Annotated in this window: 128 protein-coding genes and 2 pseudogenes (2 of these 130 cut by a window edge); 97 read left to right on the forward strand and 33 right to left on the reverse strand. The window is 33.3% G+C overall.

Annotated features, from left to right (window positions below; translation table 11 throughout):
* From CHLWT_RS00315 to CHLWT_RS00450, 28 genes are all read left to right on the forward strand, one after another.
* Positions 1 to 651 carry the 3' portion of a nucleotide sugar dehydrogenase gene (locus tag CHLWT_RS00315; RefSeq protein ID WP_112000270.1) on the forward strand. The gene continues 594 nt to the left of window position 1, outside the view, so 651 of the gene's 1,245 nt are visible here — the last part of the coding sequence; the start codon falls outside the window, past its left edge; its stop codon occupies positions 649 to 651.
* Positions 651 to 1,610: a Gfo/Idh/MocA family oxidoreductase gene (locus tag CHLWT_RS00320; protein WP_063997454.1), complete on the forward strand. Its 960-nt coding sequence runs from the start codon at positions 651 to 653 to the stop codon at positions 1,608 to 1,610. Before CHLWT_RS00315 ends, CHLWT_RS00320 begins: the two co-directional genes overlap by 1 nt.
* Positions 1,610 to 2,188, forward strand: coding sequence for an acyltransferase (locus CHLWT_RS00325; protein WP_063997455.1), 579 nt, complete (start codon positions 1,610 to 1,612; stop codon positions 2,186 to 2,188). Before CHLWT_RS00320 ends, CHLWT_RS00325 begins: the two co-directional genes overlap by 1 nt.
* A 3-nt stretch (positions 2,189 to 2,191) precedes the next feature.
* On the forward strand, positions 2,192 to 3,277 hold the full coding sequence (locus CHLWT_RS00330; protein ID WP_112000271.1) for a DegT/DnrJ/EryC1/StrS family aminotransferase: 1,086 nt from the start codon (positions 2,192 to 2,194) through the stop codon (positions 3,275 to 3,277).
* A gap of 34 nt (positions 3,278 to 3,311) precedes the next feature.
* Positions 3,312 to 4,295, forward strand: coding sequence for an NAD-dependent epimerase/dehydratase family protein (locus tag CHLWT_RS00335; RefSeq protein ID WP_063997457.1), 984 nt, complete (start codon positions 3,312 to 3,314; stop codon positions 4,293 to 4,295).
* The gene (locus CHLWT_RS00340) at positions 4,295 to 5,311 is read left to right on the forward strand and encodes a hypothetical protein (protein WP_176320844.1); all 1,017 of its coding nucleotides are present in this window, start codon (positions 4,295 to 4,297) and stop codon (positions 5,309 to 5,311) included. Before CHLWT_RS00335 ends, CHLWT_RS00340 begins: the two co-directional genes overlap by 1 nt.
* Complete coding sequence (locus CHLWT_RS00345) at positions 5,311 to 6,495, forward strand: DegT/DnrJ/EryC1/StrS family aminotransferase (RefSeq protein WP_111985628.1); 1,185 nt, start codon at positions 5,311 to 5,313, stop codon at positions 6,493 to 6,495. The genes CHLWT_RS00340 and CHLWT_RS00345 overlap by 1 nt, the downstream gene beginning before the upstream one ends.
* A 1-nt stretch (position 6,496) precedes the next feature.
* Entirely contained in the window at positions 6,497 to 8,482 is a 1,986-nt protein-coding gene (gene asnB, locus CHLWT_RS00350; protein WP_112000274.1) for an asparagine synthase (glutamine-hydrolyzing), read from the forward strand.
* Positions 8,475 to 9,563, forward strand: a complete 1,089-nt coding sequence (locus CHLWT_RS00355) for a methionyl-tRNA formyltransferase (protein WP_176320845.1) — start codon at positions 8,475 to 8,477, stop codon at positions 9,561 to 9,563. The genes asnB (CHLWT_RS00350) and CHLWT_RS00355 overlap by 8 nt, the downstream gene beginning before the upstream one ends.
* On the forward strand, positions 9,560 to 10,423 hold the full coding sequence (locus CHLWT_RS00360) for an NAD-dependent epimerase/dehydratase family protein (RefSeq protein ID WP_111969004.1): 864 nt from the start codon (positions 9,560 to 9,562) through the stop codon (positions 10,421 to 10,423). The genes CHLWT_RS00355 and CHLWT_RS00360 overlap by 4 nt, the downstream gene beginning before the upstream one ends.
* Positions 10,401 to 11,084, forward strand: coding sequence for a metallophosphoesterase family protein (locus CHLWT_RS00365; protein ID WP_112000276.1), 684 nt, complete (start codon positions 10,401 to 10,403; stop codon positions 11,082 to 11,084). Before CHLWT_RS00360 ends, CHLWT_RS00365 begins: the two co-directional genes overlap by 23 nt.
* A complete protein-coding gene (locus CHLWT_RS00370) occupies positions 11,071 to 12,096 on the forward strand; it encodes an ATP-grasp domain-containing protein (RefSeq protein WP_111949097.1) in 1,026 nt (341 codons plus the stop codon). Before CHLWT_RS00365 ends, CHLWT_RS00370 begins: the two co-directional genes overlap by 14 nt.
* A 25-nt stretch (positions 12,097 to 12,121) precedes the next feature.
* On the forward strand, positions 12,122 to 13,570 hold the full coding sequence (locus CHLWT_RS00375; protein WP_112000277.1) for an MBOAT family O-acyltransferase: 1,449 nt from the start codon (positions 12,122 to 12,124) through the stop codon (positions 13,568 to 13,570).
* An 8-nt stretch (positions 13,571 to 13,578) separates the two neighbouring features.
* Positions 13,579 to 14,706, forward strand: a complete 1,128-nt coding sequence (locus CHLWT_RS00380; RefSeq protein WP_112000278.1) for a hypothetical protein — start codon at positions 13,579 to 13,581, stop codon at positions 14,704 to 14,706.
* 92 nt (positions 14,707 to 14,798) lie between these two features.
* Complete coding sequence (locus CHLWT_RS00385) at positions 14,799 to 15,539, forward strand: polysaccharide deacetylase WbmS family protein (RefSeq protein ID WP_112000279.1); 741 nt, start codon at positions 14,799 to 14,801, stop codon at positions 15,537 to 15,539.
* On the forward strand, positions 15,536 to 16,459 hold the full coding sequence (locus CHLWT_RS00390; protein WP_111949105.1) for a methionyl-tRNA formyltransferase: 924 nt from the start codon (positions 15,536 to 15,538) through the stop codon (positions 16,457 to 16,459). The genes CHLWT_RS00385 and CHLWT_RS00390 overlap by 4 nt, the downstream gene beginning before the upstream one ends.
* Positions 16,459 to 17,184 carry a polysaccharide deacetylase family protein gene (locus tag CHLWT_RS00395; RefSeq protein WP_111949107.1) on the forward strand — a complete coding sequence of 242 codons (726 nt, stop codon included), beginning with the start codon at positions 16,459 to 16,461 and terminating at the stop codon, positions 17,182 to 17,184. The genes CHLWT_RS00390 and CHLWT_RS00395 overlap by 1 nt, the downstream gene beginning before the upstream one ends.
* Before the next feature lie 43 nt (positions 17,185 to 17,227).
* Positions 17,228 to 17,710 (forward strand): GNAT family N-acetyltransferase, encoded by a 483-nt coding sequence (locus CHLWT_RS00400; protein WP_176320846.1) that lies wholly within the window; start codon positions 17,228 to 17,230, stop codon positions 17,708 to 17,710.
* Entirely contained in the window at positions 17,711 to 18,388 is a 678-nt protein-coding gene (locus CHLWT_RS00405; RefSeq protein ID WP_111985602.1) for a WbqC family protein, read from the forward strand.
* Entirely contained in the window at positions 18,378 to 19,541 is a 1,164-nt protein-coding gene (locus tag CHLWT_RS00410) for a glycosyltransferase (protein ID WP_143211749.1), read from the forward strand. Before CHLWT_RS00405 ends, CHLWT_RS00410 begins: the two co-directional genes overlap by 11 nt.
* Positions 19,538 to 20,965, forward strand: a complete 1,428-nt coding sequence (locus CHLWT_RS00415) for a lipopolysaccharide biosynthesis protein (RefSeq protein WP_112000281.1) — start codon at positions 19,538 to 19,540, stop codon at positions 20,963 to 20,965. The genes CHLWT_RS00410 and CHLWT_RS00415 overlap by 4 nt, the downstream gene beginning before the upstream one ends.
* A gap of 59 nt (positions 20,966 to 21,024) precedes the next feature.
* On the forward strand, positions 21,025 to 22,044 hold the full coding sequence (locus tag CHLWT_RS00420) for a D-glucuronyl C5-epimerase family protein (RefSeq protein WP_170253183.1): 1,020 nt from the start codon (positions 21,025 to 21,027) through the stop codon (positions 22,042 to 22,044).
* A gap of 2 nt (positions 22,045 to 22,046) precedes the next feature.
* Complete coding sequence (gene asnB / locus CHLWT_RS00425) at positions 22,047 to 23,822, forward strand: asparagine synthase (glutamine-hydrolyzing) (protein WP_112000283.1); 1,776 nt, start codon at positions 22,047 to 22,049, stop codon at positions 23,820 to 23,822.
* Positions 23,823 to 23,867: 45 nt separating this feature from the next.
* Positions 23,868 to 25,013, forward strand: a complete 1,146-nt coding sequence (locus tag CHLWT_RS00430) for a glycosyltransferase (protein WP_112000284.1) — start codon at positions 23,868 to 23,870, stop codon at positions 25,011 to 25,013.
* On the forward strand, positions 25,001 to 26,827 hold the full coding sequence (asnB, locus tag CHLWT_RS00435) for an asparagine synthase (glutamine-hydrolyzing) (protein ID WP_151062153.1): 1,827 nt from the start codon (positions 25,001 to 25,003) through the stop codon (positions 26,825 to 26,827). The genes CHLWT_RS00430 and asnB (CHLWT_RS00435) overlap by 13 nt, the downstream gene beginning before the upstream one ends.
* Positions 26,811 to 27,941 carry a glycosyltransferase family 4 protein gene (locus CHLWT_RS00440; RefSeq protein WP_112000830.1) on the forward strand — a complete coding sequence of 377 codons (1,131 nt, stop codon included), beginning with the start codon at positions 26,811 to 26,813 and terminating at the stop codon, positions 27,939 to 27,941. The genes asnB (CHLWT_RS00435) and CHLWT_RS00440 overlap by 17 nt, the downstream gene beginning before the upstream one ends.
* On the forward strand, positions 27,938 to 28,999 hold the full coding sequence (gene wecB / locus CHLWT_RS00445) for a non-hydrolyzing UDP-N-acetylglucosamine 2-epimerase (RefSeq protein WP_151062152.1): 1,062 nt from the start codon (positions 27,938 to 27,940) through the stop codon (positions 28,997 to 28,999). The genes CHLWT_RS00440 and wecB overlap by 4 nt, the downstream gene beginning before the upstream one ends.
* Positions 28,992 to 30,227: a glycosyltransferase family 4 protein gene (locus CHLWT_RS00450; RefSeq protein ID WP_112000609.1), complete on the forward strand. Its 1,236-nt coding sequence runs from the start codon at positions 28,992 to 28,994 to the stop codon at positions 30,225 to 30,227. The genes wecB and CHLWT_RS00450 overlap by 8 nt, the downstream gene beginning before the upstream one ends.
* Here CHLWT_RS00450 and CHLWT_RS00455 read toward each other — a convergent pair.
* Positions 30,207 to 31,142, reverse strand: a complete 936-nt coding sequence (locus CHLWT_RS00455) for a sugar transferase (RefSeq protein WP_112000608.1) — start codon at positions 31,140 to 31,142, stop codon at positions 30,207 to 30,209. The two genes, CHLWT_RS00450 and CHLWT_RS00455, sit on opposite strands and share 21 nt — an antisense overlap.
* Positions 31,143 to 31,479: 337 nt before the next feature.
* Between CHLWT_RS00455 and CHLWT_RS00460 the strand changes: the two genes are divergently transcribed.
* The 5 genes from CHLWT_RS00460 to CHLWT_RS00480 are packed head-to-tail and all read left to right on the forward strand — an operon-like array spanning position 31,480 to position 35,958.
* On the forward strand, positions 31,480 to 33,549 hold the full coding sequence (locus tag CHLWT_RS00460; RefSeq protein ID WP_063997485.1) for a ribonucleoside triphosphate reductase: 2,070 nt from the start codon (positions 31,480 to 31,482) through the stop codon (positions 33,547 to 33,549).
* 4 nt (positions 33,550 to 33,553) lie between these two features.
* Positions 33,554 to 33,760 carry a hypothetical protein gene (locus tag CHLWT_RS00465; RefSeq protein WP_112000607.1) on the forward strand — a complete coding sequence of 69 codons (207 nt, stop codon included), beginning with the start codon at positions 33,554 to 33,556 and terminating at the stop codon, positions 33,758 to 33,760.
* Positions 33,757 to 35,121 carry a nicotinate phosphoribosyltransferase gene (locus CHLWT_RS00470; RefSeq protein ID WP_112000606.1) on the forward strand — a complete coding sequence of 455 codons (1,365 nt, stop codon included), beginning with the start codon at positions 33,757 to 33,759 and terminating at the stop codon, positions 35,119 to 35,121. The genes CHLWT_RS00465 and CHLWT_RS00470 overlap by 4 nt, the downstream gene beginning before the upstream one ends.
* A 10-nt stretch (positions 35,122 to 35,131) precedes the next feature.
* On the forward strand, positions 35,132 to 35,293 hold the full coding sequence (gene nrdD, locus CHLWT_RS00475; RefSeq protein WP_034963039.1) for an anaerobic ribonucleoside-triphosphate reductase: 162 nt from the start codon (positions 35,132 to 35,134) through the stop codon (positions 35,291 to 35,293).
* Positions 35,287 to 35,958, forward strand: coding sequence for an anaerobic ribonucleoside-triphosphate reductase activating protein (locus CHLWT_RS00480; protein ID WP_112000605.1), 672 nt, complete (start codon positions 35,287 to 35,289; stop codon positions 35,956 to 35,958). The genes nrdD and CHLWT_RS00480 overlap by 7 nt, the downstream gene beginning before the upstream one ends.
* A 173-nt stretch (positions 35,959 to 36,131) precedes the next feature.
* On the opposite strand, the gene CHLWT_RS00485 is transcribed toward CHLWT_RS00480, so the two are convergent.
* Positions 36,132 to 36,611, reverse strand: coding sequence for a type II secretion system protein (locus tag CHLWT_RS00485; RefSeq protein WP_112000604.1), 480 nt, complete (start codon positions 36,609 to 36,611; stop codon positions 36,132 to 36,134).
* Between the two features lie 161 nt (positions 36,612 to 36,772).
* Between CHLWT_RS00485 and CHLWT_RS00490 the strand changes: the two genes are divergently transcribed.
* From CHLWT_RS00490 to tkt, 49 genes and pseudogenes are all read left to right on the forward strand, one after another.
* Entirely contained in the window at positions 36,773 to 37,795 is a 1,023-nt protein-coding gene (locus CHLWT_RS00490) for a ribonucleotide-diphosphate reductase subunit beta (RefSeq protein WP_111948749.1), read from the forward strand.
* Positions 37,785 to 38,453 (forward strand): carbon-nitrogen hydrolase family protein, encoded by a 669-nt coding sequence (locus tag CHLWT_RS00495; protein ID WP_112000603.1) that lies wholly within the window; start codon positions 37,785 to 37,787, stop codon positions 38,451 to 38,453. The genes CHLWT_RS00490 and CHLWT_RS00495 overlap by 11 nt, the downstream gene beginning before the upstream one ends.
* Before the next feature lie 9 nt (positions 38,454 to 38,462).
* Positions 38,463 to 39,092 carry a protein-L-isoaspartate(D-aspartate) O-methyltransferase gene (locus CHLWT_RS00500; RefSeq protein WP_111948745.1) on the forward strand — a complete coding sequence of 210 codons (630 nt, stop codon included), beginning with the start codon at positions 38,463 to 38,465 and terminating at the stop codon, positions 39,090 to 39,092.
* A gap of 111 nt (positions 39,093 to 39,203) precedes the next feature.
* The gene (locus CHLWT_RS00505) at positions 39,204 to 39,419 is read left to right on the forward strand and encodes a hypothetical protein (RefSeq protein WP_170253182.1); all 216 of its coding nucleotides are present in this window, start codon (positions 39,204 to 39,206) and stop codon (positions 39,417 to 39,419) included.
* Positions 39,379 to 39,819, forward strand: a complete 441-nt coding sequence (locus CHLWT_RS00510; RefSeq protein WP_170253181.1) for an AlwI family type II restriction endonuclease — start codon at positions 39,379 to 39,381, stop codon at positions 39,817 to 39,819. Before CHLWT_RS00505 ends, CHLWT_RS00510 begins: the two co-directional genes overlap by 41 nt.
* Positions 39,820 to 39,851: 32 nt before the next feature.
* A complete protein-coding gene (locus CHLWT_RS00515; RefSeq protein ID WP_112000601.1) occupies positions 39,852 to 40,211 on the forward strand; it encodes an AlwI family type II restriction endonuclease in 360 nt (119 codons plus the stop codon).
* Positions 40,205 to 40,384 (forward strand): hypothetical protein, encoded by a 180-nt coding sequence (locus CHLWT_RS00520; RefSeq protein WP_112000600.1) that lies wholly within the window; start codon positions 40,205 to 40,207, stop codon positions 40,382 to 40,384. Before CHLWT_RS00515 ends, CHLWT_RS00520 begins: the two co-directional genes overlap by 7 nt.
* Positions 40,385 to 40,484: 100 nt before the next feature.
* Positions 40,485 to 41,144 carry a superoxide dismutase [Fe] gene (sodB, locus tag CHLWT_RS00525; protein WP_112000599.1) on the forward strand — a complete coding sequence of 220 codons (660 nt, stop codon included), beginning with the start codon at positions 40,485 to 40,487 and terminating at the stop codon, positions 41,142 to 41,144.
* A 351-nt stretch (positions 41,145 to 41,495) separates the two neighbouring features.
* A complete protein-coding gene (locus tag CHLWT_RS00530) occupies positions 41,496 to 41,747 on the forward strand; it encodes a hypothetical protein (RefSeq protein WP_112000598.1) in 252 nt (83 codons plus the stop codon).
* Positions 41,734 to 42,045 (forward strand): 30S ribosomal protein S10, encoded by a 312-nt coding sequence (gene rpsJ, locus CHLWT_RS00535; protein ID WP_002947121.1) that lies wholly within the window; start codon positions 41,734 to 41,736, stop codon positions 42,043 to 42,045. Before CHLWT_RS00530 ends, rpsJ begins: the two co-directional genes overlap by 14 nt.
* A gap of 18 nt (positions 42,046 to 42,063) precedes the next feature.
* A complete protein-coding gene (gene rplC / locus CHLWT_RS00540; protein ID WP_086237502.1) occupies positions 42,064 to 42,642 on the forward strand; it encodes a 50S ribosomal protein L3 in 579 nt (192 codons plus the stop codon).
* Positions 42,639 to 43,253, forward strand: coding sequence for a 50S ribosomal protein L4 (rplD, locus tag CHLWT_RS00545; protein WP_112000597.1), 615 nt, complete (start codon positions 42,639 to 42,641; stop codon positions 43,251 to 43,253). The genes rplC and rplD overlap by 4 nt, the downstream gene beginning before the upstream one ends.
* A 2-nt stretch (positions 43,254 to 43,255) precedes the next feature.
* A complete protein-coding gene (locus tag CHLWT_RS00550) occupies positions 43,256 to 43,537 on the forward strand; it encodes a 50S ribosomal protein L23 (RefSeq protein ID WP_063997498.1) in 282 nt (93 codons plus the stop codon).
* A 1-nt stretch (position 43,538) separates the two neighbouring features.
* The gene (gene rplB, locus CHLWT_RS00555; RefSeq protein WP_111971079.1) at positions 43,539 to 44,369 is read left to right on the forward strand and encodes a 50S ribosomal protein L2; all 831 of its coding nucleotides are present in this window, start codon (positions 43,539 to 43,541) and stop codon (positions 44,367 to 44,369) included.
* A 2-nt stretch (positions 44,370 to 44,371) separates the two neighbouring features.
* A complete protein-coding gene (gene rpsS, locus CHLWT_RS00560; protein WP_063997500.1) occupies positions 44,372 to 44,653 on the forward strand; it encodes a 30S ribosomal protein S19 in 282 nt (93 codons plus the stop codon).
* 9 nt (positions 44,654 to 44,662) lie between these two features.
* Positions 44,663 to 44,986: pseudogene (gene rplV / locus CHLWT_RS00565) on the forward strand (50S ribosomal protein L22); the annotation flags it as partial.
* Positions 44,987 to 44,996: 10 nt separating this feature from the next.
* Complete coding sequence (gene rpsC / locus CHLWT_RS00570; RefSeq protein ID WP_063997502.1) at positions 44,997 to 45,695, forward strand: 30S ribosomal protein S3; 699 nt, start codon at positions 44,997 to 44,999, stop codon at positions 45,693 to 45,695.
* 2 nt (positions 45,696 to 45,697) lie between these two features.
* Positions 45,698 to 46,123 (forward strand): 50S ribosomal protein L16, encoded by a 426-nt coding sequence (rplP, locus tag CHLWT_RS00575; RefSeq protein ID WP_063997503.1) that lies wholly within the window; start codon positions 45,698 to 45,700, stop codon positions 46,121 to 46,123.
* Positions 46,110 to 46,295 carry a 50S ribosomal protein L29 gene (gene rpmC, locus CHLWT_RS00580; RefSeq protein ID WP_034963081.1) on the forward strand — a complete coding sequence of 62 codons (186 nt, stop codon included), beginning with the start codon at positions 46,110 to 46,112 and terminating at the stop codon, positions 46,293 to 46,295. Before rplP ends, rpmC begins: the two co-directional genes overlap by 14 nt.
* Positions 46,296 to 46,317: 22 nt before the next feature.
* Positions 46,318 to 46,563 (forward strand): 30S ribosomal protein S17, encoded by a 246-nt coding sequence (rpsQ, locus tag CHLWT_RS00585; RefSeq protein WP_373886094.1) that lies wholly within the window; start codon positions 46,318 to 46,320, stop codon positions 46,561 to 46,563.
* Positions 46,563 to 46,931: a 50S ribosomal protein L14 gene (gene rplN, locus CHLWT_RS00590; protein ID WP_059426544.1), complete on the forward strand. Its 369-nt coding sequence runs from the start codon at positions 46,563 to 46,565 to the stop codon at positions 46,929 to 46,931. Before rpsQ ends, rplN begins: the two co-directional genes overlap by 1 nt.
* On the forward strand, positions 46,931 to 47,164 hold the full coding sequence (rplX, locus tag CHLWT_RS00595; RefSeq protein WP_063997505.1) for a 50S ribosomal protein L24: 234 nt from the start codon (positions 46,931 to 46,933) through the stop codon (positions 47,162 to 47,164). Before rplN ends, rplX begins: the two co-directional genes overlap by 1 nt.
* Before the next feature lie 2 nt (positions 47,165 to 47,166).
* Positions 47,167 to 47,709 (forward strand): 50S ribosomal protein L5, encoded by a 543-nt coding sequence (rplE, locus tag CHLWT_RS00600; RefSeq protein WP_063997506.1) that lies wholly within the window; start codon positions 47,167 to 47,169, stop codon positions 47,707 to 47,709.
* Between the two features lies 1 nt (position 47,710).
* A complete protein-coding gene (locus CHLWT_RS00605) occupies positions 47,711 to 47,896 on the forward strand; it encodes a type Z 30S ribosomal protein S14 (protein ID WP_038452543.1) in 186 nt (61 codons plus the stop codon).
* Between the two features lie 10 nt (positions 47,897 to 47,906).
* Positions 47,907 to 48,302 carry a 30S ribosomal protein S8 gene (rpsH, locus tag CHLWT_RS00610; protein ID WP_059427429.1) on the forward strand — a complete coding sequence of 132 codons (396 nt, stop codon included), beginning with the start codon at positions 47,907 to 47,909 and terminating at the stop codon, positions 48,300 to 48,302.
* Between the two features lie 126 nt (positions 48,303 to 48,428).
* A complete protein-coding gene (gene rplF / locus CHLWT_RS00615) occupies positions 48,429 to 48,965 on the forward strand; it encodes a 50S ribosomal protein L6 (RefSeq protein WP_059432837.1) in 537 nt (178 codons plus the stop codon).
* 9 nt (positions 48,966 to 48,974) lie between these two features.
* Entirely contained in the window at positions 48,975 to 49,331 is a 357-nt protein-coding gene (rplR, locus tag CHLWT_RS00620) for a 50S ribosomal protein L18 (RefSeq protein WP_059432836.1), read from the forward strand.
* Positions 49,332 to 49,345: 14 nt separating this feature from the next.
* On the forward strand, positions 49,346 to 49,789 hold the full coding sequence (gene rpsE / locus CHLWT_RS00625) for a 30S ribosomal protein S5 (protein ID WP_059432835.1): 444 nt from the start codon (positions 49,346 to 49,348) through the stop codon (positions 49,787 to 49,789).
* A gap of 9 nt (positions 49,790 to 49,798) precedes the next feature.
* Entirely contained in the window at positions 49,799 to 50,200 is a 402-nt protein-coding gene (rplO, locus tag CHLWT_RS00630; protein ID WP_059432834.1) for a 50S ribosomal protein L15, read from the forward strand.
* Positions 50,200 to 51,462, forward strand: a complete 1,263-nt coding sequence (secY, locus tag CHLWT_RS00635) for a preprotein translocase subunit SecY (protein ID WP_059432833.1) — start codon at positions 50,200 to 50,202, stop codon at positions 51,460 to 51,462. The genes rplO and secY overlap by 1 nt, the downstream gene beginning before the upstream one ends.
* 2 nt (positions 51,463 to 51,464) lie before the next feature.
* Positions 51,465 to 52,223, forward strand: a complete 759-nt coding sequence (map, locus tag CHLWT_RS00640) for a type I methionyl aminopeptidase (RefSeq protein ID WP_111975367.1) — start codon at positions 51,465 to 51,467, stop codon at positions 52,221 to 52,223.
* A gap of 334 nt (positions 52,224 to 52,557) precedes the next feature.
* Positions 52,558 to 52,776, forward strand: coding sequence for a translation initiation factor IF-1 (infA, locus tag CHLWT_RS00645; protein WP_009649712.1), 219 nt, complete (start codon positions 52,558 to 52,560; stop codon positions 52,774 to 52,776).
* Positions 52,777 to 52,935: 159 nt separating this feature from the next.
* A complete protein-coding gene (rpmJ, locus tag CHLWT_RS00650; protein WP_002848032.1) occupies positions 52,936 to 53,049 on the forward strand; it encodes a 50S ribosomal protein L36 in 114 nt (37 codons plus the stop codon).
* A 3-nt stretch (positions 53,050 to 53,052) separates the two neighbouring features.
* Positions 53,053 to 53,421 carry a 30S ribosomal protein S13 gene (gene rpsM, locus CHLWT_RS00655; protein ID WP_034963104.1) on the forward strand — a complete coding sequence of 123 codons (369 nt, stop codon included), beginning with the start codon at positions 53,053 to 53,055 and terminating at the stop codon, positions 53,419 to 53,421.
* A 9-nt stretch (positions 53,422 to 53,430) separates the two neighbouring features.
* On the forward strand, positions 53,431 to 53,823 hold the full coding sequence (rpsK, locus tag CHLWT_RS00660) for a 30S ribosomal protein S11 (RefSeq protein WP_034963106.1): 393 nt from the start codon (positions 53,431 to 53,433) through the stop codon (positions 53,821 to 53,823).
* 27 nt (positions 53,824 to 53,850) lie between these two features.
* Positions 53,851 to 54,477, forward strand: a complete 627-nt coding sequence (rpsD, locus tag CHLWT_RS00665) for a 30S ribosomal protein S4 (RefSeq protein WP_111969425.1) — start codon at positions 53,851 to 53,853, stop codon at positions 54,475 to 54,477.
* A gap of 12 nt (positions 54,478 to 54,489) precedes the next feature.
* Positions 54,490 to 55,488 (forward strand): DNA-directed RNA polymerase subunit alpha, encoded by a 999-nt coding sequence (locus CHLWT_RS00670; protein WP_112000744.1) that lies wholly within the window; start codon positions 54,490 to 54,492, stop codon positions 55,486 to 55,488.
* 20 nt (positions 55,489 to 55,508) lie between these two features.
* Positions 55,509 to 55,865 carry a 50S ribosomal protein L17 gene (gene rplQ, locus CHLWT_RS00675; RefSeq protein WP_034963111.1) on the forward strand — a complete coding sequence of 119 codons (357 nt, stop codon included), beginning with the start codon at positions 55,509 to 55,511 and terminating at the stop codon, positions 55,863 to 55,865.
* A 194-nt stretch (positions 55,866 to 56,059) separates the two neighbouring features.
* Positions 56,060 to 56,326: a NifU family protein gene (locus tag CHLWT_RS00680; RefSeq protein WP_063997514.1), complete on the forward strand. Its 267-nt coding sequence runs from the start codon at positions 56,060 to 56,062 to the stop codon at positions 56,324 to 56,326.
* Positions 56,316 to 56,867 carry a hypothetical protein gene (locus CHLWT_RS00685; protein ID WP_063997515.1) on the forward strand — a complete coding sequence of 184 codons (552 nt, stop codon included), beginning with the start codon at positions 56,316 to 56,318 and terminating at the stop codon, positions 56,865 to 56,867. Before CHLWT_RS00680 ends, CHLWT_RS00685 begins: the two co-directional genes overlap by 11 nt.
* Positions 56,851 to 58,155, forward strand: a complete 1,305-nt coding sequence (locus CHLWT_RS00690) for a UDP-N-acetylmuramoyl-L-alanyl-D-glutamate--2,6-diaminopimelate ligase (RefSeq protein ID WP_112000745.1) — start codon at positions 56,851 to 56,853, stop codon at positions 58,153 to 58,155. The genes CHLWT_RS00685 and CHLWT_RS00690 overlap by 17 nt, the downstream gene beginning before the upstream one ends.
* A complete protein-coding gene (panD, locus tag CHLWT_RS00695; RefSeq protein WP_112000746.1) occupies positions 58,152 to 58,496 on the forward strand; it encodes an aspartate 1-decarboxylase in 345 nt (114 codons plus the stop codon). The genes CHLWT_RS00690 and panD overlap by 4 nt, the downstream gene beginning before the upstream one ends.
* Positions 58,496 to 59,113 (forward strand): formyltransferase family protein, encoded by a 618-nt coding sequence (locus CHLWT_RS00700; protein WP_176320847.1) that lies wholly within the window; start codon positions 58,496 to 58,498, stop codon positions 59,111 to 59,113. The genes panD and CHLWT_RS00700 overlap by 1 nt, the downstream gene beginning before the upstream one ends.
* Positions 59,114 to 59,212: 99 nt before the next feature.
* A pseudogene (locus CHLWT_RS09635) lies at positions 59,213 to 59,749 on the forward strand (MCP four helix bundle domain-containing protein); the annotation flags it as partial.
* 522 nt (positions 59,750 to 60,271) lie between these two features.
* Positions 60,272 to 60,859: a methyl-accepting chemotaxis protein gene (locus tag CHLWT_RS09640; protein ID WP_418219521.1), complete on the forward strand. Its 588-nt coding sequence runs from the start codon at positions 60,272 to 60,274 to the stop codon at positions 60,857 to 60,859.
* A 56-nt stretch (positions 60,860 to 60,915) separates the two neighbouring features.
* Positions 60,916 to 61,227: a YbaB/EbfC family nucleoid-associated protein gene (locus tag CHLWT_RS00710; protein ID WP_111985521.1), complete on the forward strand. Its 312-nt coding sequence runs from the start codon at positions 60,916 to 60,918 to the stop codon at positions 61,225 to 61,227.
* Positions 61,228 to 62,322: a DUF7488 domain-containing protein gene (locus CHLWT_RS00715; protein WP_112000748.1), complete on the forward strand. Its 1,095-nt coding sequence runs from the start codon at positions 61,228 to 61,230 to the stop codon at positions 62,320 to 62,322.
* Positions 62,319 to 63,152, forward strand: a complete 834-nt coding sequence (locus CHLWT_RS00720) for a polyprenyl synthetase family protein (protein ID WP_112000749.1) — start codon at positions 62,319 to 62,321, stop codon at positions 63,150 to 63,152. Before CHLWT_RS00715 ends, CHLWT_RS00720 begins: the two co-directional genes overlap by 4 nt.
* 1 nt (position 63,153) lies before the next feature.
* Complete coding sequence (gene tkt, locus CHLWT_RS00725) at positions 63,154 to 65,055, forward strand: transketolase (RefSeq protein ID WP_151062151.1); 1,902 nt, start codon at positions 63,154 to 63,156, stop codon at positions 65,053 to 65,055.
* A gap of 110 nt (positions 65,056 to 65,165) precedes the next feature.
* On the opposite strand, the gene ung is transcribed toward tkt, so the two are convergent.
* The 3 genes from ung to rpmI all read right to left on the reverse strand — a co-directional run bounded on the left by ung (position 65,166) and on the right by rpmI (position 66,530).
* Entirely contained in the window at positions 65,166 to 65,861 is a 696-nt protein-coding gene (gene ung / locus CHLWT_RS00730; RefSeq protein WP_111948682.1) for a uracil-DNA glycosylase, read from the reverse strand.
* A gap of 39 nt (positions 65,862 to 65,900) precedes the next feature.
* On the reverse strand, positions 65,901 to 66,254 hold the full coding sequence (gene rplT / locus CHLWT_RS00735; RefSeq protein WP_111948679.1) for a 50S ribosomal protein L20: 354 nt from the start codon (positions 66,252 to 66,254) through the stop codon (positions 65,901 to 65,903).
* Positions 66,255 to 66,338: 84 nt separating this feature from the next.
* Complete coding sequence (rpmI, locus tag CHLWT_RS00740; protein ID WP_023384088.1) at positions 66,339 to 66,530, reverse strand: 50S ribosomal protein L35; 192 nt, start codon at positions 66,528 to 66,530, stop codon at positions 66,339 to 66,341.
* A 158-nt stretch (positions 66,531 to 66,688) separates the two neighbouring features.
* Between rpmI and CHLWT_RS00745 the strand changes: the two genes are divergently transcribed.
* The gene (locus tag CHLWT_RS00745; protein WP_112000534.1) at positions 66,689 to 67,696 is read left to right on the forward strand and encodes a Fe(3+) ABC transporter substrate-binding protein; all 1,008 of its coding nucleotides are present in this window, start codon (positions 66,689 to 66,691) and stop codon (positions 67,694 to 67,696) included.
* On the forward strand, positions 67,697 to 69,244 hold the full coding sequence (locus tag CHLWT_RS00750) for an ABC transporter permease (protein ID WP_112000533.1): 1,548 nt from the start codon (positions 67,697 to 67,699) through the stop codon (positions 69,242 to 69,244).
* Positions 69,245 to 69,281: 37 nt separating this feature from the next.
* Here the strand turns inward: CHLWT_RS00750 and CHLWT_RS00755 are convergent, their stop codons facing one another.
* From CHLWT_RS00755 to ccoG, 6 genes are all read right to left on the reverse strand, one after another.
* The gene (locus CHLWT_RS00755) at positions 69,282 to 70,694 is read right to left on the reverse strand and encodes an efflux transporter outer membrane subunit (protein ID WP_112000532.1); all 1,413 of its coding nucleotides are present in this window, start codon (positions 70,692 to 70,694) and stop codon (positions 69,282 to 69,284) included.
* Complete coding sequence (locus tag CHLWT_RS00760; protein ID WP_112000531.1) at positions 70,687 to 73,836, reverse strand: efflux RND transporter permease subunit; 3,150 nt, start codon at positions 73,834 to 73,836, stop codon at positions 70,687 to 70,689. Before CHLWT_RS00760 ends, CHLWT_RS00755 begins: the two co-directional genes overlap by 8 nt.
* Positions 73,836 to 74,957 carry an efflux RND transporter periplasmic adaptor subunit gene (locus CHLWT_RS00765; protein WP_112000530.1) on the reverse strand — a complete coding sequence of 374 codons (1,122 nt, stop codon included), beginning with the start codon at positions 74,955 to 74,957 and terminating at the stop codon, positions 73,836 to 73,838. The genes CHLWT_RS00760 and CHLWT_RS00765 overlap by 1 nt, the downstream gene beginning before the upstream one ends.
* Positions 74,958 to 75,609: 652 nt before the next feature.
* A complete protein-coding gene (locus CHLWT_RS00770; RefSeq protein ID WP_063997530.1) occupies positions 75,610 to 77,094 on the reverse strand; it encodes a DASS family sodium-coupled anion symporter in 1,485 nt (494 codons plus the stop codon).
* Between the two features lie 95 nt (positions 77,095 to 77,189).
* The gene (locus CHLWT_RS00775; RefSeq protein ID WP_063997531.1) at positions 77,190 to 77,831 is read right to left on the reverse strand and encodes a TetR/AcrR family transcriptional regulator; all 642 of its coding nucleotides are present in this window, start codon (positions 77,829 to 77,831) and stop codon (positions 77,190 to 77,192) included.
* Entirely contained in the window at positions 77,831 to 79,222 is a 1,392-nt protein-coding gene (gene ccoG, locus CHLWT_RS00780) for a cytochrome c oxidase accessory protein CcoG (RefSeq protein ID WP_244948779.1), read from the reverse strand. Before ccoG ends, CHLWT_RS00775 begins: the two co-directional genes overlap by 1 nt.
* A 153-nt stretch (positions 79,223 to 79,375) precedes the next feature.
* Between ccoG and rpsU the strand changes: the two genes are divergently transcribed.
* Positions 79,376 to 79,588 carry a 30S ribosomal protein S21 gene (rpsU, locus tag CHLWT_RS00785; RefSeq protein ID WP_002848116.1) on the forward strand — a complete coding sequence of 71 codons (213 nt, stop codon included), beginning with the start codon at positions 79,376 to 79,378 and terminating at the stop codon, positions 79,586 to 79,588.
* A gap of 103 nt (positions 79,589 to 79,691) precedes the next feature.
* On the opposite strand, the gene CHLWT_RS00790 is transcribed toward rpsU, so the two are convergent.
* From CHLWT_RS00790 to CHLWT_RS00835, 10 genes are read right to left on the reverse strand one after another with little or no spacing between them, the layout of a single operon-like run.
* Entirely contained in the window at positions 79,692 to 80,156 is a 465-nt protein-coding gene (locus CHLWT_RS00790) for a hydrogenase 3 maturation endopeptidase HyCI (RefSeq protein ID WP_112000529.1), read from the reverse strand.
* Entirely contained in the window at positions 80,149 to 80,499 is a 351-nt protein-coding gene (locus tag CHLWT_RS00795) for a formate hydrogenlyase maturation HycH family protein (protein WP_112000528.1), read from the reverse strand. Before CHLWT_RS00795 ends, CHLWT_RS00790 begins: the two co-directional genes overlap by 8 nt.
* Positions 80,496 to 81,305: an NADH-quinone oxidoreductase subunit B family protein gene (locus CHLWT_RS00800; protein WP_112000527.1), complete on the reverse strand. Its 810-nt coding sequence runs from the start codon at positions 81,303 to 81,305 to the stop codon at positions 80,496 to 80,498. The genes CHLWT_RS00795 and CHLWT_RS00800 overlap by 4 nt, the downstream gene beginning before the upstream one ends.
* On the reverse strand, positions 81,305 to 81,835 hold the full coding sequence (locus CHLWT_RS00805; RefSeq protein ID WP_112000526.1) for a formate hydrogenlyase complex iron-sulfur subunit: 531 nt from the start codon (positions 81,833 to 81,835) through the stop codon (positions 81,305 to 81,307). The genes CHLWT_RS00800 and CHLWT_RS00805 overlap by 1 nt, the downstream gene beginning before the upstream one ends.
* The gene (locus tag CHLWT_RS00810) at positions 81,832 to 83,580 is read right to left on the reverse strand and encodes an NADH-quinone oxidoreductase subunit D-related protein (protein WP_112000525.1); all 1,749 of its coding nucleotides are present in this window, start codon (positions 83,578 to 83,580) and stop codon (positions 81,832 to 81,834) included. The genes CHLWT_RS00805 and CHLWT_RS00810 overlap by 4 nt, the downstream gene beginning before the upstream one ends.
* On the reverse strand, positions 83,580 to 85,055 hold the full coding sequence (locus CHLWT_RS00815) for a proton-conducting transporter transmembrane domain-containing protein (protein WP_112000524.1): 1,476 nt from the start codon (positions 85,053 to 85,055) through the stop codon (positions 83,580 to 83,582). Before CHLWT_RS00815 ends, CHLWT_RS00810 begins: the two co-directional genes overlap by 1 nt.
* 3 nt (positions 85,056 to 85,058) lie before the next feature.
* Positions 85,059 to 85,694 (reverse strand): hydrogenase 4 membrane subunit, encoded by a 636-nt coding sequence (gene hyfE, locus CHLWT_RS00820; protein ID WP_112000523.1) that lies wholly within the window; start codon positions 85,692 to 85,694, stop codon positions 85,059 to 85,061.
* A gap of 1 nt (position 85,695) precedes the next feature.
* Positions 85,696 to 86,616 carry a respiratory chain complex I subunit 1 family protein gene (locus CHLWT_RS00825; protein ID WP_111975592.1) on the reverse strand — a complete coding sequence of 307 codons (921 nt, stop codon included), beginning with the start codon at positions 86,614 to 86,616 and terminating at the stop codon, positions 85,696 to 85,698.
* The gene (locus CHLWT_RS00830) at positions 86,617 to 88,563 is read right to left on the reverse strand and encodes a proton-conducting transporter transmembrane domain-containing protein (protein WP_112000522.1); all 1,947 of its coding nucleotides are present in this window, start codon (positions 88,561 to 88,563) and stop codon (positions 86,617 to 86,619) included.
* The gene (locus CHLWT_RS00835; protein ID WP_244948780.1) at positions 88,556 to 89,203 is read right to left on the reverse strand and encodes a 4Fe-4S dicluster domain-containing protein; all 648 of its coding nucleotides are present in this window, start codon (positions 89,201 to 89,203) and stop codon (positions 88,556 to 88,558) included. Before CHLWT_RS00835 ends, CHLWT_RS00830 begins: the two co-directional genes overlap by 8 nt.
* A 221-nt stretch (positions 89,204 to 89,424) precedes the next feature.
* Between CHLWT_RS00835 and CHLWT_RS00840 the strand changes: the two genes are divergently transcribed.
* Positions 89,425 to 89,682, forward strand: coding sequence for a hypothetical protein (locus tag CHLWT_RS00840; RefSeq protein ID WP_112000521.1), 258 nt, complete (start codon positions 89,425 to 89,427; stop codon positions 89,680 to 89,682).
* A gap of 559 nt (positions 89,683 to 90,241) precedes the next feature.
* Here CHLWT_RS00840 and infC read toward each other — a convergent pair.
* Positions 90,242 to 90,760, reverse strand: a complete 519-nt coding sequence (gene infC, locus CHLWT_RS00845; RefSeq protein ID WP_111969477.1) for a translation initiation factor IF-3 — start codon at positions 90,758 to 90,760, stop codon at positions 90,242 to 90,244.
* Positions 90,757 to 92,577, reverse strand: coding sequence for a threonine--tRNA ligase (gene thrS / locus CHLWT_RS00850; protein WP_112000520.1), 1,821 nt, complete (start codon positions 92,575 to 92,577; stop codon positions 90,757 to 90,759). The genes infC and thrS overlap by 4 nt, the downstream gene beginning before the upstream one ends.
* Positions 92,578 to 93,086: 509 nt before the next feature.
* On the opposite strand from thrS, the gene CHLWT_RS00855 reads away from it, so the two are divergent.
* Positions 93,087 to 94,679 carry a flagellin B gene (locus CHLWT_RS00855; protein ID WP_176320848.1) on the forward strand — a complete coding sequence of 531 codons (1,593 nt, stop codon included), beginning with the start codon at positions 93,087 to 93,089 and terminating at the stop codon, positions 94,677 to 94,679.
* A gap of 929 nt (positions 94,680 to 95,608) precedes the next feature.
* Here CHLWT_RS00855 and fliY read toward each other — a convergent pair.
* The 9 genes from fliY to aroQ are packed head-to-tail and all read right to left on the reverse strand — an operon-like array spanning position 95,609 to position 102,693.
* The gene (gene fliY, locus CHLWT_RS00860) at positions 95,609 to 96,442 is read right to left on the reverse strand and encodes a flagellar motor switch protein FliY (protein WP_059433061.1); all 834 of its coding nucleotides are present in this window, start codon (positions 96,440 to 96,442) and stop codon (positions 95,609 to 95,611) included.
* Positions 96,432 to 97,529, reverse strand: coding sequence for a flagellar motor switch protein FliM (fliM, locus tag CHLWT_RS00865; protein WP_112000496.1), 1,098 nt, complete (start codon positions 97,527 to 97,529; stop codon positions 96,432 to 96,434). The genes fliY and fliM overlap by 11 nt, the downstream gene beginning before the upstream one ends.
* A complete protein-coding gene (locus tag CHLWT_RS00870) occupies positions 97,529 to 98,233 on the reverse strand; it encodes an RNA polymerase sigma factor FliA (RefSeq protein WP_063997580.1) in 705 nt (234 codons plus the stop codon). Before CHLWT_RS00870 ends, fliM begins: the two co-directional genes overlap by 1 nt.
* Positions 98,205 to 98,558, reverse strand: a complete 354-nt coding sequence (locus tag CHLWT_RS00875; protein WP_063997579.1) for a hypothetical protein — start codon at positions 98,556 to 98,558, stop codon at positions 98,205 to 98,207. Before CHLWT_RS00875 ends, CHLWT_RS00870 begins: the two co-directional genes overlap by 29 nt.
* 14 nt (positions 98,559 to 98,572) lie before the next feature.
* Positions 98,573 to 99,439, reverse strand: coding sequence for a MinD/ParA family protein (locus CHLWT_RS00880; protein ID WP_309300094.1), 867 nt, complete (start codon positions 99,437 to 99,439; stop codon positions 98,573 to 98,575).
* Positions 99,423 to 100,718: a flagellar biosynthesis GTPase FlhF gene (gene flhF, locus CHLWT_RS00885; protein WP_063997577.1), complete on the reverse strand. Its 1,296-nt coding sequence runs from the start codon at positions 100,716 to 100,718 to the stop codon at positions 99,423 to 99,425. The genes CHLWT_RS00880 and flhF overlap by 17 nt, the downstream gene beginning before the upstream one ends.
* Positions 100,718 to 101,224 (reverse strand): 2-amino-4-hydroxy-6-hydroxymethyldihydropteridine diphosphokinase, encoded by a 507-nt coding sequence (folK, locus tag CHLWT_RS00890; protein WP_063997576.1) that lies wholly within the window; start codon positions 101,222 to 101,224, stop codon positions 100,718 to 100,720. The genes flhF and folK overlap by 1 nt, the downstream gene beginning before the upstream one ends.
* Positions 101,205 to 102,230 carry a M24 family metallopeptidase gene (locus tag CHLWT_RS00895; protein ID WP_112000495.1) on the reverse strand — a complete coding sequence of 342 codons (1,026 nt, stop codon included), beginning with the start codon at positions 102,228 to 102,230 and terminating at the stop codon, positions 101,205 to 101,207. The genes folK and CHLWT_RS00895 overlap by 20 nt, the downstream gene beginning before the upstream one ends.
* The gene (gene aroQ / locus CHLWT_RS00900; protein ID WP_170253231.1) at positions 102,223 to 102,693 is read right to left on the reverse strand and encodes a type II 3-dehydroquinate dehydratase; all 471 of its coding nucleotides are present in this window, start codon (positions 102,691 to 102,693) and stop codon (positions 102,223 to 102,225) included. The genes CHLWT_RS00895 and aroQ overlap by 8 nt, the downstream gene beginning before the upstream one ends.
* Positions 102,694 to 102,796: 103 nt before the next feature.
* On the opposite strand from aroQ, the gene mqnF reads away from it, so the two are divergent.
* From mqnF to CHLWT_RS00915, 3 genes are read left to right on the forward strand one after another with little or no spacing between them, the layout of a single operon-like run.
* Positions 102,797 to 104,020: an aminofutalosine deaminase family hydrolase gene (mqnF, locus tag CHLWT_RS00905; protein ID WP_112000493.1), complete on the forward strand. Its 1,224-nt coding sequence runs from the start codon at positions 102,797 to 102,799 to the stop codon at positions 104,018 to 104,020.
* Positions 104,008 to 104,871 carry a signal peptide peptidase SppA gene (gene sppA, locus CHLWT_RS00910; RefSeq protein WP_112000492.1) on the forward strand — a complete coding sequence of 288 codons (864 nt, stop codon included), beginning with the start codon at positions 104,008 to 104,010 and terminating at the stop codon, positions 104,869 to 104,871. Before mqnF ends, sppA begins: the two co-directional genes overlap by 13 nt.
* Complete coding sequence (locus CHLWT_RS00915; RefSeq protein WP_112000491.1) at positions 104,868 to 105,542, forward strand: MOSC domain-containing protein; 675 nt, start codon at positions 104,868 to 104,870, stop codon at positions 105,540 to 105,542. The genes sppA and CHLWT_RS00915 overlap by 4 nt, the downstream gene beginning before the upstream one ends.
* A gap of 43 nt (positions 105,543 to 105,585) precedes the next feature.
* Here the strand turns inward: CHLWT_RS00915 and bamA are convergent, their stop codons facing one another.
* Positions 105,586 to 107,838 (reverse strand): outer membrane protein assembly factor BamA, encoded by a 2,253-nt coding sequence (gene bamA, locus CHLWT_RS00920; protein ID WP_112000490.1) that lies wholly within the window; start codon positions 107,836 to 107,838, stop codon positions 105,586 to 105,588.
* Between the two features lie 151 nt (positions 107,839 to 107,989).
* Here bamA and CHLWT_RS00925 point away from each other — a divergent pair, with 151 nt between their 5' ends.
* The 7 genes from CHLWT_RS00925 to infB all read left to right on the forward strand — a co-directional run.
* The gene (locus CHLWT_RS00925) at positions 107,990 to 108,820 is read left to right on the forward strand and encodes a prephenate dehydrogenase (protein WP_111974895.1); all 831 of its coding nucleotides are present in this window, start codon (positions 107,990 to 107,992) and stop codon (positions 108,818 to 108,820) included.
* 57 nt (positions 108,821 to 108,877) lie between these two features.
* A complete protein-coding gene (gene pgp6 / locus CHLWT_RS00930; RefSeq protein ID WP_112000489.1) occupies positions 108,878 to 110,245 on the forward strand; it encodes a peptidoglycan metallopeptidase Pgp6 in 1,368 nt (455 codons plus the stop codon).
* Positions 110,246 to 110,471: 226 nt separating this feature from the next.
* Entirely contained in the window at positions 110,472 to 111,359 is an 888-nt protein-coding gene (lpxC, locus tag CHLWT_RS00935; protein ID WP_063997567.1) for a UDP-3-O-acyl-N-acetylglucosamine deacetylase, read from the forward strand.
* Between the two features lie 110 nt (positions 111,360 to 111,469).
* Positions 111,470 to 111,802: a glycoprotease gene (locus CHLWT_RS00940; RefSeq protein ID WP_309300093.1), complete on the forward strand. Its 333-nt coding sequence runs from the start codon at positions 111,470 to 111,472 to the stop codon at positions 111,800 to 111,802.
* An 8-nt stretch (positions 111,803 to 111,810) separates the two neighbouring features.
* Positions 111,811 to 112,695, forward strand: a complete 885-nt coding sequence (gene thrB / locus CHLWT_RS00945; RefSeq protein ID WP_112000487.1) for a homoserine kinase — start codon at positions 111,811 to 111,813, stop codon at positions 112,693 to 112,695.
* An 18-nt stretch (positions 112,696 to 112,713) separates the two neighbouring features.
* Positions 112,714 to 112,950 carry a DUF448 domain-containing protein gene (locus CHLWT_RS00950; RefSeq protein ID WP_063997564.1) on the forward strand — a complete coding sequence of 79 codons (237 nt, stop codon included), beginning with the start codon at positions 112,714 to 112,716 and terminating at the stop codon, positions 112,948 to 112,950.
* Positions 112,943 to 115,343, forward strand: partial view of a translation initiation factor IF-2 gene (gene infB / locus CHLWT_RS00955; RefSeq protein WP_112000486.1) — the 5' portion only. It continues 182 nt past the right edge of the window; 2,401 of the gene's 2,583 nt are visible here — the first part of the coding sequence; the start codon lies at positions 112,943 to 112,945; its stop codon lies off the right edge, out of view. Before CHLWT_RS00950 ends, infB begins: the two co-directional genes overlap by 8 nt.

Consider the following 115,343-nt stretch of genomic DNA (forward strand, 5'->3'; position numbering starts at 1 on the left):
AAAGTAGCAGAAGCCGCAAAAGTTATAGAAAACTCTCAAAGAGATATTAATATAGCTTTTATTAATGAATTAGCTATGATATTTAATCGTCTTGGTATAGATACAGATGCGGTACTAAAAGCAGCATCTACAAAATGGAATTTTTTACAGTTTCAGCCAGGACTAGTAGGTGGTCATTGTATCGGTGTAGATCCATACTATCTTACTCATAAAGCTCAAGAAGTAGGCTATAATCCAGAAGTTATACTAGCAGGACGTCGTATAAATGATAATATGGGGATATTTGTAGCTGAACAAGTAGTTAAGCTAATGATAAAAAAAGGCTTTACTATAGTTGGCTCTAATGTTTTAATTCTTGGCATAACATTCAAAGAAAATTGCCCAGATATACGAAATAGTAGAGTTATTGATATAATAAATGAATTAAAAGACTTTGGTTGTAATATTGATGTTTATGATCCTTGGGCTGACAAAGTTGATGTAAAACGCGAATATAATATAAATTTATTAGATAAATTCGATGTATCAAAATATAAATCCATAGTTTTAGCAGTAGCTCACAATGAATTTAAAGCCCTAAATTTAAAAACAAATCAAAATATAGTTTATGATATAAAATCAATACTTAATAATGCAGATGGGAGACTTTAATGAGTAAAAATTTTGTGCTTATAGGGGTTGGTGGTTATATAGCTCCACGTCATATGAAAGCTATAAAAGATACAGGAAATAATCTAGTTGCAGCACTTGATAAAAACGATAGTGTTGGTATCATGGATAGCTTTTTTCCACAAGCGAGTTTTTTTACAGAATTTGAAAGGTTTGACAGATTTGTAGATAAGTATCATAGATCTCATGATGATAAGATAGATTATGTAAGCATTGCTACTCCAAACTATCTCCATGATAGCCATATAAGATTTGCTCTTAGAAATAACGCTTATGCTATATGCGAAAAGCCATTAGTTTTAAATCCACACAATATAGATCAACTCAAAATCATTGAAGAAGAGAGTGGCAAAAAAGTTTATAATATACTTCAATTAAGACTCCATGAGTCTATCATAGCTCTAAAAGAAAAAATATCAAAAGAATTGCAAGAAGATCCAAATAAAATTTATGATATAGATCTTACCTATCTTACAAGTAGAGGCAAATGGTATTTTGTATCTTGGAAAGGCGATGAGAGTAAGAGTGGTGGTGTAGCTACGAATATTGGAGTTCATTTTTTTGATATGCTTTCTTGGATCTTTGGTTCTGTTGAGGAAAATATCGTTCATATAAAAAATGAAGATGTAAATGCCGGATTTATGAAGCTTAAAAATGCAAATGTCAGGTGGTTTTTATCTGTAAATTATAATTATATCCCAGAAGATGTTAAACTTAGTGGCAAAACAACATTTAGAAGCATAACTGTCAATGGTGAAGAATTTGAATTCTCCGGTGGTTTTACAGAGCTTCATACTAGAAGCTATGAGCATATATTAAGTGGCGATGGTTTTGGGCTAGACGAAGCTAGAAACTCTATAAACATAGTCTCTCAAATAAGAAAAATGGATCCACTTGGTCTAAAAGGTGAGTATCATCCGTTTTGTAAAAAGGTGCTTTGATGCATGATTATTTCGCCCATGAATCATCATATATAGATGAAAATGTAGAAATAGGAGAAGATACCAAAATTTGGCATTTTTCACATATTCTTATCGGCTCAAAGATAGGCAAAAATTGCTCTTTTGGACAAAATTGTGTAGTGGGTCCAAAAGTGAGTATTGGCAATGGAGTAAAAGTTCAAAATAACGTATCTATATATGAGGGCGTAGAAGTAGAAGATGATGTATTTTTAGGACCTTCTATGGTTTTTACAAATGTAATTAATCCAAGAGCATTTATAGTGCGAAAAGATGAGTTTAGAAAAACATTGCTAAAAAAAGGTTGCTCGGTTGGGGCAAATGCTACAATAGTGTGTGGTATAACTATTGGTGAGTATGCGCTTATTGGTAGCGGAGCAGTAGTTAATAAAAATGTAAAGCCATTTGCTCTTATGGTTGGGGTTCCAGCTCGCCAAATAGGCTGGGTAAGTATCGCAGGTAATACGCTTAAATTTGATGACAATGGTGTAGCTGTAGATAAATGTGATAATACAAAGTACAAGCTAGAAAATGATAATCTAGTTTTAATAAAAGAGTAATAAATGAAAATAGATTTCGCAAATTTAGGATACCAACATAATCTTTATAAAGATGAGATAGAAAATGCACTACTAAAAGTAGCTAGAAATTGTAATTTTATAATGGGTGAAGAGGTTAAAGAGCTTGAAGCAAATTTAGAGAAATTTACTGGAGCAAAATACGCTATCACTTGCGGATCTGGTACAGATGCTTTGCTACTTGCAATGATGGCATTAGATATCAAGCCAGGCGATGAAATAATAACCACTCCATTTACATTTATAGCTACAGCCGAGATGATAGCATTTTTGGGGGCTGAGCCTGTTTTTGTAGATATTGATGAGAAGACTTACAATATAGACGCTACTAAAATGGAAGAAAAAATCACTCCAAAAACAAAAGCGATCATTCCTGTATCTTTATATGGACAGCCGGCAGATATGGATGTTATAAATTTGATAGCTAAAAAACACAATCTTAAAGTCATTATAGATGGTGCTCAGAGTTTTGGTGCTACATTTGGCGGTGTTAGCGACTCAGTGCTTGGGGATATATCTACTACTTCATTTTTTCCAGCTAAACCGCTTGGCTGTTATGGTGATGGTGGTGCATGTTTTACTAATGATGAAGATTTAGCAAACAAGCTAAAATCCCTTAGAATTCATGGACAAACAAAGAGATATTATCATAAATATATAGGGCTTGGGGGAAGGCTTGATACAATACAAGCGGCAATTTTGAATGTAAAACTTAGCCATTATGATAAAGATATGAAACTTAGACAAGAAGTAGCCAGCAAGTATACAAAACTGCTACAAGATAAAAACGTCATAATACCATATATAGATGAGAGAGCTTCATCTGTGTGGGCTCAGTATTCTGTCAGGGTCAAGTATAGAGATAGTTTGCAAACTAGTTTGAAAGAAAAAGGCATCCCAACTGCAGTGCATTACCCAAAACCACTTCATTTGCAAGAGTGCTTTACTTATCTTGGCTATAATGAAGGTGATTTTCCAGTAGCAGAAATAGTGTCAAAAGAGATAATGAGCTTACCGATGAATCCTTATCTTAGCGATGAAGAATTAGGATATATAGTTGAGAATATATAATTAATATAGAACACTAAAATAACGGAGAATAAATATGTTAAATAAATTAGAAAATGCAAGAGTATTAGTGATAGGTGCTGCGGGATTTATTGGTGGGTTTGTTATAAGAGAGCTTCTTAAAGAGCCTGTAAAAGAAGTAATTATATATGATAATTTTACAAGAGGTAAAATCGAAAATATAGAAGATAGCTTACAAGATCCAAGATGTTTTATATTTCCATATGGTGGAGATGTGAGAGAGATTGACATACTAGATAAGGCAATGGAAGGTATAGACTATGTATTTCATTTAGCGGCTATGTGGTTGCTCCATTGTAAAGATTTCCCAAGAACAGCATTTGATGTGAATATATCTGGAACTTTCAATGTGCTTGAAGCTTGTGTGAAACATAAAGTTAAAAAACTTATATATAGTTCATCTGCGTCAGTATATGGAGATGCGGTTCAAGTTCCTATGGAAGAGAATCATCCATTTAACAATAAAAACTTTTATGGAGCTACAAAAATAGCAGGTGAGGCTATGTGTACTGCTTATAATGATAGATACGGTTTAGAAATTATAGGTCTTAGATATATGAATGTTTATGGTCCAGGACAAGATCAGCATGCCGTATACAGCGGTGTGGTTCCAATAGTTTTAAATAAAATAGATAGAAATGAAGCTCCTAGTGTTAATGGAGATGGAAGTCAAGCGTATGATTTTATATATGTAGAAGATATTGCTAGATGTAATATAGCAGCAGTTAAATCAGATGTAAAATTTGGATATTATAATGTAGGTACTGAGATTCAGACAACAATAAAAGAGCTTTGTAATCTGATGCTAAAGTTAAAAAAATCTGATCTAAAAATAAATTATATTCCATATAGTGCTGATGATGCTAGGCAGTTTGTACAAAATAGAATTGGTTCAAGGCAAAAAGCAGAAAAAGAGCTAGGATTTAAATATAAATATTCTTTAGAAGATGGATTAAAAAAATTGATCGCTTGGAGAGAAGCAAAAGGGATAAAAGGTTAATGATATTTAAAAATAAACCATTAATTGCTCTATTGCTATTAAATATTTTGTATTTTTCTTTTGACTATGATACTATTTATAATGAAGCAAAAAATAATATAAATTCTATCCTAGGAGAGATAGGGATTAAAAAATACAAAACAATTAAAAATTACGACAGCTATTATAGCGATAATTTAGTTATATTTTTTATCGGAAGTAAAGCTATTAAATTAGAAGCACTAGATGATATAAAATCTAGAAATTTATTAGATGAGAATAGCGATCTAATAATACCCCCTAATAATTATATATGGGGGGGGGGTAGCTATAATATGAGCGTAGAGGGATATTATTATTTAGTAGATTTTAATAGAGGTATTAGCAGAAATTTTATTGTCTATAATGGTGATGTAAAAGCTTTATTATCGGCATTATCTTATCTCCATGTGCACGGAAATTTAGATGACAAACTATCAAAAACAGATATGTTAAAAAAAATGACTACTAAAAAAATATCTTTAACTTGTGGCAATATTTCTATGTTGGTATTGAATATCTTAAAAGAGTACAATGTAGAAAGTCGACTAGTATCATTTTTGACAATGGATAAATGGAATTCGTATGATAATGGACATACATTGATTGAAGTAAAAATTGATGGTAAATGGGTGCTATTAGACATAGATAACAATAGATATTTTAAACTAGACAATAAAAATATGAATCTATTGGATTTTTTTAATGATCTAGACTGGAATGATATTGTATTTTCACAACTATCAGAAGATGAAAATTTAGATTCTCAAAATTTTACTTCTAATTCTATAAGCTACCATGGTTTTGCAGATTATATTTATAGTGATATTAGAAAGTGGTATAAACGTGTAATGCAAATTCCAATGATATTCGAAAACGATATTCGTTATGTTGGATTAAAAGATGAAAATAATCGAGATAGAGTTTTAGAATACTATCCAAATGCAAAAATTTTGACACAACAAGAATTTAGAAAAAAATTTTACGGAGATTTATGATGAATATTCCTATTACAAAAACGATATTTACAGATGAAGAAAAAGAAGCCATAGTAAAACCATTAGAAACAGGATGGGTAGTTCAAGGTCCAAATGTAGCTAAATTTCAAGATATGTTCGCTGAATTTACAAAAAGTAAATTTGCACATGCAACAAGCAATTGCACGACAGCATTACATTTGGGTTTAGAGGCTATGGATATTAAAAGAGGAGATAAGGTAATAGTTCCTTCTTTTACTTACATAGCTAGTGCAAATGCTGTTGAATATACAGGAGCAGAGGTAATATTTTGCGATATAAATTTAAAAACTTTTAATATAGATGAAACAAAACTTGAAAGTATTATAAAGAGTGATTCTGCTATTAAAGCTATAATGCCTGTTAATTTATTTGGCTTATGTGCAAATATGCCATATATAATGAATTTAGCGCAAAAATATAATTTAAGGGTTATTGAAGATAGTGCTTGTGGTTTTGATGGCTGGATAGGAGAAAAGCATTCTGGGACTTTTGGGGATTGTGGTTGTTTTTCTTTTCACCCTAGAAAATCTATATCTACAGGCGAAGGTGGTATGCTGATCACTAATAATCAAGAAATAGCCAATAAAGTTTCGCAACTCAAAGATCATGGTGCTAGCAAAAGCGACTTGCAAAGACACAAAGAAAAAGGCGGATCATTGCTACCTGATTTTACAATGAGGGGTTATAACTATCGTATGACTGATATACAAGGTGCATTAGGCGTTTGTCAGATGAATAAAAAAGAGTTTATCATGAATGGTAGAAGAAAGATTGCTACTAAATATGATATGGCTTTAAAAGATATACCAGAGCTAGTATCACCATTTGTTCCAGATAATTATAAACATGGATACCAATCCTACGTATGCCTATTTACTGCCGGTGAAGATATTTCAAATTTAACCAAAGAACAAATAGATAGAATCAATGTAAAGAGAAATAATCTAATGGAGCGTTTAGAATCAAACAACATAGCAACTAGACAAGGAACTCACGCTATCCATACTTTGACATATTATAAAAATAAAAATGGCTTCAAAGATGATGATTTTTTAATGAGTTATGCAGCAGATAGATTATCAATAGCACTTCCATTGTATGCTGATATGAGCGATAGCGAATTTGACTATGTAATATCAAACATCAAAGAGGCTCTAAAATAATATGTGTGGTATAGTAGGAGCTATATCTCTAAATAAAAAAACTATCGATGTCAATTGTATCAAGCCTATGGCCGATAAGATAGCTCATAGAGGCCCTGATGATGCTGGTTATCTATGCTTTCATACTGGTACTAAACACGAAAATAAGGTATCTTTTTTTTTAAATTTAACAGATGAAAAATTTAAAAATGTAGATGATATGCTTCCTACTATAGAGTCAATCTCAGCTCAAAGAGAATTACATTTGCATGACTATGATTTATATATGGGTCATAGAAGACTTTCTATACTAGATGTGAGCTGTGATGGGCATCAGCCGATGAGCGATTTATCGAAAAACATTTGGATAGCCTACAATGGAGAAATATATAATTTTAAAGAGCTTAGAGCAGAGCTTGAGCAACTTGGTCATAGATTTAAAAGTAAAACAGATACAGAAGTTATAATATATGCTTATATAGAATGGGGAATTGATTGTATAAAAAAGTTTAACGGAATGTTTGCTTTTTCTTTATATGATAATTTTAATAAAAAATTTTACTTGTGTCGCGATAGATATGGCATAAAACCTATTTATTACCACATAACAAAAGATAATACGTTAGTCTATGCAAGTGAAATAAAGTCTATTTTAGAATATAAGGACTATAAAAGCGAGCTAGACAAAGAAGCTTTGTTGGAATATTTTACTTTTCAAAATATATTTACAAATAAAACACTGCATAAAAATATCAATATTTTAGAGGCAGGATGCTATTTTGAAATAAATTTACTATCAAGGGATTTGAAAAAGATTAATTATTGGGATTTTGACTTTTCTGCTTCAGAAAAATTAAAAGATGAAAGAGAATATATAGAAGAATTAGATAGATTATTTATTCAAGCTGTAAAAAGACAGTTAGTATCAGATGTAGAAATAGGAAGTTACTTGAGCGGAGGAATGGATAGCGGCTCAATAACTGCTATAGCCTCTAAGTATATACATTGTCTTAAGACTTTTACGGTTGGTTTTGATCTTTCTAGTGCTAGTGGTATAGAACTAAGTTTTGATGAAAGAGCCAAGTCAGAATACATGTCTTATAAATTTAAAACCGAACATTATGAAATGGTTTTGAAATCGGGCGATATGGAAAGGTGTTTGAATGATTTTGCTTACCATATAGAAGAGCCTAGGGTTGGGCAAAGCTATCCAAATTACTATGCTGCAAAACTTGCTAGTAAATTTGTTAAAGTTGTTCTTAGTGGGGCTGGTGGAGATGAATTGTTTGCTGGATATCCATGGAGATATTATAGGGCTATCAACAATGAGAATTTTGATGACTATATCGATAAATACTATAGCTTTTGGAAGCGCCTTATTCCAAATAAAGATATAAAAGATGTATTTTCTTCAATTTTAGAAGATACAAATGTATGGACAAGGGATATTTTTTCTAGTATATTTAAAACCCCTCTAAAAGCTCAAAATGTAGAAGACTATATAAATCATTCGTTGTATTTTGAAGCAAAAACATTTTTGCATGGATTATTAATAGTAGAAGATAAGCTATCTATGGCTCATAGTCTTGAGACAAGAGTTCCATTTTTGGATAATGATTTGGTGGATTTTGCTCAAAAGATACCGGTACAATTTAAGTTGAAAAATATTAATAATTTAATTAATATAAATGAAAACGATATAGGTAAATTGCAAAAAACAAATGATGGTAAGATGATACTAAGAAAAGCTATGGATAGGCATATACCACAAGATATCAATAAGGCTGTTAAACAGGGTTTTAGCTCTCCTGATAGCAGTTGGTTTAAAGGCGATAGTATGGAATTTGTCAAAAACAAACTATTAGACGATAAAGCAAACATATATAAGTATATGGATAAAACTTCAACCCAAAAACTCATAAAAGAGCATTTGAATGGTGAGAAAAATCGAAGGCTATTTATATGGAGTTTGCTGAATTTCGAAGAATGGAACAATATTTATGGATAATAGTCTATCTTTTGCTTTTTTCGGTGCTACAAATTATAGTAAAGAGCTTTTGGAATTTTTCATTGAAAGAAATTTAATTCCAAAAGCTATATTTTCTATACCTAAAGAGTTTTATATTTCTTATAGCAAAACAAGAGTGAAAAATACGAATTATGCAAATTTAAAAATAATCGCAGATAGATATAATATACCATATTATGAAGTGAATTCAGTAGATGGAAAAAAAATAAAAGATTATGAATTTATTTTAAAAGATTTTAATCTTGATTTGATTTTAGTTCTTGGTTGGTATTATATGATACCAAAACATATAAGAGATACCGCCAAATATGGCGCTTGGGGAATTCACGCTTCTTTACTTCCAAAGTTTGCAGGTGGAGCTCCTTTAAACTGGGCTATTATAAAAGGAGAAAAAAGTACTGGTGTTACACTTTTTCGTATGGAGAACGGAGTTGATAATGGAGATATAATATATCAAAAATCTTTTGATATATTATATACAGATAACATCAAAGATGTATATGAAAAAGCAACTTTATGTTCAAAAGAAATTTTAGAATTAGCATTAAAAAATATAAACAATATACAATTTACACCTCAAGATATGGCTAAAATAGAAATTTATCCACAAAGAAAACCAGAAGATGGTAAAATCGATTGGAATAAAAATGCCATAGAGATTTATAATTTTATTAGGGCTCAAACTATTCCATATCCATGTGCTTTTTCTTATATAGATAAGATATGTATTAAAATTATAAATAGCAATATTGTAAATATAGATAGTAGTGACTATGTAAATGGTTCAATAGTAAATATTGATGGGGAGATATTAGTAGCCACAAATGATAAATTTTTGGAGTTGGGAGAGATAAATGATGGAAAGCAAAAATACCAATTTAAAGATTATGCAAGAGCTAATAATTTATGGATGGGGGGGGGTATTTGGAGACAAATAGCTAGCTATTATATTATACTTTATTTTTTATACTTAAAAATTTCGATCTTAAATTTAGCAATTTATTCTATTTTATATAACAATTTTTTTATTCTATATAGAACCAAAAAGGATATATTATGAATATTCTTTTAACTGGTTCAAATGGCTTTTTAGGAACATACATTAAAAACAATATAAATCCAAAATATAATGTTTTTTATGGAACTACATCTCGTTTAGATGATAATTATATAAAATTTGATTTGCTTTATAAAAATATTTGCGATTTGCTATTAGATACCAAAATAGATTGCATTATTCATAGCGCCTCTATTATTCCAAAAAGCTTTAATGAAGCTTCGTATGATTTATTTTTATCAAATACGGAAATGATGAAAAATTTATACGAGTACGCGTATAAAAGCCACTTAAATAAATTTATTTATTTAAGTAGCTTTGGTTCAATGAATGAACCAAAGCTACTAGATATAGGGGATTATTATACTATGTCTAAGATTGTCGGCGAACATTTTTGTGCAATGATGACTAAAAATAAAATAAATGCTACATCTTTTAGGATATCAGCTCCTTTTGGGGAATATAACAAGGCTAGAAGCGTTATAAATATATTTATCGATAAGGCTTTACGAAATGAAGATCTAACACTTTTTGGAAATGGTAAGCGCAGACAAAATTTTACATATGTTGGAGATATTTTAAATGCTATTGAGCTTGGACTAGAACGTAATATTAATGGCGTATATGAAATAGTATCTAATAAGAGTATTTCAATGCTAGAATTAGCAAAGATAGTTATTAAGATTACAAATTCAAAATCAAAAATTGTTTTTATCGGCGATGATCCGCAAGAAAATTATAATCCAGTATATAGCTATTGCAAAGCATTTAATGATTTTGGATATAAGCCAAAATATACCATTGAAGCCGGTCTAAAAAAATATATAGAGTGGTATAAAAATGAAAATAGCATTAATATCTGACATACATTCAAATTTAGATTATTTAATAACAGTGTTAAATAATTTAAATAATAAAGTTGATAAGATTTATTGTTTAGGGGATATTATTGGTTATTATGATAAACCAAACGAAGTTATAGATATCATAAAACAAAATGATATAACTTGCATTAAAGGTAACCACGAAAAATATATTCTCGGAGAGATTTCATACGATAAAACAAAAGATGCTTTGTATAGGTTAGAAGAGCAAAAACATATAATTAGTTCAGAAAATTTACATTATATAAGCAAGCTAGATGAAAAAATAGTATTAAATATAAATAATAGAAAAATTTATATGACGCATTCTTTGCCAATGGATTGCGAAACATATTTATACAATATGGAGCAGTTTAATTTTTCATTGTTGGATAAATATGATTATTATTTTTTTGGGCATACTCATATACCTATTATTTTTTATAAATTCGGCACATGTATTGTTAATCCTGGTTCAGTAGGCCAACCAAGAGATTATACGCAAAAATCATCTTATGCAATAGTTGATTTTGATTTAGATCAAGTAGTTATTAAAAAAATAAAACAAAATATCGACGGTTTAATTAATAGGCTAAATAATAAGCATTATTCGAATGCTGTAATAGAAATTTTAAAAAGGGTAAAAAATGGAAAAAATTAATGTTTTAGTATCTGGAATAGGAGGCGGAAGTCATGGCGAACAGATTATAAAAGCTTTAAAACTTGCTAAACAGATTGATTTAAGAATAATCGGTACAGATATAATGCAAGATACTACCGGAAAAAGATTAGTGGATATATTTTATAAGATGCCATATACTTATATGCCAGAGTACAAAACAGAGATTGCTAAGATAATAAAAAAGCATGATATAAAATTTATGTTTCACGGCTCTGAGACTGAATTGAAATTTATGTCTGAAAATAGAGATTTTTTAAAGGAATTATCTGTTATGCATCCTTTAAATTCAGATGAGGTTATAAAGCTTTGTATGAATAAATATGAAACTTTTAAAAAGCTTGAGCAATTAGGCGTTAAAGTAGGAAAATACAAAAAAATAAATTCTATTGATGATATACGTGATATAGATTTTTTTCCTTTAGTGCTTAAGCCAAGCACCGGTTCTGGTGGCTCTGCTTATGTGAATATATGCTTTGATAAAGAGGATTTGGAATTGGCTGCTACATATATGCTTAAATACAATATAGATATTATTGCTCAAGAATATCTATATAGCGATGATGAATATACAGTAGGCGTATCGTCTAATGATAGCGGAAAAATAATAGGAAGTATATGTATAAAAAGAATGCTAAATAATTCTCTAACTACTAGAATTAAAATCAATAAAAACAATAAAAAATATATCATATCTACTGGGATTTCTCAAGGTATGATAGTAAGCGATAAAAATATTTTAGCTCAAGCAGAAAATATATCCACTAAATTAAATTCCGTAGGGCCACTAAATTTGCAATGCAGAGTAATAGATGGAATTTTGTATCCTTTTGAGATAAATCCTAGGCTTTCTGGCACCACTTCTTTGCGGGCTTTGGCAGGTTATAATGAGCCAGAAGCTATGATACTTGATAGGTTATTTAAACAAAGCATAAATTTAACAACATATAAAAAAATGACAATTTTAAGAACAATTGAAGAGATTGTGGTTTGATCAAATAAATTTCTAAAGGATTAACGTGCTTTTTAATAGCTATGAATTTATATTTCTATTTTTACCTATTACATTTTTTATATACTTTTATTTGTTAAATAAGAGATTGGTTTTGGGTGCAAAAATATTTTTAGTTCTCGCCAGTTTATTTTTTTATAGCTATTGGAATGTAAAATATCTACCATTAATACTGCTTTCTATATTTGTAAATTATAGTGTTGGATTAAGTTTAGTAAATCATCATAAAATTAGATTAAATCCTAATATTTTGCTAGTTTTTGGAGTGGTTTTTAATGTTGCTCTTTTGGCTTACTTTAAATATACAGATTTTTTCTTAGAAAATTTTAACGGATTTTTTGGATTAAATATACCACTTCCACATATTATCTTGCCACTTGGTATTAGCTTTTTCACCTTTACTCAGATAGCTTTTTTAGTCGATGCGTATAAAAACGAAGCAAAAGAGTATGGCTTGGTTAATTATATGCTGTTTGTAACATATTTTCCACATCTTTTAGCCGGTCCTATATTGCATCATAAAGAAATGATGCCACAATTTTCATCTAAGCTAAACTGGGTAAAAAATTATAAAAATATAGCTCTTGGGGTATTTATATTTTCTATTGGATTATTTAAAAAAGTAGTTATTGCAGATACTTTTGGAGTTTGGGCAAATGCTGGATTTGATAGTGCTAATATACTAAATTTTGCCGAAGCTTGGGCTGCTAGTCTTAGCTATACTTTTCAACTTTATTTTGATTTTTCAGGCTATACTGATATGGCTATTGGTATATCTTTGATGTTTAATATTAAGCTTCCTATTAATTTTAATTCGCCATACAAAGCTTTAAATATACAAGACTTTTGGAGAAGATGGCATATGACGCTATCGCGCTTTTTAAGAGATTATATTTATATCCCTCTTGGTGGAAATAGGGGGGGGGTAGCTAGTACATATAGAAATTTACTTCTTACATTTCTTATTGGCGGACTTTGGCACGGAGCTGGTTGGACTTTTATTTTTTGGGGATTTTTACATGGTATTGCACTAGTGATGCATAGAGTGTGGCAAAATCTTGGCTTTAAGATGCATAAAATCTTAGCTTGGTTTATAACTTTTAATTTTATAAATTTTACTTGGATATTTTTCAGAGCTAAAGAGTGGGAAGATGCGATAAAAGTTCTCAAAGGAATGCTCGGAATGAATGGCATTATTTTGCCGAGTGTTTTGGTAGGTAAGCTTGAATTTTTGAGTGTATTTGGGGTGGAATTTGGTGCTTGGCTGACAAATATTCGAGGCAATGTTATTACTGTTGTTGCTTTATTATCGGGTTTGATTATTATATCTTTTCGCAACTCAAATGAGATTAAATTTAGGTCAAGTATTATGTATTTACTTTTTTCTTCTATTTTATTTGCTTATTCGCTGCTTTCGTTTAGCAAAATATCTGAGTTTTTATACTTTAACTTCTAAGGCAAAAGATGAAAAAAGTTTTAAATTATAAAAAATGGGTAATTTTATTTGCTGTTTTTGCGACAATGTTTATTGGATTTATAGGAGTAGTAAATTTTGTTGTCGATCCGTATGGTCTCAATCAGCTCATTTCTATTAAAAAATTTAATACAAATAAGTTTTCAAATGAAAAAGTTATAACTAGATTTAAATTAATATCTTTAGTAGAAAATAACTTTAATGCAATTATGCTAGGAACTTCTAGGACTGGGGTTATGGACCCGTCTATTGTGGATAAATATTTGCAAGCCAAAACATATAATATTTCATTTCCTGGCTCAAATTTGGATATGCAAAATAAGCTGTTTTTATATGCTCACCATTTTAATAAAAATATAAAATATCTTGTTTATGGTATAGATTTTATGGCCTTTAATCAGAATAGGGACAAAAAAGAATTCCCCGAATTCTATGAGCTAGAAGATAAAATAAGAAAATATGAAAAGATAAGTAAATTTAATCTGTATTTAAACATAAAAACATTTACTTATAGCATTTTGACAATATTAGGCAATATATTTAATAAACCATTAGAACAAGTTTATCTTAAAAACGGAATGCTAGATTATAAGAATTATATACAACAATACAATAATGGTGTGTATAATTTCGATCAAGAAGCAAAAATGCAAATGAAAGGATATTTTTCTAAAAATGGAATATATAAAAATTATAAATTTTCTTATGATTATTTAGAGTATTTTAAAAATATAATACAATTCTGCCAAAATAACAATATAAAAGTTTTTGTATATATACCTCCTATGTTTAGTGATCATTTTGATGCTTTATTTTCTGCTAATTTATATGATGAGTTTGAATTGTTCAAAAAAGAATTAGCCAAAATAACTAATTTTGTAGATTTTACCGGACACAATATAATTAGTGAAAATAAAAATAACTATTGGGATAGCTCTCACCTTAAAACAGAATTAACAGAAGTAATAATGGCTAGGATTCTCGATAATAAATCAGTAGAAGTGCCAAAGGATTTTGGTGTTTATGTCACAAAAAGAAATATAGAACAACATCTAGATAATCTACGGAAACAGATTAAGCACTACGATTTAAATAAAACATTAAATAGCGTATTGTAAGATATATAAACTAGAGCTTATTATTTCAGCAATATATTAGAAAAATATAAGTAGAATATGGCTCTTTTTAATAAAACAATATGAGGCATAAGTTGTTATTTGAAAACATAAAAAATATACAAGTAAAAGATACATTATCTTGGAAAGATAAAATATTTGTAACATTTGATATGGATTGGTGTAGCGATGATGTTTTGTCCTATACGCTTGATATTATAGAAAAATATGATTTAAAAGCTACGTTTTTTGTAACGCATCAAACCACACTTTTAGAAAGAATGAAAGATAATCCAAATATAGAGCTAGGCATCCATCCAAATTTTAATTTTTTATTAAACGGTGATTTTAGACAAGGAAAAAATATAGATGAAATTATAAAATTTTATAAAAATATTTTTGAAAAAGTGGGATGGGGGGGGTATAATGTGGTTAGCGTAAGAAGTCATTCCATAACTCAAAATTCACTAATACTTGATAGCTTTGATAAAAATGGATTGATATATGACTGTAATACTTTTATTCCTTTTTCTTCTGGTATAAAATGTCGTCCATATAGGCATTTTACAGATAAACTGATCAAAATACCATATTTTTGGGAGGATGATGTTCATTGTCTTTATAACTGGGAATGGAATGTTGATAAATTTATAAATTATGATGGTTTAAAAGTATTTGATTTTCATCCTATCCATGTGTATTTAAATACAGAGAATTTGGCTAGATATGAACAAAGTAGAGAATTTCATAAAAGTAAAAGTCAATTGCTAAATCATAGATATAGCGGATACGGTGTTAATAATTTATTAATAGATTTAATAGAGGCAAATATATGAATATAGCAGTAATAGGAAGGACTGAAATTTTATATAAAACAATTGAAATATTTTTACAGCATAATTATAAAATACCGCTAATAATCACTTCGAAAGAGGCACCAGAATACACTAAAACATCAAAAAACTTTGAATATATAGCAAATAAAATAAATGCCACATATATTTATACAAGCAAACTAGATGATTACAAACAAGAGATAAAAAATGCAAATTGCGATATAGCTATCAGTTTAAATTATTCAAGTATCTTATCTCAAGATGTAATTGATTTATTTCCTCTTGGTATTTTAAATGCTCACGGCGGAGACCTACCAAAATACAGGGGAAATGCTTGTCAAGCGTGGGCAATACTAAATGGAGAAAAAAGAGTAGGGCTTTGTATCCATTCTATGATAGGAGGTGAAGTAGATAGTGGAAATATAATAGAGAAAGAATATTTAGATATAGATATTAATACAAAAGTTGGACAATGCTGGGATTGGATGGCTAAAATGATACCAAATATGTTTTTAAGCGCCGTTAAAAAATTACAAAAAGATCCTAATTATATTTTGGAAATTCAGTCTAAAGATCCAAAAAATACATTAAGATGCTATCCTAGAAATCCAGAAGACGGCAAAATAAACTGGAATAATTCAAATATCGAAATTTTACGTCTTATAAATGCATCAAATAAGCCATATAGTGGCGCATATTGTTTTTATGATGATAAAAAACTTATTATTTGGGATGCAGAGTTATTTGTGGATGATGAAATTTATTTATCAGAAGTTGGGCAAGTTGCAAATATAGATGAAGATAAAAATATACTTGTTATAACAGGTAACGGAAAACTAAAAATAAATGAAATAGAGTATGATGGTTCGATTTTAAAACCAGGTCAAATAATAAAAAGTATTAGAAGGAGATTGCGTTAATGAATTATTACGAATCTGATTTTACTGAGCAAAATTATCAAAATATTCTTAAAAAAATTTTATCAGATACCATATTTTATGATGAGATATGTAACAGGGATAAATTTGTATTATGGAGACATGATGTTGATTTTTCTATCCATAGAGCATATGCTTTAGCTGTTTTAGAAAAATGGGGGGGGGTTAGATCTACTTATTTTATACAACTTGGTTCAATGTTTTATAATATTTTTGAACAAAATATAAAAGAGCTTATTTTTAAGATATTATCTTTAGGGCATAGATTGGGTCTGCACTTTGATCCAAATGCATATAAAATTTCAAATAAAGATGATATGGAAAAATATTTATTGTTTGAAAAGAATATTTTAGAAAATTTATTTCAAACAGACATTAAGGTTTTTTCATATCACAATCCTACGGATGATATTTTAAAATATGATAATTTTGAAATAGGCGGTATGATAAATACCTATGCAAAATATTTTAAAGATAACGTAAAGTATTGTAGTGATAGCAATGGGTATTGGAGATTTAAAAGACTTGAAAATTTTTTAGATGAAAAGAATGACAAAATACAAGTTTTAACTCATCCAGGATGGTGGCAAAAAGAAGTTCTTAGTCCAAGAGACCGGATCAAGCGTAGTATAAATGGCAGAGCAGAATTTGTTTTAAAAGCATATGATGAAACGTTAGAAAAATTTGGAAGAGTAAATGTCAGATAAGGTATTTAATAATATGCGTGTATATTTAGGTGCAATAAAAAATATGCATGAGATAAACAAATTGTATTGCTGGATAAATGATAAAGAACTAGTAAATTTGAGTTCGTCATTTACACCCATTCATTTTAGTAATCATTTAGAATGGTTTAATAACATAAGACAAGATAAATCTTGCGTTTTATTTGGTATAAGAAAAATATGCAACAATGAACTTATCGGTAGTTGCCAACTGCACTCTATTAATCATATTTACAAAAAAGCAGAGTTGCAAATTAGATTTGGACTAGATAATGTATCAAAAGGGTATGGTAAAGAAGCATTGTTTTTATTAATAAATTATGGTTTTAACGATTTAAATTTAAATAAAATTTATTTGCATGTATTTGATACAAATCATAGAGCAATATCACTATATAAAAGTCTTGGTTTTACACAAGAAGGTATATTAAGAGATGATGCGTATATATGTGGTAAATACGTAGATGTATTGGTGATGAGTATTTTACGTAGAGAATGGATTAAATAAATGATATGCGCGATACATCAACCAAATTTTTTTCCATGGCTTGGTTTTTTTGATAAAATAAAAAGGTGCGATAAATTTGTTATTTTAGATAGTGTCCAATTTGCAAAAACTGGTGGCGGCACATATGGAAATAGAGTAACCATTAATATTCAAGGTCAAAGTAAATGGATAACTGCACCCATAAATAGACCAAATGGTTTATGGAATATAAATGAAACCACTTTTCAAGATACTAATTGGCGAGATAAGATAATAAAAACTTTGATAGCAAATTACTCTAAAGCACCATTTTTTAAAAAAAATAAAGATTTTATTTTTGATCTTGTAAATTTTAAAAATCAAAATTTGAGCGAATATAATCTAAATTCAATTATTCAAATTTGTCAATTTTTAGGCATAGATGCAAATAAGATAGCACTATCATCAAAATATGGATTTTCAACATCATCTAATAAGTTGCTTATTGATTTAACAAAAGCGGCTGGATGCGATACTTATATGGCTGGTAGCGGAGCTAGTGAGTACCAAAATATAGATTTATTTTATGAAAATCGATTAAAATTTGTTTATCAAGATTTTGTCCATCCTATATATAAACAGAACAATGCAGAAGATTTTATAAAAGGACTAAGCGTGATTGATTATATTTTTAATGCAAGAGAAACATATGAAATATAAATTAAAAAATATTATTAAGAGAGTAGTATATTATTGCCAACTTTTATTATTGAAAATTTCTTTTTATTTATTTAGGTTTTTTGGTATTACAAATAAAGATAAAATTAATTGGGTAATTGGCGTAGATGAGATTGCCTCTAGTATCTATTTTTTAGGCAGCATATTAGCAAACTCGACAACGGTTTGCTTATCTAAAAATAAATTTTACAATCTTAAATATGATTATTTTATTAGTAATAGGCTGTGGCGAATTTTTTATAGCCCAATTTTGCTGGGGTATTTATCTGCTAAAAATACTCATTTTTGGTATATATGGCATACCGGTTTTTTACTTGATAGAAATTTGGAATTTAAATTTTTAAAAGCTAAACATAAAAAGATAGTCTGCATGTTTAACGGCGATGATATTAGATCTATTAAATTAACAATGCAATACGCAAAAGATAATGCCATAGACACATATGCTAATTATTATGAATCAATTTATATAAGTTACGAGTATGAAAAAGAGAAAAAATTATTGGCTCAAAGTGCTGATAAATACTCTGATTTGATTTTTAATTTTAATATAGATCAAATTTCATATATAAAAAGCAAACAATATCCGTGGAGATATATGTATCCTAAGGAAAAATTTATTAAAAATAATGATAAATTCAACAATATATCCAAAGTAAAAATTTTACATGCTCCAAGCAATCCTATTTTAAAAGGAACACAGCTTGTAAGAGCTGCTATTAAAAAAATACAACTAGAAGGATATGATATAGAATATGTCGAATTACAAAATGTGCCTAATTATGTAGTAGAAGAACATTTAAAAAATTCACACATAGTTTTAAATCAATTTTATAGTTTTGTGCCTGGTTTATTTGGCATTGAGTGTATGGCTAAACAATGTGCTGTTTTAATGTCTGCAGATCCAAATATTGAAACTGGACTTATTTTTGATATAAAATCTGATATAAAATATGCTTGGCTTATTACTAAGTATTGGGAGATATATGACAAACTAAAATATCTATTAGATAACCCAGATAAAATTAAATACTATGCAAATAACGGTTATGAATTTGCATATAGTCATTATACATATGAAGCAGCTGGTGAATATACAAATAAAATACTAAAAGAAAATGGTATTATTGATTGATAAAAGAGTTTTTTAAAAATAGCTTAATATATATAGTTGGCACAATTGTTACTAGAGGAATAGGAATATTACTAGTGCCAATATATACTAGATATTTATCTCCATCAGATTATGGGATAATTGATTTATTTACTATTGTAGCAAGTATTATAAATATTACCATAGCATTAGAGATTTCACAGGCGATAGCTCGGTATTACCAAGATGCAAAAGGAGATTTGCAAAAGGCTTTATATACTTCTACGGCATTTTGGTTTACATTTGTAGTATATGGCGCTTATTGTATAGTGTCATTAATTTTTAGTGATATTTTTACTACCTTATTGTTAGATGATTCTAAATATAAAGATATTTTTATTTTGGCAACTTTTTCAATAGCAACTAATGGTATATTTTATTTTACTCAAAATCAGCTTAAGTGGCAGATCCAACCAAAAGATAGTATATATGCAAGCCTCCTAAATATAGTAATTGTTGTGGTTGTAGCAGTCTTATTATTAACTAACTCTCAATTAAAAATAGAGAGTATATTTATTGCTCAAATACTAGGCAATGTAATAGCCTCTTTGTTGGCAATTTATTATGCTATAAATAGTTATAAATTTTTATTTGATTATAAAAAATTGAAAGAAATGATATCTTTTTCAACTCCATTAGTTCTTTCTGGTGTAGCTATATTTATCGCAATGTATATAGATAGGATTGCTATTAAAGACTTGCTAGGATTTAATGATCTTGGAATTTATGGCGTGGCCTATCGTTTTTCATCTGTAGCCGGACTTGTTATGATTGGATTTCAGAATTCCATTACTCCTCTGATTTTTAAAAATTATAATAATAACAATACCCCTAGAGAAATATCAACTATATTTGATATTTTTTCCATATTCGCACTTCTTACTATTTGTGGAAGTATAATTTTTTCAAAAGAAATTTTAATTTTATTTACAACACCTAATTTTTATAATGCAAGTCAATTAATTGGATTGTTGGTAATGATTAGTTTTTTTTCAAATATGTATATATTTGCCCCAGGCATTACTATTGCCAAAAAAACAAAATATGTGATTTATATAACAATAACTATAGCTTTGTTAAATATATTTCTAAATTATACTTTAATTCCTATTTTTGGGTTGGTGGGTTCTGCTTATGCTACTTTAATAGGATCGATTGTTGGCTTTTTTATGTATTGTTTTATTTCATATAGATTTTATCCTATTCCATATTCAACAAAGAGATTGTTAATTTCTTTCGCGATTGTTTTAACTAGCTCCTATTTTATAGAAAATATATTAAACAAAATAGATATTTATAGTATAATTGCTAAACTTTTTTATTTTATATGTTTATCATTAATTTTAGTTTTTTTATTGTATAGTAAAACAAACTTAAAATATAACATATTTGCAAAGAGGTCATAAATGCGTAAAATCATTATTTTTATATGTATGATGTTGATTGTGGGGGGAGGCTTATCATATTGATTAAATATAGATATGCCGATAGTTATAAAACCTGTTTTGCTAGAGAAAGAGTGGATACGCAGAAGCTAAATTTTTGTCAAAAAAATGAAATTTTAGAACTTAAGGATAGATATTTTATTGATATAAATAATAACAAATATTTATATTACTATATACCTATATCTAAAAATGTATATGATTATAAAAAAAGCGATATGCTTGGCATTGATGATAATAATATAGTTTATGTTAATTATAAAGAGCCTATTGGAATTCAATACAACCCACTAACAATAGCTCAATACGCATTAACAAATTTTAACAAATATATTGATACAAATGATACAATATATAAAGATAATTTTTTTAATCAAGTTGATTATTTGGTTAATAATTATGATAATATTGATAATTCTAATATAGGATGGCCATATATGTTTGAATGGAAGTATTATGACTTAGATGCAGGTTGGTATTCTGGATTGGCACAAGGTCAAATAACTTCAGTGCTGGTAAGGGCTTATCTTATAACAAATAATAAAGAATATTTACCGATTATTTCAAAAGCTATTAATTTTATGCTTAAAGAAATAAATGAAAATGAAAAAGGTTTATTAAGATATACGCCTGAGGGTTATGTCTGGATTGAAGAATATCCAAGTAAGAAGCCATCACTTGTATTAAATGGGTTTGTTAGTAGTATAGTAGGACTTTATGATTATTCGATATTATTTCCAAACGACGAAGTACGTAAAAAAATATATAATCAACTTATTGTTTCTTTAAAACATAGCATAAATTTTTATGACACTGGGGATTGGTTGCTTTATGATAGGTATCGTATAAATCGTATTAACAATAATTATATGGAATTTCAAACAAATCAAATGTTGCAAATGTATATAAATACAAATGATGATTTTTTCTCTGATTTATATAAAAAATATGCAAATTATTCTATTAACAACTACGAATATAGCATTTATAAAGCAATTGAAAGTATATACATTAAATTATTTTATTGGTTTAAGAATTAAATATGTGTGGAATAACAGGAATAATAAGTAAAAAACAGATTGATAAAAATATTATAAAACCTATGACTGATGTGATTGTTCATAGAGGACCAGATGGAGAGGGGTTTTATTTTGGAGATAATTTTGCTTTCGGCCATAGAAGACTTGCTATAGTTGATTTAAGCCAAGCTGGCCATCAACCAATGGAGTATTTGGATAGGTATGTCATCACGTATAATGGAGAAATTTACAACTTCATAGATCTGAAGGATATATTGATAAAAGCTGGATATAGTTTTAAAAATCATACCGATACAGAAGTGGTTATGGCTAGTTATGATTATTGGGGTGTTGATTGTTTAAATAGATTTAATGGTATGTGGGCATTCGTGATATATGATAAAGTAAAAGATGAATATTTTATTTCACGAGATAGATTTGGTGTCAAGCCGCTTTATTATTATATAGATGATGAAAAATTCATTTTTGCTTCAGAAATCAAGTCTATACTACAATATCCAGACATTAATATAAAACCAAATAATAAATTTTTACAAGATTATCTCAATGATGGTTGCAAAGAATTTATTAAAACAACTGCTTTTACAAACGTTTTTAGATTTGATGTTGCATCGTATTTCAAAGGCTCGATAGATGAATTGTTATCTAATTTTAAACAAAATAGGTTTTGGAAACTAAAACCAAATTTCGCTTATGAAAAATTCGACAAATCAAAAGCATCAAAATATGCTGAGGAATACTATAATCTTTTAAAAGATGCTGTAAGGATTCGGCTAAATGCTGACGTAAAAGTAGGATCAGCACTTTCTGGAGGGCTAGATAGTAGCTCAATAGTATATCTTATAAATCAAATTCTGAAAGAAGAAAACAAGCAAGAATTGCAAGAGACGTTTTCAAGCGTTTATCATAGCGAAGGAACACAAGATTGCGACGAAAGTAAGTTTATAAAATCTGTTGCAGATCATCTTGGTGTGAATTCAAATACAATTGAGCCAAAAGTATCTGATATACCAAATGAACATCAAAAAATGATATACCATCTGGAAAATCCACCAGAAAATACACTAATGTCTAGTTGGCACACTTTTAAACTGATTGCTTCAACCGAAGTAAAAGTAACACTTGATGGTCAAGGAGCAGATGAGCAATTAGCTGGTTATACTCCATATGTGATGACATATTTGTCTTCTTTGGGTATGCTTGAGTTACTTAAGGAAAGTTTGTTTTGTTGTAAGAGAATAAAAAATAAAAAAAGTATTATTAGAGGATTTTTGATAGGTTTATTCAAAAATTTATTTGGACAAAAAATAATAAAATTTTTAATAAATAAATATATGCATAAAAATATCTGTTTTAATCTAAACTCAAGTATATATAAGGATTTTGAAAGTAGTTTAGTAACTTTGCTGCATTATGCAGATCATACTTCTATGGCACACAGTATAGAATCTCGCATGCCATTTATGGATTATAGACTTGTAGAATTTTTAGCATCGATACCGTCGTGTTATAAAATGCATATGGGCTGGACTAAATATATAGCTAGGCTTGCTTTTGACAAGAGATTGCCAGATGATGTTGTTTGGAGAGTAGATAAAATGGGGTGGCCGATACCTGAAAAGCATTGGTTTGAGGTTGAACTTAAAGATTGGATGAAGAGTATTATTATGGCAAGCAAATATATTGATAAAATATACAATAGCAAAATAAAGTTAACTTTATCGAAACAACTTCGGATGCTAAATATATCTGTTTTTGAAAAGTGTTTTTTTAAATAGCAAAACTAAAAATTATAGAAGCAAAAAAGGAAATTTTGTATAAATATGAAAAATGTGATATTGATAGTTTTAAATAATTTTAAAAATGATAGTCGAGTATTAAAAGAAAGCATATCGCTAAAAAAAAATGGATATAATGTTAGAGTTGTGGCATTGCACGAAGAATTGCTTTTTGAATTTGATAACATAAATGGTATTGATGTGCATCGTGTTAAATTAAAAAGTAAAAAATGGTCAAAAAATAAATTTATTCAGGTATTTAAGTATATAGAATTTACGTACAAGGTTATTAAACTATATCGTAAAAATAATATTTTTCACTGTAATGATTTGAATGCTTTGCCAATAGGTGTTCTTATTAAATTATTTTTTAATAAAAAGGCTAAAGTTGTATATGATGCCCATGAATTTGAGATAAATCAACTTCCATTCCAGAGTAAATTGTCAATAAAAATCAATTATTTTTTAGAAAAAGCATTGATCAAATATACGGATATTTGTTTTACGGTAAGTGAGTCTATATCCAATGAATACAATAAGCTATATGGTATCAAACCAACTGTTTTATTTAATGCACCAAGCTTCAAAGAACCTATCAAAACAGATAAATTCAGAGACACATTGCCTATTAAAAAAGATTCTATCATTATGCTTTATCAAGGTGGATTTATGAAAGGACGTGGTCTTGAGATGTGGCTAGAAGCATTTAAAAGACGTAAAGATGATAAAGTTGTAATGGTGTTTATGGGGTATGGAGAACTAGAAGAAGATATAAAAAAAGCAGTCAAGAGTACGAGTAATATTTTTTATCACCCAGCTGTTTCTCCGGACGTTTTGTTAGACTATACTGCCGCTGCAAACGTCGCCGCCGTGCCGTATATATATAATAGTTGTCTTAATTACTATTATTGTATGCCAAATAAATTATTTGAGTATACTATGGTTGGACTACCTGTCATTGTATCAAATTTAAAAGATATGGGTTATGTGGTCAAAAAATACAAGCTAGGAGTAGTAGTAAATAATGATACTATAGATGCTATAAATTTGGCCATAGATGAGCTTCTTGGTATGGATATGGCAAATTTAAGGTGCAACGCCCTTAAATTTGCTAAAGAATATTGCTGGGAAAATCAAGAGATAAAAATGATAAACGAATATAAAAAATTGGATCATAAATGTGCGGAATAAGTGGAATAATCAATAAAAATAATAATCAGATAAATATCGATGAGATTAAAAAAATAAATGATATTATAGCCCATAGGGGTCCTGATGATGAAGGGTTTTATCTTGGCAAAAATTTTGCATTTGGACATAGAAGATTATCTATTTTAGATCTTAGTGCTGAGGGGCATCAGCCTATGAGCTATTTTGAAAAATACACCATAACCTATAATGGGGAAATTTATAACTATTTAGAGATAAAAGATGAGTTATTACAAGATGGATATGTTTTTAAATCTCATACAGACACAGAAGTTATACTTGCTAGTTATGATAAATGGGGTGAAAAATGTGTAGAAAAATTTAATGGAATGTGGGCGTTTGCTATTTATGATAAAGAAAAAAATATAATATTTTGTAGTAGAGATAGATTTGGGGTTAAGCCGTTTTATTATATACAAGTTAATGATAGGTTTGTATTTGGCTCAGAAATTAAACAGCTTTTACCATATACAGAAGCTATGGCTAATAAAGAAATTTTGATTGATTATATTGTTGCTGGTTTTTTGGAGCATACAAATAAAACTTTTTTTGATGAAATTTATAAACTTCAAGGTTCTCATAATTTAATATATGATTTAAATTCTCATAAATTTGAGATAAAAAGATATTATGAAATTGAGATTGATGATGTGATTGCAAATCAGAGCTTAGAAAATTCTATAAATTTATATGAAAAAGAATTAAATAGAAGCATTGACATTAGGCTAAGAAGTGATGTTTTGGTTGGCACTTGTTTGAGTGGCGGGTTAGATAGTTCTAGTATAGCAAGTTTGGCAGCAAAAAAGTATAACAAAAATGGCAGAATAAAATTTAATGCTATTCATGCTAAAAGTATCGAAAAATCCACAGATGAGAGTGAATTTGCCAAAATTGTTGCAAATAGTGCAAATTTAAATTTAAATATTGTTGAACCACAAATAAATGACTTTGAAAATTATATTAAAGAAGTTATTTATACACAAGAAGAACCATTTGGTGGTCCATCTATTTTTATGCAGTATTTTGTAATGCAACAGGCAAAAAAAATAGGTTGTAAAGTTATGCTCGATGGACAAGGTGGCGATGAGACACTTCTTGGATATGAGAAATATTATCCTGCGATATATATTGATATTTTTAAAAAAGATGGGGTAATATCAGCCTTAAAAGCTGTTATGGACTCTAATAAAAATAATACAAAACTAAGTATAAAAAATTTACTAATATATATATTTGGGGCACTTATACATACTTTAAGAAAATTTGAATACAAAAGGCGGACATTTTTTTTAAAAAAATATCATAATAAATTTGTCTTTTTACATGCAATCTCAAAAAGCTATTTAAATATTTTTAGCCTACAAAAACAGGAGATAGAATATTTTAATCTCCCTGCCCTGCTTAGATATGAAGATAAAAATTCCATGAGACATTCTGTGGAGACAAGATTGCCGTTTTTAGATTATAAAACGCTTAATGTTGCACTTAGCGTTAATTCAAAATTTAAGATAAAAAATGGTTGGAGTAAATTTATTTTGCGCCAAATTATAAGTAAAATATTGCCTAAAGAAGTTGTGTGGAGGAAAAATAAATTTGGATTTAATGCGCCTGATAATATTTGGCTAAAAAGTATAGAAAACAAAATGAAAGAGAGCATAAGTAAGTCCGAAATTTTACTAAATTTATGTAATACAGATAAACTATTATCAAATTTTGATAATTTAAATCAGAATTTAAAATGGCGACTTTATAATGTAAGCGTATGGGAGAAAATATATAATGTTAAAATATCTTAAAATAACGCATCTTACATCAGCGCACAGCAGATACGATACTCGCATATTTATTAAAATGTGCTCATCTTTGGCAAAAAATCCAAATTATATTGTAAATTTAATAGTAACCGATGGCAAAGACAATGAGACCAAAAATAATGTAAATATTATAGATATTGGTGCAAAAACTGGCAGTCGCTTATCTCGTATGACAAAGACAGTAAAAAAAATATTTAAAAAAGCAAAAGAATTAAATAGCGACATCTATCATTTGCATGACCCAGAGCTAATACCTATTGGAATAAAACTAAAAAAATTTGGCTTTAAGGTGATATTTGACTCCCATGAAGACATTTCTAAGGATATATTATCAAAAGAATGGATACCACGATATTTAAGATGGATTATATCATTTATGTATAATCTATACGAACGCTACACCTGTTCTAAATTTGATGCCATTATCGCAGCTACACCATTTATAAGGGATAAATTTCTTAAAATAAATAAAAATACTATCGATATAAACAATTATCCTATTTTGTCCGAACTATCAAATTCTACATCTTGGGATGAGAAAAAAGACGAAATTTGTTATATAGGTGGCATATCTCGCATAAGAGGTGCTATTGAGATAGTTAAGGCGATGGAGTATGTAAAAAACGCTAAATTAAATATAGCAGGGTCATGCGATACGCAAGAGTTAGAAAAAGATTTAAAAAGCCTGATTGATAAAATTGGGGGAGGGAATAGAGTGAATTTGCTTGGATTTTTAGGAAGACAAGAGGTATCATCCACCATGTGCTCATCAAAAATGGGTCTTGTTACATTACATCCTATAGTTAATTATTTAGACTCACTACCTATTAAGATGTTTGAATACATGTGTGCGGGAATTCCTGTAATAGCTTCAAATTTTAAGCTATGGAGAGAGATAGTAGAAAATAATAACTGTGGAATTTGCGTAAATCCACTTGATCCAAAAGATATAGCAAAAGCTATAAATTTCATACTTCAAAATCCACAAATTGCTAAACAAATGGGTGAAAATGGTAAAAAAGCCGTAGCACAAAAATATAACTGGGATATTGAAGAGAAAAAATTATTTGCATTATACAAAGGGTTTTTACAATGAAAATTCTAACAATTCTAGGTGCAAGACCGCAGTTTATAAAAGCCGGTTCAGTTAGTAGAGAAATAGCAAATTTTAGCGATTTAAATGAGATAATTATCCATACCGGTCAGCATTATGACGCAAATATGAGTGATATATTTTTTAATGAGATGAAAATTCCAAAGCCTGATTATTTCTTAGGTATCGGCGGTAAAAGCCACGGTGCGATGACTGGGCAAATGATAGAAAAGATTGAAGAGATAGCGCTTAAACAAAAACCTGACTGGATAATGGTATATGGTGATACGAACTCTACTTTAGCAGGTGCTATTGTAGCTAGCAAACTTCATATAAAGCTATCACATATTGAAGCTGGACTTAGAAGTTTTAATATGAAAATGCCAGAAGAGATTAACCGTATCCTTACTGATCGAGTAAGCGATATACTGTTTTGTCCGACTGAAGTAGCTGTGCAAAATCTAAAAAATGAAGGATATGACAGTTTTGGTTGTAAGATAGTTCAAACTGGCGATGTAATGTTAGATGGTGCTATGTTTTACAAAAATTTAGCCACAAAACCAAATTTTAATATCCAAAACGACTTTATACTTTGCACAATTCACAGAGCTGAAAACACAGATGATACAAAACGGCTAGAAGGCATTTTTAAAGCCTTAAACCAAATAGCAAAAAATAGGCAAATCATCTTGCCTATTCATCCACGCACACAAAAAATAGTCCAAACTCTAAATTTAGACCTATCAAATTTAACAATAATTCAACCGCTAGGCTACTTAGAGATGGTTTGGCTTATAAATAACGCCTCATTAGTTATTACAGATAGTGGCGGATTGCAAAAAGAGGCATATTTTTTTGAAAAGCATTGCATAACTTTGCGAGATGAGACAGAATGGAGTGAGCTTGTAAAGCATAAATTTAACGCACTTGCCGGTGCAAATAGCGATAAAATTTTAGATATTTATCAAAATTTTGATTTTAATAAAGATTTTTGCATAAATTTATATGGCGATGGCAAAGCAAGCCAAAAAATAATACAAGAGTTAAAAAACTATGAGTAAAAATATTTTGATAGTAAATTCTTACGCTAGTGCCCCTAGCTACGGTGGTGGAATGTATAGGCATTACTATTTAGCTAAAGAATTTAATAAAATGGGTTATAAAACAACGATAGCAAGTGCCTCTTTTTCGCACTTATTTACAAAATTTCCAGCAATTGATAAATCTAAAACTTTCACGCAAGAGATTGTAGATGGAGTCGATTTTATCTGGTTAAAAAGTTCAAAATATAAAAATTCATTTGATAAAAAACGTGTTTTTACATGGTTTGAGTTTATGTTTAAGCTATTTTTTATCACTAAAATATTAAAGCACAAACCAGATGTTATAATATGCTCTCCGACTGAAGTTTTTTCTATCATTCCATGCTATTTTTTAGCCAAAAAATTTAAGGCAAAACTAGTATTTGAAGTGCGAGATATCTGGCCTTTAAGCTTGATTGAAATAGGCAAAATTTCAAAATTTCATCCATTTATCATGCTTATGTCCTTAGTTGAAAAATTTGCTATTAAAAAATCAGACCTTTTAGTCTCAAACCTTTGCTGTTACGATGAACACGTAAAAGAACTTAATATTTTTAAGCCTTTTTACTGGATCTCAAACGGCATAAGTTTAGAACATATAGCACAAGCAAAGGAGTTGCCATTAAATATAAAAAATCTTATCCCAAAAGATAAATTTATAATAGGATATACAGGGAAATTAGGCATATCAAATGCAATGATTTATCTTATAAAAGCTGCAAAAATTTTAAAAGAGCATAAAAATTTAACCTTTGTTATCGTTGGCGATGGTTCAGAAAAAAACACTTTAAAAGATGAGGCAAAAGATTTAGAAAACGTGATTTTCATAGACCCTATCAAAAAAGAGCAAATCAGCCAAATGCTAGCACTATTTGATGTTTGTTACATAGGATTGCTAGACAAAGAATTATTTAAATTTGGTGTCTCTCCAAATAAGCTTTATGACTACATGTATGTCGCAAAGCCTGTTTTAGAGTCTATAAACACCAAAAATTCAATAGTAAAAATTTCACAATGTGGCAAGTGCGTAAAAGCACAAGATGAAAACGAGATAGCAAAGGCGATTTTACAACTCTCAAATACGCCAAAACAAGAGCTACAAAATATGGGAAAAAATGGAAAAGAGTATATTTTAAAACATTTTACATATGATAAATTAGCACAAAAATATATTGAAATTTTGCAATTACATTCCTCTCCTTTCTAACACCACAGCTATCGTTTTATATATGACTTTAAGCTCTAGCCAAAGTGACCAGTGTTTGATGTAGTAGAGATCATACATTAGCTTTTGTTTTGCGTCGTAGGCATTTTCGCCGTATGGGTACATGACTTGCGCCCAGCCTGTGATGCCCGGACGCACAAGGTGGCGTTCATTATAGTATGGAATGACTTGTTCAAATTTATCTGTCCATACTTTTCTCTCAGGTCTTGGACCAATTAGGTGCATATCTCCTTTAAATACATTTAATATTTGGGGTAATTCATCGATGCGAGTTTGTCTCATAGTATTTCCCCATTTAAATATTCTATCATCATTTTTGCTTGCAAATTTAGCTCCATTAGCTTCAGCATCTAGTCTCATTGATCTAAATTTAATACAAAAGAATTCTTTATTATTTAAACCAACTCTAAGCTGTTTAAATATGCTAGTTCCGGGCGATTCATCTTTTATCTTATATCTAGCATATATCATTATCGGCCAAGAAAATGTAAAAAGTATAAAAATTCCAGCATAATCTATTATGCGTTTCACATAATATTCAAATTTGTTAAAGGGTTTAATATGGCTAAGAAATCTAAGATCGGTATTATCTTCTGGAATATAGCATTTATATAGATATTTCTCCATAAAATCTTCGATAGTTATGATCTTTAAAGGCTTTTTTCTTTTTTGAAATTGTAAAGTTGTCAGATATTTTATGATATTGCTGCCAACAGTTGCGGTCGTATTTAAAACCAAAGTGTCAAAATACTCTTCTACTACTATGCTTTGAAGCTCTTTTAAAACCTCATCTTCTGATCTGTTGCGATATCTTACTATGTTGATAGTTTTAAATTTCTTACCTAGTTTTCTAAGTTCATCATCGCTAAATTTGTATTTTCTACCAAGTATTATCAAAACTATACCTCATTTTTTGTCTAAATTTAAGTATAACAAAAACAATGTTAAACAAAAATATAATTTGAATTTTATAGCCGTATCGCTATGAGGATATGAGTAAAAATTATATAAATAATTTAATTATATAATTTAAGTTTTTATTAAATAATATTTATAAATTCATCCTTAAGATTATGATTTTACCATTAAATTTAATAGTATAAATCTTAAAATATAACTACAAATTTATTTTTAATTGATATTATATATCATTAGTAACATTTTTGTAATTGTATTTCTTAAGCTTTGTAAAACTTCAAAATAGATATAATTCCAGACCAAAAAAGGATTAAATTTGAAGATAATTAAACGTGATGGAAGTTTGCAAGATTACGAGAGCTATAAGATAGAAAGCGCGATAACAAAAGCTTATGAAAGCGTAAATAAAGAGCCGAATTTAGAGCTTATAAAATGTGTAACATCTTGTGTTAAAGATAAAATGAGTGTCGAAGAAATACAAGATATCATAGAAAAAGCACTCTTTGATAGTGGCGATTTTAGCGTGATGCGAAGCTTTATGCTTTATAGACATACTCATACTATGCAGCGTGGCGGAGAGCTTGATGAGCGCACAACTTATATAAACTCGACTCAAACCATAGAAGAGTATATCGGAAAATCTGATTGGCGTATTATGGCAAACTCAAATACGAGCTATTCAAACGCTGGACTTATAAACAACACAGCTGGAAAAGTCATCGCAAACTATTGGTTAGACGCTGTTTATAATGATCATGAGGGTGCAGCTCATAGAAATGGCGATTATCACATACACGACCTTGATTGTTTGACTGGATACTGCGCTGGTTGGAGTCTTAGAGCTTTGCTAAATGAAGGATTTAATGGTGTAAGAGGAAGAGTCGAGAGTAGGGCGCCAAATCATTTTAGAGAAGCTTTATATCAAATGGCGAATTTTCTAGGGATTTTACAAAGCGAATGGGCAGGAGCGCAAGCATTTAGCAGTTTTGACACATATCTTGCACCTTATGTTTTTAAAGATAAACTTAGCGATAAAGAGATCAAAAAAGCTCTTACTAGCTTTATATTTAACTTAAACGTTCCTGCTCGTTGGGGTCAAAGTCCATTTACGAACGTTACCATCGATATTGTTCCTCCAAGTGATTTAAAAGGACAAATTCCTACTAAAAACGACATTCATTTATTTGCAAATTTAAGCGATGAAGAGTTGGAAGCTGAGTGTAAAAAACGTGGTCGTTCAAATCTGAAAGATATGACTTACGGTGATTTTAAACCCGAAATGGATAGGATAAATATCGCTTTTTACGAGATACTCACGCAGGGCGATAAGTGTTCTCAGCCATTTACGTTTCCTATACCGACTGTAAATATCACCGAAGATTTTGACTGGGATAGCAAGGTCGCTACTAAGCTCTTTGAAAATACCGCTAAAATGGGCTCTAGCTATTTTCAAAATTTCATCGGATCTCAATACGTGAAAGATGAGTTTGGCAACCGCATTCCAAATGAAAAAGCCTATAAACCAGGTGCTGTTCGTTCTATGTGCTGTAGGCTACAGCTTGATTTACGTGAGCTTTTAAAGCGCGGCGGAGGGCTTTTTGGAAGTGCCGAGATGACAGGAAGCATCGGCGTAGTGACGATAAACCTAGCGAGGCTTGGATATCTTTTTAAAAATGACAAAAAAGCTCTTTATGCAAGACTTGATGAGCTTTTAGAACTAGCAAAAAGCACACTTGAAAAGAAGCGCAAATTTATAAATGAGATGTATGAAAGAGGTCTTTATCCATACACCGCACGGTATCTTAAAACGTTCAATAACCATTTTAGCACTATCGGAATAAATGGTGCAAACGAGATGATACGAAATTTTACGAATGATAAGGAAAATATAACTACTAAATTTGGCATAGAGTTTGCAAAAGAGCTTATAGAGTATATAAGAGCTAAGATGATAGAGTTTCAAGGGGCTACTGGAAATTTATATAACCTTGAGGCAACTCCGGCTGAGGGAACGACTTATCGCTTTGCTAAAGAAGATAAAAAACGCTACCCAGACATTATCCAAGCGGGATTTGATGAAAAAGTCTATTATACGAACTCGACTCAGCTTCCAGCAAATTTCAGCAATGATCCGTTTCATAGTTTAAATTTGCAAGATGAGCTTCAAAGTAGCTACACGGGCGGAACGGTTTTTCACTTGTATATGAATGAAAGACTAAGTAGCGTCTTAGCTTGCAAAAAACTTGTAAAAAATATAGTAGAAAATTATAAGCTTCCATATATCACGATAACCCCTGTATTTAGTGTATGTCCAAAACACGGATATATCGCAGGTGAGCATGAGTATTGTCCAAAATGTGATGAGGAGATTTTGAGTTTAGCTTGACTTTTTGGTGCTTTTTATAGAGATAAATCATTGCCCTAGCGCTTTAGTGCGTTTGGGCGATCATGGTTTAGGTGTAAAACTCACCATAAAATACGTTTTTAAGCTAGATCTGCTTTTAATGCGTTGTAAAAGTGTTTTTAAATTTAAATTATCAAATTTAAGCCCTTTTTTGATAAAATCGCTAAAAAATTTAAAGGTAAAATGTATATGAATTTGATCTTAAATACAGATAGCTACAAAATTTCGCACTATCTTCAGTATCCAAAAGAGGTGAATTACGTAAGTTCCTACATAGAATCTCGCGGCGGTAGGTGGAATAGGGTGCTATTTTACGGCTTACAAATGTTTTTGATGGAGTATCTAAGCAAAAAAATCACATATGAAGATATAGAAGAAGCACGGGATTTTATAAAGGCTCACGGACTTGTGTTTAATGAAGATGGTTGGCGATACATCGTAGATGAGCACGGCGGCGCACTTCCGCTCGAGATAGAAGCGGTAAAAGAAGGCAGTATCGTTCAAACTGATAATGTGTTATTGCAGATACGAAATACAGACCCAAAACTTCCTTGGCTAGTAGGTTACCTTGAGACGGCTATTTTAAGGGCTATTTGGTATCCAGTTGCCGTGGCTACAAATAGCTATTTTTGTAAGCAAAATATTTTGCAGTTTTTAAATGAGACCGGAACGCCTGAGCTAATTGATTTTTGTTTGCATGATTTTGGTGCAAGGGGCGTTAGTAGCTTTGAGAGCGCAGGGATCGGTGGAAGTGCTCATATGGTAAATTTTAAAGGCTCAGACACGATCACCGGAGCAGTATTTGCTAAAAAGTACTATGACGCTGATATGGCAGCATTTAGTATCCCAGCAAGTGAGCATAGCACGATGACTACTTGGGGAAAAGAGCGTGAAAATGAAGCTTATAAAAATATGGTGGATAAATTTGGTAATGGCATTTTTGCTTGTGTGATAGATAGCTATGATACGTTAAATGCGATAGATCTTTGGGGAAAATTATTTGATGAAGTAAAAGCTAAGGGCGGTCGCGTCGTACTTCGCCCAGATAGTGGAAATCCTGTAACAATGGCTAGTGAGTGTTTAGAAAAGATGATGGATATAGCGGGATTTAGCGTAAATCAAAAGGGCTATCGTCTGCTTCCAAATCACGTTAGGCTGATTTATGGAGATGGCATAAACCCGCAAAGTTTAGTCGATATTTTAAACGAGCTAAAACTTAGAAAGATAAGTGCGGATAATATCGTTTTTGGTATGGGCGGGGCGCTTTTGCAACACCTTAACCGCGATACTCTTAGATTTGCTATGAAAGCAAATGCAGTATCAAAAGATGGTAAGCACTGGATAGATGTGAAAAAAGATCCTATCACAGACCCAACAAAACGTTCAAAATCGGGTCGCCTTGCGCTTATAAGAAAAGGAAATTTATTTAAAACTATTAGGTTAGATGAGCTAAAAAAAGAAGAAAACAAGCTCAAACCAGTTTTTAAAGATGGCAAGATCTTAAGCAAAGTAAGCTTTGATGATATCAGAGCTAGGGTTAAGGAATTTGATTAAAGGATAAGATATGAAAAAAGAAGAGCTACTAACAAAATTTAAAGACAAACGTACAAAATGCGTGGTTTATACCAGAGTTATGGGTTATCACAGACCAGTTGAGAGTTTTAATCTTGGCAAACAAGGTGAGCATAAAGAGAGAGTCAAGTTTTTAGAACCTACTAAATGCTAGATAAATTTATCTATGATATCACGCCTTTTAGCGTTATTGATTATCCTGATGAGCTAGCTTGCTTGGTGTGGTTTGCAAGGTGCAATATGCGCTGCGTTTATTGCTACAACAAAGATATAGTTTTGGGCGAGGGCAAGTTTGATATCCATTATCTAAGCGAGTTTTTGAATTCACGCCAAAACCTTTTAAGCGCGGTAGTTTTAAGCGGTGGGGAATGCACTAAAAGTTTGCATTTTAGTGATGTTTTGAAGCTCGCTAAAGATCTTGGATATAAAACCAAAGTAGATACGAATGGAAGCAATCCTGAGATTATAGAAGAAAATTTGAGTTTGATCGATTTTATATCGCTTGATTTCAAAGCTCCAAAGGCTAAATTTGAAACGATCACCGCGTCAAATTTATATGATAAATTTATAAAAACACTTCAAATTTTACTAAAAAACAGAGCTAAATTTGAGTGTAGAACTACTATCCACGCAGATATACTAAACGAAAATGATATCAGCGATATGGCAAAAGTTTTAGAGCAAAACGGATATCGCCAAGCTTACTATCTACAAAACTTTTTTGAAGCTATAAATTTAGGAAATTTACAAAAACCAAAAGCTAAATTTGATCCAAATTTAATAAACTCAAATTTAAGCATTGTGCTTAGGAATTTTTGATTTTGTCTGTTTTGAGTTTTAAATTTTTTTGAATTTATATTGTTTATCGACGATTTTGTTGCAAAATTTAAATTTACAAATAAATTTAAAAAGCCAAATTCTCAAAATAAAATTTATACAAAAAGCAAAATTTTTATGGCTAAATCAAAGCCATAAAAATTTATTTCGTATCGTTATTTTTCCTCTTTAAAAAGCCTATTTCCGCTAAAATTTACGCCGTTTGTCATCCACTCATTTACGGTTGGATGAGCGTAAAGAGTTTTGCAAAGATTAGACGTGTCTGAGGATTGTTTGACTTGTAAGGCTCCGTTTTGATATGTGATAATAAAACATTTAGCAAGCCATGGGTATTTTTCATTTGCACGGCCTGGTGCTTTAAAATCGCTTATTGTTAGGTCATCTCCAAGAACAGACATTAAAGCGGCAAAATTCTCTGGAGAACTAGGGTCTATTGAGTTTAATTTTGCAGATAATTCTGGATATGAGATAGACAAAGCTGCGATTTTATCAAAGATATTTTTCATCTCTACTACTATTTTTGTAACTTCCGCATCTGTTTTTGTAGCAGCTAACTTTGGCACGGCAAGACTTGCTAAAATGCCTAGTATAACAATGACAAAGACTAATTCTATCATTGTAAAAGCTTTTTTCATAATTTTCTCCTAAATTAAAATTTGAAAAATTTAATCAATAAAAATAAATAAATTTTAAATCTCTACTGAAAAATAACTCTTAAAAGTCGAAAATTTAATTTCATAGGATTTTAAAATTTTTTTAGATAAAATCAAGCCTATTTTAAATTTGAAAGACTACGATGAATAGAAAAAAAATTTATAATCCAAGTTCAAATGAGACTTTAAATGATAGAAAAGTATTTGGTGGAAATCCTCACGGAATTCTAAATTTCACAAAAGCAAAATACACATGGGCACTTAAACTTTGGGATCTTATGGAGGCAAATACGTGGTTTCCAAAAGAGGTCGATACCACTGATGATGTGCGTGACTATGCCTTTAATCTCACAACTGCTGAAAAGCGTATGTATGATCTAGTGTGGAGTCAGCTTATTTCAATGGATAGCTTTCAGACAAACAACCTAGCTGATAATATAAATCCTTATATCACAGCACCTGAGATAAATGCGGTTTTAGCTCGTCAAGCTTATGAAGAGGCAAACCACTCAAAAAGCTACGCCGTAATGGTAGAAGCGATCTGTGATAATACCGATCTCATCTATGAAATGGAAAAGCATGATGAGGTTTTAAGGCGTAAAAATGATTATATCTCAAGCGTGTATGAAGAGTTAGCAGGCGAAGTTACAGATGAGAAACTACTTCTTGCTATGGTGGCAAATCAAATTTTAGAAGGCGTCTATTTTTATAGCGGATTTACAGCGATTTACGCACTAGCAAGAGCTGGGAAAATGCTTGGAAGTGCTCAGATGATACGCTTTATTCAAAGAGATGAGATAACTCACTTGCTTTTGTTTCAAAATATGATAAACTCAGTTCGCAAAGAGCGTCCAGATCTATTTACAAGCGAAGTAGAAGCTAAAATTTATGAGATGTTCAAAAAAGCCGGAGATCTTGAAATAGAGTGGGGAAAATACATCACAGGAAATCAGATAATGGGATTTACTGATGATATTATAGAAGAGTATATCCACTACCTTGTCGATGATAGGCTCACTTCTATCGGGCTTAAAAAGCTTTATAATGCAAAACATCCGATAAAATGGGTCGATGATTTTGCTAAATTTAATGATCAAAAAAGCAACTTTTTTGAAAGCAAAGTTACGAATTACAGCAAAGGAAGCCTTAGCTTTGATGATTTCTGAACTAGGATTTTTACATCTTAATTCTGTTGGAGCTATAAATAGAGCTAGTGAGCTTTTAAATTTAGTAAAAGACATAAAACCAGGTGAATTAATCCTAGCAAGTGAGCTTTGCGTGAGTGGATATGAAAATTTAGGCGATGAGTTTGAAAGCGAACTTATCTCAAATTTAAAAAACATTTTGCCTGCTGAAGCTTTTTTTGGTTTTACTCATTTTAGTAATGGCTTTAATGAATTTATACTTTTAAATGGCGATAAAGAAATTTACAAACAGAAAAAAGCGGTTTTATTTACGCCAAATTTAGAAAAAGACAAATTCAAAGACGGAAAAGTTGAAGATATAAATTTATTTGAAATATGTGGCGTCAAGATAGGCGTTTTGATCTGTTTTGAATTGCGTTTTATAGAGCTTTGGGAAAGGCTAAAGGGTGCAGATATCATTCTTGTGCCATCGCTTTGGGGAAAAGGACGCAAAAGACATTTTGAAGTTTTGTGCGAAGCTTTGGCGTTGCAAAATCGCTGCTATGTGATCGCTTGTAGTGATAGAGATCTAAAATTTGGAGCAGTTTTTAAGCCAAATGGCGATATTGTAAAAAGTTCTAAATTTGAACCAAATTTAGCTAGTGAGTTTAAAAAATCTTTAGGCATTATAGAGCAATGAAAGGAAAAAATGGATAGTTTAGAACAAGCAAGATGCCAAAAAATGGCTGATGATATAGCTGATGTTATAGGGCTTACACCTATGGTTTATAGGGCGTTTTGTAGTACCCCACGCACTCCATTTGTCCCAGTTTCTATAAATGCTTTTAAGCTAGATGCTCATCCAATAGGGGGCAATCAATGGATTAGTTCGCCATTAACAGTGGCTAAAATGACGCTTGCTTTAGAGGCTGAAAATTGCGATAATATACTTGAGATCGGTTGTGGAAGCGGATATCAAGCTGTGATCTTAAGCAAGATAGCTCATAGAATTTTTAGCATTGAACGTATAGAAAAACTTGCACTTGCGGCAAAAGCTACTATTAAAAAATTAAATTTAAATAATGTAAATATAAGATACGACGACGGCAATGTCGGTTGGAGCTCGTATGCACCTTATGATAGAATAATTCTTAGTTGCTTTTGTCAAAGTGTGCCTGATAGGCTATTTAATCAGCTTAAAGATGGCGGAATTTTGGTAGCCCCAGTAGCTAAGGATAATAAACAATATATCACACAATATAAAAAATCAAATGGAGAAATTACCAGTAAAATTTTAGATGAGTGCGTATTTGTCCCGTTGCTTGATGGGAAAGAGTAAAGATAACTAAAGGAGCGATATGCCATCTTTAAACTGGATAGGAAAAGATGAGGTTTTAAGATACAATCCGCCTTATCACACGCTAGAGAAAAAATATATTAAAAGTCAAAAATGCTAAAAAACGAGAATATTTTATTTGCTAATTTAGATTATAAAGATTTGTTAAAGGAAATGTCAAAACAAAATATTTTAGTTGATTGTATTTTGACAGATCCACCTATTGCGTATCAAGAAAACATCAGCTTGGCTTTTCAAATATGGGCAGAAGCGGTATGGACTATGGAAATTGGGCGAGAATATAATCCAAAACAGCCAAAGCATTACTGATATATACTCTAAAATTATGATAGGCTTACATGCAAATAATCCAACTAGAACTTCTATGTTAAATGAATCACGACCATTTTTAAATACTTTATTTGTGATAGCTGAATTAAAAAAATATTACGATTTACAAAATAAAGAATTTAAAGGTATTTTAAAAGATGAGTTTAAAAGCTTTGTGCTTGGAATGAAAGATTGTGATTATAAAAAATGTGCTGATGAAATAATTAAATTTAGAGAAAAATTTGGTATTAAATCAAGCAAAGAAAGTCAAAATTATATAAAAAAATATCTATTTGATAAAGAAAAATTATTTAGAGTTAAATTTGATACGCTTAATGACTATACTGATGAAATGCAAAGAAAATTTGAGATGACAGGAGAGATAGAAAAATTTATTTAGATTTTTCTGTTTTTAATCTTGGTAAAGGCGATTTGATATATAAAGATTTTTTGATAGAAGCTACTATGATAAAAAATAAAAATCAACAACTAAATGCTGAAACAACAAGCATAGCAAGACACTCAAAAGAGCTACAAGAAAAACAAAAAATAGAGCAAAGAACAATGCTTATTGCGCCACTTATTCACTGGGATGTCGCTTTATTTTTTAAATTTTGTTCAAAAGAATTTGATAGTAAATTAGTACCGATTAGCATCGATGCTTTTTTAAAACTGATTGAAAACTCACCAACACTAGATTGTTTTAGAGAAAATTACGATGTGCTTATAAATCAATTATTATTAAAAAATACCGATGATTATATAGATTGTATTAATAAAACTAAATGGTAGAAGTAAAAGGCGATGATAGAATAAACGATGATAGCAGAATAAAGCTAAAATTAGGCTCAAAGTGGGCAGATAAAGCTGGGGATAAATATTTTTATTTCATGGTGTTTGAAAATAGTAAAATTGAAGGTTCTTTGCTTGTTGGTGAGTTTATTGATACCATAAAAGAGTTGTGATATTTAAATTTCGCAATATAAATTTATTTAAGAGTTTTATACTCTTATTTAATATTTTAGGCTATAATTTCAAATCTTAAATTTAATCAAAGGATAAAATATGCTAGAGTTAAGAAACCTACCATTTGACCCAAATTCCAACGCAGTAGTGAGTAAAGAAGCCTGTGATTATCACCATGGCAAGCACCACCAAACATATGTAAATAACTATAATAGTCTTACAAAAGATAGCGAACTAGCTAATGCTAGTTTGTATGATGTGCTTGTAAGCTCACAAGGCGGATTATTTAACAACGCTGCGCAAGTGTATAATCACGATTTTTACTGGGATTGTATAGCGAAAAAAAGCGATAAAAGCAGTGAGCTTGAAGCGGCTTTAAAAAGCGATTTTAAAGACTTTAAGGCTGAATTTATAAGCTCAGCTACAACTCTTTTTGGCTCTGGCTGGACTTGGCTAGTTTATAACCCAGCTACAAGCAAACTAGAAATCAAAAACACCTCAAACGCAGCTACACCAGTAACTGATGGCTTAGTGCCTCTACTTGTAGTTGATGTATGGGAACACGCCTATTATATAGATAGTCGCAATGCTCGCCCGGCGTATTTAGAGAAATTCTATGAAAATATCAATTGGGATTTTGTAAGCTCAGCTTATGAATGGGCGAAAAAAGAGGGGTTAAAATCTGTGAAATTCTACATAGATGAGCTTCATCCACTAGCATCTGGTTGCTGCGGCGGCGGATGTGGTTGCGGGCATTAATCTAATAATCAAACTCTAAATTTATTTAGAGTTTGACCTTTTTGTATTATTTAAAATTTATATTTTTGGCTTTTTGTGAATTTTAGGTTTAAGCCTATTATAGGTCAGCACAAAGCCAAGCACCGCTCCCATAAAAGAGACAACACAAAAGACAAACTCACCTATAAAGCCAAAAACCCTACCAGAGTGGATATCTAGAACTTTTCTAGCTAGATTTTTGCTTTGTGTTGTGTTGGATTTGATCTGTGAATTTGGGTTATCTGTATTGATCGTGATCGATGATTGGTCGTTTGTGTTTTTGATATTAAATTTAGACCTAGTCTATGCTATAATATAACAAAAAATAGTTAATTGTATAAATTAGAAATAGGATATATTAAATTTATTCCTGATAAAAAGGAAAAATTTCTTATAAAATTTAACAAAACAGCCTTAAAATTTGATTTTCAAACTTATTTTGGGTATAATTCGCGTCTTTTGATGAGAAGCGTAAGCTTTGCTTGTATGCTTGATTCTGTTTATAAGCCTCTACAAGAGCACTATATCAAAAGGTCACGTGTCGTGACAAGTTATTTTAAAGGAAAAAAATATGGAAAGAATTAGGCTTAAGCTAAAAGCTTATGACCACAGAGTTCTAGACCGCACAGTTGCAGCCATCGTAGAAGCTGTCAAACGCACTGGTGCCGATGTTCGTGGGCCAGTACCTATGCCTACAAAGATTAAACGCTACACAGTGTTAAAATCTCCACATATAAATAAAGATTCTCGTGAGCAATTTGAGATGAGAATTCACGCTCGTATGCTAGATATCGTAGCAGCTACGCCTGATACAGTTGATAGCCTAACCAAGCTTGACTTAGCTCCAGAAGTTAATGTCGAAGTTCGCGCTATGGGCAAGTAAGCATAAAAGGAAGAGATGATGGAATATATCGTAGAAAAAATAGGTATGAGCAGAACTATCTCAAACCCAAGCACTCCTGTTACATTGCTTAGACTTTTACCAGCTAAAGTATGCGAAGTAGGTGAAAATAGCAGAGCTATCGTAGCTTATGCTTATACAAAAGCAAATAACAAAGCCATAAAAGGTCAGCAAAAAAAATATGGTTTAAGTAGCGAATTTAATCAATTTGCGACTCTAAGCGTAGCAAATAGCGAAGCTGGGGATTTAGATACTACTCCACTAAATGAAGCAAAAGTTTTAAAAGTTAGCTTTAATACAAAAGGTAGAGGCTTCCAAGGTGTTATAAAAAGACATGGATTTTCAGGTGGTCCTGCAAGTCATGGTTCGAGATTTCACCGCAGACCAGGTTCTATAGGTAACTGCGAATGGCCAGGCCGTGTCCAACCAGGTAGAAAGATGGCCGGACACTATGGTAATGAAAAAACTACCGTTAAAAACGAAGTTGTAAGCTTTGATAGTGCTAATGGAATTTTAGTATTAAAAGGCTCAGTTCCAGGATTTAATGGTGCGATGGGTAGAGTAAGGATAGTTAAATGAGTAAAATAGCAGTTTTAAATGATAAATTTGAAAAAACAAGTGAATTAGAACTTCCAGCTAGTTACGCTGAAGTAAATTCGCACAATTTATATCTCTATGTCAAAAGCTACCTTGCTAGTATGAGAGCAAACTCAGCCCACACAAAAGGTCGCTCAGATGTAAGTGGTGGCGGTAAAAAACCTTGGCGTCAAAAAGGCCGTGGTGGCGCAAGAGCTGGTTCAACTAGAACAAATGTTTGGGTTGGCGGTGCTGTGGCATTTGGTCCTAAAAACAATAGAAATTATAATCAAAAAGTTAATAAAAAACAAAAAAGATTAGCGCTTGAATTTGCTCTAAACGAAAAAGTAACAAATGGCAAATTTTACGCAGTAGATAGCATCGCTATCGAAAGTGGCAAAACAAAAGACGCAGCAGCTATCATCAAAAAACTAGGCGTTAGAGATGCGTTAATCATCAAAAATGAGCTTGATGCTAAGACTCTTTTAGCATTTAGAAACCTAGCAAATTGCTATGTAATTGATGCTAGTGAAGTAAATGCATATTTAGTCTCAGTCTATAGTGCGGTTATAGCAGAGAAATCAGCACTACAATCAATAGTAAAAGAGGGCTAAAAATGGCAGATATAACAGATATCAAAACTATAGTATATACAGAAAAAACTCTTGGCCTTCAAGAACAAGGTGTAGTAGTAATCCAAACTTCGCCAAAAATGACTAAAAATGGCCTAAAAGAGGTATTAAGAGAGTATTTTGGTGTAACGCCACTTAGAGTAAATTCACTTAGAATAGACGGCAAAGTTAAGCGTTTTAAAGGAAGAATTGGCGTAAGAAACGACTATAAAAAATTCTATGTCAAATTACCAGATGGCGTAAGCCTAGCAAGTCAGGAGGCATAAGATGGCAATAAGAAGTTTTAAACCTTATACCCCAAGTAGAAGATTTATGACAAGTCTTAGCAGTGAAGATATCACAGCTAAAGCTAGTGTAAGAAGCCTACTTGTTAAAATTCCTGCCTCAGCTGGTAGAAATAACAATGGTAGAATCACAAGTCGCCATAAAGAAGCAGGTGCTAAAAAATTATATCGTATAATTGACTTTAAGCGTCGTAAATTTGGAATTCCAGGCAAGGTTGAAGCTATTGAGTATGATCCAAATAGAAATTGCCGTATAGCTCTAATCTCATATGCAGATGGCGAAAAAAGATATATTATCCGCCCTAGTGGCTTAAATGTAGGTGATATCATCAGCGCAGCTGAAGCTGGCCTTGATATAAAACCGGGCAACGCTATGAAGTTAAAAAGCATTCCAGTTGGTACAATCGTCCATAATATCGAGCTAAAACCAGGCAAAGGCGCCCAAATGGCAAGAAGTGCAGGTGGATATGCTCAGCTTATGGGTAAAGAAGAAAAATATGTAATCCTAAGACTGCCAAGTGGTGAGATGAGACAAGTTTTAGCTGAATGTATGGCTACAGTCGGTGTAGTTGGCAATGAAGATTGGGCAAATGTAACTATCGGTAAAGCAGGTCGCAATCGCTATCGCGGTATCCGCCCTCAAACTAGAGGTAGTGCGATGAACCCAGTAGATCACCCACACGGCGGTGGTGAAGGTAAGAAAAACTCAGGTCGCCATCCAGTTACTCCATGGGGCAAACCAACTAAGGGTGCTAAAACTCGCCGTAAAAAAGCTAGTGATAGACTTATAATATCAAGAAGGAAAGGTAAATAACGATGGCTAGATCGCTAAAAAAAGGTCCTTTTGTAGATGACCATGTAATGAAAAAAGTCATCGCTGCAAAAGCCGCTAATGATAATAAACCAATTAAAACTTGGTCAAGAAGAAGCACAATTACACCTGAAATGATAGGTTTGACATTTAATGTGCATAATGGCAAAAGCTTTATCCCTGTATATGTGACAGAAAATCATATAGGTTACAAGCTAGGTGAATTTGCACCAACAAGAACATTTAAGGGTCACAAAGGCTCTGTTCAGAAAAAAATAGGTAAATAAGGGGAAGTTATGAGTAAGGCTATTATTAAATTCATAAGACTATCTCCAACAAAAGCTAGACTTATAGCTAATGAAGTTCAAGGAATGAATGCAGAGCTTGCACTTGCAAGTTTGAGTTTTATGCCTAACCGTGGTGCAAAATATATCGCAAATGCTATCAGCTCAGCTGTGGCTAATGGCGGATTTGAGCCTGAAGAGGTAGTTGTAAAAAGTTGTAGAGTAGATGCAGGTCCTGTTCTTAAAAGATTTAGGCCACGTGCAAGAGGAAGTGCAAGTAGAATAAGAAAACCAACTAGCCACATTCTTGTAGAAGTATCTAAACCAGAGAGTAAGGAAGCATAAAATGGGACAAAAAGTTAATCCAATAGGTCTTAGACTAGGTATCAATAGAAACTGGGAGTCTAGATGGTTTCCATCAAAAGCGACTTTACCAGAAAATATAGGTGAAGATTATAAGATAAGAAAATTCCTAAAAACTAAGCTATATTACGCCGGTGTGAGTCAAATTCTTATCGAAAGAACAGCTAAAAAACTTCGTGTAACAGTAGTTGCGGCTCGTCCGGGCATTATCATCGGTAAAAAAGGTGGTGAGGTTGAAAATTTAAGAGCTGAAGTTGCGAAGTTGGTAAATAAAGACATCACTATAAATATCAAAGAAGAGAGAAAAGCAGGGAGTTCAGCTCAATTAGCAGCAGAAAATGTGGCTATGCAGCTTGAGCGTCGTGTTGCTTTCCGCCGTGCTATGAAAAAAGTTATCCAAGGTGCTCAAAAAGCAGGTGCCAAAGGTATCAAAGTTTCAGTAGCAGGTCGCTTAGGTGGTGCTGAAATGGCTAGAACTGAGTGGTATCTTGAGGGTCGTGTTCCTCTTCATACATTAAGAGCTAAGATAGACTATGGTTTTGCAGAAGCTCATACTACTTATGGCAACATAGGTATTAAAGTTTGGATTTTCAAAGGTGAAGTTCTTCAAAAAGGCATTCAAGCCGAGAAAAATGAAGATGCAGCACCAAAAAAATCAAGACGCACTAGAAGGGGTAAATAGTTATGTTATTACCAAAGAGAACTAAATATCGTAAAATGATGAAAGGTCGCAATCGCGGCTATGCAACAAGAGGAGTTGATCTTGCTCTTGGTGAGTTCGGACTAAAAGCTGTTGAAGCAGGACGTGTAAATTCACGCCAAATAGAATCCGCTCGTCAAGCATATACTCGTCATGTTAAAAGACAAGCTAAAACTTGGATAAGAGTTTTCCCTGATAAACCTATCACTAAAAAACCTCTTGAAACTCGTATGGGTAAAGGTAAAGGTGGAGTTGAAGAGTGGGTTATGAATATTAAACCGGGTAGAATAATATTTGAAATGTCTGGAATCAGCGAAGAGCTAGCCAGAGAGGCTTTAACTCTTGCAATGCACAAGCTACCATTTAAGACTAAGTTTGTAACTAAAGAGAGCGAAAATGAAATATACTGAGATAAGTGCAAAGAGCGTAAGCGAACTTACAGCGTTATTAAAAGAGAAAAAGGTGCTTTTATTTACACTTAGACAAAAGCTAAAAACAATGCAGCTAACTAACCCTAACGAGATTCGCGATACCAAAAAAGAGATCGCTAGAATCAATACTGCAATTAGTGCTGCGAAATAAGGGGCAAACAATGGCAGTAGAAATGAAAAGAGAAATTCAAGGCGTTGTCGTTGCAAAGGCTGGTGATAAAACAGCAACTATTCTTGTTGAAAGAAGAGTTATGCACCCAAGATATCACAAATTTGTAAAACGCTTTAAAAAATACCTAGTTCATGATGAAAAAAATGAACTAAAGACAGGAGATACTATATCTGCTGTTGAGTGCAGACCACTAAGTGCTAGAAAAAGCTTCCGCTTACAAGCGGTTTTGAAAACAGGAGTTGAATAATGATACAAAGTTTTACAAGACTAGCAGTAGCTGATAACAGTGGTGCAAAAGAGCTTATGTGTATAAAAGTTTTAGGCGGTAGCAAAAGAAGATACGCAAGTTTAGGCGATATCATTGTTTGCTCAGTTAAGAAAGCTCTACCAAATGGCAAAATAAAAAAAGGTCAAGTAGTTAAAGCAGTAGTAGTTAGAACTAAAAAAGAGGTTCAAAGAGCAAATGGATCACTTATTAGATTTGACGAAAATGCAGCCGTTATACTTGATAGTAAAAAAGAGCCAGTAGGCACTCGTATATTTGGCCCAGTGGGTAGAGAAGTAAGATATGCGAATTTTATGAAAATCGTATCTCTTGCACCGGAGGTTCTATAATGGCAGTAAAATATAAAATCAAAAAAGGCGATGAAGTAAAAGTAATCGCAGGTGATGATAAAGGTAAAGTTGCAAAAGTTCTTGCTGTTTTACCAAAAAAAGGTCAAGTAATAGTTGAAGGCATTAAGGTTGCTAAAAAAGCGGTAAAACCGACTGATAAAAATCCAAATGGTGGATTTGTTAGCAAAGAGATGCCTATCGATATTTCAAATGTAAGCAAAGTTGAGGGCTAAGTATGAGATTAAAAACTAAATACGCAGAGAGTATTAAACCGACTTTGGTTAAAGAATTTGATATCAAAAATCCTATGCTTATCCCAGCACTTGAGAAAATTGTTATTAGCGTTGGAGCTGGCGAGGGTGCTAAAGATCAAAAATTGCTTCAAAATATGGCTGATACGATATCTTTGATAGCAGGACAAAAAGCAGTTGTTACAAATGCTAAAAAGTCAGTTGCTGGATTTAAGGTTCGTGAGGGCTTTCCTGTAGGCATCAAAGTGACATTGAGAAAAGAAAGAATGTATGCTTTCTTAGACAAGCTTATCAGTGTTGCATTGCCAAGAGTTAAGGATTTCCGTGGTCTTCCAAGAGACGGATTTGATGGTCGTGGAAATTACAATTTCGGTTTAAATGAACAATTAATGTTCCCAGAAGTTGTATATGATCAAATTCTAAAAACACACGGTATGAACATAACTATAGTTACAACAGCTAACGATGACAAACAAGCGTTCAAGCTACTTGAACTCTTTGGCATTCCATTTGCAAAAGGAAAGTAATATGGCAAAAAAATCAATGATAGCAAAAGCAGCACGCAAACCTAAATTTAGCGTGCGTGGATACACTAGATGTCAAATTTGTGGTCGCCCACACTCTGTTTATAAAGATTTTGGAATTTGCCGTGTGTGCCTAAGAAAAATGGCTAACGAAGGACTAATACCAGGTCTTAAAAAAGCAAGTTGGTAAGGGAAGCAAGATGATAAATGATTTAATTTCAGATGGACTAACACGCATTAGAAACGCTAGTATGAGAAGACTTGATACAACAAAACTTCTTCATTCAAATGTTGTTGAAGCAACTTTGAAGATCCTAGCTGATAAAGGTTATATAGAGAGCTATAATGTTGTTGAAGAAGGAAACAAAAAATTCATCAATGTAGTTTTGAAATATGACGAGCGTGGTAGAAGCGTAATAAACGAACTAAAAAGAGTTTCAAAACCTGGCCGTAGAGTTTATCAAGGCAAAGACGAGATAAAAAGATTTAAAAATGGTTATGGAACTATCATAGTAAGTACAAGCAAAGGTGTTTTAAGTAATGACGAAGCTCACAAAGCTGGTGTGGGCGGCGAAGTACTTTGCACAGTTTGGTAAGAGTTGAATTAGCCTTTTAAATTTGTAGTATTAAATTTAAAAAAGGCTAAATCTTTTTTATGGCATTGGATATCCATTCGTTTAAATTTAGCGTAGAAATATCCTAGACAAATAAAAAGGAAAAAAATGTCAAGAATCGGAAAACAACCGATATCTATTCCAAGTGGTTTAGATGTTAGTTTAAATGGTGATATTTTAGTTTTTAAAAAGGGCAACCTAACAAAAGAACTAGATACAAAAAACAATGTTAATGTTGAAGTAAAAGACGGTCATATATTTTTTACAAGTAAAGGCGATGACAGACAAAGTAGAGCCTACTGGGGTACATATCGTGCTTTAGCAAATAATGTTGTTATTGGTTTAACTGCTGGATTTACAAAACAACTTGAGATAAACGGAGTTGGTTATAAAGCGGCTACAAAAGGTAAAGTTTTGGAGCTTACGCTTGGTTTTTCACACCCTATAAATTATGAACTTCCTGAAGGCGTGGAGGTTAGCGTTGATAAAAACATTATCACTATCAAAGGTAGCGATAAACAAGTAGTAGGTCAAGTAGCAGCTGAAGTAAGAGGCTTTAGACCGCCAGAGCCATATAAGGGCAAAGGTGTCAAATATGTCGAAGAGCGTATAATCCGCAAAGCCGGTAAAACATCTAAGAAATAGGGGTAAGCAATGGTAGCAAATGTATTAAAAAGAAAATTATCTCTAAGAATTAAGAGAAAAAGAAGAATTAGAGCTAAAATTAGCGGTACCGCGTCTTGCCCTAGAATTTCTATATTTAAATCAAATAGAACTCTATATGTCCAAGCGATAGAAGATATCAACGCTACTACTCTTTGTGCAAGTGACGGAAGAAAATTAGGCATCAAAGCAAATAAAGAAGGTGCTGTAATTTTGGCTAAGGATATCGCAGGTAAGTTAAGTGCAAAAGGTATAAACGAAGCAGTATTTGATAGAAATGGCTATCTATATCATGGCGTTGTTGCAGCTTTTGCTGAAGCTTTAAGAGAAAATGGCATTAAGCTATAACGCAAGGATTGTTGATGGAAAAGTATAATAGAGAAGAATTTGAAGAAGTAATCGTCGATATCGGTCGCGTTACAAAGGTTGTTAAGGGCGGTAGAAGATTTAGATTTACAGCTCTTGTAGTCGTAGGGGATAAAAAAGGTCGTGTTGGTTTTGGTTTTGGAAAAGCTAAAGAGGTTCCAGATGCTATGAGAAAAGCAGTTGATGATGCTTTTAAAAACATAGTTGAAGTTAAATTAAAAGGTAGCACTATTCCTCATGATATTGAAGTTAAATTTAATGCAAGTAGAATTCTACTAAAACCAGCTAGTGAAGGTACCGGAGTTATCGCTGGTGGTGGCGCTCGTCCAGTTGTAGAGCTTGCGGGTATCAAAAATATCCTTACAAAATCACTTGGCTCAAATAACTCTGCAAATGTTGTTCGTGCTACAATCAAAGCACTTAGTATGCTAAAAGGTTAAGGAGAGAGCATGGGACTAGAAAATTTACAAAAAGCTGCAGGCTCAACTCGCAATACTAAAAGAATAGGTCGCGGTCAAGGTAGTGGCTGGGGTAAAACTGCCACAAAAGGCGGTAAAGGTCAAACGGCTAGAAAAGGTTATAACGAAAAAAGAGGGTTTGAAGGCGGTCAGCAACCACTTCAAAGAAGACTACCAAAAGTAGGCTTTACTTCTAAATTTGAAAAACCATACGCAATTAGCGTTGATAAAAATCCTGCTATTAAAGAGTTAAGTGAGATTACGCTAGATGCTCTTAAAACAGTACATAAATTCTCAAATAGCATCAAAAAAGTAAAACTTATAGGTGCTGGAGCTAAAGATTTAGTAAGCAAAATAAAAGATGAGAATATAACAGTTACTGGAATCAAATAATGAATAAAACATTAATCAACAAGATATTAATTACGCTTGGATTTTTGTTTGCTTATAGGGTGCTGGCTTATGTGCCAGTCCCTGGCGTTAATATTGATGTTATAAAAGAATTCTTTACTTCAAATAGCAGTAATGCTTTGGGTATGTTTAATATGTTTAGTGGCGGTGCTGCTGAGCGTTTAAGCATTATCTCATTAGGTATTATGCCATACATCACTTCTTCTATCATTATGGAGCTTTTAGCTGCTACATTTCCAAATTTAGGAAAGATGAAAAAAGAGCGTGATGGTATGCAAAAATATATGCAGATCATTCGTTATGTTACTATTGTTATTACCGTTGTTCAAGCTATAGGCGTAAGTATCGGTTTGCAGAGTTTAACTGGACGTGGTGGCGAGCAAGCTATCATGATAGATATAAATTTATTTATAGCGATCAGTTGCGTCTCTATGCTTACAGGAACTATGCTTCTTATGTGGATAGGTGAGCAGATAACTCAACGCGGTATCGGCAATGGTATAAGTCTTATAATTTTTGCTGGTATAGTAAGTGGAATTCCAAGTGCGATAGGCGGAACTATAAATTTAGTAAATACCGGAGAGATGAATTTCTTAGTTGTGATCGGTATAGCTCTTGTTATACTCATAACAGTCGGAATAGTAATCTTTGTAGAAATGGGCGAAAGGCGTGTTCCTATCTCGTATTCTAGAAAAACGGTTATGCAAAATCAAAATAAAAGAATAATGAACTATATCCCTATAAAGGTAAATTTAAGTGGCGTTATTCCGCCGATCTTTGCTAGTGCTATTTTGATGTTTCCAAGCACCATTTTGCAAGCAAGTACAAATGAATTTATACTAGCTATAAATGATTTTTTAAATCCAAATAGTTACTTTTTTAACTTTTTAACATTTTTGTTTATTCTATTTTTTGCATATTTTTATGCTTCAATCACATTTAATGCAAAAGATATAAGCGAAAATTTAAAAAGACAAGGCGGATTTATCCCAGGTGTTAGACCGGGCGAGAGTACGGCTACATACTTAAATGAGGTTGCAAGTAGGCTTACTTTTACTGGTTCAATATATCTAGGACTTATCTCTACGCTTCCTTGGATTCTAGTCAAATTTATGGGTGTGCCGTTTTATTTTGGTGGAACTAGTGTCCTTATCGTCGTATCGGTCGCACTTGACACGATGAGAAAGATTGAAGCTCAAATTTATATGAATAAATACCAGACATTAAGTGCGGTTGGACTATAGTTATGGCTATTTCAATCAAAACTGCAAAAGATATCGAAGGCTTAAGAGCGGCAAATAAGATTGTCGCTCAAGTCTTAGATCATATGCATGAGTTTATAAAACCAGGTCTTAGTTTGCTAGAGATCGATAAAGTTTGTGAAGATATGATAAGAAGTGCCGGTGCAAAACCTGCGTTTAAGGGACTTTACGGATTTCCGACTGCTGCTTGTATAAGCGTAAATGAAGTTGTGATCCACGGCATACCAAATGAGTATAAGCTTAAAGAGGGCGATATAGTAAGTATCGATATCGGCTCAAATTTAAAAGGATATTTTGGTGATAGTGCTAGGACATATCCAGTCGGTAAAATCTCAGCTAATGATGAGGCTTTGATATCTTGTAGCAAAGACGCTCTTTATTTTGCGATTGATTATATAAAAGTCGGAATGCATTTTAAAGAAGTTAGCTCGGCTGTCGAAGAGTTTATCATAAATCGTGGCTTTGTTCCACTTCGTGGATTTTGTGGGCATGGCATAGGTAAGCGTCCGCATGAAGAACCTGAAATTCCAAACTATCTTGAAGGAAGCAATCCAAAAAGCGGACCAAAGATAAGAAATGGAATGGTTTTTTGCATAGAGCCTATGATATGCCAAAAAGATGGCACTCCAGTTATTGCAAAAGACAGATGGACTGTTACAAGTAAAGATGGACTTAGAACTAGCCATTATGAACACTGTTTGGCTATGGTAGATGGCAAGGTGGAGATCTTAAGTCAAATTTAGAGTTTTTAACTTTGTCTTTTTTGACTATGTTGTGTTGGTTTTTAAATTTAGTCAATCACTGATGTTAAGTTTGCATCACTCTAAATTTAAAAATCGCCTTGCTTGGTAAAAATACCTTATTTTAGGTATTTAATTAAATTTACTCAATACTTAAAGCGTGAGCAAAAGCGAACGGACTTTAGTATTTGGTTCTTTAGTATGAATTTATTCGTGTCATTTAAAAGAATATAAATTTCTAAAAGCGTGAGCAAAAGCGAACGGACTTTAGTATTTGGTTCTTTAGTACGAATTTATTCGTACGCTAAAAGAACATAAAAATAGAAAGGAGAAAGTATTGGCAAAAGATGATGTCATAGAGATCGATGGCAATGTAGTAGAAGCTCTGCCAAATGCGACTTTTAAAGTCGAACTTGACAATAAGCATGTAATTCTTTGTCATATAGCTGGCAAAATGCGTATGCATTATATCAAGATTATGCCAGGTGATCGTGTTAAAGTTGAGCTTACACCTTATAGTTTAGATAAGGGTAGGATCACTTATAGATATAAGTAATATTAAAGCTAAATTTGGATAAAATCCAACTTTTTGCAACTAACTGTGTGAAGAACTATTTTCAAAATGAACCACTATTTTGAAAATAGTTGGTTTGAGATTTCGTCAAAACCTAAGTGCAGTTGAATAAAAGTGGTAATAAATTTTTAGGAGACTCAGATGAAAGTTCGTCCTTCTGTAAAGAAGATGTGTGACAAATGTAAAATTGTCAAACGCAAAGGCATAGTTCATGTTATTTGCGAAAATCCAAAACATAAACAAAGACAAGGATAAGGTATGGCTCGTATAGCAGGTGTTGATTTACCAAAGAAAAAAAGAGTAGAGTATGGCCTTACTTATATCTATGGTATAGGCTTATTTTCTTCAAGAAAAATTCTTGATGCAGTAGGCATTTCTTACGACAAAAGAGTTTATGAACTAAGCGAAGATGAAGCCGCTGCGATTCGTAAAGAGATCCAAGAGCACTATATGGTGGAAGGTGATTTAAGAAAAAGCGTTGCAATGGATATCAAAGCACTTATGGATTTAGGTAGCTATAGAGGCTTAAGACATAGAAAAGGTCTTCCTGTTCGCGGTCAAAAAACAAAAACAAACGCAAGAACAAGAAAAGGTAGACGTAAAACTGTTGGTGCGGCTACAAAGTAAGGATAGAGTATGGCAAAAAGAAAAGTAATTAAGAAAAAAGTAGTTAGAAAAAATATAGCAAAAGGTATCGTTTATATCTCTGCTACATTTAACAATACAATGGTTACAGTAACTGACGAAATGGGAAATGCTATAGCATGGAGCAGTGCTGGTGGTCTTGGTTTTAAAGGTAGCAAAAAATCTACTCCTTACGCAGCTCAACAAGCAGTTGAAGATGCATTAAATAAAGCAAAAGAGCATGGTATCAAAGAAGTTGGTATCAAAGTTCAAGGCCCAGGAAGCGGTAGAGAAACAGCAGTAAAAAGTATCGGTGCAGTTGAGGGCATAAAAGTTTTATATCTAAAAGATATAACTCCACTTGCTCATAATGGCTGCAGACCACCAAAACGCCGCCGCGTGTAATGTTAGATAGAATTTAGGAGAATTATAATGGCAAGATATAGAGGACCAGTCGAAAAATTAGAAAGACGCCTAGGCGTATCTCTTGCACTAAAAGGCGAGAGAAGACTAGCTGGTAAAAGTGCATTGGATAAAAGACCATACGCACCTGGCCAACATGGACAAAGAAAAGCAAAAATTAGCGAGTATGGCTTACAATTAAGAGAAAAACAAAAAGCTAAATTTATGTATGGCGTAAGCGAAAAACAATTCAGAAGACTTTTTGCTGAAGCTGCAAGAAGAGATGGAAACACAGGAGCACTTCTTGTTTCGCTTTTAGAACAAAGACTTGATAACGTTGTTTATAGAATGGGATTTGCAACAACTAGAAGATTTGCAAGACAACTTGTGACTCACGGACATATCTTAGTAAATGGCAAAAGAGTTGATATCCCTTCATACAGAGTTTCTGCTGGAGAGAAGATCGAAGTTGCAGAAAAAAGCAAAGCCAACCCACAAATCGTTAGAGCGATCGAGCTTACTAACCAAACAGGTATAGTTGCTTGGGTAGATGTAGAAAAAGATAAAAAATACGGAATTTTTACAAGAATTCCAGAACGTGAAGAAGTAGTTATTCCAGTTGAGGAAAGATATATAGTAGAGCTTTACTCTAAATAGTAGGAGGCGTTTATGAGAAAAATTACAACATCAGCTTATATGCCAACCGAGATTGAAGTTGTTAATGTAAGTGAGAATGTAGCTAAGATTATAGCATATCCTTTCGAAACAGGTTATGCAGTGACTCTAGCTCATCCATTACGCCGATTACTTTATACAAGCACAGTTGGATTTGCTCCAACTGGCGTAAAGATAGAGGGCGTAGCGCACGAGTTTGATAGTATGCGTGGTATGCTTGAAGACGTTACGCTTTTTATTATAAATTTAAAAAATTTACGTTTTAAATTAAAAAATAATTCACAACGCGAAGTTATCGAGTATAATTTTAAAGGGTCAAAAGAGATAATCGGAAGCGATCTAAACAACGATATAGTTGAAATAGTAAATCCAGATGCCTACCTTGCTACTATCAATGAAGATGCTGATTTTAAATTTAGCGTCATTGTTGAAAAGGGTATAGGTTACGTACCTAGCGAAGAGATAAGAGATTATATCGAAGCTGATTACATAGCTCTTGATGCTTTCTTTACTCCGGTTAAAAAAGCGGTTTATGAGATAGAAAACGTTTTAGTTGAAGATAATCCAGACTATGAAAAGATCGTTTTGACTGTAACAACTGATGGTCAAGTGGGTCCTGTTGAGGCATTTAAACACTCGATAGAAGCTATGTATAAACAGATGTCGGTTTTCAATAACGTTTTAAATATCGATGTGAATGTTGCTTTATCTATCTCTGGAAGAAGCAATGAACACTCTAAACTTTTTGAAAGCGTTGAAAATCTAAATTTAAGTGCTAGAAGCTTTAATTGTCTTGATAAGGCTGAGATTCGCTATATAGGCGAACTTGCTCTTATGGAAGAGAGTGAGCTAAAAGAGCTTAAAAATTTAGGTAAAAAGTCTCTTGATGAGATAAAAGCCGTAATGGCTGAAATAGGCTATCCTTTTGGTGAAAACACACTTGGTGATAGCAAAGAAATGCTCAGAAAAAAAATAGCTGAGCTAAAATCATAAAATAGGCGAAGGAAAATATAATGAGACATAATCACGGATATAGAAAACTAGGTCGCACTAGCTCTCACCGTGCTGCTTTGCTTAAAAACCTTACGATAGCTATCGTAAAGGCTGGTAAAATCGAAACAACTTTACCAAAAGCAAAAGAGTTAAGAGGCTATGTAGAAAAACTTATCACAAGAGCTAGAAAAGGCGATTTTAATGCTCACAAATTTGTGTTTGCTGCTTTACAAGACAAAGAAGCTACAAACAAGCTTGTAACCCAAATAGCTCCAAAATATGCCACAAGAAATGGTGGCTATACTCGTATCATCAAAACTCGCGTCAGAAAAGGTGATGCAGCTGAGATGGCTTATATAGAGCTAGTTAGCGAATAATTTATTGCCGATTTTTATCGGCAATCTCTTATCTATTTATTTTCACGATTTAAAACTATAAAAATACCACATATTGTTACATTTATCGTTCAAAGTTATTTTTAGATAAATTTGATTAAAATTAATCCCAAAAATTCTAATTTCATTTATGCCTTTTGTGATATAATAATATAAAAAGACAAAAAAGGGATTTTATGATACCATTTAGCGATGAAGAGTTACTTGAGCCAGTAAAACAGAGCTTAGATACAGTAAAACCTATGCTTGAAAGAGATGGCGGCGGAATGGATCTTTTAGGTATAAAAAATGGCGTAGTGTATGTCAGACTTACTGGACATTGTCACGGGTGCGCAGCTAGTTCTCAAACACTAAAATACGGTGTAGAAAGACAACTAAGATTAGATATCCATCCAGAGCTTAGTGTAGTAAATATTCCTATAGGTGAAAAATTTGAGTTATAAAATATCTTATAAGCAGTTAGGCATTGAACTTTTTAGAAAGTATAAATTTGACGAAGCTAAGTCCTGTTTTTCGCTAGCATATGAAGATGAAAAAAGTGAAGAGCTTTTGTCTTTTATAGAGCTTTGTGAGCTTGCAAAAACCGAACCAGACGAGGTTATGAGTTTATTTGAAATTTATATAAATTTAAAACTTCCAGACCAGGAAAAAGAGATAAACAAGATCATAAATATCTTAGAAGAAAATAGTAATCAATTCATTAAAGAACTTGATTATGAAAATGCTATCACTTATAGCGATTTTAAGAAGCTAGTGTCTAAACAAGGGAATTTCAAAACCATTTTTCAAGATATAATGTTCTCTACAAAAGTTATCATAAGCAATAAAAATGATCTTTTGGAATTCGTAGAAAATCTGATTAAAAATGGATATAAAGAGATGGGGCTGAACTATTTGGAGAATTCGTCTGCGATATTTTTGGGTGATCAAAGGGTTGAAAAAATCATAAAAGATTTAGGAAAAAATAGTGAAAATAACGCTTAAAAATGGGAATTTTATCACGGATAATTCCAAAGATTGCACCTTTGGTTGCTACTTTGTGCTTTCAAATTCAAATGCTAAATTTAAAAATGCCGCAAAAAGTTTAGGGGCAAATATTATAACCCCAAAAGAAGCAAAAACTCTTTTAAATTTAGATGATAGCATCAAACTAGTAGGCATCACAGGAACAAACGGCAAGACGACTACTGCGTCAGCCATTTATGAAACCCTTTTAAATTTAGGTTTAAAAGCTGGGATGAGCGGCACAAGAGGTGCTTTTATAAATGGCAAACAAATCGCAGATAAAGGACTTACTACAAGTCAAATTCTAGAGACTTTAAACTATCTAAAACTAGCCAAAGATGCAGGTTGTGAGTATTTCGTGATGGAAGTAAGCTCTCATGCTATCGCACAAAACCGCATTGAGGGGCTTGAATTTGCACTTAAGATTTTTACAAATTTAAGCCAAGACCATCTAGATTTTCATAAAACCATAGAAGAGTATGCTAGAGTAAAGTCGAGCTTTTTTAAAGATATCACGCCAAAACTTATAAATGGCGATGATAAAAATTTATCATATGACAAAACAAATTCTATGACATACGGCTTTACTTCTGACGCTACGTTTTACGCCTTTGATTATAGTCTAAAAGGCGGTATAAGTGCGACTATAAAAACAAACGGCGAAGAGATTAAATTTAAAAGTTCTTTGCAAGGTAAATTTAATCTTTACAACCTTTTATGCGTTTTTGGTGCGCTTAAGTTTTTGACGAAGAAGAGCTCTGATGAGATAAGCAAGGCGTTGTCTAAATTTAGCGGAGCACCAGGTAGGGTTGAGATAGTAAGCAGAAATCCGCTTGTCATAGTTGATTTTGCTCATACGCCTGATGGTATTGAAAAACTGCTTGATGCTTTGAAAGATGAAGAGCTTATAGTTGTTTTTGGCGCGGGCGGAGATAGGGATAAAACTAAGCGCCCGATTATGGGTCAAATTGTTCAAAGATACGCTAAAATCGCTATAGTTACTAGCGATAATCCAAGAAGTGAAGAGCCAAGTTCTATCATCGAAGATATAGTTAGCAAAATGGTATTAGATGAAAACGTCATAAAAGAAGTAGATCGTAAAAAAGCTATAAATTTAGCTCTAAATCTAGCAAAAAACGGCGAAGCTGTAGTAATCCTAGGTAAAGGCGATGAGCCTTATCAAGAGATAAAAAGCGTAAAGTATCCATTTAGCGACAAAGAAGTTGTAAGAGATATACTAAATTTAAATAACAAAGGCAATATATGAAAATACAAATGTTAGCTAGTAAGATCCATAGAGCCACTGTGACTGACGCAAATTTAAACTACGTAGGCTCAATAACAATAGATGAAAAGCTTATGAAAGCAGCAAATTTACTTGAGTATCAAAAAGTTGAAATTTTAGATATAAATAACGGCGAGAGATTTCAAACATACGTTATAAAAGGTGATAAAAAAGGCGAAATTTGCCTAAATGGCGCAGCGGCTAGAAAGGTTTGCGTAGGCGACCTTGTGATAATAGTCGCATATGCTTCTATGAAAGCAAAAAAAGCTAAAGGTTTTAGCCCTACTATCGTTCATGTAGATAGTAAAAATGAGATATTGTAATGATAAATATAAAAGCCATTCATCGACTATCTAATAGGGGGGGGCAGCAACGTATTTTATTTTTAGGATACGAAGAGTGTCAAATTTCAGATTTTTTAGTTGATGCGGGTTGCTATATAGTCCAAACAAGTGATAAGATAAATAAGATTTTTATCTTAAATAATAAATTTGATTTTCTTATAAGCTACGGATATCGCTACATTATAGATGAAGAAGTGATAAATTTATTTAATGGCAATGCTATAAATTTGCATATTTCATATCTTCCTTATAACAGAGGTGCGGATCCAAATTTTTGGAGTTTTGTAGAAAATAGTAAAAAAGGTGTTACCATCCACCTTTTAGATAAGGGGCTTGATACTGGCGATATCATAGTCCAAAAAGAAATTAAATTTGATAAAGATGAAACTTTGGCAAGTTCATATAAAAAACTAAATTTAGAAATACAAAATTTATTTATTAAAAATTGGGATCTTATAAAAACAAAATCATATAAACCCAAAAAACAAAGTGGCGGAACATACCATAGAAGTAAAGACAAAGATAGGTATTTTTCGCTTCTGCCAGATGGTTGGGATACTAAAATAAGTGATTTAAAACAACTATACATCAAATGATATTTTTTTGATTATGTATTAACAAAAATATTAAAAAGTGATATAATATCATCAATATTTTTGGTAAGAACAATAAAATAACAAAAAAAAGGAATTTGTATGGGATTTTTTGACAATTTAAAAGTTTCTAGCAAACTTTATCTTAGTTTTGCCGTGATTATAATCCTTATGGTTATAGTTAGTGTTATAGGTATAAGCAAAGTCAAGTTTATCGACGAATCATTATCTGTGATGAACGATGTGAATTCGCTAAAACAAAGATACGGTATAAATTTCAGAGGCTCGGTGCACGATAGGGCTATAGCTATCAGAGATGTTATTTTGACGACTGAAGATGGTGAGTTAAAAAGATTTTTGAGTGATATCGCAAGACTAGAAAAATTTTATGAAGAGTCCGAAGTACCGCTAAATAAATTTATAAAACAAGATGGCTCTGTCACAAAAGAAGAGTTACAAATGATAAAAGATATAGAGTCTATCAAAGTGGCAACTATGTCTGCTTATAAAAAGACTATAGATCTTAAACTAAAAGGCGAATATGAAGCAGCTCACGAACTTTTGATGCATAAGGTCGCTGGCAATTTTACTGATTGGTTAGCTGCTATTAATAAATTTATAGACTATCAAGAACAAGCAAATAGCAAACTTACAGATGTAGTTAAAAGTGAGGCGAACGGTTTTCAAGAGATTATGATAATCTTAACACTTATAGCTGCTATCATATCTATTTTGATCGCATTTATGATACAACACGGCATTAAAAAATCCATCGGTGGCGAACCAAATGAAGTAAATAAAATCATCTCGAAAGTAGCTCGCGGAGATCTTACTATCGTAGCTCACACCGATTATCCAAATAGCATATTAGCTCAAGCTATAGAGATGAAAAATACGCTAAAACAGATAGTAAATTCTATAAATGAAGCTAGTGAAGAGGTAAATGATAAAACCAAAAAGCTCGTAGAAACATTTAGTTTAGTAAGTACTTCAGTTGAGGAGCAAAACAAGATTACTGCTAATTCCACAAAAATAGTCCAACTAGCTAAACAAAAAACAGAAAATGTCGCAAGTATGGCAAAAGATACTGAGTTAAACTCAAACAAAGCTACAAATCTATGCCAAAATGGTAAAAATTCATCTACAGAAGTTTCTGCTAAGATGAATGAGATCAGTGCAAATGTAACAGAACAAGTAAATCAAATCAAGCTTTTAAGCGGTCACGCAAAAGACATCAGCGGTGCAGCTGAGCTTATCTCAGAGATAACAGACCAAACAAATCTTTTAGCTCTAAATGCAGCCATAGAAGCAGCTAGAGCAGGAGAAGCTGGACGTGGATTCGCCGTTGTTGCTGATGAGATAAGAAAGCTAGCCGAGAAGACAGGAACTGCAACAAACGAGATAACAAACACTATCAAAATCATACAAGAGCAAACAGAACTTGCAGTTAGCATCATAGAACAAGGCGTCCCAAAAGTCGAGGATGGATACAAGCTTTCAAATGAAGTAGCAGAGTTACTAAATGAAATTTACAATCAAGCTATAGATTCGTCAAATAAAGCCGCAGAAGTAGTAAATGTGGCTGAAAATCAAGTAGATTCTATGAATTCATTAGCGTCAAATATAGAAAATATCGCAAAAGTTTCAAATGATACAAAAGACAATATGGATTCAAACCAAGCTAGATTAAAAGAGTTAGAAACTATCTCTAAGAAGCTAAATGATCTTATGGATTTTTTCAAAATTTAGTTGTAAAGCCAAGTTTAATAGCCGTTTTGTTATAATCAAACAAAAAAGGTTATTTTATGTTTAAAGATTTTGATTTTTCAAAAATGGGCGAAGTCTTAGCACAAGCACAACAAAAAGCTAAAGAATTTGAAGATGAGATTGCGTCTAAAGAGTTTATTTCTAAAAGTGGCGGTGGGTTGATAAGTGTAAAGTCAAACGGCAAAGGCGAGATCTTAGATATAAGTATAGATGATAGCTTACTAGAAGACAAAGAGAGTTTGCAGATACTTTTGATATCTGCTGTAAATGATGCTATAAAACTATCCGAAAACGAGAAAAAAAGTGCAGCCTCTAAGATGCTTGGAGGCTTTGGCGGATTTGGAGTTTAGATGAAAAAGCTGGTTTTACTTTTTTGCTTTATCTTTGGTGCTTTTAGTGTTTTTGCCGAGCCTCGTCCCACTCCAGAAGACTTACAAGCTTGTTATGAAAAAAACAGAGATTCTGTTTTCGAATACAAAGGGCTGATGGCTATATCTTTGAACAAAGATTTGGCTGCAGTTTTATACGATAAAGATAAGAAGCTAGATAGTCGTGATTATATTAAATTTGATCCATATCTAGGGCTTTATCTAGTTAGGGTAGATCGCACTTTAAAAGCTCCTTTTATGATGAATGAGCTAGATACTAAACCTGGCATGTGGGTAAATGTACTAGATCAAAACGTAAGCGAGATAGGGCATATAAAATCTTTTGGGAATACTATAAGCGACTTTGATGAGCTGACTTATGACGCTCAAAAACCAGGTCTTTTGCTGTGCGATTGCTGTTCTATGCTAGGTATCGCCATAGGTGGAAATAAATTTATAGGAAATCGCTACATAAAGCATTTTATGAAAGACGATGATGTTTTTTATGGCGATATAGGGGTTGAATTTGGTGATATAAATGGTACTTTGCGCGTAAAAAGCTCAAATCCATTTTCTGCGGGTAAAGAGCTACTTAGTGGCGATAAGATAGTTATGGTGAATAATAAAATCCCTACTGATCTAAGAGATCTAAACGAGATGATACTATTTGCACCAAAAAATAGTAGTTTTAAATTTGATATCGTAAGAAACGATCAAAATCAGACTATTGTATTTGATATGAAGTATCCACCAAATCAAATTCAAAACCAGCTTAAAATCGGCTCTGCTGACACAAATTCCACAAAGAAAACTGAAACAAAAAAAGCTAAAAAATATATCTCATTTTTATCAAAATACGGCATACAAGTTTCTAAAAATGCAACCGTTCAGAAGGTAACTCCACGCTCTAAAGCAGCAAAAGCAGGCTTTAGAGTAGGAGATAAGATTTTAGCTGTAGATAAAAGATCTGTTCTCTCAGCAGCAGATATAGAAAAGGCGATGCGAGCTCAGAAAAATAAATTTTATTTTTTAGTTTCAAGAGATGATTTTCAATTTTTCATAAGAGTTTATAAATGAGCTTTGATGAGTATTTAAATTTAAATTTGCCACGAGTAGAGAGCTTTCATCCGCATTTTAATGACGCTTTGGCTTGGGTTTTGAAAGCTGGTGGCAAACATTTTAGAGCTAAGCTTTTGCTTGGAGTAGTTGAGGCTATAAAACCTGATATGTTACAAAATGCTTATCCGGTGGCTCTTGGAGTTGAGCTTTTTCATACTTATTCTTTGGTGCATGACGATCTTCCTGCTATGGATAATGCACCGCTTCGCAGAGGCGTAGAAACTCTTCACGTAAAATATGACGAAGTTACTGCTATCTTAGTAGGTGATGCTTTAAATACTCACGCGTTTTATGTTATTTCTAATGCTGATTTGGCTCCTGAAATCGTAGTAAAATGTACGCAAATTTTATCTAAAAACGGCGGAATTTATGGTATGGCGATAGGACAGGCTTGTGATTGTTTTTTTGAAAGAAAACGCTTGGCTTTAGATGAGCTAAAGTTTTTGCATATTCATAAAACAGGAGCCTTGATCGCTGCAAGTATGCAGATGGGAGCCGTGATAGCCGGACTTGATAAAGTAAAGTGCGATGAAATTTATAAAGTTGGCATAAAACTAGGTCTTGCGTTTCAAATTCATGATGATATCATAGATGCTACGAGCAAGCAAACAGACGCTGGAAAACCTACAAATAATGATTTATTTAAAAATTCTTTTACAAATTTACTTGGAATAGAACAAGCAAAAAAACAAAGAGACGAACTAGAAGAACAGATACTTGATGAGTTAAAAGATTCTCCTATAAAAAATCTTGTTACAAATTTAATAAATAAATATCTAAAGGGATAAAATGCTAGAAAAACAGGCTAATACTATAAGATTTTTATGCGCGGATATGGTTCAAAATGCAAATTCAGGTCACCCTGGTACGCCAATGGGACTTGCTGATTTAATGAGTGTTTTGATGAGGCATATAAAGCATAATCCAAAAAATCCAAAATGGCTAAATAGAGACCGCTTAATTTTTAGTGGCGGGCATGCTAGTAGCCTTGTTTATAGCTATTTATATCTTAGCGGTTATAATGTTAGCTTAGAGGATTTAAAAAACTTTAGAAAGCTCGGCTCAAAAACTCCCGGTCACCCAGAGATCGAAACTAGCGGTGTAGAGATAGCTACTGGACCTTTAGGGCAAGGCGTTGCAAATGCAGTTGGTTTTGCTATGGCGGCAAAAAGTGCGGCAAATTTGCTAGGTAACAAGATCATAAATCATAAAGTTTATTGTCTTTGTGGCGATGGCGATTTAGAAGAGGGCATTAGCTACGAGGCTTGTGCTCTTGCTGGAAAACACTGTTTAAATAACTTAGTCATCATATATGATAGCAACAATATCACTATAGAAGGCGATACATCTATAGCTTGGTGTGAAGATGTAAAAGTACGTTTTGAGGCTGCAGGTTTTGAAGTGGCAAAGATAGACGGACACAACTTTGATGAGATCGAATTTGCTCTAAGTGAGGCTGCGGATAAAGAAAAACCGTATCTTATCATAGCAAATACTAAAATAGCCAAAGGCGCTGGAAAGCTTGAAGGCAGCCACCACGCACACGGGGCTCCTCTTGGCGAAGATATCATAAAAGAGGCAAAGATAAAAGCTGGATTTGACCCGCTTAAGACGTTTTTTGTAGATGATGACGTGCTTTTTGCTTTTAGAAGTGCAATCGAGCTTGGCGATCTTGAAGAAGCTAAATGGAATAAGCTAGTAAGCGAACTTGAACCTAGTAAAAAAGAGCTTTTAAACTCTCTTTTAAATCCTGATTTTTCACGTATTGACTTTCCAAATTTAAAAGGTGAAAAACTAGCAACTAGAGATAGCAATGGTAAGATTTTGAATGCTATCGCGGCCGCACTTCCTGGATTTATCGGGGGTAGTGCGGACTTAGCGCCTAGCAACAAAACAGAGTTAAAAGGATTTGGAGATTTTCCAAATGGTAAGAATTTACATTTTGGTATAAGAGAACACGCTATGGCTGCTATTTGCAATGCTTATGCAAGATATGGTATATTTTTACCATTTTCAGCGACGTTTTTCATCTTTAGTGATTATCTAAAAGCAGGAGCTAGGATAGCAGCGCTTATGGGCGTTAAACACTTTTTTATATGGACTCATGATAGTATCGGCGTAGGAGAGGACGGCCCTACTCATGAACCTATCGAGCAGCTTTCTACATTTAGAGCTATGCCAAATTTCTATGTTTTCCGTCCTGCTGATGGAAATGAAAATGTAGAATGCTGGAAAACTGCACTAAATTTAAATGCGCCTTCTGCTTTTGTCTGTTCTCGTCAAGCATTAGCCCCACTTGATGAGCCTAAATTTGGAAATGTAAAAAATGGAGCTTATATAGTCAAAAAATCACAAAATCCAAAGATAACGCTTGTCGCAAGCGGTAGTGAAGTAGGGCTTTGTTTAGAGGCTGCTGAAATTTTGGAAAAAGAAAATATAGATACAAACGTAGTTTCTGCACCTTGTTTTGACTTGCTTTGCGAACAAAATAGGGACTATATAGATACTATCTTTGATCCATCTACAAAGGTTTTAGCAGTAGAAGCAGCGAGTGGCTTAGAGTGGTATAAATTTGCAGATGATGTTTTACGAATGAAAACTTTTGGTGCGTCTGCTCCTGCAAATGAGCTATTTAGGTATTTTGGATTTACTGCTGAAAATATCGCAAACAAAGCAAAAGATCTGCTCTAATATAAAAGGGTTTAAGACCCTTTTTTTGTACTGCAAAATTTACTAAACTTGACAAAAATTTATTTTTAAATTTAATAAATATTTGGCTTTAAATTATTTTTGTGTTTTATTTATAAATTTGAGTTATTTAAATCCCAGTCTATAGGGGTTTGAGATGTTGCTATGAGATAATCATTGCATTTTGAAAAGTGACGCGAACCAAAAAATGCGCCGCGTGCTAAGGGGCTTGGATGAGCCGCACTTAAGATAAGATGACGTGAGCCATCTATTAGCTCTGTTTTTGCTTTTGCTTGGTTTCCCCATAGCATAAAAACTACATTTGATTTTTGCTTGCTTATAGTCCTTATAACAGCGTCCGTAAATCTTTGCCAACCAAAATGAGCGTGTGAGTTTGGCATACCTGCTGCTACACTAAGAGTGGCATTTAACAGCAAAACCCCTTGTTTTGCCCAGTATGAGAGATCGCCGCAGTTTGGTTCAGTGATGCCTAGATCGTCCTTGATTTCTTTATAGATATTTACTAGACTTGGAGGAATCCTGATCCCAGCTGGCACTGAAAAACTTAGTCCCATAGCTTGTCTTGCGCCATGGTACGGATCTTGTCCTAGGATGACTACTTTTACTTGATTAAACGGAGTGAGATTAAATGCGTTAAATATAAGGTTATTTGGAGGATATACAGTTTGTGATTTTAGGGCATTTATCAAATTTGCTTTTATATCTAAAAAATACGGGCTTAGAAATTCATCTTTTAAGATTTCTTTCCAGCTCTCTTCGATCTGAACTTTAGCTAAATCAATCGTCATAGCTTAATTTGATCGAGTCCAAAAGAGGACTCTGGTAGATCATAGAGCTTTTTTAGCCTCTGCTACGATACTAGCAAATGCTACTGCATCATTCATAGCTAAATTTGCCAAAACTTTTCTGTCTAGGGCGATATTTGCTTTTTTAAGACCATTCATAAATCTTGAATAGCTTATATCATTTAGTCTGCAAGCTGCGTTAATACGGATGATCCATAATCTACGGAAATCACGTTTTTTCGCACGTCTATCACGGAACGCATAGACTAAACTTCTTTCTAATTGTTCTTTTGCTTTTCTAAAATGTTTATGTCTAGCACTGTAAAATCCACGAGCTAGTTTTAGAACTTTTTTATGGCGTCTTCTTCTTACTACGCCTGTTTTAACTCTTGCCATATTTATCCTTTACAAATTGGCGTCCAAATTTGGAACTTGTCCTAAATCCTAAATTTAGGAGGTTAAATGACTTTCGTCAAAAACTTATATGCAAAGCATTTTTTTAACAGCTGAAACGTTAGTACTATCAACATAATGCGATTGTCTAAGGTCTCTCATACGCTTAGATGGTTTTTTAGTCAAGATGTGGCTTCTAAATGCTGAGCCTCTTTTGATCTTGTTTTTTCCAACTTTAAAGCGTTTAGCTGCGCCACGAACAGACTTCATCTTTGGCATACTAATCCTTTAAATTTAAAATGAACGCTGATTTTATCAAAAAAATAATAAATTTAAGCTAAATTGGCTTTTGTGTTGTTTTGAACTCAAAATGATAATTGATATTATGTTTAAATTTAATAGATATAATTCCAAAAATTTCATACAAAAGGATAAAAATGAAAAAAAGCTTATTGTTTTTGGGACTTTTAACAAGTGCTATGTTGGCTAATGAGATAAATATATATACCGCAAGACATTATGATGCAGATCAAAGAATATACGACGCATTTGAAGCAAAAACCGGCATAAAAGTCAGAGCTACTCAAGCAAAAGCTGGTGAGCTCATTAAAAAGCTTGAGATAGAAGGAAAAAGCTCAAAAGCAGATGTTTTTATCACAGCCGATATCGGGAATTTGTACTTGGCAAAAGAAAAGGGACTTTTACAAAGCGTGAGTTCTAAATATCTAGAAGAAACTATTCCATCAAATTTACGAGATGATGAGAATCAGTGGTTTGCCGTTACAAAAAGAGCTAGAGTGATCGTTTATGCAAAGGATAAATTTGATCCTATAAAAGAAGGTCTAAATGACTATGAAGATCTTGCAAATCCAAATTTAAAAGATAAACTTCTTATAAGAAGTGGCTCTGCAGGATACAATAAAACGCTCATCGCTTCTCAAATAGCACATAATGGTGAGGCAAAAACGCTTGAATTATCAAAAGGTATAGTTGCAAATTTTGCTAGAGATCCAAAAGGTGCAGATAGGGATCAAATAAGAGCTTTGGCTGCTGGTGAGGGCCTGATAGCAGTCGTAAATACCTACTATATCGGTCTTATGTTAAACTCTCCAAAACAAAGCGATATCGAAGCAGCAAAGAGTATCGGTATAATCTTTCCTAACCAAAAAAGCTATGGAACGCATATAAATATCAGCGGCGTGGGACTTACTAAAGCTAGTAAAAATAGAGATAACGCTATTAAATTTATGGAGTTTTTGCTAAGTCCTGAGGCTCAAGAGATCATAGCAAATATAAATTATGAATATCCGGTAAATAAAAATGTGAAACCTAGCCAAACTACGGCTGGCTTTGGCGAATTTAAAGAAGACGAGATATCTCTAAACAAAATAGGAGAAAATCTAAAAAAAGCCGTCTTCATTATAGATCAAGCCGGTTGGAAATAGTTGAGAGCTATTAAATTTGGGGCGATTTTCGTCGCCCTGATCATCGTTTTTCCTATATTTTTTATCTTTATCGAAATGTTTTTCGGCGATTTTTCTTTGCTGAGCCATTTTATGAGATATCTGTTAGCCCCATATATCAAAGACACTTTTACGCTGCTTATTGGTGTGCTTTTTCTTAGCAGTGTTATAGCCTGTATAAGTGCTTATTTAGTCGTGAATTTCAAGTTTCCTTTTAGTAAATTTTTTGAATTTGGACTTGTTTTGCCACTTGCTATTCCTGCTTATATATTTAGTTTTGCTTATGTTGGACTTATGGATTATGATGGCGAATTTATGAAAATATTTGGCTTTAGACTTGATATGATGAATATTTATGGTGCGATTTTTGTCATAAGTATGTCGCTTTATCCGTATATTTATATGTTCGCTAAAACTAGCTTTAAAACGCAGTCAAAGATGGTATTTGAGATCGCAAAAGTGCATAACATATCTGCTTTTAGTGCGTTTTTTAAGGTATCACTTCCACTGGCTAAACCTGCGATTTTTGGTGGAATTATGCTTGTAGCTATGGAAACTTTGAGCGATTATGGGACGGCGGCTTATTATGGCGTAAATACTTTTAGCGCTGGTATATTTAAGGTTTGGTATGATCTTGATGATTCATATTTGGCTAGTTTTTTAGCTGGAATTTTGATGATTATAGTCTTTGGCATCATGTTTATAGAACATATAAACAAAAAATCATACAGCTTCAATAACAATACAAATTTAGAAATTCAAAAACAAGAGCTATCTTCGCTAAAAAAATCTTTAGCTTTTTTATGGTGCCTTGTAATCTTTATTTTGGCATTTGGACTGCCTTTTTACTGGCTTGTTTATTGGTCTATTTTTGGGGATATTAAATTTGATATGAGTTTTGTTTCTATGGCTTCAAATTCGCTTTTTATAGCGGCTATAGCTTCTGTTTTGATAGTCACCATAGGTCTATTTTTGACGTTTTCTTCGAGATTTTTCGTATCAAATTTAGCTAGAAGTTTTGTGCTAAAATGTTCATCTTTAGGATATGCTTTGCCAGGAGCTAGTGTTGGAGTTTGCGTGATGATAGTCTTTGGCTACGTGGATAGAAACTTTGGTACGAGTTTGCTTTCTAGTAGTTTTGTCGTGCTTATATTTGGCTTTGCGGTTCGTTTTATGACTGCTAGTGTTTATGCTCTTGATAGCGGATATACAAAAATATCTAAATTTATAGACGACGCTGCTAAAGTTATGAAAATCGGTCTTTTTAGTATGTTTTTTAGAGTGCATTTACCGCTTTTAAAACACTTTATTTTACTTGCTTTTACTCTTTCTTTCGTAGATATCGTAAAAGAGCTTCCTTTGAGTTTGATCTTGCGTCCGTTCGAATTTGAAACTCTAAGCATCAGAGCGTTTTTTTATGCGACTGATGAGAGACTTTACGCTGCAGCGTTGCCAAGCTTACTTATAGTTTTGATATCTTTATGTGCGGTGATTTTTGTAGAATTTTATGCTTATAAAAGATCTAAATGATGCTATATTTTTTAAATTTATCGCTTGCCAAAACCGCTCATTTCTGAGCAGTTTTAGGACTTGCTAAGCTAGGATCATCTTCATAGTCAAATCCTCCGCCAAGTGATTTATAGACATCAATTACACTAGTAGCTACGCTTAGTTTTGATTGAGCAAGGCTTAGTCTTGCTGATAACAAATTTCTTTGTGAATCTAAAAACTCAAGATGAGTGCTGTATCCGTTGTCGTATCTGGCTTTTGAAAGATCGTAAATTTTAGTTTGAGACTCTACTAGATTTTGCATACTTTTTTCTTTTAACACAGAGTTTTTGCGTGTATCAAGAGCAGTTCTTATCTCACCAAATGCAGTTTTTACGGCTTTATCATATGATAAAAAGCTTGCGTTTTGTTCTAAATTTGCAAGTTCTACTTTGTTTTTTGTTCTTCCAAAATCAAGAAGAGGCATTATGAGACTTCCACCGACACTCCATGTATTTGCATTTTTTACGAAAAATCTATCAAATTCATCGCTACTAAATCCAAAAATTCCTGTTAAAGAGAGCTTAGGTAGATAGCTAGTTCTTGCTACTCCAACTAAGAAATTTGAAGCTTTAAGCCTTTGTAGTGCGCTTGCTATATCTGCTCTATGTAAAAGCACGTCTGAGCTTATGCCATTTGGGACTTCTGGTATAGTTGGAAGGGTTAAAGGGGCATCTATATTTTTGTATAGAATTTCATTTAAGTTTTTACCGACTAAAACGCTTAAAGCTGAGTTTGTTTGTGCGATCTGAGTTTGTATATCTATAAGCTGAGTTTTAGCACTATGCACTGCAGCTTTGGCTTGATAATACGTAAGCTCGTCTATGGCTCCTGCATCAAGCTCTTTTTGCCTATAAGCAAGTGTTTCTTCGTAAGTATTTAATGTCTCATTTAGTATATTTTCTTGTTCTTTTAGAGATATGAGCGTAAAATACGTGCTTGCAGTAGTACTTGCTATGCTTAGTCTTGCGTTTTCATAGTCATATTTTGTGGCTTTAAAAGTAGCTTCACTAGCGTTTGCGTTGTCTCTTACTCTACCCCAAAGATCTATTTCGTAGCTAAGAGCAGCGCTTAGACTAAATGCGTTGTATTTTTTATTATCTTGACCTGTGTATGTTTCACCGCTTGAGCGATTTTTAGTTGCTTCACCATTTAAATTTATATTTGGAAATAGCTCAACATTAGCTAAATTTAGGTTTATTTTTGCTTGTTCTATATTGTTTAGAGCTATTAGAAGATCGCTATTGTTTTTTAACGCTTCAGCAACAAGAGAGTTTAATCTCTCGTCACTGAAATCTTCCCACCATTTTTTATTGATACTATAACTATCAAATTTATACTCATATGATTGCTCTATATCTATCATATCAGGCTTTAAAGAACATCCTGTTATAAGCAAAGCAAATGAGGCGATCAAAATTAAATTACGCATTTTCCTCTCCTTTAGTAGCTATTTTACCACGTTTTTTATCTAGCCACAAATTAAAACTTTCTAGTATATAGAAAAAGAGCGGTACAAAGAAAATAGCTATCGTAGATGCTGCTATCATACCGCCGATAACTCCAGTACCTAGTGCGTGACGCGACGCAGCTCCAGCTCCAGTAGCTAACGCCATAGGTAAAACTCCAAGAGTAAAAGCAAGAGAAGTCATTATGATAGGTCTAAATCTCATCCTAGCAGCATTTATAGCAGCTTCTTTTATAGTTTTTCCCGCTAAGTGCTCTTGCATAGCAAATTCCACTATCAATATGGCATTTTTAGCCGCTAGTCCGATGAGAAGTAAAAGCCCTATTTGAAAATACACGTCGTTGCTAAGTCCTCTTCCCCATGTAAAAAGAAGTGAGCCAAATACAGAAAAAGGAACAGCAGTTACAACCGCTAAAGGCATAAGCCATCTTTCATACTGAGCTGCAAGTATCAAAAATACAAATATCATACCAAATACAAATGCTTGAGCGCCTTTACCAGTTGATGCTACTTCTTGATACGCTGATCCAGACCAGCCTATATCATACTCAGATCCTAGCTCTTCAGTTATAACTTGTCTTATAGCTTCTATGGCTTCTCCAGAAGTATAACCGGGCTTTGGCTCACCCATAATCTTTGCTGCTGGGAATCCGTTGAATCTATCGACATTGTCTGCTCCAAGACTTCTTGTGAGTTTTACTAATGAATCAAGCGGAACCATTTTGCCTTCGCTTGATCTTACATATAATGACCTAAAGTCTTCAGGAGAGTCTCTATACTCTTCATAAGCTCTGATATTTACTTTGTATGTTTTACCAAGTATATTAAAATCATTGACATAATACTGTCCTATAGTCGCGTTTATAGTATCAAATATATCAGAAAACGCAATACCCATCATCTTGATTTTTTCTTTATTTAGAGTAAGTTTATACTCAGGGAAATTTGTATCAAGGGTAGTTCTTACTTGAGTTAGAGCCGGGTGGGCATTTGCTTTTGCGACTACTTTTTGCATATCGGCTTCTATCTCGTTGTAATTTTTACCGGTTGTATTTTGTGCAAATAGTTCAAAACCGCCTGTGATAGATAGACCCATTATAGGCGGTGGAGTTGTAGCAAAAGTCATAGACTCTCTATCTGCTGGGTAAAGTTGTCCTGTGAGTTGTCCTGCTATGGTAGCAGCCGCATTTTGTACTCCTAGTCTCTCATTCCACGGTTTTAGCGTGATAAACATAATGCCGGCATTTTCTCTAAGAGTTCCTGCTAGCATATCATATCCTGCAAGTCCGGTAACATTTTTAACGTTTGGATTTTTTGCTACTATTTCACGTATGAACTCCGTATCTTCTAGAGTTCTAGTAAGAGTAGAAGCCGGTGGTAAATTTGTTATAGCAAGAATATAGCCCTTATCTTCGGCTGGAACCAAACCGCCTGGAATGACTTTAAATAATTCTATCATCATAAATATTATAATTCCAACACATATAAGACTTATGATAACATGTCTGAGTATCTTTGCTACACCTGCTGTAAATATTCTCGTAGAAAAGTCGAAGAATTCATTAAATTTACGCACAAACCAAAATGGTGGATTCTCTTTTTTACGAAGTATGATAGCGCACAAAGCAGGCGTAAGAGTTAATGCAACAAGTCCTGATATACAAACAGATACGACTAGAGTTAGCGCAAACTGCCTTTGTATGACGCCTACAAATCCTTCCATAAATGCAACAGGAATAAAAACCGCTGATAAAACAAGAACGATAGAAATGACAGGAGCTACTATCTCGCTCATAGCTTTTATAGTTGCTTCTTTTACTGTGAGTTCTGGCTCTTCATGCAGTGTCCGCTCTACGTTTTCTATAACGATGATAGCGTCATCAACGACTATTCCTATAGCTAGTATGAGTGCAAATAGCGTAATCAAATTTATCGAAAATCCCATAGCGTAGATTCCGCCAAACGCTCCTAAAATAGATACTGGCACTGCTAACATAGGTATGAAAGTCGCTCTTAAATTTCCTAAGAACATATACATAACGATAATAACAAGTACCATCGCTTCTATAAATGTTTTTATAACTTCTTCAATGGATACTTTAACGAACTCAGTAGTATCATAAGCTACTTGATAAGTCATCTCTCCTGGAAAATTTGGCTTTAGCTCATCTACCTTTTCTTTTATAGCTTTTGCAGTATCTAGCGCGTTTGCACCGCTTTGTAAAAATAGTAGTACAGGAACCATATTTCCGCCGTTAAATTTACCTGTAAACGTATAACTTTGAGCTCCAAGCTCGATATTTGCTACATCTTTAAGCCTTAGTATATTACCTTTTGAATTTGCGGTAATGATTATATCTTCAAACTCTTTTATGGTTTTTAGTCTGCCTTCTGGTTTTATAGCATAGACATAAGGATTTCCGGCACTTGTAGGTTGCTCTCCTATCTTACCGGTTGCGTATTGAGAGTTTTGCTCTTGTATTGCTTTTATAACATCTGATGTTGTAAGCTTGTGTTTTTTAAGAAGATCTGGTTTTATCCAAACTCTCATAGAATACTCTTTAGAGCCTATAACTACAGCATCTCCTACGCCTGGGACACGTTTTAAAGCATCTGCTATATTTATGGTTATATAATTGCTAAGCTCGGTATCGCTCATCTTGCCACTTGGATCATAAAAAGCCAAAACCTCAAGTATAGAACTACTTCTTTCATCTACTTTTACGCCGACCCTTCTAACCTCTTCTGGGAGTTTTGAAAGAACTGGATTTACTCTGTTATTAACATTTACACTGGCTGTTTGCGGGTCTGTGCCGATCTCAAAATACACATTTAAGCTCATAGTTCCTGATGAACTAGACGTACTTTGCATATATATCATATCATCTACGCCATTTATAGCTTCTTCTAGTGGCGCTGCTACTGTGTCTGCTATGGTTTGAGCATCGGCACCATTATAGGTGGCTTGAACGACTATTTGAGGCGGAGTGAGTTGCGGATACTCTTCAACCGCTGAACTTTTTAGTCCTATGTAGCCGGCAATTACGATTATAATTGATATAACGCAAGCAAACACTGGGCGGTTGATAAAAAATTTAGAAAACATTATTTACCGCCTTTATCCATTGGGACTGGTTTGACTGGCTGTCCTACTTTTATCTTTTTAAAGTTATCTACTATGAGTTGATCGCCTTGTTTCAAACCGCTTGAGATAATCGCACTTGTGGCATCTTGAGATACGATCTTGATAGGATTTTTAGCGACTTTTCCGTCTTGAACTGTATAAACAAATGGATTTACAAGATCTTGTAATATGGCGACTTGTGGAATTTTAAAGCCGTTTTTTTGGTAAAATCCATAAACATTGACTTTTGTAAATGCTCCTGGTCTTATTGCTGTATTGTTATTATCAAATTTTGCTTTAGCATTTACGGTTCCGCTTGTTTCATCTATGACATTGTCGATAAAACTAAGAGTTCCGTTATAAGTAGTTCCTTCGTATTTCATAGTGACTAAAGAATTTAGCTGTTCCCACTCTTTGTCTTGAAGTTTTTGTGCGATATTTAGTTTATCGATATCTGAAATGGCAAACTGCACAAATATAGGATCTAACTTTGTTAAGCGAACAAGCTCACCATCACTTGGACTTACGTAAGATCCAACGTCTTTTAGAGTATCACCAAGTACCCCAGAAAACGGAGCTGTTACTACTGAGTAATCAAGGTCGATTTTTGCGGTTTGAAGATTCGCTTTAGATGCTAAAACTGTTGCGTTTGCTGATTCATAAGCTGCTTTAGAAGCGTCATATTCTTTTTGTGAGATAGCATTTTGCTCGTAAAGCTTTTTTGATCTTTCAAAATCGGTGCTAGCATTTTTATAGTTTGCCTCAGATACTTTTAAATTTGCTAAAGCGGTGTCATAGGCGGCTTTGTATTTTGCTTGATCTATAAGATATAGTTTATCTCCTTTTTTTACGCTAGCTCCAGCTTTAAAAAACTGCTCTTCTATAGTTCCAGTAACCTTAGCTCTTAGGATCACGTCCATATAGCTCGTTGTCTGTCCGCTAAATTCAAGCGTGATAGGTATAGTGCCTTGACTAACTTCGATAACTCCTACAGGAAGAGTAGGCATCTGTGAGGCGTTGTTCGCATTTTTTTCATTCGCATTAGAACAACCAGTTACTATAAGCGAGATGGCTAAAATACCTAGTTTATAAAGTTTATTCATTTATTTGCCTTTCATTGTCTTTTTATTTGAATTTAGTAATGACAATTACAAAATATTTCGGGATTATACATTAATTTTTTTTAAAAGTCAATTTTTCACTAGATTTCCGTCTATTTTATATGACTTTTTTTAAATTAAAATTAAATTTATTGTCGGTAATATTTTTGATATATAGAAAGAAAGTTGGCTGGATTTTGAATAGTTTTGAGGTAACAACCAAATTTGATAAATTTTTAGCAGGATGAGAAAATTAATGAAGCAATCTTTTAAGAGTGGTTTTATGAAAAAGTTGATTAGATAAGAAATATTTTGGAATAAAAACGAAAGATGCAGATAAGAAAAGCATATTGAATGCTTATGATCTTTCTCAAATATTTGCAGTATCAAGAATGCCAAGTAAAGAACTTTTACAAGCGATAAACGAAGTAAAGGTGGAACGCTTTGTGCTTCAATGGAAGAATTTGACAGACAAATGCCATAAGACTAATGAAATATAATATTAAATACTCTACAAAATTTAAAAAGCGTTATAAAAAATTAAATAGCAAAGAGCAACAAGAAGCAAGAGTGATTATTAAATTTTGTATTAAGAAAAGTTTTATTTATATCTTTTTATGGAGTAGTGAGCCGAATAAAATTCGGCTTTATAAAATCATCCTAAATTTAGAGTGGAAAATATAAATTTAACCCACGGAATTCCTAGCACTATAAATATCAAAAGATAAATTGCCCCAAAAATTGCCCCAAGTGCAAAAAATTTCGGTCCAAGAATAAAGTGCGATCCAAACCAAAGTGGAGAACAACCAGTTCCATAAGGCGTTAAAATTCCCATAAATCCCATTGGCAAACAAAGTACCAACATAGTAAGCGCTGGATCAAGACCTGGGATAGCGTTTGCTATCGTTACAAAAATCGCTACAGTTGCTGTAACATAGGCTGTACCAGAAGCAAAGAAATATCTCAACAGACTAAAAAATATCACTAATAAAATGAGTGCAAAGTTAGGCTCTATATTAACTAAATTTGAACCCAAATTTTTAGCCAAATAGTCTAAAAATCCAACATTTTTAAGCCCTGCAGCCATAGTTACTAGTGTGCCAAACCAAACAAAAGTATTCCACGCCTGTTTATTGCTTAGAAAATCATTCCAAGTTATTGTTTTTGCTGCTGTCATTAAAACTAACATAATCAATGCTGTTGTTGTGGCATTTATCTTAAAAAATGATGAACCCACCCATAAAATTAAGCCGATTATAGCTATACATATCATATAAATTTCAGCTTTTGTAATTGCTCCTAAATTTTCATACTCATTTTTAGCCCAGTTTGCAATATCCTTTGAGCCTTTTACCTCTGGTGGATAGATAAAGTATGTTATTAGTGGTGTTAAAATAAAAAGAAATATTCCAATTGGTGCAATCGCTATAAACCAACCTAGCCAATCAACAACGCCTATACCATTTTTAGAAATAATAGATAGCGCTAATGGATTTGGAGCTTGACCTGTTAAAAATAGCGAAGAAGTAACACAAGATGCGCTTACACCTATCCAAACTAGATATGCTCCAATTTTTCGTGGATTGTTTTGAGGCGAGCTATCAAACATAGGAGCTATAGAATTAACTATCGGATAAACAGTTCCACCGCTTCTTGCTGCATTACTAGGAATAAATGGTGCTAAAATACCATCAACAATAGCTATAGCATAACCTAGTCCAAGTGTGGATCTGCCTAGTTTAGAAACTATATATAAAGCAAGGCGTTTGCCAAGTCCGGTTTTTGAAAAACCAAGACCTATAGTAAATGCTGCAAAAATTAGCCATACAACAGAATTTGAAAAACCGCTTAATCCCCAATTTATAGAAGCAGCAGAGCTTATATTTGCGTTAATATCTCCAGATTTTACCGGACCTACTTTAAAAACAACTGCGATTGTAACAGCTACAAGGCTTATAAGAGCTGGTGAAACAGGTTCTAAAATCAATCCTAAAGTGAGAGATACAAAGATAGAAAAGTAAAGCCAAGCATTAATACTTAAGCCATCAGGTGCTTCTACACCCCAAATTCGTGGCGATAAAAACACAAAAATACCAAGTAAAAATGGCGCTAAAAGTTTGATATAAAAACTTTTTTGCATATTTTCTCCTAATAAATAATATAAGAAAATTATATTAAATTTTTAATTAAAAATATTTTAATATAATTTTTTGTTTAAATTTGATTTAAATAAATTTAATTAATAGCCCCTCTTAAAAAGAAATCAACACAATTTTTCACCCATTTTTTTTGTTCATCTTCAGTCATAGAAAAATGTTTTGAAAATACTACTTTATCTATAGAAAATGGTTCTTCTAGTATAAAACAGAATCTAGCGGCTAGGATCTCTAAATTTTGATCTTTAAATTTAGATCTTATAGATGGTTTTGAGAAAAAATTAATTAGAATTTGGTTTATAAATTTAACCCCTCTCTCATAAAATATCTGACAAATTTGGGATTGTTTGTTAAATGACTCGCTAAATATAACTTTTTTAAGCAAAAAAGATTCGTCTTTAAAGGCTACACCTATAAATTCTTCGGCAAATTTATATAAAAATTCCTCTAAGTCATCAGAATCTTCTAAAGATATTTTTTTGCTGATATCTGAGTGAATTTTTTGAACACCGCGATCGATTATGGCTTTAAAAAGCCCTTCTTTATTACCAAAAAGTTTGTATATGGTCGAAAGCGATCCGCCACTCTTGTTTATAATATCATTTAAACTAGTGTTTGTAAAACCATTTTTTAAAAATAGTTCCAAACCGGCAGATATGATTAGCTCATATCTGTCTTTTGTCTTTTGTGTTTTTAAATTTTTAGTTCCATTTTTATGCATTAATTATCTTTTTGCATTGCTTTTTGTAGCTCTATCATTTTTGGAAATACAAATCTAGTATCTCTTGTGACTGCGATTTGTTCATGATCATCAGTAGCGTAAGCGTTGATTTTGATATCGATAGGAGTATCTTTTTTATCCATTTTTACTAGAGTTTCATCTGTCGTTAGCACAACTATGATCTTACGTTTTCCACCAGCAGCAATCTTTATCTTATCTTTTGGTCTGCTTACCTTTATCCTAGTATCATTTACGTCAAAATAATACGTATGCTCTTTGTTTTGCGTATTTTGGATCAAAAATGTATATGCATTTTGTACTTCAAATTTACCATCGTTTGCAACTATTTTATATAGCTCGGTTGTGCGGTTTATGTTTAATAGCATATGCTCTTTTTTTGTACTCATTATTACTAAGGCTATCACAGCGATAGATAAAACCACCATATAAGCGATAGTTCTAAATCTAAAATAATTTACTTTTTGCCTTGTTTGTAGTGATTTTGAGCTAGTCCAGTTGATAAGGCTTTTTTTGCCAAGTTTTCCCATAACTGCCGAACAAGCATCACTGCACTCTAAGCAGTTTATACACTCAAGTTGCATACCTTTTCTTATGTCTATGTGAGTAGGACAGATATGTACGCAAGCTTCACATCCTATACACTCAGCGTCAGGCTCTAGCGGTTTTTTGCCTATTTTAGTATGCCCATCATATATTTTACCGCCACGTTTTTCGTCGTAGATGACTTGCACGGTGTCATTGTCAAACATTACGCTTTGAACTCTTGCGTAAGGACATACATAGATACAGAAATTCTCAGCCAAAATCGTAACATCATATACTATAAAAGCAGTGATACAGGTGAGAATTCCAAGTAAAAATTTATGTTCTAGCGGATCTGAAAGATAACTAAAAAAATCTTCTGGTGGCACGAAATACCATAAAAAGTTACTAGCTGCTATCAGAGCAAGACAAGTCCAAAGAAGAACGCCGATGGTTTTTTTGAAGTAATCACCATCAAATTTTTTTTGTTTGTCGCGTATATTTTTACGAATTTTAAGTATCTTTGTTTGGATAAGATCTCTATAAATAACTCTAAATACAGTTTGCGGACACGCCCAGCCACACCAAATACGCCCACCCAAAGTCGTAATAAAAAATATACTAAGAAATAATATAATAAGCAAAAACGGCATAAGATATAGCTCTTGCATATCAAATGACGTAAAAAATAGATGGAGCTGTTTTTTGTCAAAACTAAGTAGAAAAAAGTGGTTGTCATTTATCCTTATAAATGGTAAAACAAGTGCTATAAAAGTAACTATAGCATATATTGCGTAACGTTTTTTCGCATAATGAGTTTGCGAACAGGAGTGCATACAATCTGACATATTCATCCTTTAAATTTAATCTGACATTATTATATAACTTCTGTTTTTAAAAATAGATTAAATAAATTTACCAAAAATTTACTTATAAATAAATTTTTAAGCTCTATTTAGATAGAATTAAAGCTTATTTTAATCTGAAAGGTGGTGAGGACTGTGCCAGGAGTAAAGGTGCATCCTAATGAGTCTTTTGATGAGGCTTATAGACGTTTTAAAAAACAGACTGATCGTAACTTAGTTGTTACCGAGGTTCGCGCTAGAAGATTTTTTGAGCCTATGACTGAAATTCGTAAAAAACAAAAAATTTCAGCTCGTAAAAAAATGCTTAAAAGACTTTATATGCTTAGACGTTATGAGTCTAGACTCTAAGACCATAGCCGGAAGCTTTTCCGGCTTTTTTTAAATTCTATGATCTATTTTTACTTTTAAATTTGGTAAATTTATATATAAACAATAGATATTTAGGTATGTTTTATTTTAAATTTAAATCTATCTCTTTTATCTTTTGCACTGCCTTTTTGGCAGATATCTTTGCGTTTTGGCTAAGACCTTCTTCAAAGTTAAGAACGTTTTCAAGTAGCACAGAGATACCTAAAAACAGCGTTTTTGGCGTGATAGTTCTAAGATAGCTTAGTAAAACTGGAGTTGGTAGATTATGCGTGGAGTAGATATAATCTCTCTCGTTGCTAAGGTCAAAAAACTCTATTTTATCATCTTTAAAGCCACTCATCGCATCGACTACCACAATGATATCAGGATCAAACTCACGCAGAGCGCCAAATTCGTTCTCAGGCACGTCTTGTCCAAAAAATACTCTCCAGCTAGGCATCTGCTCTTCTACTAGCTTGCCCACGTATAAACCAACGGCGTCATCGCCTCTCATTTTGTTGCCTATGCAAAGCAGGGCTTTTTTAAATTCTTTTTTGGTTTTAGACATTTTTAGCTCTTTTTAGGACGATATAGCCTTCATCTAAGCTAGAAAGTATATCTCTAAACTTTGAGTTTGGAAGCTTGTCTTTTAGCACTTTTGCGTGAGTAGGTAAGATCTCTACTTCAAAATATTTATTTACATTTCCGAGTTTAAATTTGACATATTCATCACTGCTATCAAGCATTTTATTCCACTGTTCATCATCAAATTCGGCTATCTTTTCGTTGAAATCTATCGTTCCTACGCCGTGCCCTACGCAAGTGCTAAACGTGACTATCTGTTTGTAAATTTGTGGAAGTTCGGCGTTTTCATCAACGTGGCGTTTTGTGAGTTTCCAGACCTGTATCACTTTTTATCCCAAATTTGATCTAAATTTATATAAAATTCATTTGAAGCATTTGCGTATTTTAGATAAATTTCATTAAAAAGCAGAGCTAGACACTCAGCATATCTTGGATCTTCTTGCTCTTTTATGGCTAAGCTAAGTGCGTCTTTTGCAAGAATCGGATCTTTTGGATCGACACAAGTTTTTAGAGCGGTTATAAATTTATCATATAAAACTCTGCCATATATATAGCTCATCAAAAACTTAGCTTTTACAAGTAGATCGCGCTCAAAAGAAGCATCATCAAGTAGCGATTTTTGAGTTAAATTTGGTAGTAAATCATCATCTTTGAAGCTCTGTTTTTCTAGCTTTTGTTCTATCAGACCGACCGCGGTTGCTAAAGCATAGATAATACTTGCTGGATGAGGTGGGCAACCAGGCACAAATACATCAACTGGTAAAACCTTATTTGCTCCACCCCAAACTGCGTAACTATCGTGAAATATCCCGCCGCTCACTCCGCACGCGCCAAAGCCAACTACTATCTTTGGATCTGGAGTGGCTTCGTAGGCTCTAAGAAGCGGATAGTACATCTGTCTAGTGATAGGTCCTGAGACTATGAGAATGTCTGCGTGGCGTGGGTTTGCTACTAGTTTAAATCCAAATCGCTCTGGATCCCAAAGCGGACTAAGAGTGGCAAATATCTCTATCTCACAGCCATTACAGCTTCCGCAGTCTATGCGAAACACGCTAAAACTGCGTTTTATGTTTTTGAGTAAATTTAGCTTTGAGTTTAGATCATTTGATCTATCATCAGGTACAACATACATTATTTTACCGCCTTATACTCTTTGTTTGTCATCATCTCTACTACTCTATTTTTCTTACAACTAGGACAGATAAGTAGGTATTTTTTAGCTTCTTCTAGCCTTTGTTCGCTTAAAGTGCTAAGCCTTTGCTCACAAAACTGAATGAATTTTTTACTCAAAAACGCTTTACCACAAACACTGCATAGCTCACTTTCTAACTCTCCTTCTTGGATGAGTGCTGATTTATCAAATTTAACCGTAAGTTCGAAGTCATTACTTAGCCTTATAGCCGCAGTAGGACATACCTCGTCGCAACGACCGCAAAATATACATCTACCACAATCATATCGCCATTTTATGGATTTTTTCTCACTCTCCCATTTTACGCTTATGGCGTTGCTAGGACAAGCTACCCCGCAAGCCGCGCAACCTATGCAGTTTGCATAATTATACGTCGGTTTGCCCCTAAAATACTCTTCTACTATATAAGGTTCATATGGATATTTGCTTGTGACGATACCTGTTTTTTTGACTATATCATAAATCTTCATCTCATATCCTTTGTTGGGCTATCTTTTAGGCTTTGGCAGTATTTTTTAAGCTCTTTTTCGCCTATCACTTTTGACTTTTTGCTTTTTACATTTACTAAAGTTACGCGTTCAGTACAAGAGTAGCAAGGATCCAAACTACATATGATAAGTGCGGCATCTGCTATGGTATTTCCTTGTAGCTGATATCTTAGGCTTGACCAGTTATTGTACGTAGAAGCTCTGCATCTCCAGCGATATACTTTTTGAGAGTCGCCTTGCATGATCCAGTGTATATTTTCTCCGCGTGGGGCTTCGTCGTATCCTAAGCAGTAAGTTCCAGGTTTTAGCCTATAATTAGTATCTGTAAAAATAGCGCCTCCAGGCATTATATCAAGGCACTGTTTTACTAGCCTGATGGCTTGTTTGCAGTCATTATAGCGAACTAATTCCCTGCTTAATACATCGCCACCAAACTGAACATTAGGCGTAAGCTCAAGCTCTTTGTAAAATCCGTAAGTATGATCATATCTCGTATCTCTTTTAAATCCACTTCCACGTACGTTTGGGCCAACAGGACTAAAATCACGTGCTACTTGTTTATCAAGAATGCCTATGCCTTTCCAGCGTCCTATTTGGCGTTTATCTTCCATAACAACTTGCCAAATTTCATCTAGTTGGGTGCCGATTTTTTCTAGGATTTCATAAGATTTTTTTATCTCATTTAGCGTGATATCCCGTCTAACGCCGCCGATCACGATAGTGCCGTATGTTTTTCTACCGCCTGTTATGAGCTGAGCTAGTTCAAGTGTGTATTCTCGAACTCTAAATATATGCATAAATGCTGTATAATTTCCAGTAACTTCACAAGCTAAGCCTAAATTTAAAAGATTTGAGTGCATTCTTTCTATTTCACTACTCATAACTCTGATAGCTTGCGCACGGCGTGGAATTTCAAGCCCGATGCCTCTTTCTACTGCTTCAACACAAGCTATAGAATGAGCAAATCCGCATATTCCACATACCCTTTCTGCAAGATAGCTCATTTGGTTGTAGTTTAGTCTATTTTCGGCTAGTTTTTCCATACCTCGGTGCTGATAAAATAGCCTATAGTCAGCATCTACTATGGTGTCGCCGTCGCAGTATAATCTAAAATGCCCCGGCTCATCAGCTGTTATATGAAGAGGTCCTAAAGGTATGTCTGTTACAGAGCCGTTTGGTCGCATAAACTCATAGTCTGGCTCATCTTTTGGTTGCACTGGGTCTGGACGAAATTTATAATCCATAGCATCTTTTCTAAGCGGATATAAATTTTCAGGCCAGTCATCGCTAAGAACTAGTCTTCTTTTATCCGGTAAGCCCTCAGCTACTAAACCAAACATATCATAAGCTTCTCTTTCATACCAAACACAAGCAGGAACCAAAGGCGTAACGGAGGGATAACAAGGGTCGTTTTGAGGGATAAGTGTTTTAACTGTGATAAAGCATTTTTCGCTACTTTCTATCTCATCTATAGTTCCGTCTTCTTTGCTCATTTTTGAGCCTTCCATAGACAAAACGTAGTAAAGCGCGTAGCTTTTGTTTATGCTTCTTTCATCGTTTGCTACCATACTAGAAAGCCAGCCACCGATACCATAGTATAGCTTATGAACGACTTTTGGTAGATCGTTTCTATCTACTAAGATAGTTATCTGATCTTCACATTGTCTGCTTGTTTCTAAAATATTAAATTCACTCTTTAAAATATCTATAAATTTATTGCCTATCATTAGTTCCCTTTTATAATCGTAACGCTATTTTGCACTAATGTCCAAAAGCTCTCAAACTGCCATACACCAAAACTTATCACTAAAAACGCAAGTAAGATAAGTGGTATGTTTTCCCATAAGCTCATCTCTTTTTTAAATTTAATATCGCCTTTAACTTCACCAAAACTCGCCATAAAAAAGTGTGAAAAATCGGCTATAAAGATGATGGTTAAAGCCACGGCAAATAATGCTACTGCCATAAATTGACCGCTTAAAACCGCTGCTTTAAACGTCAAAAACTCACTTACAAAGATAGCAAACCCTGGAACGCCGACAAGTGAGCAGATAGATATGCCAAATAAAGCAGTTGTGAGTGGCGCTAAACGCACCATATTTCCCATTTTATCCATATTATTTGTGCCATAAATTCTAGCTGTGTTTCCTGTAGTAAGAAATGCTAAAGCTTTCGTAAAACTATGAGCCGCGCAGTGAAAAACTGCTGCAAAAACGCCTATTTTTCCACCGACTCCAAGCCCAAAAGCGATAACTCCCATATGTGCTACTGAATGGTAGGCAAACATCCTTTTTATATCGTGTTGTCTGATAAGAAAAAATGCCGATACAAAAAGCGTTAATGTGCCACTTATTAGCATCACTTGCTCACTAAAGTCACCTATGGTCGCATTTGAAGCGATAGCGTAGTAGCGCAAAAGTCCTAGCATAGCGCATTTTATAACAATTCCGCTAAGCATAGCCGAAGTTGGAGCGGGACCTTGTGCGTGAGCGTCAGGAAGCCAAGTGTGAGTAGGCACGAGTCCTGCTTTTGTACCAAAACCGATTAATGCAAATATGAATATAAGCTTTAAAACATCGGGATTTAAATTTGTAGCTTGAAGTATTAAATTTGAAAATAGTATCGCGCTTTTTTCATCGTGTATGGTATTTAAACTAGAAGAGTATAAAAGTATAGTTGCAAACATAGCAAACGCTAAACCGACTGAGCAGATAACTGTGTATTTGTATCCGCTTTCAAGTGAGAGCTTATCGTTTTTTAAGGCTACCATAAATACAGTTGCTAGAGTGGTTGCTTCAAGAGCCGCCCACATTATCGCCATATTGTTGCTAATACAGCTTAAAGTCATAGCAAAAGTGGTTATATATGATAAAACAAAATTTATTTTTATCTGTTTTAAATTTAAATAGTTTGAGTTTAAATTCCATTTAAAATAACTAGTTGAGTATAAATTTACGCAAAATCCACTCAGACTTATAAGCACTAAAAACACTGCCCCTAAAGAGTCTAAAAATAGCATATCGTTAAATGCGTAAATAGTTCCTACTCTCAAAACTCTACTGATTGCATAAAGTAAAGCTAAAGATACTACCGCGCTACAAAGTATATGTAGAGCACTTAAAACTCTTAAATTTAAAGGAGATATAAATAAGATAAGAGAACAAACTAAAGGAAGTAGTAAGATCAAAAATAAAATATCCAAGGGTTATCCTTTTAAGTTGTCGGCTATGCTTGTATCAAGAGTGCCGTAAATTTTATAGTAACGAAATGCTAAAATACTCATTATAATGATAGCAAAAATAGCATCGCTAAGAACTCCAAGCTCGACTAAAACGTGAGAATTATAAGCTGTAAGAGCTAGACTTAGATGAATGCCATTTTCAAATAAACAATAAGATAGAATTTGCTTTATAAATGAGTTTCTCAGTATAAAACCAAATACACCTACCATAAAGATAAAGATAGTGCCGATCAAAGCCGTTTCGCTTTTGATAAGTGAAAACTCCAAAAGCACAGGAGCCATAAGCATAGCAGAGCCTATAGCAAAAGCAGATGCAATGAGTGGCGAAACTAAAAATCCACCGACTGGTTCGACTTCATAAACAACTCCGAGTTTTTTTACTAAAAAAAGCAATATAAAAGGGACAAATAAGACTTTTGTAAAAAATGCTATTATAGCCCACGAAAATAGCTCTTTTACATCGTATGTAAGAGCTAAAGATACAAAAATACTAACTAAAAATATAGTTTGTAAAATATAGCTAAAAATGCTAAGTCTAAAGCTTCTAAAGCCAAAAACAAATAGGCTTGAGATCATCATCAAGATGACTAAAATTTCCATATCATACTCCTACTATATAAAGGCTAAGAGATATAAGAGATATCAAAAGTATGCAAGCAGAGTTAAATTTCAAACTTGTTAGTATCCTAAATCTAGGCCCAAAGTTGTCTATCAAAATAGCTCCTATATAAAAAAGTCCGACTAAAATCAGATGAGATATAAGTGACAATAAAGGATTTGTAAAGCTAAGCGGGATAAATATAACTATAAAAAAGCTTATCATAGCAAACTGTTTTAACATAAGAGCCATCTCTACTAAAGCTAGATCTCTTCCGCTATATTCGCCAATAACTCCTTCTTGCACCTCTTGCTCGGCTTCTGCAAGATCAAATGGCTTTCTTCCTGTTTCAACATACATAGCCCATAAAAATGCTACTAAAGATAGCGCGTAAGATGCGCTTGTGTAGCCAACTTCGCCACTGCTTACTAGCTCTTTTATTATCGGAAGATTTGTAGTTTTTGCTAGACTTGCTACGACTATCAAGCAAATTATCATTATAGGTTCTATATAAATAGCTATAAAACTTTCTCTACTAGCTCCTACTCCTGCGTAAGGATTTGCACTATCTAAGCTAGCCACACCAAAGATAAATCTAAAAAATGCGACTAGATAAACCACAACTATGATATCGCTTATGGCTCCTGCATTTGCTAATCCGCCGTAAGTTATCGGCATTATCATCACTAGTAGGGCAGTTACGCTAAAAAGCATATACGGACTAAATTTAAAAAACCAATGCACGCAGTTTGGAGTCGTGCGAGAACGTTTTAAGAGTTTAAATATATCGTAATAAGTCTGCAATAATGGAGAGCTTTTACGGCTTTGGATCTTACCGCGTAGATTTCTAGCTATACCATCAAATAACGGAGCAACCATCAATGCAACAAAAAGTTGTAAAATCATCAGTAAAGCAACTTCCATCTAAGCCCCCAAAAAGTAAAATCCAGCTACAAGCATAGCATAAAGATAAATTAGTATATATACTACGTAAAAGTTGCTCCGTCCGTTTTGAAAAACACCTATTTTATCTGCTATAAATGCGTTAAATTTAATAATCGGCTCATAAAGCAGATCCCACCAAAAATCTTTGGTATCGTTCTTATAGACCGCCGGTTCAAAATAGCTATTTTGGCTAAATTTAGGCTTAAATTTAAATAACTTGCCAAACAATCTTTTAAAATCCCCGACAAATGAATTTGAGTTCATACTCATTTGCGGACTAAATTTAAATCCACAAGCCCAAGGCTCGCTCTCTCTGGCTCTGCTCATATTTGCACCAAATAAACCATACAATATAAATGGCAATATAAATAACATACAAAGCAGTAAAGCTATAAGTGGAAGTGAGATAGTGTTTATATTTACGCTAAGATCTGTATTTGGTGCTAAGCTAAGCACTACGCTTGTAAGCATTCCTAAGATATTATTTGAGGCAATACCTAGATAAATGCAGCTTATGGCTAAAATCCCCATTGCAAAATATATAAACAAAGATCTATTTTTAATGTCTATATTTTCGTTTTTACAAACGCCACAAAATATCGACCCATAAAGCCTTATAAAAGCATAAACAACCAAAGCACCACTCAAGGCTAATGCTACTATACTAAGGCTAAATATAGCTCTTGTTAGTAAGCTCTCATCAAGTCCGCCAAATAGCATAGAACGGTATATAAACCATTCGCTAACAAATCCGTTTAATGGCGGAAGAGCCGATATACTTATACAAGCGATCAAAATAAAAAATGCACTAAGTGGCATCTTTTTAGCAAGTCCGCCAAGGTTTGTCATATCTTTTTGACCAGTTGCTAGGTAGATATCTCCAGCTCCAAAAAATAGAAGAGATTTAAAAACAGAGTGGTTTAAAGCGTGAAAAAGTCCGCCTACAAAACCAAGTAATATCAAAGTAGGCTCGTTTATACTCACGCCATAAAATCCAACTCCTACGCCAAGTAAGATTATACCGATATTTTCAACTGAACTATATGCTATAAGCTTTTTGTATTGTGTTTGAACTAACGCGTAAGATATGCCAAGAATTGCACTAATTGCACCAAAAATGATAACGCTTAAAGCAAAACCGGGTAAAATTTGAATCATCAAACTAAATTTAATAAGTCCAAATATAGCTATCTTTGACATAGCTCCGCTCATCAAAGCAGATATATTTGACTTTGCTAATGGATAGACTAGTGGCGAATGAACGTGCAGAGGAAAAACTCCTGCCTTGCTGCTAAATCCTATAAATAAAAGTATTAAAATAACAAGAGCCGCTGTTTTAGGAATTTGTAAATTTACCCATTCGCTAAACTCAGAACTATTAGCAAAATATGAGAGCATCAAAAGAGCGGTGATGATACAAAATGCCCCTATTTGCGATATGCCAAGGTAAATCATAACTTTTTTATTGCTACATGGTTCATCGCTAAATTTAAGTAAAAACGCAGAGATTATAGTCATAATCTCCCATAAAACCATAAAACCAAAGACATTGTTGCTAGATACGACAAGTAGCATCGTGAGTATAAAAAACGAAAATATAGCCGCAAAAACGCTTAAATTTGATTCTTTTGCCATATTTTTTATATAGCCAAGCGAATACAAACTAGCCACAAATCCTATAAAAACGATGATAAAGCTAAAAAATCCTCCAAGCGGAGTTATCAAAAAACTAGGTTCAAATAAAAAATTTCCGCCAAGTCTAAAGCCGTATTCGCTTTGTAAGTTCGATATAAAAAATATACTTGCGACGAAGCAAAGTATGCTTAAAAGAGTAAAAATGACGTATGATATCAAATTTGGCGCTTTATATCCTGCTAATCCTAAAATCCCAAGTAAGAAAAATCCAAGATAGATAAACTCAAGCATCTGCTTCTCCTTGCTGCGCTTCTAGCGTCTCTTTTGGTGGTTTTTCTTTTTGTGCTATTATGATTTGAGGTGGCGGACAATTTAGAATCTTAGATATGAAATTTGACATATTTTGTCCGTCTTTGAGTTTTTTGCCGTATTTGTGTTCATTTGTGACAGGATCAAGCATCACTAAAGCGCCCTTTGGACAGACTTCTACGCAAGCACTTCCCCCATCTCTGCCATCGCAGATATCGCATTTTATAGCTACACTCATAAAACCATCTCCGCATACATCCATTTCGTCTAAATTTGATCCGTTTGATGGAATTTCTAAGCTATCAAGATGAATTGCACCGTATGGACAAGCATTTACACATAAAGCGCAACCTACGCAAAGTCGCTCATACACTTCAACATATCCATTTTCGTTGCGCAACGCAGCGCTTGGACATACTAACGCACAAGGCGCGTCATCGCACTGACGACATTGATTTGGCATAACGCCGTTTGTCATTTTTATAACATCAAGTCTAGGTTTTGCTAATTTTCCGCGTTTGTAAGCCTCTTTACTGCACGCTTTCATACAGGCTTTACAACCTATACAAAGCTCAGGATCGCAGATCACGAATTTATGTTTTTTATCCAAATTTGACCCCATTTTTATCATTTTTATTCTAAATTTATATAACACAACACGGATATTTTAATGTTAAGTTAAATATTTTTTAATTTTAATTGTATAATTTTAAAACTTAATTTGGAATTTATATTTCTTGCATTTTGATGCTAAAATAGTATATAAATTTAGATTATGATAGAATTTTTATTAACTTTTTGTTTTTGTATTTTTTATATTTATGGCAAAATCGGATCTCTTTAGTGTCGTCTTTATGCATAAAAGCAGTTAAAAATAGCTGGGATAAGATAGACTATTTCGCAGTTTTTTGCTATAGTATTTATAAATTTGATACTTTATTTTGCATATCTAAAACTATCTATGCCAATGCTACTTTTAGTAACAATTTAAAATGCATACAAATTAATTTTATACCTATGAATAGTGAGCTTATAAAGCGTAAGCATTATAATATCAGCGATGATTATGATTTAGGGCTTGAGCCTGCTTTATATCCCTAGCGTGAGGGATAAATTTAATCAATAGGAAGGATATAGGCTGTGTGCCTTGGCAAAAAATAGCTATCCTTGGCATTTATAAAAATGTCAAAGGGAAAATTGTATAAAAAACTTGCAAATTTAGATAAATGATTGTGCCGTAAATGTGCCATAAGATATCTTATAAAATGCATATTAAACGCTAAATATTTTTTATACATTTTATAAGATATTGTTTTTTAGGATAAAAACACCGTTTAATAATATTTTTTAATATGGTTTATGTTAATTTGCATTTAATGATTAAAGCATTTAAAAACAATGATTAAAGGTGTGGTAAATTTAAAAACCATTAACTATAAGAGGCAAGCAAATTTAGAAAATTTTGCGTTTAAAATCAAATTATTTTTGTTTAAATTTCTACGATTTTTAAAAGTTGTTTTATTTTAAGCAAAAAGTTGTTGGATTTTAAAAAGCGTTTTACAAATTTAAAATAGATAAACTAATATCATTCTAGCCTAATAAACGCGAATTACCAAATATAGATAAGTATGAAATGGCGACCGAGACCGGCCGACCAGATCTAACCTTTTTTAGGCGTTACTAGCATATTTACGTAGCGACCCTCTAAAATAGGAGCCTTGTCACGTTCTGCAAAACCTTTTACTAATTCCCAAATTTTTTCAAGCATTGCTACACCGACTTCTGGGGTAGCCATTTCACGTCCTTTTAGGAAAACTCTAAATTTAACGTGTTTGCCCTCTTCGAGAAATTCTTGTGCGTGTTTGATTTTATAGTTTATATCGTTTTGGGCTATTTTTACAGAGAGTTTTATCTCTTTTATTTCGATAACTTTCTGTTTTTTCTTAGCTTCTTTCTGTTTTTTCTCTTGTTGATAACGGAATTTACCATAGTCCATTATCTTACAAACCGGTGGTTTAGCATCAGGAGCGATAAGGACTAGATCTAGCCCTAAACGCCTTGCTATTCCTAAAGCCTCATCACGGCTGATCACACCATAAGCAGTGCCATCATCGCCCACACATCTTATCTGCTCTGCACGAATCTCTTCGTTTAGGTACACGTCTTTTTCTTTGCTCAAAAATTCACCTCATTTAGTTTAGTTTTGACAAGACTTAGGAATTCATCTAAGCTCAAGTCTTTTTGTTCTCTAGCACGTCTATCACGAAGTGCTACACCTCTATTTGTGACCTCATTATCTCCAAGTACGATTATCATCGGTACTCTTTGTTTTTCTGCTGTTCTTATTTTTTTATTTAATGTTTCATTTTTACTTGAAATTTCGCTATCTACGCCTAGCTCCAAAAGCTCTTGATAAATTTCTTTTGCATATTTCAAATGGTCATCTCCGATAGGGATAATGACGACTTGAGTCGGCGCTATCCAAAATGGAAGCTCACCGGCAGTATGCTCAAGCAAGATTCCTATAAATCTCTCAAAACTACCTAAGATAGCTCTATGAAGCATAACTGGTTGCTTTTTCTCGTTATTTTCATCAACGTAGCTAAGATCAAATCTCTTTGGCAAGTTAAAATCGACTTGCACTGTTCCGCACTGCCATTTACGTTTTAATGCGTCAGTTATCTTGATATCTATTTTTGGTCCGTAAAATGCACCGCCACCCTCGTCTATGCCGTATTTCAGCCCTTTTTCATCAAGAGCGTCTTTAAGTGCTTTTGTTGCTATTTCCCAAATTTCATCGTCTCCGACCGCTTTTGCTGGTTTTGTTGAAATTTCCATCTCATAAGTAAAACCAAACGCACTCATCAAGGTATCGACAAAACTTAGAATTTCATACACATTTTCTTTTATCTGGCTTGGCATACAAAATAAATGAGCATCATCTTGAGTAAATTCACGAACTCTAAAAAGCCCGTGTAAAACGCCACTTTTTTCATGTCTATGAACTACGCCGTATTCAAAAAATTTAAGCGGTAAGTCGCGGTAACTACGAATTTCACTTTGATACACTTTGATGTGTCCCACGCAGTTCATCGGCTTTATACCATATTCTTGCTCGTCAATCACGGTAAAATACATATTTTCTTTGTAATTCGCATAGTGACCACTTATCTTCCAAGCATCGCTTTTTAGTATTTCAGGGCCACGAACAGGCTCATAACCACGAAGTCTATGAGTGCGATAAAGCTTGTGTTCTAAGCGACTTCTAAGTCTTGCGCCATTTGGTAGCCATATAGGAAGTCCCACGCCTATATCATCATCAAAAGTGAAAAACTTCATCTCAGCACCAAGCTTTCTGTGATCGCGTTTTTTAGCCTCTTCAATGATACGAATATGCTCTTTTAGACTCTCCTTATCGGCGTAAGCAGTTCCGTAAATTCTAGTTAGCATTTCGCGATTCTCATCTCCGCCAAGATATGCTCCCGCTATCCTTGTAAGCTTGAAAAATCTAGTAAAAATCGTATTTGGCACGTGAGGTCCGCGGCAAATATCTTCAAAATTTCCTTGAGAGTACAAACTCACGACGCCATCTGGAATTCGTTTTAAGACTTCTTGTTTTAGATCGTCGCCTGAGTATTTTGCTGCTACTTCTGATTTTGTAGAATTAAATTTAACTATGTCTATTTTAGCAAGTGCGAGCTCTTTCATCTTTTTTTCGATCTCTTCAAGATCGCTTTCGCCTAGTTTTTCGCCGTCATTTTTGCTAACTCTCATATCATAATAAAATCCGTCCTCTATCGAAGGACCTACGAAAAACTTTGCATTTGGATACAGCTCTTTTATCGCAGCTGCCATCAAGTGAGCACAGGAGTGCCTTATAACATCTAACGCTTCTTTTGAATTATCAAATAATATCTCTTCGCCACCGCTTCCATCGTAGCTTTGGGTATCAACTATTTCTCCATTTACTTTGTATGCAATTACATCGCTCATCATCTTCCTCTTTTCTACCGATTGTTCTTTCATACGACGAAAGAACAAAATACTTGATTTTACCTTATTGTATTTTAACTTAAACTTAATCGATAACGTAAAAACCATAAAAAATCTGTGCGAAGCACAGCAACTTTTGACTTCGCAGACTAAATTTTCGCAATAGGCGTTTTATCTTGCAGATGAAACGATGGCGAAAATTTGGAATGTGACCCATTCTCCCTTGACCCACCTAAAGTTAAGCATCCGACTTCGCGGATTAAATTTAGGTTTGATTTTGCTAGAGCCAAAGCCCCATAAACCTGTGCGAAGCACAGCAACTTATAAGCTTTTTCAAGGGGTTAGGGGTTGTTAAGGGGGAAGGGGTAGCGACTGCTAAAAAAGCGTTCCCCTTCCCACTTAAGTAAATTTGTTATTAAATTTACTAAACATTTTTAAGTTTTTTCCGATATAATTATCAAGGTTTTAGCAAGGACGCTAAAGCAAAATTCAAATCAATAAAAGGATTTAAAATGGGATTTAGGATCAACACAAACATCGGTGCTATGAACGCACACGCAAACTCTGTCATAACCAACCGCAACCTTGATAGCTCTTTAGGTAAGCTTAGCTCAGGTCTTCGTATCCAGTCAGCTGCTGATGACGCTTCAGGTATGAGTATCGCTGATAGTCTTAGGGCTCAAGCAAATGGTCTTGGTCAAGCTATCAAAAATGGTAATGATGCTATCGGTATAGTTCAAACAGCTGATAAAGCTATGGACGAACAAATCAAAATTCTTGACACTATCAAAACCAAAGCTATCCAAGCAGCACAAGATGGTCAAAACGCCGACTCACGTCGTGCTCTTCAAAACGACATCTCAAGACTCCTTGAAGAGCTTGACAACATAGCTAAAACTACAAGTTTCAACGGACAAAAACTTCTAAACGGAAATTTCTCTAATAAAGAGTTCCAAATAGGTGCTTACTCAAATGAAACTGTTAAAGTAAATATCGGCTCGACTGAATCAGGTAAAATCGGCTATACTCGTTTTGAAACTACAGGAAATATAGCTTTTGATAAGAGTGGAGCTGCTGTAGGTATGAATGATTTGACTATTAAATTTAGCGGAGTTGATGGCTACCCTACTGGTTATGCCTTTGAAAAGATTTCTAAAACAGTCTTAGATAAAGATGGTCTAAAAGCAGTAGCTGATGCTATAAATAGAGTAAGTGATAAAACTGGCATAAAAGCAAATGTAAATAATAAGCTGACTTTATCTAATGTAGTCGGTACTGGTCAAATAGCAAATTTACGTATAAATAATGTCAATATCGGGACTATAGATACAAAGAGTGGAGACTCTGATGGAGTTCTAGTAAATGCCATAAATAAAGTAAAAGATCAAACCGGAGTTGAAGCATCTGTAGAAAACGGAAGATTAACACTTATAGCAAAAGATGGCAGAGCCATAAAAATAGCTGCTTCATCAAAACTCTCTGTTGCCGCTGGGTATAAAGGCAACATTAGCCTTATGGGCTTTGGAGTTAAAGGTGAGCAATCATCTGCAATTACAGTCTTAGGGCATCTTACCTTTATACGTCAAGATGCTAGAGATATAAGAGTTGTATTCTCAACAGATAAGAATGGTGCGGGTGCTGCAAGACATGGTTTTTCTAAGGAAGCTGGACTTAATGGCTCAAAAATGGCACAAGCTTCAGTAACTCTTAAAGATATGAACTCAGGAACAATAAGCTCAAAAGTAGCTATGGCAATGGGTTTTTATGATACTAATAATCTAGATAAAATGGCAAACGCTCAACAAGGCGGTGTAAATACATTTACTGGTGCTCAAGCTATGATAGATATCGCTGAATCAGCTCAAAAGATGTTAGATAGCATTCGTTCAGACCTTGGTTCGGTACAAAATCAGCTAGTAAGTACGATAAATAATATCACCGTTACTAGAGTAAATGTTGCATCAGCAGAAAGCCAAATCCGTGATGTTGATTTCGCTGAAGAGAGTGCAAACTTCTCTAAATTTAACATCCTTGCTCAAAGTGGTAGCTACGCGATGAGTCAAGCTAACACAGTGCAACAAAATGTCTTGAGACTATTACAATAGTTTCAAGCGTTTCTGTGAAAACGTTCTTAGATTACTTCAGTAATCTAAGGTTGTTTCTGTGAAAACGTATTAAGATTGCGATCTTAATCGTTTCTGTGAAAATGTATTAAGACTGCTTCAAAGCTGGGGTTTTCTCCAGCTTTTTAAATTTAGTAATAATTTATGTTTTTTTAACGCACGAACAAAGTCCCATAAACCTGTGCAAAGCACAGCAACTTCTAAGCTTTTTCAAGGGGTTAGGGGTTGTTAAGGGGGAAGGGGTAGCGACTGCTAAAAAAGCGTCCCCCTTCCCACTTAAATTTTTACCTACTTTTGACTTCGCAGCTGAGCAAAGCCCAGCTTTGCGACCAAAGTTTTTTTTAAATTCTTTTCTTTAAGGGACAGGGGAAACTAAAATTTGAAAGCCAAAACAGTTTCCCCTATCCCTTAAAAATCCCAACCTCTTCCCAGTTTGGCATTTTTATTTTATAAATTTGCCGTGTGAAGAACCAAACACTAAAGTTATCTATCGCGGATTAAATTTTTGACTTCGCAGACGAACAAAGTCCGTCTTTGCGACCAAAGTTTGGCACTTTGGAAACGCACTAAAGTTAAGTATCCGACTATCGCGGATTAAATTTAGGTTTTTGACTTCGCATTGAAGCTACACTCGCCCACCTAAAATTTTATAAACCTGTGCGAAGCACAGCAACTTATAAGCTTTTTCAAGGGGTTAGGGGTTGTTAAGGGGGAAGGGGTAGCGACTGCTAAAAAAGCGTCCCCCTTCCCCCTTAAGTAAATTTAAGCTACAACACATTAAAAGTATCTTAAAATCGTAATCAAATTTTAAACTGCAAGGTATAAATATGAGCGATTTTTCTTTCGATTTTGAGAAAGGCGAATTTGTGCTAGAGGTCTCAAAAAGAATTTCAAAAAATCTCTCTTGTTATTTATTTTAATTGTTCAAGTCTCTCTTTTTTACTACCTATTTCAGTGATCTGAACTCCAAAGTTTCCATCTATGATAACGACTTCGCCAAGAGCAACCGGTTTATCGCCTATAAGAACTTCTAAAGGATCATTTGCTAGTTGATTTAGTTCTATAACAGATCCTATATCCATGGATAATACATCTTTTAGTAACATTTTTTTAGATCCTATCCTAACTCTTATAGGAAGTCTTACGTCCATGATAAGACCTATATTTTTTATTTCATCTGCTATTTCAATCTTATGAGTTCCTGATTCTTTATTTGCGCCGTGAGCTGGTTTATTAAAATACTTATCAAAAGCCAAATCCACAACTATACCTAATTGCTCATTTAGTGATTCTATATTTGCCGTATATAAAAATAGTTTTTGATATGAGCTAAGATCTAAAACCCCTGATTCGTCTAAAAATACTACTTTTGTAACTTCAAAATTTAGCTTTGGAAGTTCTTTTTGTGCATTTAAATTTGTAGATACGGCACTCATTATATTTGAAAATATCTCTTTGCTAGCGTCTAGTTCGTCGTCTCCTATATTTTCATTTCCGCTAAGCTCTTCTTCTCCTAACATATAATCATTTATAGCACTGATGAGTAGTGGGGAAGCTAGTAGAACTATTTTTGCATCCATATCTCCGCTTACGCTTACATTTGCCATGACTACTGGAGGTTTTATCCCGTTTTGTTTATCTGCATCGAATTCGCCGATATCAGTGAGATTTAAAGTATGACCAGTTAGCCCCTCTACGGTAGTTCTTGTCTCGCTTACAAATACTTCTAAAAATTTATTCATCATCATCTTCTTCCTCTACTTCTTCTTCGGTTTGCTCTTGATATCCCATGATTTTAGCTTTTCTCTCTTCTTCATATTGTTCTAATATCGATTTTATCTCGTCTTTATCGGTTTTGATAAGCTCTTCTATCTTTATGGATTTTCTAAATCTATGAAGTCCAATTTGTGCTAAAAATACATCTTTTTTATCTATACAAACTATTGCTTTATCATCGGCACTTCTATCAAGTCTTAAGATATCGCCCTCTTTTAAATTTAAAAACTCATTTACACTGATAACTGTTTTTCCTAAAATCGCTTCATATAGGACTTCTGCGCGACCGATGAGTGTTTTTAGCTCTTTGTTACGACTTTTTTTAGCACTTGTTTCTCCAAGCATTATATCACGATTTGCTAGGCGACTTAAAATCGGCTCTAAATAGATCACGGGATAACATAAATTTATCATTCCGCTTGAGTTTCCGATGATGATCTCCATAACTACCATTATGACTATTTCATTTTGACTGACGATCTGAACGACATTTGGTGAGCTCTCTTTGGCTTCGACGTTTGGATACATATCAGTTATCATTGACCAACTCTCTTTTAGGCGTTGCATCATTATGCGAAGTATAGCATCAAGTAGGTTTATCTCGATATCAGTAAGCTCTCTGTTGCTTTCAAAGCCATCTCCATTTCCGCCTAGAAGACGATCTATCATAGGAAAAGCAATACTCGGATTTATCTCTAAAACGCAGTTTCCATCAAGCGGTTTTATAGAAAATACATTAAAGCTAGTCGGACTTGGCAAACTCATCAAAAACTCGCCATAAGTCATTTGATCCACGCTGTGAAGTCTTATTTCGACTATACTTCTCATAATGCTTGAAATTTGACTAGCAAGATTTCGTGCAAGCTTATCGTGTATGCCTTTTACCGCTCGTAGCTGCTCTTTACTAACACGATTTGGTCTTTTGAAATCATAGATTATTACTTGTTTTGGATCTCCTGGATGTAAATTTACTTCGGTGGTAGTAGCAGTATCTCCGTCTTCATCGACTGCTTGCAAAAGGGCATCGATCTCTTCTTGACTTAAAATATCAGCCATTAAAACCCTAGCCTTTCTCTGATTTTTGTTATGAGCCTTTTATGAATTTGACTAATTCTCGACTCTGTTATACCTAAAATTTCACTCATCTCTTTTAAATTTAACTCTTCATAATAATAAAGTTGGATAATCGTCTGCTCACGCTCATCAAAATCTTCTAAAACTTCTGTTATTTTTTCTATAAGTTCGTCTTTTTCTATCTTTGATTCTACATTTGCATCACTAAGAAGCTGGGATTGTTCGTCTATAGGAAGTACCGCAGATACATCACTTAAATTTCTAGCCTCTCTGATTTTGCTCTCTTCGATACCTAGTAAATTTGCTAAATAATCATCACCTGGTTCGCATTCAAATTTATTAAAATATTCATCGATTGCGTTATCTATCTCTTTTATGAGTTTTCTATTGCCTCTGCTTATAAAATCCAAACTTCTTAGATAATCAAGCATAGAGCCATAAACTCTTTGTTTTACATATCCCCAAAAATTATCATTTTGCTCTTTATCATAAGTGCGAGAAAGTTTTACCATAGCAGCAGCTCCTACGCTGATCAAATCACTCACATCTATAGAGCTAGGAAGTCTAGCTTTTAGTTTAAATGCCATAGCTTTTAGTGCTGGCATATATGCTACTACAAGATCATCTTGCTCTTTTTTTATAGCATTTTTATATGCGTCAAGCTGCTTTTGCTTTAACTCGTTCATGCTTTTTGCTCTGTTTTTTTAATATTGTTTTTGGATCAAGCGGGGTACTTATAATGCTTTCTATCCGTTTTTCTCTAAGTCCTAGTTCGTCTATGAGATAGTTATTGACATCTTCGTATTCTTCTTTGTTAAAGTATTTTTCACCTATTTTATTTGCATCGACGTAATTCATAATAACAATATGTACCATAAGATAGAAAAATAGTGTTATAAGCAGCGTATAAAGGACGAGTTCTGTTGGGTCAGTCGCTTTTAAGATCACAAAAACTAGTCCCATAAAAAAGCCGCAAACCGTAAAAAAAGCTATAAAATTATCTGTTTTCAATTTATCCAACCTAGTTAAAATTGTTCTACTAGACGCTTAAAAAAGCCGCCGAAGCTTCTATCTTCTTTGTCGCTAAGCACTTTTCGTTCCAATTTATAAAGAAGTTTGCTTGCCGCCTTTTTTAGCTCTATACTAGGGCCTATATGAGGAGCGTCATCACTAAATAAAGTTCTTTGTTTTATGCTCTTTGATATTATCTTATCTGCTTCGATGTATCCAAGAAGATCTAAATTTAATTCATTTTTGATATTTAATTTCGCTACTTTTTTTATATTTTCATAAATTTTTATCGCTTCAGACTCATTTTTTACCATATTTAGTAGCATAAAAATATCTTTTTTCATTTTAGAAGTGATTTTTATAGTAGCGTAAGCATCTGTTATGGCTGCTGGGTCTGGCACTGTGACTACTATGATCTCATCACAAGCATTTAAAAATAGCTGTGTATTTAAACCTATCCCAGCTCCAGTATCTATGATAAGAAAATCAAATTCATCAAGAGAATTTGCTTCTTCTAAAAACTTTTCCATTAGAAATTGATCATTAAATTTAAATATCTCATCACCGCTGTCTCCTGGTATGAGCGTAAGTCCTTCTTTTACTTGTATCAAGATATCGCTAAGTGTGCATTCGCCTTTTAAGACATTTAGGATATTTTTTTTTATCTTTACATTTAAGATAACATCTAAATTTGCAAGCCCTATATCTGCATCAAAAAGAGCTATTTTATAACCATTTTTTGCTAGGATATTTGCTAAATTTGCACTGATTGTGGATTTGCCTACTCCACCCTTACCGCTAGTTACTGCTATAAAGTGAGTTGATTTTTTCGGTTTAGATGGCGCTGACATAAGTTCTCTTAGCTTATCTGCTTGATCCATCATCATCTCCTTTGTTAAAACCTTCTAAAACACACTTAACCAAAAATTCGCTTTTTGCCTCTACTATATCATCAGGCACATTTTGTCCTGTTGAAAAATAGCTAACTGGCGTATTTGTCTCATAAACTAGCGAAAAAACATTTCCAAATATTTTTGTTTCGTCAAATTTAGTTATGATAAGAGTATCTATATCTAAAAATGAAAAATTATCATAAATTTCTAATAAATCTTCTATTTTTGAACCAGCAGAAAGTACTAAATTTACATCTATTTTGGCTCCACTTCCTTTTAAAAAATTATCAAGTCTAATGAGTTTATCTCTATCATACTGACTACTGCCCATAGTGTCTATGAGTATAAGATCGCAGTTACTCAAACTCTTTAATGCAGACTTAAAATCATCTAGTTCTATAGCATCAAGTATAGGTATGCTCATTATCTTAGCATATTGAAACAACTGCTCTACTGCCCCTAGCCTATATGTATCAAGAGTGATGATTCCTGTTTTATATCTGATATCGCCTGAGTGAGCGAATTTATAAGCAAGTTTTGAAAGAGTCGTAGTTTTTCCAACTCCTGTTGGTCCTACAAACATCATTATTTTTTGTTTTTTTATGTCTAATTCTGCATTTCTGCAAGGTAGCATATTTCGTAAAAGCGAATAGAAATATCTTTTTACCGCAGTAGGATTTGTCTTCATAGAAGTTGGCATATTTTGCACGGTTATCTCTAAGATAGATTTTAGATGCTCGTTTTTCATACCGCTTTGTTTTGCAAGCTTATATATAGTAGAAAACTCCGGGGGAATGGCTATATCATCTCTATTCTCACTTTTATCGTCCCAGATCATATCTGCGATAAGCGAAATTTTATCATTGAGCTTATTTACTTGTTTGGCGACGTCTTCTATTTTTTTGTTGTATTCTTCATTTGTGCTTATGTTAGTATTTTGATTTGTATTTATATTTGCGACTTTACTTATCTCTTTTGCTGCTTCTGAGATATTTAAAAGAACGCTTTCATCGCTTTTTGGTGACTCAGGCAACTTCGTATAAGCAGAAATTTGCTGTTTTATACTCTCTATACTTTCTTTTGAAGGGGTTGCTTTTTGAGTATCTTCTACGCTTACTAATATCTCATATATTGGTTTTTTGTTTAGAGTTTTTGGCTGAATTTGTTTAGTAGTCACTAGTATAGCACTCTCGCCGCACTCTTCTTTTGCTTTTTTGAGTGCCGCAATCGCACTCTCGCCAGTAAAGGTTTTAAGCACCGTAGCCATTATATTCCTTTCATCGATCCCATAGGAATTATCACGCTGAGTCTATCATTTGCTCCTAGATGAGGCAAAATCAGTCTTTGTGAATTTCTAATCTTTTTATCAAAATACAAAATATCTATATCAAGAGTTCTTGGAGCGTTTCTAAAGCTTCTAATCCTACCAAAAATTTTCTCATAATGCTGCATAATCTTTAAAACATCAGCAGCATAAAAAGAAGATTTTACTAGCAAGACCGCATTTAAAAAATCAGCTTGTTTAGTATATCCAAAAGCTCTGTTTTTAAGTATCAAAGAAGACTCTTTTACGAAAAATCTTCTATCTTTTTTTAGCTTATACAAAAAAAGCTCAAAGCGTTTTTTTGTATCTCCAACATTTCCTCCGATGCCTAGTAAAAACGAGTTTTTAAATTCACTCCCACCACCTTTGAAATTCGGGAAAAAATGCGATCTTACGACGCTTCTAGCTTCATTGCAAATAAATGCGTTATTATAAGATTTTACATCCATTTTCTGTTACTACCACCACGTCTTCGATACGTACGCCAAATTCGTTTTCTATATAAATTCCTGGTTCTACGCTAAAGACCATACCTTCTTTAAGAACTGTTTTATCTATTTTGTTGATGTTTGGCAACTCGTGGATATCAAGCCCTACGCCATGTCCAGTTGAGTGAAAAAACTCTTTTTCATAGCCAAATTTTGCTATAACTCTTCTTGCTGCCCTGTCTATCTCGCAAGCTAAAATACCAGGCTTTATCACTTTTATCGCTTCGTTTTGTGCCTCTTTTACTATGCTAAAAATATCATTTTGTTTGTTTGATTTAAATTTCTGATTTTTATCAAATTTAAAACCATTTTGTACGCATACCGTTCTTGTTCTATCTGAGCAATATCTTTTAAATTTTACCCCGGCATCGACTAATAAAAGATCGCCTTCTGCTAGTTTTGTATCAGTAGGCATTGCGTGAGCTTTTGCTGCATTTGCGTTTATAGCTACGATAGGTTCAAAGCTAAGTCCTAAATTTCCGCTATCTTTAAATATATTTTGAGCATGGAAATTTAGCTCTTTTTCACTCATACCAAGACCAAATTTATTTATAAACTCGCCAAACTCATCAAATTTATCCGCTCCTAGTTTTGCAGCTACCGACAAAGTTTCTATCTCTTGCTCCGTTTTTACCATTCTTTTTAGCTTTGAGAATTCGTTTTTTGCTATGAAATTTATACCTAAGTTTTTACTTAAACTTTGATACTCCAAAACGCTAAAATCTGCTGGATTAAAATAGATATTTTTTATGCCTAAAGACCTTAAAAGTAGCCTTGCTTCTTTTATGATATTTCTGCTTGTTTGTACGACGATGGCATTTTTAACGTTTTGTTTTGCTTCTATAAAATATCTAGCATCTGTTAAAAAAAACGCATCATCTTTGGATTTTATATAAATTTCATTATCGCAACTGTATCCGCACTCATAAAATACGGCATTTTCATCTTTTAAGATAAAATTATGCATTGTTTTGTGATCTAGCTTTTATGGCTTTTATTTGTTCAAAAATTTGTATCATACCTATCATAGCTAAATGGTATCCTACTGGTCCAAAACCTACTATTTGCCCTGCGCAAACAGGCGCTATGAGACTTTTTTGACGGAATTCTTCTCTTTGGTGAATGTTGCTTATATGGACTTCAATCGTAGGAAGTTTCACTGCTGATATGGCATCGCGGATAGCTACTGAAGTATGAGTATAGCCGGCTGGATTTATGATGATACCATCAAATTCTCCTAGGCATTCTTGGATCTTATCTACTATTTCACCTTCAAAATTTGTTTGAAAAAACTCAATATCAAGATTTGCTTGATCAGCAACCGTTTTCATCTGTTCGTGTATGCCATCCATGCTCATAACGCCGTAGATATTTGTCTCTCTGAGACCTAACATATTGATATTTGGCCCTTGTATAACCATTATTTTCATCTTGTCTTCCATAAAAATCCTTAAAAAATATTTTAGCTACGATTTTACAAAAATATTGCTAAATTTTTGCTATAATTTTCCCCTTTTATGTTAGGATAATATGATGAAAATAATAAAAGCCAAATACATAATAACTTGCAATGATGAATTTGATATCTTGCAAAACATGAGCATCGCCTTTGATGAAATCATAAGGTCTATAGGTAAATTTGATGAACTTGTTTTGATGTATCCAGACGCTGAAATTTTTGATTTTTCAAATGATATCATTACTGCGGCGTTTATAAATCCGCATACGCATTTGGAGTTTAGCTCTAATGTTTCAAGCCTTGATTATGGCGATTTCTTGCTCTGGTTAAAAAGTGTTATAAGCTTTAGAGATAGCTTAAGCGATGAGGCTAAAAACTTGGCAATGAAAGAGGCTATAACAAGTATCTTAAAAAGCGGAGTTAGCACGATAGGCGAGATTTCAAGCTTTGGAAAAGATATAGAAATTTGTGTGAATTCAAAAGCTAGATTTGTTTTTTTTAATGAAATTTTAGGTACAAATGATAAAGCAATAGATGAATGTTTTGATAAATTTATGACTAGATTTAATGCAAGTTTAGAGTATAAAAGCGATAAATTTATACCGGCTGTCTCTGTGCATTCGCCATATTCTACGCGCCCAGAACTTACTAAAAAAGCACTAAATTTAGCTAGAGAAAAAGATCTTTTAGTTAGCACTCATTTTTTAGAAAGCAAGCAGGAAAAAATGTGGCTAGAAAGTGGAAGTGGCGAGTTTAAATCTTGGTTATCAAGCTTTACTTTAAATCCTACTCCGCTTTACTCTCCTAGTCAATTTTTAGCGAATTTTAGTGGCATAAGAACACTTTTTACTCACTGCGTTTGGAGTGATGATTATCTTGAGTTTTTTGATAAAAACTTACATAGCGTTACTACTTGCGCAGTCTCAAATAGGCTTTTAGGGCAAAAAAAACTAAATTTAAATAAAATAATAGAACAAAATCTATCTTTAAATATCGCAACAGACGGGCTTAGCTCAAACATTAGTCTTAATTTTTTTGATGAACTTAGAGCGTTTTTATGGACGCACTGCGAATTTGAGCTAAATTTCTTAGCTAAATTTGCTATTTTGGCTTCTACAAACTGGGCGGCAAGGGCGCTCAATTTAAATTTAGGTATTTTATCTAGTGGAAGGATTGCTGATATAGCAGTATATAAAGGGCTTGATGTTAGAGATAGCACTCAGTTAGCAACTGAGCTCATACTGCATACAAAAGAAGTTAAAAAATTATTTATAAAGGGTGATGAATGCAAATTTTAAAGCTTATATTTTCGCCGTTTGTGGCTATTTTTAAATTTATCAATACGTATTTTAAAACGTCTGTTTTTTTGTTTATCGTAGCACTTGTTTTATTTAGCGGCGATAAGGTTTCAAATCCAAATTTAACGCAGATATCTCTAAATGGTGCTATAGTTGATGAAAAAATGGTTTTAGATCAAATTTATGAAGCCATGGATGATGAGTCTATAAAGGGCGTTTTATTTGACGTAGATAGTCCAGGTGGCGCTTTGGCTCCTAGCATTGCTATAAGCGACGCTTTGCGTGAGCTAAAAGCCAAAAAACCAGTTCTTGCTTACGCGAGTGGAACTATGGCTAGTGGAAGTTATTACGCTAGTATTTGGGCGGATAAAATTTATGCAAATCGTGGAAGTTTTATAGGATCTATCGGCGTGATAATGCAAGGTGCAAATATAGAAGAGTTGGCAAATAAAATAGGCATCAAAACTCAAATCATAAAAGCCGGGGAATTTAAAGAAGCCGGTGCGTTTTATCGTGCGTGGAGTAAGGCAGAAAAAGATGAACTTCAAAATTTGGTTAATAAAAGTTATGAGCTATTTTGCACTGACGTAGCAAAAGCTAGAAAGCTAAATTTAAAAGACGTAGATATTTGGGCTAATGCTAGAGTGTTTTTAGCAAATGACGCTCTAAAGCTTGGACTCATAGATGGAATCAAAAGCTATCGTGACGCTAAAAAAGAACTTGAGATCTTAAGTGGAGTGGAAAATCCTATCTGGAAAGAGCGTCCTATGTTTGATAGGTTTATATCAAATTTTACTAAAGAAAGTGCGAATTTAATGTTTAAAATATTTTTTGGAAATGAGGTAAGATGAAGCTTCATTCTTTACATATAGGCAAGTTGCAACGAGTAGAAGAGGGTAAAAACATAAAAGTCGTTTTTGAAACGGGTATGCTTAAAGATAGCATTGATGGTGAGGTTTTTTGCACTCAAATGGGCTTTGTAGGCGACTTTGTAAGTGATACTAAAAACCATGGTGGGCTAGAAAAAGCGGTTTTTGCAAATAGTTTGCAAAATTATGCTATTTGGTCGAAATATCTAAAAAAAGATATGAAGATCGGCTTTATGGGTGAAAACTTATGTATAGATGGACTAGATGAAAACAAAGTATGCGTGGGCGACATACACAAAATAGGTTCGCTTATTTTACAAGTATCTCAGCCTAGAAAACCTTGTTTTAAGATATCAGGTGTTTGGGATGATAAAGGTTTTACTAAAGAGATATTTAAAACTGGGCTAACTGGCTGGTATTACCGTGTTTTAGAAGAAGGAAGCACTAAACGCGGCGATGAGATAGAGATCGTCAAAAAAGATGAAGTTTGTATGAGCATAATGGAAGTAAATATGCTTTTTTATGATCCAAAAAATCATCTAAATTTGATGGATAAATTTAAGAGATTAAAGACTTTAAGTAGCGGTTGGGATAGTGTTATAGAAAAGCGTATAAAAGGTGTTTATGATAATTCTTATATGAGTGAGTTGTAAAATATAAAAAATGATCTGACCGGTAGTTCCGGTCAAATTTACGCTAAAATCTTCTGCCTATAGAAAACTCAAAGCTACTTGTATCATCGCCTGGTTTGTCGTTTAATGCTTTGGCATAGATAAGTTGAAGTGGTCCAATAGGAGTTAGCCATTCTATACCAGCACCTGTGCTGTAGCGCTTTATCTCATTTAAACTATCATCGCCTATCATACCATAATCAAAAAATAAAACCCCACGCATTTTTAAACGATCTATGATAGGAAAACTTAGCTCTGCTGAGTTGTTAAACGCTATCTTACCACCCATATCTATATTTTTTGTAGCTCCGCTACTTATAGTTATGTCTTTTTTTGGCGTTACGCTTCTGTTATCGTATCCCCTTATGCTTCTTATACCACCTAAGAATAGTTTTTCATTGATAGGAAGTTTAGCATCGTCACTATTCCATATATAGCCAAAATTCGATTTATATCTAAGGATCAAATCATAATCTATATAATCCCTAAGTCCAAAATAGTAGTTAAAATTTGTTTTATTTTTTACAAATTCAATATCTCCGCCGACTCCTGCATACTCAAAGTTCGTGCCTGCTATGATACCGCTTCTTGGCAAGTAGTAGTCATCTGTGTTGTTAAATGTGATGCCAGGTATTAATGAGCTTTTTAAATTTGTGCCGTTTTGGTATCCAGCTGCTTTATAAAACTGATCCAAACCGCTAATTTTGCTCTGTTCGATCTGATATGTTAAAAATGCAGTTACGTATCTACCTAGCTTTCTACCACCTGTTATAGAAGCTCCATAGTTTTTCTCTCTATAATCATCCCACTCATAGTCGTTTGCAAAAAGATTTCCGCCAAGACTATATTCTGAGTCAAAGACCCTAGGATTTGTAAGTCCTATATTTCCGCTAAGAGTGTCATCGCTTTTATCGACGCTTATACTGCCTTTGTATCCGCTACCAAATACGTTCGTATCGCTTACTCCAGCGCTTAAAAGCAGACCATCACTTGTCCCATATCCTATACCGCCTGTTATACTACCTGTTGAAGTTTCTTTTACTTTTACTTCTAGATCTACTTGATCTTTGCTTATCCTATTTTCTTTTATCTCTACATCTTCAAAGTAACTACTTCTTTTAAGTGCGTTTTTAGAATCTACAAGGTCACTTCTGTTGTATAAATTTCCCTCAGTCAAGTACATTTCACGTCGGATAACTCTATCTACTGTTCTGTCATTTCCAGAGATTATAACGTTTCTTATATATACTTGATCGTTTGGAACTACCTGATATACTATATCTACTGTATGATCTGTCTCGTTTTTCTCTGTTTTTGGATAAACTTTTACATAAGCATAGCCTTTGTCTGCTACTATATTTTCAAGTTTTTCTACATCGCCTCTAAGCCAAGCAGAATTTAGTCTATCGCCTGTTTCAAGTTTAAAGCCTTTTATGATCTCATCTGTATTTAGCTCAAGCTCACTAGGAGCTTCTATGCTTATACTACTTACTTTATATGCTTCACCTTCGTTTATATAATAAGTAAGATCGGCTGTGTAGTTATCAAAATATGTATTTAAATACGGATTAGAAACACTAACATCAAGATAACCTTTTTTTAGGTATTCTTCTTTGATCTTTGATGGATCGTTTGGGAGTTCATATATCTTTACGCTACCATCATTTAGCCCCCACATCCAGCCCATAAATTCACGTTCTTTATTTGCTATAGCCGGTTCTATATCTGAGTAATCAAGAACTTTTGCACCTTCTAAATTTACATTTTCTATAGTGATTTTCTCGCCTCTATTTATGGTCATTATGACTTGAAGTGCATTTTCGTTTCCGTGCAGTGGAGTGGTTTTTACATCTACAACTGTATCAAAATAGCTTTTAGCTTCATAAAACTGCCTTATTCTCTCTTTTGCTTTTTTTATGCCTACGTTATCATACATTTGACCTTGTTTTATGCCAAGTATGCCATCAATAGCTTTTTTATCATTTGTTACGACACCTTCTATATCAAGTTTTGCTATCGTAGGTTTTTCTTTGAAATTTATAATAACGTTTCCGTCATTTTCTTCTATGTAGATATCTTTAAAATATCCTTGTTTATATAAATTTAAAATAGCTTGATTTGAGGATTGTTCAGTTAGATTATCGCCTATTTTTAATCCAGAGATATCATTTGCTATATCGTTTGATAAGTGGATAAGCCCTTTGTATGTTATGGATTTTATAGTAGCAGCATTTAGCGCGGACGCTGCAACCAAGCTTAAAAAGAAAATTTTTTTCATTAATTTTTGCCTAAAGTTAAGTAATTTTCGCCATACTATCATAAATACTTTTAACATACAATAAATTTAAAAAAATGATACAAATTTGATAGCATAATAAAATTTTTTTTAAATTTAAAGTATAATTGCGAAAAAATTATCAAGGAAATATATGAAAGTTGGAATAATCGGACTTGGACTTATAGGCGGATCCCTTGGTCTAGCCCTTAGAGATATGAAGATCATCTCTAGTGTCAGCGGTTATGATCTAAATAAGCAAAATGAAGAGGACGCTCTAAAGCTCGGTTTGATTGATAAGATCATCAGTTTTGAAGAGATGAAACGTACTTGCGATATGATATTTTTAGCTATTCCTGTTGAAGCCATCATAAAGGTTTTGGGTGATTTAAAAGATATACCAAAAAATACTACGATAGTAGATCTTGGCTCTACGAAATCTAAAATATTAGAAAAATGCCCAAAAGAGATAAGAGAAAATTTCGTAGCAGCTCACCCTATGGCAGGAACTGAAAACTCAGGCCCTAAAGCGGCGTTTAAATCCCTTTTAAATGGTGCTGTTGTAGTAGTATGCGATGATAAAAATGCACACGAAAAGCATATAAAAAGGGCAGTTGAGATACTAAGTCATGCCGGTATGAAGATCATTTTTATGGATGCAAAAAGCCACGATCATCATGTAGGCATCATATCGCATTTGCCTCACGCTATTAGCTATAGTTTGGTAAATGCTACGCTAAAAGAAGAAGATAAAAGAAATATTTTGTTGCTAGCTGGTGGTAGCTTTAGCGGAATGGCTCGCATTGCAAAGTCAAGTCCCCAAATGTGGGTGGATATATTTAAGCAAAATAAAGATAATCTTATCAGCGCGATTGATTCATTCAAAAATGAGCTTCAAATTTGTCAAGATTTGATAAAAGGCGAAAAATGGGACGAATTAAAAGAGTGGATGAACACTGCTAGAAAACTTAGAGATATTTTGTAGTTAAATTTATAATTATTTTGATAAAATCACAAAATTAGATGTAAATAAAGGTAGAATATGAGAAAAAATAACGGATTTAGGGGTTTAGTTTATATAGTTGTCATTTTGGTTTTAGTAGTCAGTTTTTTTGGGCTTTTAAGCTCTAGTATGTTTGACAAAAATAGCCCAAAAGTGGCTCTTGAATCTCAAATTTACTGGAATTTAAAAGATCCTATACCTATAAAGATAGAAGATGAAAGCGGTATCAAATTTATAAAAGTTATACTAAATGACGGCACCTCATCTCAAGTAGTTATGAGCCAAGAGTTTAAAGACAGCCCAAAACAACTCTCATTTAATATCTCTTTCCCAAAAAGAAATACGTTTAATGAAAAGAAAAATTATACTCTTATCGTAGAAGCGACTGATAATAGTAAATGGAATTTTTTTAGAGGAAACGAAGCCGCCACACAAGCAGAGCTAAAGATAGACACGAAAAGACCGGAGCTTTACGCGCTAAATCAATCATACAAGATAGCAAAAGGTGGTTCTGCAGCAGTTGTATTTAGAGCTAGTGATCCAAATTTGGACGAAGTTTATATTATGACAAATTATGGCAAGAAATTTAAAGCTACACCATTTTACAAAGAAGGATATTACGCTTCTTTGGTTGCTTGGCCTGTTAGCGTAGATGATTTTAGTGCTGATATAGTTGCGGTTGATAAAGCAAAAAACAGAAGTTCTATGAGAATAAAATACTTCTTACAAGATAGAAAATATAGGGTTTCAAAAATATCATTAAGCGATAGATTTTTAGACGGCAAGATACTTGATCTTACAAATATGCACTCAAATGATCCTGATTCTATGGATAAATTGGCTAAATTTAAATTTATAAACGAAACACTTAGGATATCAAATGAGAAAAAAATATCGCAGATAACCTCAGTCGTCCCAGAAGAATCTATAAACTCATTTTACGTAAAACCTTTTTATCCTCTTAAAAATGGTGCTGCGGTTGCTAGTTTTGGCGATCATAGGTATTATACCTATGATGGACAAAATGTAAGTGAAAGTTGGCATTTAGGGCTAGATCTTGCAAGTACGGCTGGAGCTGATATCATATCAAGCAACAATGCAATAGTCGCTTTTAACGCAGATAATGGAATTTATGGTTTAAATTTAATTTTATATCACGGATTTGGACTTTATACGCTTTATGGACATTGTAATAGTTCTGTAGTAAATACGAAAGATATGGTATCTGCTGAACAGCTCATCGCTACAACAGGTACTAGCGGTCTAGCTTTAGGCGATCACTTGCACTTTGGAGTTTTAGTTCAAGGCGTAGAAGTCAGACCAGAAGAGTGGATGGATACTAAATGGATGAAAGACAACATCTATGATGTGCTTGAACTCTCAAAACAGGTTATAGATAAAAAATAGCTACTAAAATAAGCTATAAATTTAAACTATGCAAGGCAAAGTGATAGGATAGCGTGATTGAAATAGATTAAAGCAAATTTAGCTAAAACAGCACTTTTGTATAGATAACTAAGAAGAGCGGTAATTGCTTTTATTGTGAAATTATTGAACTAAATTTCTAATCGATAAATTTTATTTACCGGTTTTTTGATATAATTTTGCATAAAATTTGATAAGGATTATAAATTTGAAACAAACAACGATAGCAAAAAAGGTCGAGGGAGTAGGTATCGGTCTGCATAAAGGTGAGCCGATTAAGATCATACTTGAACCGCTAGAAAAAGATATGGGTATAGTTTTTTATAGAAGCGATTTGGGGACTAGCTTTAGGGCTGAGCCAAAAAATGTCATAAATACGCAAATGGCGACTGTAGTTGGAAATGAAAAAGGCTACGTTTCTACTATAGAACATCTTCTTGGAGCCATAAATGGCTATGGAATAGACAATATCCGAATAGTTTTAGACGCAAACGAAGTACCTGTTATGGACGGAAGTGCGATAAGCTTTTGTATGATGCTAGATGAAGCCGGTGTTAGGGAGCTTGATGGCGATAAAAAAGTTCTTGTGATAAAAAAAGATGTCGAGGTAAAAGAGGGCGATAAATACGTAAAAGTAAGTCCTAGCAAAAATCCTAAATTTAACTATACTATCAAATTTGAAAATCCAGTTATCGGAAAGCAAAGCTATACGTTTGAGTTTAGCAAACAAAACTTTATCAATGAAATAGCGCGCGCTAGAACTTTTGGATTTTTAAAAGACGTTCAAAAATTAAACGCTATGGGGCTAGCGCTTGGCGGAAGCCTAGATAATGCTGTTGTTATTGATGATACGCATATCTTAAATCCAGAGGGGCTTAGATTTGAAGATGAGTTTGTTCGCCATAAAATTCTTGATGCTATAGGCGATATAAGCTTGCTTGGAGCACCTATGGTTGGGGATTATGAGGCTTATGCAGGAAGTCATGATCTTAACCATAAGCTAACAAAAGCTATCTTAGCTGATGAAAAAAACTATGAGATAGTTACCATAAAAGAAGGGCTTAAAGAGCCAGAATACGCAAAGGCTTTTGCATAAAACAGGTTGGAATTTTAGTCGTAGCTCTTTCGTCTCCACTTCTTGTAGGAATTTACGAAAATGATGTTTTAATAAATACTATATCAAGCGATGATAGAGCAAGCGAAGCTTTGATAAGCATCTTATCTCAGATCGGAAGTAAATTTAAGATCAAAAGCATAACTTATGCAAATACTCCTGGTAGTTTTATGGGTTTAAAAGTATCTTATGTCGTGCTTAAGACGTATTGTATTGCAAAAGATTGCGATTTTTACGCAGTTAGTGGCTTTGAGCTAAATAATTATGGCGCCATTAAGGCAAATAAAAATATGAGCTTCGTCTATGAAAACGGGAGCGTAAATTTAAAAAAAGTTATGCCAACCCCATTTAGTTTGCCTAGCAATTTATCAAATTTAAATAGAAGTTGTGATACACTGCCTAATTATATTATAGATGCGATTTAGGAGAGATTTTGAAGATACTTACACCAGCTACGAGTGCAAATTTAGGCCCAGGATTTGACAGCCTTGGTTTAGCTTTAAAATTATATAATGAAGTTGTCGTTTCGCCACAAAAATTTACTTCTATTTCCATAGTCGGCGAAGGAAGTGACAAGATAAGTCTTAGAAAAAATAATACGTTTATAAATATCTTCAATCAAATTGTATTTGAACTTACGGGCAAACATTTAAATTTTAAGTTTTCTTTTACTAACAATATCCCGTTTTCTAGAGGTCTTGGTAGTAGCTCTTCTGTTATTGTAAGTGCGATAGCTTTGGCTTATCAAATTTCAGGATTTAAAACAGATAGACAGCAAGTGCTAAATAGAGCTTTGGAATTTGAAAATCATCCAGACAATATCTCTCCAGCGGTTTGGGGCGGATTTACCGCAAATGTCGTTCATAAAGGTGTCGTGTATTCGCACAAAATGGACTTAAGCTCAGATCTTAGGGCTGTAGTCGTGATACCAAATAACGCTATGAGTACAAAACAATCTAGAGGAAAGCTACCAAAATCATACTCTATGAAAGACGTCGTTAGCAACATATCTCACGCAGCTTATCTTACAGCTTGTTTTATGAGTAAAGATTATACAAATTTAAAAATAGCAAGTATAGATAAGATGCACGAAGAGATCCGTATGCAAGGACTAAATGAGCTTTTTGAAATAAGAGAGTTAGCCTATAATAACGGGGCTTTGATGAGCAATTTATCAGGTAGTGGCTCTAGCTTTTTAAATTTGACATACAAAGACGATGCAAATAGACTAAAAGATCTGTTAAAGCAGAGATTTGGTGATTTTAGAGTTGAAGTTTTTGAGCTAGATAACAACGGATTTATGATAAGCCAAAAATAAAGAAAATTGAGATATAATATGAACAAAAATCATAAACCGATAAGAATGTGCGTGGTTTGTAAGGGTAGATTCTTTCAAAATGAACTTTTTAAATTTGCTTCTATTGATGATGAGATAATACCAAATCCAAAAAATACAAGATCATTTTACTTGTGTAAAAACTGTATGCAAAAAGATAGAAAAGAACTAAAAAAGCCACTTTCAAGGTTTAGTAAAAATAGTGTAAATTTAAAGGAGATACTAATAGATGGCTAATATTAGAATTCATGAAATAGCAAAAGAGCTTGGTTACTCAAATAAAGAGATTTTAGAAAAAGCAAAAGAGCTTGGTTTTAAGGTCACTACTTCATCTAGTGCTGTATCGCCAGAGGACGCAGTTAAACTTTATGACTATGTTCAATTTGGCAAAAAACCAGATGATATGGAAAAGAAAAGTAAAGAGAGCCATCAACAAAAGACTAAGGTTGTTAAAAAAGAAGATAAAAAACAATCACAAGAGATTCAAGCAAATACCCAAAACGAACAGATCAAAAAACAGAGCCTTAAGAAGCAAGATGATATAAAAAAACAAGAACCAAAAGAGAATGAAATCGAGCAAAAAGAAGAGAGTTTAGCTAGTTCTAGTCTTGCAAAAAGAAGAGGGCTGATAATAGTAAAAAAGAAAAAAGAAGAAAATATAGCCCAACAAGTAGCGCAAAAAATACAAGCCACGCAACCAGCTAATAAGACACTAGAGGCTATATTTAGCAGTAACGATGATAATTTAAAAAAGAAGAAAAAAGAGAAAAAAATAACCCCTGCATCTAAAAAAAATAATTCAGCAAAGATCGATTTATTAGACGGAATAAACTTTAGCAATGACATAGTCATAGAAGATGAAAATGTCGTAGTTTTACCTGATTTTACCATACAGCCTATCGAAGTTGAGCGTCAAAATACGATAAAAAAACAATTAAACATTTATAAAACCGCACAAAACAATACTTATAATTTTGAAGGCGGAATTCAAAGAAATTCACGCAAAAAACATAAAAAAGTTGTAAAAGATAAAGAAAATGAAGAGATAACTAGTGTAAATATTCCAAAAGAGATACGTTTATATGAATTTGCAGATAAGATAAAAAAATCTCCTAGCGATATCATAGCAAAACTATTTATGCTAGGAAAAATGACGACTAAAAATGACTTTTTAGAAGAAGATGAGATAGAAATACTTGGCGCAGAATTTAATATAGAAATCAACATCATAGATACGCAAGAAGCGTTTGATTACGTAAAAGCTTATGACGATGAAGAGATAAATATTAACAAAAATGAAGAAACAAGGGCTCCAGTTGTCACTATAATGGGTCACGTAGATCATGGTAAAACTAGTTTGCTTGACTATATAAGAAACTCACGCGTAGCTAGCGGTGAGGCTGGCGGTATCACTCAGCACGTTGGTGCTTATATGGTTGAAAAAAATGGTAAAAATATAACATTTATAGACACTCCAGGACACGAAGCATTTACGGCTATGCGTGCGCGTGGAGCTAGCGTAACTGATATAGTCATCATAGTCGTAGCAGCAGATGATGGAGTAAAACCTCAAACAAAAGAAGCTATAAATCATGCAAAAGCAGCAGGAGTGCCTATCATCATAGCTATAAATAAAATGGATAAAGAAAATGCAAATCCAGATCTTGTAAAAACAGGACTTGCTGAGTTAGATATATTGCCTACTGAATGGGGTGGAACTTACGAGTTTGTGCCGATTTCAGCTAAAACAGGTATGGGCATCGAAGATCTGCTAGAAATAGTTCTTCTTCAAGCTGAAATTTTGGAACTAAAAGCAAATCCTAATAGAGAAGCAAAAGCTACTGTTATAGAAAGTTCTCTTCAAAAAGGTCGCGGACCGGTGGCTACTATCATAGTAGAAAACGGAACTTTGAAAGTAGGAGATACTATAGTTGCTGGTGTGGCTTATGGAAAAGTAAGGGCGTTGCAAGATGACAAGGGAAATGCTCTAAATTCTATAAAACCAGGCGAATGCGGTGTCATCATAGGACTTAGTGAAGTTCCAGATGCCGGAGAGACTTTAATTAGCGTCAAAACAGATAAAGAAGCGCGTGAATATGCCGCTAAAAAATATGAATATCTAAGACAAAAAGAGCTTAGTAAATCTACAAAAGTAACGCTTGATGAACTTAGTGCAAAAATAGCCGAAGGTGAGTTAAAAAGCCTTCCGGTTATCATAAAAGCAGATGTTCAAGGATCATTAGAAGCTATAAAAGCTAGTCTTGAAAAATTAAGAAACGATGAGATAAAAGTAGATATAATCCATGCCGGAGTAGGCGGTATAAGCCAAAGTGACGTTGGTCTTGCTAGTGCAAGTGCAAACTGCGTTATCATCGGTTTTAATATCAGACCAACTGGCGAAGTCAAAGAAAAAGCAAAAGAAAAAGGCGTAGAAATAAAAACATATAGCATTATTTATAATCTTATAGATGATGTAAAAGCACTCTTAAGCGGTCTTATGAGTCCGATAATAAGCGAAGAAGATCTTGGTCAAGCAGTTATCAAACAAGTTATAAACGTACCAAAGATCGGGCAGATCGCAGGCTGTATGGTAACTGATGGTAGCATACACAGAGGTGCTAAGATAAGAG

The sequence above is a fragment of the Campylobacter hyointestinalis subsp. lawsonii genome, from assembly GCF_013372165.1.
Classification (GTDB): domain Bacteria; phylum Campylobacterota; class Campylobacteria; order Campylobacterales; family Campylobacteraceae; genus Campylobacter; species Campylobacter lawsonii.

Bases quoted from the DNA above. Each gene is read 5' to 3' on its own strand.
- CHLWT_RS00320 (WP_063997454.1), top strand. From the start codon at position 651: ATGAGTAAAAATTTTGTGCTTATAGGGGTTGGTGGTTATATAGCTCCA.
- CHLWT_RS00325 (WP_063997455.1), top strand. From the start codon at position 1,610: ATGCATGATTATTTCGCCCATGAATCATCATATATAGATGAAAATGTA.
- CHLWT_RS00330 (WP_112000271.1), top strand. From the start codon at position 2,192: ATGAAAATAGATTTCGCAAATTTAGGATACCAACATAATCTTTATAAA.
- CHLWT_RS00335 (WP_063997457.1), top strand. From the start codon at position 3,312: ATGTTAAATAAATTAGAAAATGCAAGAGTATTAGTGATAGGTGCTGCG.
- CHLWT_RS00340 (WP_176320844.1), top strand. From the start codon at position 4,295: ATGATATTTAAAAATAAACCATTAATTGCTCTATTGCTATTAAATATT.
- CHLWT_RS00345 (WP_111985628.1), top strand. From the start codon at position 5,311: ATGAATATTCCTATTACAAAAACGATATTTACAGATGAAGAAAAAGAA.
- asnB (WP_112000274.1), top strand. From the start codon at position 6,497: ATGTGTGGTATAGTAGGAGCTATATCTCTAAATAAAAAAACTATCGAT.
- CHLWT_RS00355 (WP_176320845.1), top strand. From the start codon at position 8,475: ATGGATAATAGTCTATCTTTTGCTTTTTTCGGTGCTACAAATTATAGT.
- CHLWT_RS00360 (WP_111969004.1), top strand. From the start codon at position 9,560: ATGAATATTCTTTTAACTGGTTCAAATGGCTTTTTAGGAACATACATT.
- CHLWT_RS00365 (WP_112000276.1), top strand. From the start codon at position 10,401: ATGAAAATAGCATTAATATCTGACATACATTCAAATTTAGATTATTTA.
- CHLWT_RS00370 (WP_111949097.1), top strand. From the start codon at position 11,071: ATGGAAAAAATTAATGTTTTAGTATCTGGAATAGGAGGCGGAAGTCAT.
- CHLWT_RS00380 (WP_112000278.1), top strand. From the start codon at position 13,579: ATGAAAAAAGTTTTAAATTATAAAAAATGGGTAATTTTATTTGCTGTT.
- CHLWT_RS00390 (WP_111949105.1), top strand. From the start codon at position 15,536: ATGAATATAGCAGTAATAGGAAGGACTGAAATTTTATATAAAACAATT.
- CHLWT_RS00395 (WP_111949107.1), top strand. From the start codon at position 16,459: ATGAATTATTACGAATCTGATTTTACTGAGCAAAATTATCAAAATATT.
- CHLWT_RS00400 (WP_176320846.1), top strand. From the start codon at position 17,228: ATGCATGAGATAAACAAATTGTATTGCTGGATAAATGATAAAGAACTA.
- CHLWT_RS00405 (WP_111985602.1), top strand. From the start codon at position 17,711: ATGATATGCGCGATACATCAACCAAATTTTTTTCCATGGCTTGGTTTT.
- CHLWT_RS00410 (WP_143211749.1), top strand. From the start codon at position 18,378: ATGAAATATAAATTAAAAAATATTATTAAGAGAGTAGTATATTATTGC.
- asnB (WP_112000283.1), top strand. From the start codon at position 22,047: ATGTGTGGAATAACAGGAATAATAAGTAAAAAACAGATTGATAAAAAT.
- CHLWT_RS00430 (WP_112000284.1), top strand. From the start codon at position 23,868: ATGAAAAATGTGATATTGATAGTTTTAAATAATTTTAAAAATGATAGT.
- asnB (WP_151062153.1), top strand. From the start codon at position 25,001: ATGTGCGGAATAAGTGGAATAATCAATAAAAATAATAATCAGATAAAT.
- CHLWT_RS00440 (WP_112000830.1), top strand. From the start codon at position 26,811: ATGTTAAAATATCTTAAAATAACGCATCTTACATCAGCGCACAGCAGA.
- wecB (WP_151062152.1), top strand. From the start codon at position 27,938: ATGAAAATTCTAACAATTCTAGGTGCAAGACCGCAGTTTATAAAAGCC.
- CHLWT_RS00450 (WP_112000609.1), top strand. From the start codon at position 28,992: ATGAGTAAAAATATTTTGATAGTAAATTCTTACGCTAGTGCCCCTAGC.
- CHLWT_RS00470 (WP_112000606.1), top strand. From the start codon at position 33,757: ATGAATTTGATCTTAAATACAGATAGCTACAAAATTTCGCACTATCTT.
- nrdD (WP_034963039.1), top strand. From the start codon at position 35,132: ATGAAAAAAGAAGAGCTACTAACAAAATTTAAAGACAAACGTACAAAA.
- CHLWT_RS00480 (WP_112000605.1), top strand. From the start codon at position 35,287: ATGCTAGATAAATTTATCTATGATATCACGCCTTTTAGCGTTATTGAT.
- CHLWT_RS00485 (WP_112000604.1), bottom strand. From the start codon at position 36,611: ATGAAAAAAGCTTTTACAATGATAGAATTAGTCTTTGTCATTGTTATA.
- CHLWT_RS00490 (WP_111948749.1), top strand. From the start codon at position 36,773: ATGAATAGAAAAAAAATTTATAATCCAAGTTCAAATGAGACTTTAAAT.
- CHLWT_RS00495 (WP_112000603.1), top strand. From the start codon at position 37,785: ATGATTTCTGAACTAGGATTTTTACATCTTAATTCTGTTGGAGCTATA.
- CHLWT_RS00500 (WP_111948745.1), top strand. From the start codon at position 38,463: ATGGATAGTTTAGAACAAGCAAGATGCCAAAAAATGGCTGATGATATA.
- CHLWT_RS00505 (WP_170253182.1), top strand. From the start codon at position 39,204: ATGCTAAAAAACGAGAATATTTTATTTGCTAATTTAGATTATAAAGAT.
- CHLWT_RS00520 (WP_112000600.1), top strand. From the start codon at position 40,205: ATGGTAGAAGTAAAAGGCGATGATAGAATAAACGATGATAGCAGAATA.
- sodB (WP_112000599.1), top strand. From the start codon at position 40,485: ATGCTAGAGTTAAGAAACCTACCATTTGACCCAAATTCCAACGCAGTA.
- rpsJ (WP_002947121.1), top strand. From the start codon at position 41,734: ATGGAAAGAATTAGGCTTAAGCTAAAAGCTTATGACCACAGAGTTCTA.
- rplC (WP_086237502.1), top strand. From the start codon at position 42,064: ATGGAATATATCGTAGAAAAAATAGGTATGAGCAGAACTATCTCAAAC.
- rplD (WP_112000597.1), top strand. From the start codon at position 42,639: ATGAGTAAAATAGCAGTTTTAAATGATAAATTTGAAAAAACAAGTGAA.
- CHLWT_RS00550 (WP_063997498.1), top strand. From the start codon at position 43,256: ATGGCAGATATAACAGATATCAAAACTATAGTATATACAGAAAAAACT.
- rplB (WP_111971079.1), top strand. From the start codon at position 43,539: ATGGCAATAAGAAGTTTTAAACCTTATACCCCAAGTAGAAGATTTATG.
- rpsS (WP_063997500.1), top strand. From the start codon at position 44,372: ATGGCTAGATCGCTAAAAAAAGGTCCTTTTGTAGATGACCATGTAATG.
- rpsC (WP_063997502.1), top strand. From the start codon at position 44,997: ATGGGACAAAAAGTTAATCCAATAGGTCTTAGACTAGGTATCAATAGA.
- rplP (WP_063997503.1), top strand. From the start codon at position 45,698: ATGTTATTACCAAAGAGAACTAAATATCGTAAAATGATGAAAGGTCGC.
- rpmC (WP_034963081.1), top strand. From the start codon at position 46,110: ATGAAATATACTGAGATAAGTGCAAAGAGCGTAAGCGAACTTACAGCG.
- rpsQ (WP_373886094.1), top strand. From the start codon at position 46,318: ATGAAAAGAGAAATTCAAGGCGTTGTCGTTGCAAAGGCTGGTGATAAA.
- rplN (WP_059426544.1), top strand. From the start codon at position 46,563: ATGATACAAAGTTTTACAAGACTAGCAGTAGCTGATAACAGTGGTGCA.
- rplX (WP_063997505.1), top strand. From the start codon at position 46,931: ATGGCAGTAAAATATAAAATCAAAAAAGGCGATGAAGTAAAAGTAATC.
- rplE (WP_063997506.1), top strand. From the start codon at position 47,167: ATGAGATTAAAAACTAAATACGCAGAGAGTATTAAACCGACTTTGGTT.
- CHLWT_RS00605 (WP_038452543.1), top strand. From the start codon at position 47,711: ATGGCAAAAAAATCAATGATAGCAAAAGCAGCACGCAAACCTAAATTT.
- rpsH (WP_059427429.1), top strand. From the start codon at position 47,907: ATGATAAATGATTTAATTTCAGATGGACTAACACGCATTAGAAACGCT.
- rplF (WP_059432837.1), top strand. From the start codon at position 48,429: ATGTCAAGAATCGGAAAACAACCGATATCTATTCCAAGTGGTTTAGAT.
- rplR (WP_059432836.1), top strand. From the start codon at position 48,975: ATGGTAGCAAATGTATTAAAAAGAAAATTATCTCTAAGAATTAAGAGA.
- rpsE (WP_059432835.1), top strand. From the start codon at position 49,346: ATGGAAAAGTATAATAGAGAAGAATTTGAAGAAGTAATCGTCGATATC.
- rplO (WP_059432834.1), top strand. From the start codon at position 49,799: ATGGGACTAGAAAATTTACAAAAAGCTGCAGGCTCAACTCGCAATACT.
- secY (WP_059432833.1), top strand. From the start codon at position 50,200: ATGAATAAAACATTAATCAACAAGATATTAATTACGCTTGGATTTTTG.
- map (WP_111975367.1), top strand. From the start codon at position 51,465: ATGGCTATTTCAATCAAAACTGCAAAAGATATCGAAGGCTTAAGAGCG.
- rpmJ (WP_002848032.1), top strand. From the start codon at position 52,936: ATGAAAGTTCGTCCTTCTGTAAAGAAGATGTGTGACAAATGTAAAATT.
- rpsM (WP_034963104.1), top strand. From the start codon at position 53,053: ATGGCTCGTATAGCAGGTGTTGATTTACCAAAGAAAAAAAGAGTAGAG.
- rpsK (WP_034963106.1), top strand. From the start codon at position 53,431: ATGGCAAAAAGAAAAGTAATTAAGAAAAAAGTAGTTAGAAAAAATATA.
- rpsD (WP_111969425.1), top strand. From the start codon at position 53,851: ATGGCAAGATATAGAGGACCAGTCGAAAAATTAGAAAGACGCCTAGGC.
- CHLWT_RS00670 (WP_112000744.1), top strand. From the start codon at position 54,490: ATGAGAAAAATTACAACATCAGCTTATATGCCAACCGAGATTGAAGTT.
- rplQ (WP_034963111.1), top strand. From the start codon at position 55,509: ATGAGACATAATCACGGATATAGAAAACTAGGTCGCACTAGCTCTCAC.
- CHLWT_RS00680 (WP_063997514.1), top strand. From the start codon at position 56,060: ATGATACCATTTAGCGATGAAGAGTTACTTGAGCCAGTAAAACAGAGC.
- panD (WP_112000746.1), top strand. From the start codon at position 58,152: ATGAAAATACAAATGTTAGCTAGTAAGATCCATAGAGCCACTGTGACT.
- CHLWT_RS00700 (WP_176320847.1), top strand. From the start codon at position 58,496: ATGATAAATATAAAAGCCATTCATCGACTATCTAATAGGGGGGGGCAG.
- CHLWT_RS09640 (WP_418219521.1), top strand. From the start codon at position 60,272: ATGAATGAGATCAGTGCAAATGTAACAGAACAAGTAAATCAAATCAAG.
- CHLWT_RS00710 (WP_111985521.1), top strand. From the start codon at position 60,916: ATGTTTAAAGATTTTGATTTTTCAAAAATGGGCGAAGTCTTAGCACAA.
- CHLWT_RS00715 (WP_112000748.1), top strand. From the start codon at position 61,228: ATGAAAAAGCTGGTTTTACTTTTTTGCTTTATCTTTGGTGCTTTTAGT.
- CHLWT_RS00720 (WP_112000749.1), top strand. From the start codon at position 62,319: ATGAGCTTTGATGAGTATTTAAATTTAAATTTGCCACGAGTAGAGAGC.
- tkt (WP_151062151.1), top strand. From the start codon at position 63,154: ATGCTAGAAAAACAGGCTAATACTATAAGATTTTTATGCGCGGATATG.
- ung (WP_111948682.1), bottom strand. From the start codon at position 65,861: ATGACGATTGATTTAGCTAAAGTTCAGATCGAAGAGAGCTGGAAAGAA.
- rplT (WP_111948679.1), bottom strand. From the start codon at position 66,254: ATGGCAAGAGTTAAAACAGGCGTAGTAAGAAGAAGACGCCATAAAAAA.
- rpmI (WP_023384088.1), bottom strand. From the start codon at position 66,530: ATGCCAAAGATGAAGTCTGTTCGTGGCGCAGCTAAACGCTTTAAAGTT.
- CHLWT_RS00745 (WP_112000534.1), top strand. From the start codon at position 66,689: ATGAAAAAAAGCTTATTGTTTTTGGGACTTTTAACAAGTGCTATGTTG.
- CHLWT_RS00755 (WP_112000532.1), bottom strand. From the start codon at position 70,694: ATGCGTAATTTAATTTTGATCGCCTCATTTGCTTTGCTTATAACAGGA.
- CHLWT_RS00760 (WP_112000531.1), bottom strand. From the start codon at position 73,836: ATGTTTTCTAAATTTTTTATCAACCGCCCAGTGTTTGCTTGCGTTATA.
- CHLWT_RS00765 (WP_112000530.1), bottom strand. From the start codon at position 74,957: ATGAATAAACTTTATAAACTAGGTATTTTAGCCATCTCGCTTATAGTA.
- CHLWT_RS00770 (WP_063997530.1), bottom strand. From the start codon at position 77,094: ATGCAAAAAAGTTTTTATATCAAACTTTTAGCGCCATTTTTACTTGGT.
- CHLWT_RS00775 (WP_063997531.1), bottom strand. From the start codon at position 77,831: ATGCATAAAAATGGAACTAAAAATTTAAAAACACAAAAGACAAAAGAC.
- ccoG (WP_244948779.1), bottom strand. From the start codon at position 79,222: ATGTCAGATTGTATGCACTCCTGTTCGCAAACTCATTATGCGAAAAAA.
- CHLWT_RS00790 (WP_112000529.1), bottom strand. From the start codon at position 80,156: ATGTCTAAAACCAAAAAAGAATTTAAAAAAGCCCTGCTTTGCATAGGC.
- CHLWT_RS00800 (WP_112000527.1), bottom strand. From the start codon at position 81,305: ATGTATGTTGTACCTGATGATAGATCAAATGATCTAAACTCAAAGCTA.
- CHLWT_RS00805 (WP_112000526.1), bottom strand. From the start codon at position 81,835: ATGAAGATTTATGATATAGTCAAAAAAACAGGTATCGTCACAAGCAAA.
- CHLWT_RS00810 (WP_112000525.1), bottom strand. From the start codon at position 83,580: ATGATAGGCAATAAATTTATAGATATTTTAAAGAGTGAATTTAATATT.
- hyfE (WP_112000523.1), bottom strand. From the start codon at position 85,694: ATGGAAATTTTAGTCATCTTGATGATGATCTCAAGCCTATTTGTTTTT.
- CHLWT_RS00825 (WP_111975592.1), bottom strand. From the start codon at position 86,616: ATGGAAGTTGCTTTACTGATGATTTTACAACTTTTTGTTGCATTGATG.
- CHLWT_RS00830 (WP_112000522.1), bottom strand. From the start codon at position 88,563: ATGCTTGAGTTTATCTATCTTGGATTTTTCTTACTTGGGATTTTAGGA.
- CHLWT_RS00835 (WP_244948780.1), bottom strand. From the start codon at position 89,203: ATGGGGTCAAATTTGGATAAAAAACATAAATTCGTGATCTGCGATCCT.
- thrS (WP_112000520.1), bottom strand. From the start codon at position 92,577: ATGATGAGCGATGTAATTGCATACAAAGTAAATGGAGAAATAGTTGAT.
- CHLWT_RS00855 (WP_176320848.1), top strand. From the start codon at position 93,087: ATGGGATTTAGGATCAACACAAACATCGGTGCTATGAACGCACACGCA.
- fliY (WP_059433061.1), bottom strand. From the start codon at position 96,442: ATGATGAATAAATTTTTAGAAGTATTTGTAAGCGAGACAAGAACTACC.
- fliM (WP_112000496.1), bottom strand. From the start codon at position 97,529: ATGGCTGATATTTTAAGTCAAGAAGAGATCGATGCCCTTTTGCAAGCA.
- CHLWT_RS00870 (WP_063997580.1), bottom strand. From the start codon at position 98,233: ATGAACGAGTTAAAGCAAAAGCAGCTTGACGCATATAAAAATGCTATA.
- CHLWT_RS00880 (WP_309300094.1), bottom strand. From the start codon at position 99,439: ATGGATCAAGCAGATAAGCTAAGAGAACTTATGTCAGCGCCATCTAAA.
- flhF (WP_063997577.1), bottom strand. From the start codon at position 100,718: ATGGCTACGGTGCTTAAAACCTTTACTGGCGAGAGTGCGATTGCGGCA.
- folK (WP_063997576.1), bottom strand. From the start codon at position 101,224: ATGGATGTAAAATCTTATAATAACGCATTTATTTGCAATGAAGCTAGA.
- CHLWT_RS00895 (WP_112000495.1), bottom strand. From the start codon at position 102,230: ATGCATAATTTTATCTTAAAAGATGAAAATGCCGTATTTTATGAGTGC.
- aroQ (WP_170253231.1), bottom strand. From the start codon at position 102,693: ATGAAAATAATGGTTATACAAGGGCCAAATATCAATATGTTAGGTCTC.
- mqnF (WP_112000493.1), top strand. From the start codon at position 102,797: ATGAAAATAATAAAAGCCAAATACATAATAACTTGCAATGATGAATTT.
- sppA (WP_112000492.1), top strand. From the start codon at position 104,008: ATGCAAATTTTAAAGCTTATATTTTCGCCGTTTGTGGCTATTTTTAAA.
- CHLWT_RS00915 (WP_112000491.1), top strand. From the start codon at position 104,868: ATGAAGCTTCATTCTTTACATATAGGCAAGTTGCAACGAGTAGAAGAG.
- bamA (WP_112000490.1), bottom strand. From the start codon at position 107,838: ATGAAAAAAATTTTCTTTTTAAGCTTGGTTGCAGCGTCCGCGCTAAAT.
- CHLWT_RS00925 (WP_111974895.1), top strand. From the start codon at position 107,990: ATGAAAGTTGGAATAATCGGACTTGGACTTATAGGCGGATCCCTTGGT.
- pgp6 (WP_112000489.1), top strand. From the start codon at position 108,878: ATGAGAAAAAATAACGGATTTAGGGGTTTAGTTTATATAGTTGTCATT.
- CHLWT_RS00950 (WP_063997564.1), top strand. From the start codon at position 112,714: ATGAACAAAAATCATAAACCGATAAGAATGTGCGTGGTTTGTAAGGGT.